The organism is Armatimonadota bacterium, from assembly GCA_017993055.1.
GTDB lineage: Bacteria > Armatimonadota > UBA5829 > DTJY01 > DTJY01 > JAGONM01.
On record JAGONM010000005.1, the window covers coordinates 1 to 115343 of the forward strand.

The 115343-nt window shown below is 62.6% G+C and carries 87 protein-coding genes, 1 other RNA gene and 1 pseudogene (1 of these 89 running past the window's edge); 34 read left to right on the forward strand and 55 right to left on the reverse strand.

Going from position 1 to position 115343, the window contains the following annotated elements:
• Window positions 1–59: 59 nt before the first annotated feature.
• Window positions 60–1298, forward strand: coding sequence for a 2,3-bisphosphoglycerate-independent phosphoglycerate mutase (locus tag KBC96_03220; protein ID MBP6963398.1), 1239 nt, complete (start codon window positions 60–62; stop codon window positions 1296–1298).
• 26 nt (window positions 1299–1324) lie between these two features.
• Window positions 1325–2437 (forward strand): ribose-phosphate pyrophosphokinase, encoded by a 1113-nt coding sequence (locus KBC96_03225; protein ID MBP6963399.1) that lies wholly within the window; start codon window positions 1325–1327, stop codon window positions 2435–2437.
• Window positions 2438–2563: 126 nt separating this feature from the next.
• Here the strand turns inward: KBC96_03225 and KBC96_03230 are convergent, their stop codons facing one another.
• Together KBC96_03230 and KBC96_03235 are read right to left on the reverse strand one after the other, a co-directional pair.
• The gene (locus KBC96_03230) at window positions 2564–3553 is read right to left on the reverse strand and encodes a PHP domain-containing protein (protein MBP6963400.1); all 990 of its coding nucleotides are present in this window, start codon (window positions 3551–3553) and stop codon (window positions 2564–2566) included.
• A 6-nt stretch (window positions 3554–3559) separates the two neighbouring features.
• The gene (locus tag KBC96_03235; protein ID MBP6963401.1) at window positions 3560–4549 is read right to left on the reverse strand and encodes a PHP domain-containing protein; all 990 of its coding nucleotides are present in this window, start codon (window positions 4547–4549) and stop codon (window positions 3560–3562) included.
• A 161-nt stretch (window positions 4550–4710) separates the two neighbouring features.
• Between KBC96_03235 and KBC96_03240 the strand changes: the two genes are divergently transcribed.
• Window positions 4711–5868, forward strand: a complete 1158-nt coding sequence (locus KBC96_03240) for a hypothetical protein (protein MBP6963402.1) — start codon at window positions 4711–4713, stop codon at window positions 5866–5868.
• A gap of 48 nt (window positions 5869–5916) precedes the next feature.
• Here KBC96_03240 and htpX read toward each other — a convergent pair whose 3' ends face one another.
• Window positions 5917–6765, reverse strand: a complete 849-nt coding sequence (htpX, locus tag KBC96_03245; GenBank protein ID MBP6963403.1) for a zinc metalloprotease HtpX — start codon at window positions 6763–6765, stop codon at window positions 5917–5919.
• A gap of 428 nt (window positions 6766–7193) precedes the next feature.
• Here htpX and greA point away from each other — a divergent pair, with 428 nt between their 5' ends.
• Together greA and lysS are read left to right on the forward strand one after the other, a co-directional pair.
• Window positions 7194–7673 (forward strand): transcription elongation factor GreA, encoded by a 480-nt coding sequence (greA, locus tag KBC96_03250; GenBank protein ID MBP6963404.1) that lies wholly within the window; start codon window positions 7194–7196, stop codon window positions 7671–7673.
• 132 nt (window positions 7674–7805) lie between these two features.
• A complete protein-coding gene (gene lysS / locus KBC96_03255) occupies window positions 7806–9290 on the forward strand; it encodes a lysine--tRNA ligase (GenBank protein MBP6963405.1) in 1485 nt (494 codons plus the stop codon).
• Window position 9291: 1 nt separating this feature from the next.
• Here the strand turns inward: lysS and KBC96_03260 are convergent, their stop codons facing one another.
• The 6 genes and pseudogenes from KBC96_03260 to KBC96_03285 all read right to left on the reverse strand — a co-directional run bounded on the left by KBC96_03260 (window position 9292) and on the right by KBC96_03285 (window position 13051).
• Complete coding sequence (locus tag KBC96_03260; protein ID MBP6963406.1) at window positions 9292–9684, reverse strand: secondary thiamine-phosphate synthase enzyme YjbQ; 393 nt, start codon at window positions 9682–9684, stop codon at window positions 9292–9294.
• A 78-nt stretch (window positions 9685–9762) separates the two neighbouring features.
• A pseudogene (locus KBC96_03265) lies at window positions 9763–10167 on the reverse strand (ribonuclease HI family protein).
• The gene (locus tag KBC96_03270) at window positions 10164–10874 is read right to left on the reverse strand and encodes a hypothetical protein (protein ID MBP6963407.1); all 711 of its coding nucleotides are present in this window, start codon (window positions 10872–10874) and stop codon (window positions 10164–10166) included. Before KBC96_03270 ends, KBC96_03265 begins: the two are co-directional and overlap by 4 nt.
• An 82-nt stretch (window positions 10875–10956) precedes the next feature.
• Window positions 10957–12000: a TonB family protein gene (locus KBC96_03275; GenBank protein MBP6963408.1), complete on the reverse strand. Its 1044-nt coding sequence runs from the start codon at window positions 11998–12000 to the stop codon at window positions 10957–10959.
• 3 nt (window positions 12001–12003) lie between these two features.
• Window positions 12004–12417 (reverse strand): biopolymer transporter ExbD, encoded by a 414-nt coding sequence (locus KBC96_03280; GenBank protein MBP6963409.1) that lies wholly within the window; start codon window positions 12415–12417, stop codon window positions 12004–12006.
• On the reverse strand, window positions 12392–13051 hold the full coding sequence (locus KBC96_03285; GenBank protein ID MBP6963410.1) for a MotA/TolQ/ExbB proton channel family protein: 660 nt from the start codon (window positions 13049–13051) through the stop codon (window positions 12392–12394). The genes KBC96_03280 and KBC96_03285 overlap by 26 nt, the downstream gene beginning before the upstream one ends.
• A gap of 221 nt (window positions 13052–13272) precedes the next feature.
• Between KBC96_03285 and KBC96_03290 the strand changes: the two genes are divergently transcribed.
• From KBC96_03290 to KBC96_03350, 13 genes are all read left to right on the forward strand, one after another.
• Window positions 13273–14094: a mechanosensitive ion channel family protein gene (locus KBC96_03290; protein MBP6963411.1), complete on the forward strand. Its 822-nt coding sequence runs from the start codon at window positions 13273–13275 to the stop codon at window positions 14092–14094.
• Between the two features lie 79 nt (window positions 14095–14173).
• The gene (locus tag KBC96_03295) at window positions 14174–15436 is read left to right on the forward strand and encodes a histidine--tRNA ligase (GenBank protein MBP6963412.1); all 1263 of its coding nucleotides are present in this window, start codon (window positions 14174–14176) and stop codon (window positions 15434–15436) included.
• Between the two features lie 55 nt (window positions 15437–15491).
• Entirely contained in the window at window positions 15492–17282 is a 1791-nt protein-coding gene (aspS, locus tag KBC96_03300; protein MBP6963413.1) for an aspartate--tRNA ligase, read from the forward strand.
• Window positions 17283–17297: 15 nt separating this feature from the next.
• Complete coding sequence (locus KBC96_03305; protein MBP6963414.1) at window positions 17298–18908, forward strand: hypothetical protein; 1611 nt, start codon at window positions 17298–17300, stop codon at window positions 18906–18908.
• Window positions 18909–18997: 89 nt separating this feature from the next.
• A non-coding RNA gene (gene ssrS, locus KBC96_03310) (6S RNA) lies at window positions 18998–19183 on the forward strand.
• A gap of 28 nt (window positions 19184–19211) precedes the next feature.
• Entirely contained in the window at window positions 19212–20588 is a 1377-nt protein-coding gene (locus tag KBC96_03315; protein MBP6963415.1) for a replication-associated recombination protein A, read from the forward strand.
• Between the two features lie 125 nt (window positions 20589–20713).
• Entirely contained in the window at window positions 20714–21775 is a 1062-nt protein-coding gene (gene mnmA / locus KBC96_03320) for a tRNA 2-thiouridine(34) synthase MnmA (GenBank protein ID MBP6963416.1), read from the forward strand.
• An 18-nt stretch (window positions 21776–21793) separates the two neighbouring features.
• On the forward strand, window positions 21794–22201 hold the full coding sequence (locus KBC96_03325) for a hypothetical protein (GenBank protein ID MBP6963417.1): 408 nt from the start codon (window positions 21794–21796) through the stop codon (window positions 22199–22201).
• Entirely contained in the window at window positions 22191–22526 is a 336-nt protein-coding gene (locus KBC96_03330; GenBank protein MBP6963418.1) for a YtxH domain-containing protein, read from the forward strand. The genes KBC96_03325 and KBC96_03330 overlap by 11 nt, the downstream gene beginning before the upstream one ends.
• 87 nt (window positions 22527–22613) lie before the next feature.
• Complete coding sequence (locus KBC96_03335; protein ID MBP6963419.1) at window positions 22614–22961, forward strand: STAS domain-containing protein; 348 nt, start codon at window positions 22614–22616, stop codon at window positions 22959–22961.
• A gap of 3 nt (window positions 22962–22964) precedes the next feature.
• Complete coding sequence (locus KBC96_03340; GenBank protein MBP6963420.1) at window positions 22965–23399, forward strand: ATP-binding protein; 435 nt, start codon at window positions 22965–22967, stop codon at window positions 23397–23399.
• On the forward strand, window positions 23400–24173 hold the full coding sequence (locus KBC96_03345) for a SigB/SigF/SigG family RNA polymerase sigma factor (protein MBP6963421.1): 774 nt from the start codon (window positions 23400–23402) through the stop codon (window positions 24171–24173). It abuts the gene before it with no gap.
• Between the two features lie 7 nt (window positions 24174–24180).
• Entirely contained in the window at window positions 24181–25284 is a 1104-nt protein-coding gene (locus KBC96_03350; protein ID MBP6963422.1) for an AI-2E family transporter, read from the forward strand.
• Window positions 25285–25290: 6 nt separating this feature from the next.
• Here the strand turns inward: KBC96_03350 and KBC96_03355 are convergent, their stop codons facing one another.
• The 10 genes from KBC96_03355 to KBC96_03400 all read right to left on the reverse strand — a co-directional run bounded on the left by KBC96_03355 (window position 25291) and on the right by KBC96_03400 (window position 38909).
• Entirely contained in the window at window positions 25291–25977 is a 687-nt protein-coding gene (locus tag KBC96_03355) for a hypothetical protein (GenBank protein ID MBP6963423.1), read from the reverse strand.
• A 120-nt stretch (window positions 25978–26097) separates the two neighbouring features.
• Window positions 26098–27198, reverse strand: coding sequence for an alanine racemase (gene alr / locus KBC96_03360; GenBank protein ID MBP6963424.1), 1101 nt, complete (start codon window positions 27196–27198; stop codon window positions 26098–26100).
• Between the two features lie 38 nt (window positions 27199–27236).
• On the reverse strand, window positions 27237–28199 hold the full coding sequence (locus KBC96_03365) for a hypothetical protein (GenBank protein ID MBP6963425.1): 963 nt from the start codon (window positions 28197–28199) through the stop codon (window positions 27237–27239).
• A 42-nt stretch (window positions 28200–28241) separates the two neighbouring features.
• On the reverse strand, window positions 28242–29345 hold the full coding sequence (locus tag KBC96_03370; protein MBP6963426.1) for a peptidoglycan bridge formation glycyltransferase FemA/FemB family protein: 1104 nt from the start codon (window positions 29343–29345) through the stop codon (window positions 28242–28244).
• A 131-nt stretch (window positions 29346–29476) separates the two neighbouring features.
• On the reverse strand, window positions 29477–30217 hold the full coding sequence (locus tag KBC96_03375) for an ABC transporter ATP-binding protein (protein ID MBP6963427.1): 741 nt from the start codon (window positions 30215–30217) through the stop codon (window positions 29477–29479).
• Window positions 30218–30287: 70 nt separating this feature from the next.
• Window positions 30288–30920, reverse strand: a complete 633-nt coding sequence (locus KBC96_03380; protein ID MBP6963428.1) for an FtsX-like permease family protein — start codon at window positions 30918–30920, stop codon at window positions 30288–30290.
• Complete coding sequence (locus KBC96_03385) at window positions 30917–31387, reverse strand: PqqD family protein (GenBank protein ID MBP6963429.1); 471 nt, start codon at window positions 31385–31387, stop codon at window positions 30917–30919. Before KBC96_03385 ends, KBC96_03380 begins: the two co-directional genes overlap by 4 nt.
• Before the next feature lies 1 nt (window position 31388).
• On the reverse strand, window positions 31389–32291 hold the full coding sequence (locus tag KBC96_03390) for a hypothetical protein (protein ID MBP6963430.1): 903 nt from the start codon (window positions 32289–32291) through the stop codon (window positions 31389–31391).
• Between the two features lie 36 nt (window positions 32292–32327).
• Entirely contained in the window at window positions 32328–34325 is a 1998-nt protein-coding gene (locus KBC96_03395; GenBank protein ID MBP6963431.1) for a peptide transporter, read from the reverse strand.
• Window positions 34326–34340: 15 nt separating this feature from the next.
• Complete coding sequence (locus KBC96_03400; GenBank protein MBP6963432.1) at window positions 34341–38909, reverse strand: M28 family peptidase; 4569 nt, start codon at window positions 38907–38909, stop codon at window positions 34341–34343.
• 291 nt (window positions 38910–39200) lie between these two features.
• On the opposite strand from KBC96_03400, the gene KBC96_03405 reads away from it, so the two are divergent.
• The gene (locus KBC96_03405; GenBank protein MBP6963433.1) at window positions 39201–41477 is read left to right on the forward strand and encodes a TonB-dependent receptor; all 2277 of its coding nucleotides are present in this window, start codon (window positions 39201–39203) and stop codon (window positions 41475–41477) included.
• A gap of 219 nt (window positions 41478–41696) precedes the next feature.
• Here KBC96_03405 and KBC96_03410 read toward each other — a convergent pair whose 3' ends face one another.
• From KBC96_03410 to KBC96_03470, 13 genes are all read right to left on the reverse strand, one after another.
• A complete protein-coding gene (locus KBC96_03410) occupies window positions 41697–42608 on the reverse strand; it encodes a diacylglycerol kinase family lipid kinase (protein MBP6963434.1) in 912 nt (303 codons plus the stop codon).
• 82 nt (window positions 42609–42690) lie between these two features.
• Complete coding sequence (gene glmS / locus KBC96_03415) at window positions 42691–44511, reverse strand: glutamine--fructose-6-phosphate transaminase (isomerizing) (protein MBP6963435.1); 1821 nt, start codon at window positions 44509–44511, stop codon at window positions 42691–42693.
• Window positions 44512–44753: 242 nt separating this feature from the next.
• On the reverse strand, window positions 44754–45389 hold the full coding sequence (locus tag KBC96_03420; GenBank protein MBP6963436.1) for a phosphoribosylglycinamide formyltransferase: 636 nt from the start codon (window positions 45387–45389) through the stop codon (window positions 44754–44756).
• An 87-nt stretch (window positions 45390–45476) separates the two neighbouring features.
• Entirely contained in the window at window positions 45477–46511 is a 1035-nt protein-coding gene (locus KBC96_03425; protein ID MBP6963437.1) for a phosphoribosylformylglycinamidine cyclo-ligase, read from the reverse strand.
• 99 nt (window positions 46512–46610) lie between these two features.
• The gene (locus KBC96_03430; GenBank protein ID MBP6963438.1) at window positions 46611–48095 is read right to left on the reverse strand and encodes an amidophosphoribosyltransferase; all 1485 of its coding nucleotides are present in this window, start codon (window positions 48093–48095) and stop codon (window positions 46611–46613) included.
• A 30-nt stretch (window positions 48096–48125) separates the two neighbouring features.
• Window positions 48126–49415 (reverse strand): adenylosuccinate lyase, encoded by a 1290-nt coding sequence (locus tag KBC96_03435; protein MBP6963439.1) that lies wholly within the window; start codon window positions 49413–49415, stop codon window positions 48126–48128.
• The gene (gene purE, locus KBC96_03440) at window positions 49412–49867 is read right to left on the reverse strand and encodes a 5-(carboxyamino)imidazole ribonucleotide mutase (GenBank protein MBP6963440.1); all 456 of its coding nucleotides are present in this window, start codon (window positions 49865–49867) and stop codon (window positions 49412–49414) included. The genes KBC96_03435 and purE overlap by 4 nt, the downstream gene beginning before the upstream one ends.
• 92 nt (window positions 49868–49959) lie before the next feature.
• Entirely contained in the window at window positions 49960–51243 is a 1284-nt protein-coding gene (gene purD, locus KBC96_03445) for a phosphoribosylamine--glycine ligase (GenBank protein ID MBP6963441.1), read from the reverse strand.
• Window positions 51240–52652 (reverse strand): replicative DNA helicase, encoded by a 1413-nt coding sequence (dnaB, locus tag KBC96_03450; protein MBP6963442.1) that lies wholly within the window; start codon window positions 52650–52652, stop codon window positions 51240–51242. Before dnaB ends, purD begins: the two co-directional genes overlap by 4 nt.
• 78 nt (window positions 52653–52730) lie before the next feature.
• Entirely contained in the window at window positions 52731–53177 is a 447-nt protein-coding gene (gene rplI / locus KBC96_03455; protein MBP6963443.1) for a 50S ribosomal protein L9, read from the reverse strand.
• Window positions 53178–53221: 44 nt separating this feature from the next.
• Window positions 53222–54541: an MCE family protein gene (locus tag KBC96_03460; protein MBP6963444.1), complete on the reverse strand. Its 1320-nt coding sequence runs from the start codon at window positions 54539–54541 to the stop codon at window positions 53222–53224.
• Between the two features lie 9 nt (window positions 54542–54550).
• Window positions 54551–55306: an ABC transporter ATP-binding protein gene (locus KBC96_03465; protein MBP6963445.1), complete on the reverse strand. Its 756-nt coding sequence runs from the start codon at window positions 55304–55306 to the stop codon at window positions 54551–54553.
• A 26-nt stretch (window positions 55307–55332) separates the two neighbouring features.
• Window positions 55333–56145, reverse strand: coding sequence for an ABC transporter permease (locus KBC96_03470; protein ID MBP6963446.1), 813 nt, complete (start codon window positions 56143–56145; stop codon window positions 55333–55335).
• Between the two features lie 387 nt (window positions 56146–56532).
• Here KBC96_03470 and KBC96_03475 point away from each other — a divergent pair, with 387 nt between their 5' ends.
• Window positions 56533–58806: a sodium-translocating pyrophosphatase gene (locus KBC96_03475; GenBank protein ID MBP6963447.1), complete on the forward strand. Its 2274-nt coding sequence runs from the start codon at window positions 56533–56535 to the stop codon at window positions 58804–58806.
• A gap of 84 nt (window positions 58807–58890) precedes the next feature.
• Here KBC96_03475 and KBC96_03480 read toward each other — a convergent pair whose 3' ends face one another.
• The 6 genes from KBC96_03480 to KBC96_03505 form a co-directional block, all read right to left on the reverse strand.
• A complete protein-coding gene (locus KBC96_03480; GenBank protein ID MBP6963448.1) occupies window positions 58891–59763 on the reverse strand; it encodes a complex I NDUFA9 subunit family protein in 873 nt (290 codons plus the stop codon).
• The gene (locus tag KBC96_03485) at window positions 59760–61220 is read right to left on the reverse strand and encodes an N-6 DNA methylase (GenBank protein ID MBP6963449.1); all 1461 of its coding nucleotides are present in this window, start codon (window positions 61218–61220) and stop codon (window positions 59760–59762) included. Before KBC96_03485 ends, KBC96_03480 begins: the two co-directional genes overlap by 4 nt.
• Window positions 61217–61771, reverse strand: coding sequence for a Fe-S-containing hydro-lyase (locus tag KBC96_03490; protein MBP6963450.1), 555 nt, complete (start codon window positions 61769–61771; stop codon window positions 61217–61219). The genes KBC96_03485 and KBC96_03490 overlap by 4 nt, the downstream gene beginning before the upstream one ends.
• A gap of 47 nt (window positions 61772–61818) precedes the next feature.
• The gene (locus KBC96_03495) at window positions 61819–62661 is read right to left on the reverse strand and encodes a fumarate hydratase (GenBank protein MBP6963451.1); all 843 of its coding nucleotides are present in this window, start codon (window positions 62659–62661) and stop codon (window positions 61819–61821) included.
• 65 nt (window positions 62662–62726) lie between these two features.
• Window positions 62727–63383: an MBL fold metallo-hydrolase gene (locus KBC96_03500; protein MBP6963452.1), complete on the reverse strand. Its 657-nt coding sequence runs from the start codon at window positions 63381–63383 to the stop codon at window positions 62727–62729.
• A 64-nt stretch (window positions 63384–63447) separates the two neighbouring features.
• Window positions 63448–64371 carry an L-lactate dehydrogenase gene (locus KBC96_03505; GenBank protein MBP6963453.1) on the reverse strand — a complete coding sequence of 308 codons (924 nt, stop codon included), beginning with the start codon at window positions 64369–64371 and terminating at the stop codon, window positions 63448–63450.
• Between the two features lie 149 nt (window positions 64372–64520).
• On the opposite strand from KBC96_03505, the gene KBC96_03510 reads away from it, so the two are divergent.
• The 3 genes from KBC96_03510 to alr (KBC96_03520) are packed head-to-tail and all read left to right on the forward strand — an operon-like array spanning window position 64521 to window position 67678.
• A complete protein-coding gene (locus tag KBC96_03510) occupies window positions 64521–65420 on the forward strand; it encodes a fumarylacetoacetate hydrolase family protein (protein MBP6963454.1) in 900 nt (299 codons plus the stop codon).
• Entirely contained in the window at window positions 65421–66536 is a 1116-nt protein-coding gene (locus tag KBC96_03515) for a M20 family metallopeptidase (protein ID MBP6963455.1), read from the forward strand.
• Window positions 66537–66562: 26 nt separating this feature from the next.
• Window positions 66563–67678, forward strand: a complete 1116-nt coding sequence (alr, locus tag KBC96_03520; protein MBP6963456.1) for an alanine racemase — start codon at window positions 66563–66565, stop codon at window positions 67676–67678.
• 3 nt (window positions 67679–67681) lie between these two features.
• Here alr (KBC96_03520) and KBC96_03525 read toward each other — a convergent pair whose 3' ends face one another.
• Window positions 67682–68773 (reverse strand): hypothetical protein, encoded by a 1092-nt coding sequence (locus KBC96_03525; protein MBP6963457.1) that lies wholly within the window; start codon window positions 68771–68773, stop codon window positions 67682–67684.
• Between the two features lie 134 nt (window positions 68774–68907).
• Between KBC96_03525 and KBC96_03530 the strand changes: the two genes are divergently transcribed.
• Entirely contained in the window at window positions 68908–69390 is a 483-nt protein-coding gene (locus KBC96_03530) for a hypothetical protein (GenBank protein MBP6963458.1), read from the forward strand.
• 83 nt (window positions 69391–69473) lie between these two features.
• Here KBC96_03530 and KBC96_03535 read toward each other — a convergent pair whose 3' ends face one another.
• A complete protein-coding gene (locus KBC96_03535; protein MBP6963459.1) occupies window positions 69474–73328 on the reverse strand; it encodes a carboxypeptidase regulatory-like domain-containing protein in 3855 nt (1284 codons plus the stop codon).
• A gap of 626 nt (window positions 73329–73954) precedes the next feature.
• Between KBC96_03535 and KBC96_03540 the strand changes: the two genes are divergently transcribed.
• The 4 genes from KBC96_03540 (at window position 73955) to KBC96_03555 (ending at window position 86694) form a co-directional block, all read left to right on the forward strand.
• The gene (locus tag KBC96_03540) at window positions 73955–76585 is read left to right on the forward strand and encodes a family 10 glycosylhydrolase (GenBank protein MBP6963460.1); all 2631 of its coding nucleotides are present in this window, start codon (window positions 73955–73957) and stop codon (window positions 76583–76585) included.
• A gap of 75 nt (window positions 76586–76660) precedes the next feature.
• Window positions 76661–79375, forward strand: coding sequence for a family 10 glycosylhydrolase (locus KBC96_03545; protein MBP6963461.1), 2715 nt, complete (start codon window positions 76661–76663; stop codon window positions 79373–79375).
• Window positions 79376–79610: 235 nt separating this feature from the next.
• Window positions 79611–82361 carry a family 10 glycosylhydrolase gene (locus KBC96_03550; protein MBP6963462.1) on the forward strand — a complete coding sequence of 917 codons (2751 nt, stop codon included), beginning with the start codon at window positions 79611–79613 and terminating at the stop codon, window positions 82359–82361.
• Window positions 82362–82527: 166 nt separating this feature from the next.
• Window positions 82528–86694, forward strand: coding sequence for a fibronectin type III domain-containing protein (locus KBC96_03555; GenBank protein ID MBP6963463.1), 4167 nt, complete (start codon window positions 82528–82530; stop codon window positions 86692–86694).
• Between the two features lie 520 nt (window positions 86695–87214).
• On the opposite strand, the gene KBC96_03560 is transcribed toward KBC96_03555, so the two are convergent.
• Window positions 87215–88114 (reverse strand): hypothetical protein, encoded by a 900-nt coding sequence (locus KBC96_03560; GenBank protein ID MBP6963464.1) that lies wholly within the window; start codon window positions 88112–88114, stop codon window positions 87215–87217.
• A 306-nt stretch (window positions 88115–88420) separates the two neighbouring features.
• Here KBC96_03560 and KBC96_03565 point away from each other — a divergent pair, with 306 nt between their 5' ends.
• Window positions 88421–92776, forward strand: a complete 4356-nt coding sequence (locus KBC96_03565) for a hypothetical protein (GenBank protein ID MBP6963465.1) — start codon at window positions 88421–88423, stop codon at window positions 92774–92776.
• A 62-nt stretch (window positions 92777–92838) separates the two neighbouring features.
• Here the strand turns inward: KBC96_03565 and KBC96_03570 are convergent, their stop codons facing one another.
• The 3 genes from KBC96_03570 to KBC96_03580 all read right to left on the reverse strand — a co-directional run bounded on the left by KBC96_03570 (window position 92839) and on the right by KBC96_03580 (window position 97359).
• Complete coding sequence (locus KBC96_03570; protein ID MBP6963466.1) at window positions 92839–95175, reverse strand: family 10 glycosylhydrolase; 2337 nt, start codon at window positions 95173–95175, stop codon at window positions 92839–92841.
• 147 nt (window positions 95176–95322) lie between these two features.
• A complete protein-coding gene (locus tag KBC96_03575; protein ID MBP6963467.1) occupies window positions 95323–96228 on the reverse strand; it encodes a dihydrodipicolinate synthase family protein in 906 nt (301 codons plus the stop codon).
• A gap of 36 nt (window positions 96229–96264) precedes the next feature.
• A complete protein-coding gene (locus tag KBC96_03580; GenBank protein MBP6963468.1) occupies window positions 96265–97359 on the reverse strand; it encodes a hypothetical protein in 1095 nt (364 codons plus the stop codon).
• Window positions 97360–97448: 89 nt separating this feature from the next.
• On the opposite strand from KBC96_03580, the gene KBC96_03585 reads away from it, so the two are divergent.
• The gene (locus KBC96_03585) at window positions 97449–98207 is read left to right on the forward strand and encodes a hypothetical protein (GenBank protein ID MBP6963469.1); all 759 of its coding nucleotides are present in this window, start codon (window positions 97449–97451) and stop codon (window positions 98205–98207) included.
• Here KBC96_03585 and corA read toward each other — a convergent pair.
• From corA to hrcA, 4 genes are all read right to left on the reverse strand, one after another.
• Window positions 98204–99172, reverse strand: coding sequence for a magnesium/cobalt transporter CorA (gene corA / locus KBC96_03590; GenBank protein MBP6963470.1), 969 nt, complete (start codon window positions 99170–99172; stop codon window positions 98204–98206). The two genes, KBC96_03585 and corA, sit on opposite strands and share 4 nt — an antisense overlap.
• 26 nt (window positions 99173–99198) lie before the next feature.
• A complete protein-coding gene (gene grpE / locus KBC96_03595) occupies window positions 99199–99765 on the reverse strand; it encodes a nucleotide exchange factor GrpE (GenBank protein ID MBP6963471.1) in 567 nt (188 codons plus the stop codon).
• A 9-nt stretch (window positions 99766–99774) separates the two neighbouring features.
• Window positions 99775–101334, reverse strand: a complete 1560-nt coding sequence (locus KBC96_03600) for a TCP-1/cpn60 chaperonin family protein (protein MBP6963472.1) — start codon at window positions 101332–101334, stop codon at window positions 99775–99777.
• A 133-nt stretch (window positions 101335–101467) separates the two neighbouring features.
• On the reverse strand, window positions 101468–102490 hold the full coding sequence (hrcA, locus tag KBC96_03605) for a heat-inducible transcription repressor HrcA (protein MBP6963473.1): 1023 nt from the start codon (window positions 102488–102490) through the stop codon (window positions 101468–101470).
• Between the two features lie 306 nt (window positions 102491–102796).
• On the opposite strand from hrcA, the gene KBC96_03610 reads away from it, so the two are divergent.
• Complete coding sequence (locus tag KBC96_03610; GenBank protein MBP6963474.1) at window positions 102797–103261, forward strand: flagellar assembly protein FliW; 465 nt, start codon at window positions 102797–102799, stop codon at window positions 103259–103261.
• A 14-nt stretch (window positions 103262–103275) separates the two neighbouring features.
• On the forward strand, window positions 103276–103515 hold the full coding sequence (gene csrA / locus KBC96_03615; GenBank protein MBP6963475.1) for a carbon storage regulator CsrA: 240 nt from the start codon (window positions 103276–103278) through the stop codon (window positions 103513–103515).
• Between the two features lie 71 nt (window positions 103516–103586).
• Here the strand turns inward: csrA and KBC96_03620 are convergent, their stop codons facing one another.
• From KBC96_03620 to KBC96_03640, 5 genes are all read right to left on the reverse strand, one after another.
• The gene (locus KBC96_03620; protein ID MBP6963476.1) at window positions 103587–105017 is read right to left on the reverse strand and encodes a HEAT repeat domain-containing protein; all 1431 of its coding nucleotides are present in this window, start codon (window positions 105015–105017) and stop codon (window positions 103587–103589) included.
• A 57-nt stretch (window positions 105018–105074) separates the two neighbouring features.
• Window positions 105075–106694: a serine/threonine protein kinase gene (locus tag KBC96_03625; protein ID MBP6963477.1), complete on the reverse strand. Its 1620-nt coding sequence runs from the start codon at window positions 106692–106694 to the stop codon at window positions 105075–105077.
• Window positions 106695–106702: 8 nt separating this feature from the next.
• Window positions 106703–108046 (reverse strand): Stp1/IreP family PP2C-type Ser/Thr phosphatase, encoded by a 1344-nt coding sequence (locus tag KBC96_03630; protein ID MBP6963478.1) that lies wholly within the window; start codon window positions 108044–108046, stop codon window positions 106703–106705.
• A 175-nt stretch (window positions 108047–108221) separates the two neighbouring features.
• A complete protein-coding gene (locus KBC96_03635; protein MBP6963479.1) occupies window positions 108222–109352 on the reverse strand; it encodes a DUF3662 domain-containing protein in 1131 nt (376 codons plus the stop codon).
• A 57-nt stretch (window positions 109353–109409) separates the two neighbouring features.
• Window positions 109410–112373: an FtsW/RodA/SpoVE family cell cycle protein gene (locus tag KBC96_03640; GenBank protein ID MBP6963480.1), complete on the reverse strand. Its 2964-nt coding sequence runs from the start codon at window positions 112371–112373 to the stop codon at window positions 109410–109412.
• Window positions 112374–112653: 280 nt separating this feature from the next.
• Between KBC96_03640 and KBC96_03645 the strand changes: the two genes are divergently transcribed.
• A complete protein-coding gene (locus KBC96_03645; protein MBP6963481.1) occupies window positions 112654–113544 on the forward strand; it encodes a hypothetical protein in 891 nt (296 codons plus the stop codon).
• Window positions 113545–113683: 139 nt separating this feature from the next.
• Here the strand turns inward: KBC96_03645 and KBC96_03650 are convergent, their stop codons facing one another.
• Window positions 113684–114244, reverse strand: coding sequence for a nitroreductase family protein (locus tag KBC96_03650; GenBank protein MBP6963482.1), 561 nt, complete (start codon window positions 114242–114244; stop codon window positions 113684–113686).
• A gap of 9 nt (window positions 114245–114253) precedes the next feature.
• The gene (locus KBC96_03655; protein ID MBP6963483.1) at window positions 114254–114709 is read right to left on the reverse strand and encodes a universal stress protein; all 456 of its coding nucleotides are present in this window, start codon (window positions 114707–114709) and stop codon (window positions 114254–114256) included.
• A 248-nt stretch (window positions 114710–114957) separates the two neighbouring features.
• On the opposite strand from KBC96_03655, the gene KBC96_03660 reads away from it, so the two are divergent.
• On the forward strand, window positions 114958–115343 hold the 5' portion of the coding sequence (locus KBC96_03660) for an HAD-IC family P-type ATPase (GenBank protein MBP6963484.1). 2356 nt of this gene lie beyond the right edge of the window; only the first 386 of its 2742 coding nucleotides appear in the window; the start codon lies at window positions 114958–114960; its stop codon lies off the right edge, out of view.

Sequence of the window (115343 nt, forward strand, 5' to 3'; positions counted from 1 at the left end):
ACGGCGGGAATACGGTAACATAGGCCGGGCGTGGGCACGGACTCACGCGGGAGGAAGCCATGGCAGGACCGAAAGCGATCCTACTGATATGCGACGGAATGCCGGACCGGCCGGTAGCCGAGTTCGGAGGGCGCACCCCGATCGAGGCCGCCGACAACGTGAACATGAACACCCTGGCGTTTGACGGCGAGTGCGGGATGATGGACCCGATCGCGCCGGGGATCAGGGCCGGCAGCGACACCTCGCACCTGGCGATACTCGGGTTCGATCCGTTCACTACATACACCGGGCGCGGCCCGTTCGAAGCCGCCGGGATCGGCATGGACGTGAAGCGGGGCGACGTGGCGTTCAGATGCAATTTTTCGACCGTTGACGACAAGCTCGTCATCCTGGACCGCAGGGCGGGCCGCATCGAGTCGGGCACGGACCAACTTGCCGCGGCTGTGAACGGCATGCAGATCGAGGACGTGACCGTCTTCTTCAAGGAGTCGGTAGCGCATCGAGGCGCGCTGGTGCTGAGAGGGCCCAGGCTCGGCGCGGACATCTCCGACGTGGACCCGCACGAGGTCGGCGAGAGAATCCACGAGGCCCATGCGGTTGACCCGGAGGACGCGGCGGGGGCCAAGACGGCGCGGATCGTCAACGCTTTCGTGTCGAAGTCCTACGAGCTTCTGAAGGACCACCCGGTGAATCAGGCCCGCGAGGCGGAGGGCAAGCCCCCCGCCAACATCATTCTCCCGCGAGGAGGAGGAGTCGCCCCGAACCTGCCGAGCTTCGAGAAGAAGTACGGCCTGAAGCCGGCGGCGGTGGTGGAGACCGGGCTTATCGCCGGAATCGCGTGTTACCTCGGCATGGACATCATCGAGACGCCGGGGGCGAACGGCGGGCTCGATTCCGACATCATGGCGATGGGGAGAGCGATACTGAAGGCGCTCGACGACCACGACTTCGTTCTCTGCAACATCAAGGGCGGAGACATCGCGGGCCACGACGGCGACGCGTTCGCGAAGGTGGGATTCGTGCAGAAGGTGGACAAGGTAGTCGGGCTGCTGCTCGAGAAGGCCGACCCCGAGACCTACATAATCCTCACCGCCGACCACGCGACGCCGATCTCGGTGAAGGATCACTCCGGCGACTCGGTCCCTATCGCCATGCGGGGGCCGGGAGTCAGGCCGGACTCGGTGAGGGAGTTCAACGAGCGGTCCGTCGTGGGCGGAGGACTTGCGCGCATACGCGGAATTGACGTGATGAACATTCTGACGAACCTGATGAACGTTCAGGAGAAGTTCGGGGCTTAGCGACCCGGGATCAGGAAGGTAGCACTATGGCGGTAACGGACGCGAGCAGAGAGAGCAAGAGCACGTTCTTCACGCCGGAACTGCTGGCCAGAGAGCAGGCGCAGAGCATGGTCGCGCCGCGAGGGCGGCTGCTCATCGCGGGATGCCGATCGGGATCCAGGCTATCGCAGCGCGTGGTCGAGCGATACCGGGAACTCCTGCAGGGAGCCGGCAGCCGGGAGGACGTTCTCCACCTCGAGAACATTGACCGCCGCTTCTCCGATGCGGAGACGGTCACACGGCTCGAGATGCACGTCAGCGGGTGCGACGTCTACCTGCTGCAGGCGTTGTTCGACCCGACCTCGGACCTCAGGATCGACCAGAACTACATGGCGTTTCTGGCGGCGGTGAGGGCGTTCCGGGAACACGGGGCGCAGCACGTGACGGGCGTGCTCCCCTATCTCGCTTACGCCCGCCAGGACAAGCCGACCGCGTTTACCCGGGAAGCGACCACCGCGCGCCTGATGGCCGACCTGAGCATCACCGCGGGGATCGACCGCCTGATCGTATGGGACCCGCACTGCGACCAGATACGCGGATTCTACGGCGGACTGCCGGTCGGCATGCTGGAGTCGCTCTCTCTGTTCATCGAGGAGTTCAGCCGGTTCGAGGGCCGGGACGACGTGATTGCGGTGGCACCGGACGCGGGACGGTCGAAGTTCGTGACGCACTTCGGCCGCGGCATTGACGTCAAGTGCGCGATCGCGGCAAAGTATCGGCCGGAACCGGAGGTCGTGACGATATCCGAGATCATCGGCGACTTCGAAGGGAAGACCATCGCCATCGTTCTCGACGACATGATCAGCAACGGCGGGACGATGCACGGCCTCGTCCGCAAGCTCGTCGAAGAGAAGGGCATCAAGGAAGTCTACCTGGGCGCGTCGCACAACCTCTGCGTCGGCAAGGCCAAAGAGAGGCTCTGCGACCTTCACGAGAACTACGGGCTGAAGCAGGTCGTGGTAACGAACAGCATTCCGCAGACCGAGGAGTTCGAGAGCCTGCCGTTCGTGACCGTGCGCTGCCTGTCGGACACGCTCGCCCGGACGATCAACCGCATCCACTACAACCGATCGGTGAGCGAGGCCTTCTACAAGCCGTAGGCAGTAACGGGGAACTCGAGGCCGAAGAGACGAGAGCTGAAAGCCGGGGCGGGAGCGCGACTCCCGCCCCTTTTCGCATTGCGCGGTGACGGCCGGCACGGAGGCGCGGCCGCTACGGTCCAGGCGTTACAGCCGCTCGGCCTGGGTCCACGCGGTCGTCAGGTCGCTGGAGATGACCTTGCAGCGGATGTAATCGTTCCGATCGGGAGCGCCGGTCACGCGATACGTTGCGGAGAGGCCCTCGACCTCCTTCAGAATCCGCCCGTGCTTCCCGACGAACCGGATCACGCAGGTCCGCCCTTCCTTCGGCGCTACGGACACCTTCATCGTCCTGCCGTCCCAACGGTAGTCCGCCAGTTCGACACCGGTCGAGGAATAGAACCTGCCCTTCGCCAGCGCATCGAGCACGGCACCGGGGGTCAACTCCGGCACGCGGCAGACTACCCACCCCAGACCGGGGTTGGAGCCGCCGGGCCTGAAGTCCTTGTAGTCGTGCGCGTCATCGGTCGCAGTCGCGTAGACGGTCCGGCCCTCCGAGAGCAGGATGTCCCAAGTCTGCTCGAGAGGCAGGTATGCGGCGCTTCCCTCGTTGTAGCTCGTGGGGCCGCCCATGTTGGCGATCTCGAGCAGGTACATTCCCTCGATCCGCAGGAGTTCGCGGTGCGTCAGGGCGAAATACCAGTTCGGATGGTTGACCATCGGGAGCGCGCCCGCGTCGCGGATGTAGTCCACGAGGTTGGCGACACTCCTGGCGGGAGTGATTAGTCGGGGCGGCACGCCTATCGTCTGCTTCAAGCCGAGGGCATTGGCGTGGATCGGCCTGCCCTCATCGGGGAGATCGAGTTCTTCACCGTGAATGCAGATGAACTGATCGTTCGGGTCCTTGTCGAGCGGGCCGACGTCGGTCACCGTCCTGTGGTCGGTCAGGAAGACGAACTCGAAGCCGTGATCCCTGTACCAGTCCATGACCTCCTGTGGCGAGACGTTGCCGTCGCTGTTGGTGGAGTGGCAGTGCAGTTGGCCCTTAGCCCACATATCGGCCGCGATGACCGCGCCGCCGCACGAGGCGAACAACAGGACGATAGCGAGCGCTGCGGACGCTGATCTGTTTCTCATGTCAAGCTACCTCCCCGGCCTGTATGCCTGCGTCCAGGCGACCGTCTCGTCGGATGCGATGACCTTGCACCGCACATAGTCGTTCTTCTCCCGTTTCCCGGCGGCAGTGTAGACTGCCGAAGCGCCCGTGCTCTCCTGGAGTATGCGGCCCCACTTGCCCACGAATCTGATCCAGTACTTCAGGCCGACCTTCGGCGCCACCTGCACTCTCATCGTATTCCCTTCGAACGAGCAGTCCGCCAGTTCGACGCCAGTGGATGCATAGAAGTCGCCGCGCCGGAGGGCGTCGAGGATGTTCTCCGCGGAGGGCGTGGGGACGCGCGCGCAGATCCATCCGCGGCCGGGGTTTGACTTGTTCGCCGCCATCTCCTTGAACGCGTGAGCATCGTCCGTGGCGGTGGCGTACACTTCGATGCCGTCCGACAACAACATGTCCCACACCTGCTCGACGGACATGACGGCCTCGCTGCCGTGGTTGTTCACCGAGGGATTGCCGTTGTACACCTCGAGGAGGTACGGCCCCTTCAGGCCTCTGAGTTCCCTGTATCCGAAGGACCAGCGGAAGTTCGGGTGGTTGACCTGCGGGACTCCGCCCGCCGCCCGGATCTGCTGAACCATCTTCGACAAGCTCTTCGCCGGAGAGCCCGCATACTGAGCGCCTCCCACAATCCGTGAGACGCCTATCGCGTTGCCGTGGATCGGCTTCGGCGCGCCCTTCACGCCGGTCTCCTCGCCGGGAATGAGAACGAAGTCGTCGCCCGGCTTGTCGAGCGGCGCCGGGTCGGTCACCTTCCAGTGGTCGCTGATCACCAGGAACTGGTACCCGTTCGACTTGTACCATTCGACCACGACGTCCGGCGCGCTGTCGCCGTCGCTGTTCGTCGTATGAGTGTGCAGATTACCCCTCGCCCAGACGAAGCCGGCGGATGACGCCGCGCCGGCGAGGAGAAGAGGCAAGGCAAGAACTGCGAGTAGCCGCACGAAGTGCTGGCGCATGACAACCTCCCATCACATCTTCGGGGATTCCTGAAGTCGGGGGCGATTTCGGGGACCCACAACGTAAGGTTAGGCCAGGGCCATCGCGAATCCTCCGTCGGACTTGTTCGGTGAAGCGATGGAGGCTATAATCAGACCAGCATGAAGGCTGGAGGTTCGGCATGCCCGAGGTGAGTTTTCGAGCGCACAACGACGAAGTGAAGCAAGTCTGGGACGCCTACCACGCGGGGAGGCCGATCCGGGTGCCATTGGTGCTGGGGCTGAACGTGCGGTACTATCTGTTCAGTTTCTGGCTGAACCCTCGAGGCATCAGCTTCGAGGCGTACAGCGAAGACCCGGAAGTGATGCTCCAAACTCAACTCGAGTTCCAGCACTACGTCAGGCACAACCTTCTCTTCGACCAGCAGATGGGGATGCCGGAGGAGGCATGGGGGGCCGTCGGCGTGGACCTTCAGAACTACTACGAAGCGGCCTGGTTCGGCTGCCCGGTTCACCATCGCGATGGGCAGGTGCCCGACACCTCGCCGATACTGGCGGACGGCAACAAGCGGATGCTATTCGACAGAGGCATTCCCGACCCGTTCACCGGCGGAATCATGGCGAAGAACCTGCGATTCTACGAGCATCTGACCGAGCGGATCAGGGGATACGAGTTCATGGGACTGCCGGTCGCCGGAGTCAGCCCGTCCGGTCTCGGCACCGACGGGCCCTTCACGGCCGCCGCGAATCTCAGAGGGGCGACGGAGATATGCCTCGACATCTACGAGGACCCGGACTTCGCAAGAGAACTGCTGGACTACATCACCGAGGCGACGATCGCGCGGATCAGGGCGTGGAGGGAGAAGCTCGGACATGACATGAAGCCGCAGAACTGGGGATTCGCGGACGACAGCATCCAACTGCTCTCGACCGAGACATACCGCGAGTTCGTTCTTCCGTGTCACAAGCGGCTGGTCTCGGAACTGGCGGGTTCGGGGCCTCACAGCATCCACCTGTGCGGGGATGCGACCCGGCATTTCAGGACGATCCGCGACGAGCTGAACGTGAACGCCTTCGACACGGGCTATCCCGTGGACTTCGCGCGGCTGCGCGAGGAACTGGGCCCGGACGTTCACATCAACGGCGGACCTACGGTGGCGCTCCTGCAGAGGGGGACGCCGGATGAGGTTCGATCCGAGGTGAAGCGCATACTCTCAACCGGAATCATGGACGGCGGGAAGTTCGTGCTTCGCGAGGCGAACAATATGTCGCCCGGGATACCCGAGGAGAACGTCGCGGCGATGTACCTGGCGGCGAAGGAGTTCGGGTGCTACCAGTAACGCGAAGGGGCGGAAGCATGACTCCCGCCCCGACTGACTGCATCTCGATCACTGCCCCATGCGGTCGGCCATCTCGCGGAGTCGCCTGACCCGCTCCGGGATGGCGGGATGCGTACTGAAAAGACTCCCGATCCCGCCGTGAAGAGGATTCACGATCATCATGTGCGCGGTCGCGGGACTCGCCTGCGCGGGGATGATCTTCGAGGCGCCCTCCAGTTTCAGAAGCGCATCCGCCAGGCCGAGCGGCTTGCCGCTTATGGAAGCGCCGGTTGCGTCGGCCTGATACTCCCTCGATCGGGAGATAGCCATCTGGATCAACAGCGCGGCCAGCGGCGCCACTACCGCGAGCGCCAGCATGCCGAGTGCGCCGCCACCCCGATCGCTGTCGCGGCCGGTGCCGAGAATGGCCGCCCAGCGCGCCATGTTGCCGATCAGCATGATCGCGCCCGCGAAGGTAGCCGCGATCGTACCGATCAGGATATCGCGGTTCTTGACGTGCGCCAACTCGTGAGCCAGAACGCCCTCCACCTCATCTCGGTCGAGGATTCGCAGCAACCCTTCCGTCACCGCGACGGCCGCGTGTTGAGGGTTGCGCCCGGTGGCGAAGGCGTTGGGCGATTCGCCGGGAACGACGTAGAGTTTGGGCATGGGGAGACCCGCCTCTTGGGTCAGCCGGGCCACTATGGCGTAGAGTTCGGGCGAATCGGCCTCGGTGATCGGCCTGGCTCGGTAAGTGGCAAGCACGATCCTGTCGCTGAACCAGTAGCTCCCCACGTTCATGACGATCGCAATGCCGAAGGCCCAGACCATGCCGCTCATCCCGCCGACCATGCGTCCGATCCAGAGGGCGAGGGCGGTGAGCGCCGTGAGAAGAATGCCCGTCTTGAGTGCGTTCATGCAAGTCCTCCTGCAAAAAAGACCCTCTCCGCGGACCGCTCGCGTTGCGAGGGCGGCGCGGCGAAGGTCTCGCGTGTACGATTTCCATCGAGTTCCGAACGAGGCCGGTCCGCGCCTTGCGGCCGAACGTGTTGACGACCCGTTCACCCCGGGACGATCCCGGGGCGCTACTCCCCTTCAGAGCCGTTTCTATTATAGCTCCATTTCGGCTGCGGGTCAACTGCCCGGCGGCGGCGCTTTCGCCTGCGGCGCTCGCCCGGGAGGGCCTAGCGGACACACGGCGGAGACCAAATATGTTTGACAAAACGCGCTCACTGTGGTACAATCCATGTGAATCTGGACATGACAAGCATTCTAAGCACTGGTTGCTCGTATGAATGGCGGGGCAACCAGTGCTTATGTTATTAGGAAGTCGAGGTGCAAGCCCTATGACCACTGAGAACGAGATCGTCCTTACTGCGGAAGGCTTCAAGAAGATCGAGCAGGAACTGGAGCGCCTTCGCACCGTGCAGAGGAAAGAAGTGGCCGAGAGGATCAGGGAATCTAAGGATTTCGGTGAGCTCTCGGAGAACTCTGAGTACGAAGACGCGAAGAACGAGCAGGCCTTCGTGGAGGGACGCATCATGGAACTGAAGCGGATCCTCCACAACGCGCTCGTAATCGAGAAACGCGACGTCAAGACCAACCGCGTCAGCATCGGGTCCAAGGTCACGGTGCGCGACATGGACACGAAGGACGAGTGGGTCTACACCATAGTCGGTTCGATTGAAGCGGATCCCGCGGAGGACCGGATTTCCAACGAATCGCCCGTCGGGGAAGCCCTGATGGAGCAGAAGGTCGGCGACCTGGTGACGGTGGAAGCCCCCGCCGGGGAGATGCACCTGAAGATCGTAAAGATCGCCAAGTAGCGCCGTCCCGGGATCGAAGATCCTTCAACGAACAGCGTATAGCCGGTCGTGCCGCATCGGGAACGAGCATTCGCCGCCCGACGGCAAGGACAAGCTGTACGCTGTTCAGCGTATGGGAAGAGGGGCACGCCAGTGTACGAAGACAATGACCTCGTGGAGCACAGACTCGAGAAGCTGTCGAGGCTTCGGGAACTCGGATCAGACCCGTTTGCCATAGAGCGCTACGAACGGACACACGCGGCGCAGGAAGTCCTCGACTCCGCCGACGACCTGGAAGGGCAGACGGTGTCGGTGGCGGGCCGGGTGGTTTCGCTTCGGCCGATGGGAAAGGCCTCGTTCGCGCACATACAGGACGGAAGCGGCCGAATCCAGGTCTACCTGAAGACCGACCAGATCGGCGAGGACAGTTACCGCCTCGCGCGCGAGTTGGACATCGGAGACTTCATCGGCGCGCGCGGGACGGTCGGCAGGACGCGCATGGGAGAGACGTCGGTCTTCGCCACCGAGTTCGAGTTCCTCGCGAAGTCGCTCCGGCCGATCCCTATCGGCAAGCAGAAGGGCGACGCTGAGTGGTACACACTGCACGACGTGGAGCAGCGGTACCGGCAGAGGTATCTCGACCTGATCGTGCACCCGGAAGTCATGGAGACCATGCTGAACCGCAGTCGAATCGTGCAGGCGGTGCGCGAGTTCCTGAACGCAGACGGGTTCATCGAGGTCGAGACCCCGGTCCTACAGGCGGTCGCGGGAGGCGCGGCGGCACGGCCGTTCACGACATATCACAACGCGCTGGACCACGATTTCCACCTTCGCATTTCGCTCGAGCTCTACCTCAAGCGGCTGATCGTCGGGGGGTTCGACAAAGTCTACGAGATGGGCCGGGTGTTCCGCAACGAAGGCATCTCGACGCGGCACAACCCGGAGTTCACGATGCTGGAACTATACCAGGCATACGCGAACCTCGAAGACATCATGGGTCTCGTGGAGCGGATGTTCGCGTTCGTGAGCGAGAAGATTCACGGAGGGCCGCGGTTCGAGTTCCAGGGACAGACGATAGATCTCACCCCGCCGTGGAAGCGTCTGCCGCTGCTGGAAGGAATCAAGCAGTACGCGGGCGTGGAGCCAGAGGAGTTCCGGAGTGTAGAGACGGCGAAGGCGGCGGGCGAGCGGCTCGGCCTGCCGATGGAGCAGGAGACGACGATCGGCGGGATCATAGACAAGATACACGAGCGGTTCATGCAGCCGAACCTGATTCAGCCGACGTTCATCACCGACTTTCCGCTGGACATTTCTCCGCTCGCGAAAAAGAGGCAGGACGACCCGACGCTCACGAGGCGCTTCGAGCCGTACATAATCGGTCAGGAGATGGGCAATGCATTCTCGGAGATCAACGACCCGATTGACCAGCGCGAGCGGTTCGTGGCTCAGGGAAGGATGCGAGCATCCGGGGACGAGGAAGCTCACCCGATGGACGAGGACTTCCTGAGGGCGCTGGAGTACGGGATGCCGCCGACCGGAGGACTCGGCGTCGGGATTGATCGCCTGGTGATGATGTTCACGGACTCGCCGTCAATCCGCGACGTGATACTGTTCCCACAGCTCAAGCCGGAGCAGTGACCTAAGCCACGCGGACTACAACCTGCCTGGGGCGGGGGCCGTCGAACTCGCACAGATAGATGACCTGGTACTCTCCGAGAAGCAACCGGCCGTCCTCCACTATGACGTCTATGGACGAGCCGATCAGGCTGGCTTTGGCATGGGCGTCGGCGTTGCCCTGGGCATGCTGGTAGGAGCCGAGCCTGGGGACGAGACCGTTCAGAATGTCTATGATGTCGCGCAGGACGTAGGGATCCACGCTCTCGTTGATCGTGACTCCCGATGTGGTGTGGGTGACGAAAACGGTGCAGTTCCCTTCTCTGACACCGCTGGCCTGAACGACCTCCTGTATCCTGTCGGTGATATCAATGAACTGAGTCCTCGCCGACGTATCTATGCTGATGCGCTTGATCATGGACTTACCCCCGGAACGTGCCTGTTTCCCCGGCCTGCGCGGCTTCTCATCGCTCCCGTCGAACAGCCCCGGCTGTTCGGACCGCTCGGCGGCGGCACTCGCGAGATTGTCGGCGGCTTTGTTCTTCTCCCTCGGAACATGATGGACCGAGGCGTCGTCGAAACCGCGGATGAGATCCACCGCGGACTGATACAGCGGCTGCAGGCCTGGAGACTTCACCTTGTAGCGGCCGGCGATCTGGCGCTGCATCAGTTCGCTGTCCGTGTATACCGCGACCTCCGAGAATCCCATCTCGCGGACTTCGGAGAGGCCTCGGATCAGGGCCGTGTACTCGGCGAAGTTATTCGTCGCACGGCCTATGTGCGAGCCGATCTCCTTCAGCACCTTGCCCGACTCGTCACTGATGACCACTCCTATGCCGGCGGGACCGGGGTTGCCCTTTGCCGCTCCGTCAACGGCGAGGATCGCGCGGCCCGGCTTCATTTGCTCTCCTTGAAGAGAATCCGGCCGCAGTTCTCGCAGGTCAGGATATCCTTGTCCGTATCAAGCTGACGCAACTGAAACGGCATGAGGCCGGTGTGACATCCGCCGCACTGATTTCCCTCGATCTTGCCGACCGCGAGGACGCCGACCCGCGCCTGAAGGGACTGGTAACGCTTCAAGAGGCCGGGATCAACGTGCGACAGGGCGGTGTCGCGCCGGTGAGTGAGTATCTCGATGTTCTTCTGCAGTATCCGCGTGTTCTCGGCCAGCTTGGCCGTGTGCGCCGCCAGTTTGTCCTCGCTCTGCCGGAGCCTTTCGGCTGCTTCGGCGTGAACGGCCTTCCTCTCCTCGATCAGGTCCATCAACTCCAGTATGCGCTCCTCGAGCTTGCCCCGCTGACGGTCGAGCATTGCGATCTCGTCCTGCATGCTCTGGAGTTCCTTGGGATTCGCGACCTTGCCGGAGTACATCTTCTCCTGGAACTGCTTCTTCTTGTCCTCGACGGCCTTGACGTTCAGTTCCTTGTCGCGCTGCTCTGTGGACGCTTCATGGAGAAGCTGCTCGGCCTCAGCAGAAAGAACTCGCAGGCGCTCGACCTGTTCCTTTCTGGAGGAGCCGTCGTCGAGCGCGGCGAGGGCCTTCCTGTACTTCTCGAGGTCAAGGTCCACGAGTTGCAGTTGGTAGAGCGCGTCGAGCTGTTCGCTCATGTCGAAATCCCTTCCTCTCGCGATGCAGGCGAGGCTGGGGAATTCTAACAGAAGCGCCGGGCGGTGTCAACGCGCGCCGGAGTCAATCAAGGGTGAAGTGGAACGTCTCACGCTTGCGGTAGTTCCTGGGGATGCCGTCCTGAACCGCAGGCTTGTATTTCCGGCTGTTCACACAGTCGGCGGCCGCCCTGTCGAGATCGGAGTTGCCGGACGAATTGCTGACCTTGACGGCGGTGACTCTGCCCTCGGTGTTGACGGTGTACTCGACGGTGACCGAGCCCTGGATGTCACGCTGCTTGGCGGACTCGGGGTACTTCGGACGCCTGGAGCCGCTCACGAGTTCGGGGACCGATCTGTCAGCCAGGGTCGAGACATGCTTCGGCTTGCAGACGGTGCACTTCGACTCCGGCTGCCTGCCCGGCCGATAGGACTTGACTACGGTATGCTCGCAGTCCGGCCCGGGGAGCATCCCTGAGGCTGCGCAGACGCGCACATCAACGTCCGGGGGAGGAGGCGGAGGCGGCGGTGGCGGGGGAGCAGGCTCCTTGCCCGGACCGGGAGCCGCGTCCTGGACGGGCTCCGGCTTGCCGGTCCCTTCGCCGCTGCCCGACCCGGAGCCTCTGCCGCCGGGCGAGCCCGGCACCCATCCTACGGGAGTCTTCCCGCTGCCGCCGAGATCCTGCCCGCGGCCGCTTCCCGTGCCGGTGTTCAGGTCGCCCCCCGGATCGCCCGCGGGCTTGCCGGATGCAGTATCCGGAGGACGCTTGAATACGTTGGCAAGCCCCGAGAGTAATCCGGGTCTGGGCGAAGGCTTCGGCTGCGGCGGAACGTTCGTCGGCGGGTTGACGTTTGTCGGCCTCGGGCGCGGGGGCGGGGCCGTCCGCATCTTCTCGGGCGGCGGTACCCGGACCTGGCCACTGTCAGCGGGAGAAGGCGTCGCGGCGGGCTTGACCTCCTCCGGCACGGATGTCGGTTCTTCCGGAAGGGTCACGACCTTGACCTGGACGAGCTTGAGACTGTCGGGGTCGAACTTGCGAGCGGCGTAGCTCGCACCGACGAGCGCCAGCACGACCAGGTGCAGGCCGACGGATACGGCTATGGTGCGTCTGAGAAGCTTGTCCCCCATCGGCTAACTCTTCTTTGCCTTAGGCTCGGTGGCGATGGTGAGAAGCTCTGCGCCGGCGCGCTTGGCCTCGTCCATGACCTCGATACCCTTGCCCCAGTTGTTCTCCTTGTCGCAGTTGATGACGACGACCATCTTCGGATTGTCCCGCAGGCGCGCCTGCAGCAGAGGATATATCTCCTCAAAGCTGACCCGGCGCTTGTCAACGTAGTACGACCCGCCGCCGGTGATGGTCACGACGGTCTTCACGACGGAGCGGTCGGTCGCCATCTCGGACTTGGGCAGGTTGACCGGCATGCCCTTCATCGTCGTCATAGCAAGCGACGCGATCATGAAGAAGACGAGGAGGAAGAAGACCGTGTCAATCATCGGGATGATCTCGATGCGAGCCTTTCTAGGCTCCGACCGCTTCAGCCTCATTGCGCTCCTCCGTGTCGGTCGAGAGAATGTTGACGAGCCGGGTGCCGTATACTTCCATGTCGCTGACGATCATCTTTGCACGCTCGGTCAGGTAGTTGTACCCGACGAGCGTGACGATGGCGATGGCAAGACCCGTAGCGGTGGCGATCAGGGCCTCCGCAACTCCGCCGGTGATCGCGGTCGGCGTACCGATACCGGCCTTGTTCGAGATCACGCTGAACGCACGGATCATGCCGGTGACGGTCCCCAGGAGCCCGAGCAGCGGCGCGATGGTGATGATGGTGTCGAGCATGTGCAGGCGCTTGAAGACCTCAGGGGTCAGCTTCAGCGCGTGCTCTTCCATGCAGTGCTCGACCGACCGCGCGTCGCTCCGGGCGCACTTGAGCCCGCTCGCGAGCATCGAGCCGAGCGGGGTGCCGTCGCGCTCGCAGGCCTGTTCGGCCTCACGGTACTTGCCGAGCGCGAGATGGTTCTCGACGCGCGCCATAAGGCCCGCCGAATCACCCGCGGACTCCTTGAGCCGCTTCCACCGTTCGATCATCACCGCGACCGAGATCACCGAGCATGCCACCAGCGGCACCATAACCGGGCCGCCCTTGCACAGGAAACCGAAGGCGTCACCTAACCAGGTCATCGAGCAGTCTCCTCCTCCAATATCAAGACTCCGACGCGGGATTCCCCGCCCGCGCGGCGGAAATGCCTGCACTTGGATTATCGGCAGACGCCTCGGCAAAGCACAGGGCGAGCGCATCCGGCAGGACTGCCGGACGGTAGCGGCGAACACCCCGGAGGGGGCCATGCCGGATCAGGCCTCTACCCTTCGAGCATGTCCCGGCAGGGAGGCGGTACTCGGATATGAACGTTGACCTCTTCTCGCAGGTCTTCTGGAGCGGCGCGGTGGCGCTGATTCTGTCGCGTATCTGGGATATCGCTAAGATACTGATATTCTTCCTGGTCGTGCGCTGCATCGCGTACCGACTTGTGGACCGCGTCACCCGCGCAATCGAGAGCAGGGAGACGAACCTGACGCCGCCGATCTCCGCGGGCCGCGTCCGGACTCTCGGCAGCCTCGTCAAGAGCACCGTTTTCTACGTGCTGACGTTCATCTCGGGCGTGATGCTTCTCAGGGTCTTCAACGTGGACATCGCCCCGGTGCTGACCGCCGCCGGCGTAGTCGGCCTGGCGGTCGGGTTCGGCGCGCAGAAACTGGTGAGGGACATTATCTCAGGCTTCTTCATCGTGCTGGAAAACCAGTACGCCGTGGGCGACTATGTCACGATCGGCGTGGTGACGGGGACGGTCGAGGAACTGGGAATGCGCATTACGCGTATCAGGGACGATGTCGGCAAGCTGATCATCATCGCAAACGGAGATATCGTACTGGTGACGAACCACTCGCGCGGACCGGTTCTCGCGAGCCTGGAGGTCAGCGTCGCGCGAGACACGGACCTGGACCGCGCGCGCTCGGTCATTGACGAGATCGGCAGGGAGATCGAGTCGAGCGTGAGCGGAGTGGTGACGGCCCCGAAGGCGGACGGCCTCACCGCGGCGGACGCGGCGAAGGTCACGATCCGGGTATCGGGCGAGGTGAAGCCGGGAAGATCGGATGCCGTCCAGTCCGCCCTGCGCGAGCGGATCATGAGCCGCTTCGAGCAGGAAGGGATCAAGCTAGTCTAGGGATTCGTCGGACCGGAGTCCCGCACGTTGACATTCCGCCTCCCGATGGCCTAGAATGAGGCTGGGAGGTAAGCAACCGATGAGATATGCCGCGCCGCGCGGGACGGCCGACGTTTTGCCGCGCGAGAGCCCCAAATGGCAGTACGTCGAGAGCAAGTTTCGCGATGTCTGCCTCCTATACGGTTACAATGAGCTCCGTACGCCCACATTCGAGGAAACGGAGCTTTTTGCGCGCAGCATCGGCCAGCATACCGACATCGTAAGCAAGGAGATGTACACGTTCCTCGATCGCGGCGAGCGGAGCATGACTCTCCGGCCCGAAGGCACCGCGCCAATCGTGCGCGCGTACCTCCAGCACAGTCTTTTCGGCGAGATGCCGGTCACGAAGGTGCACTACGTCGCAAGCATCTTCCGCTACGAGCGGCCCCAGGCCGGACGATTCCGCGAGCACCACCAGGTCGGGGTCGAGGCGCTCGGCTCACAGGACCCGGCGATAGACGCCGAGGTCATATCGCTCCTGATGCAGTACCTGACATCGCTCGGGCTCCAGGGTCTCGAACTCAAGATCAACTCGGTCGGCTGCCCGGAGTGCCGCCCGGGATACCGCGAGGCGCTCAGGAAGGCGGTCGAGCCCTACCTGGCCGAACTCTGCGGAAACTGCCAAACGAGATACGACGCGAACCCACTGAGGATGCTCGACTGCAAGGTTCCGGGCTGCCGGGAGCTGACCGTGAACGTCCCGGACATCGCGGACCACCTCTGCGAGGAATGCTCGGGGCACCTGGGATCGGTCTTGCGTTACCTGGAACTGCTCGGCATCGGATACGTTCTCGACCCCAGGCTTGTGCGCGGATTCGACTACTACACCAAGACGGCATTCGAGGTCGCGAGCAGTCATCTCGGCTCGCAGAACGCGGTCGGTGGAGGAGGCCGTTACGACGGCCTGGTCGAGGAGATGGGCGGGCAGCCGACGCCGGGAGTCGGATTCGGGTCGGGCATCGAGCGGACGCTCGCGATCATGGAGGCGCAGGGAATCGAGACCCCGGACACCGCGCGCCCGGATATCTTCGTGGCCACGCTCGGCGAAGGGTCCCGCGAGGCGGGAATCAGACTGGTGGCGGACCTGCGCCGGGCCGGGATCGCCGCTGAGACCGACTATTCGGGCAAGAGCCTCAAAGCTCAGATGAAGGCGGCCGGACGCGAGCAGGCTCGCTTCACAGCGATCATCGGGGACGACGAGATGAGCCGAGGCCTGGCAAAGCTGAGGAACATGGAGACGAGAGAAGAGACGGACGTTCCGCTCGATCAGGCGGTGGAGAAGATAAGACGCCTTTTGGCATAGGTCGCATGCGTCCCACGGGACCTATGGGGCGGATCGGACACACAGGAGTGAGACAATGGACTGGCAGAGGACGAGGAAATGCGGCGAACTGACGGCTGAGGACATCGGCGCGGAGGTCCGCCTCAACGGATGGGTTCAGAAGCGGCGCGACCACGGCGGGCTGATCTTCATTGACCTGCGCGACCGATGGGGAATCGTGCAGGTCGTGGTTGACCCGAGCACCGCGAAGGCTGCCCACAAGGAGGCCGAGACCGTCCGGAGCGAGTTCGTCCTCAGCGTGCAGGGCAAGGTAAGAAGGCGCCCGGAGGGAACCGAGAACCCACAACTCTCGACGGGCGAGATCGAGGTCGCAACTGAAGAGATACAGATTCTCAACACTTCCAAGACGCCGCCGTTCCACATCTCAGACGAGACCGGCGTAGATGAACTCGTGCGCCTCAAGTACCGCTACCTCGACCTTCGGCGCCCGGCAATGCAGGAGAAGCTGATCCTGCGGCACAAGCTCATCAAGCTGATGCGCGACTTCCTCGACGCACGCGAGTTCGTCGAGATCGAGACGCCGATCCTGATCAAGAGCACACCCGAGGGCGCAAGGGACTACCTCGTGCCGAGCCGGCTCTACCCGGGGAACTTCTACGCGCTGCCCCAGTCGCCCCAGCAGCTCAAGCAGCTTCTGATGGTTGCGGGCATCGAGCGCTACTTCCAGATCGCGAAGTGCTTCCGCGACGAGGACCCGAGAGCAGACCGCCAGCCGGAGTTCACTCAGCTCGACCTCGAAATGTCGTTCTGCAAGCAGGACGACGTGTTGGAGATCATCGAGGCGCTGATGATCGAGATCGTCGAAACGCTCTCCGACAAGAAGATCGTGAAGCCGTTCCCGCGCCTGACATACGCCGAGGCGATGGAGAGGTACGGGACCGACAAGCCGGACCTGCGATTCGGGCTCGAACTCGTGAGCTTCGCGGATATCGTGGCCGGCAGCGAGTACATGGTGTTCAAGAACGCGCTCGAGAAGGGCGGCGAGGTGAAGGGCGTGCTCGCGCCGGGATGCGCGAGTTACAGCCGAAAGGACATTGACGACATCACGGCGCTCGCCCGAACGTTCGGGGCCAAAGGCCTGCTGACGATACAGGTCACGCCCGAGGGCATCAGGTCGCCGAGCGCGAAGTACCTGACCGAGCAGGAGATGTCCGGCATCGTGGAGCGCTCGGGTGCGAAGGTCGGCGACATGATCATGATCGTCGCGGACGAGCCGGCGGTCGCCGCGAAGGCGCTCGCCGGGCTGCGGCTGGAGATGGGCAGACGGCTGAACCTGTGCGACCCGGAGATGCTCTACTTCGCGTGGGTCGTTGACTTCCCGATGTTCGAGTGGGATGAAAAGGCGAACCGATGGGACTCAGCGCACCACCCGTTCACCTCGCCGCATGAGGACGACATCCCGCTGCTCGACTCCGATCCGGGCAAGGCGCGCTCGAACGCATACGACCTCGTCTGCAGCGGAGCGGAGGTCGCCAGCGGGAGCATCAGGATCCACCAGCGCGAGGTACAGGAGAAGGTCTTCCGCCTGCTCAACATCCCTGAAGAGGAACAGAAGGCCAGATTCGGCCACATGCTCGAGGCCTTCGAGTACGGCGCCCCACCCCACGGCGGGATCGCTCCGGGCATTGACCGCCTTGTGATGCTGATGCTCGGAGAGGAGAACATCCGCGAGGTGATCGCGTTCCCCAAGACCGCGACGGCGTACGATCCGATGACGGAAGCCCCATCGGCGGTGACCGAGGACCAGCTCAAGGAACTGCATATCAAGCTGCGCGAGGGGGCGGCGTCGGAGATACGCACCGTGTAGTGACGGGGGCTGAGGATGAGATACGGAAAGCCGGCATGCCTACAGATCATGCTCCTGCTTCTCGCTTCCGGCGCCGTTCGGGCGGTTGATGACTACGATCCGCGCCTGGAGCAGAGGGTGAGCATCCGCTCGACAGGACAACCCCTGGGGAGCTTCCTGGGAGCGCTCGCGATCGAGACGGGCGTCACCGCAAAGGCCGATCCGAGCGTCGCGCACCACAAGCTCACGGTGCTGACCAAGGACCTTCCTCTGTCTCAACTCCTCTCCGGGGTCGCCGAAGCCCTGCACCTTCAGCTGAAATCAACCAAGAGCGAAGACGGCACGTTCACACACCAGTTATACGAGGACCGCGACTCCAAGACCAAGGCCGACCAGCTCTACTACCTGGACAAATCGGCTCTGAGAAGGCAAGCGGACCGCGCGGCCGAAGTGCTGAGGCTCGGGCTCTCGGAGGAAGAACTGCAGAAGAGGATTGAAGGAGACGCCGTCTTGAAGCCGTACATCGGCGAGAAGAGCTTCCGCACCGCGATCGAGGTCTACAGCACGCTGTCGGCAGGGGATCGAGCGAGGCTCTGGGAGATCGGCCTGCTGCAGGTTGCCCTGACTGCGATTCCCTCCGACACGCGGAAGAAGGTCACCGCGCTGTTCGATGAGAACCGGAGACAGCGCGAGACGGCGGACAACGTCAAGCTCGACGAGAGCGCCAGTTCGACGATGTTCGAGACCCACGACGACCCCCTGGCGGGCCGGTCGCTCGCCTTCCACATCGTCGGGACGGGGACCCACGGCATCACCTATATGTTCATGCCTTCGCCCGAGGCCGGTCGCGACCTGCTGGGCAACGACGAGTTCTTCACGCTCAAGGAAGACGCCAAGACCGGCGAGTATTCGACCGAGGCGAGGAACCTGCCGGAGAGGTTGGCAGGCGACGCCAACACGGAACTGCCCGAGGTCACGATGACGGAGGCACTCCAGCGCATTCACGAGGCGTCCGGAATCAGCATCATCGCCGATCATTACACCCCCCGCTATTCGTCGAAGGGATACGTGGACCGATGGTCAATCACGCGCGGGGAGACGATCGCGCACGAGATCGAGAAGGTAGCGGAGGTATACCAACTCAAGTGGAAGTTTGCAGGCGACGCGTGCATCGCCTGGAGCAAGACATGGTACGAGGACCGACGGGTCGAGATTCCGACGGCCACGATCCAGCACTGGCAGTCCGTATACCAGAAGAACCAGGGTCTGGACCTACCGACTCTGCAGGAGATGGCGCTGCTCAACGACAGGCAGCAGAAGACCTTCAGGTACTACGGGATTTCCGTACCGGAGTCGTTCTACCCGTGCATGCGGGCGCTCAGGTTCTACTCGACACTCGCGCCCTCGGAGGCGGAGCAGGCGGCGACAGGGAGCGGGATTGAGGCCGACAAGCTCGCGGACGACCAGAGGCAGGCCCTCATCCACTGGCTGACGTCGCCGGTCGGATCGGAGCGGACGCCTTCGCGGTTCTCCGATGCCGATGCGAAGGGAGCGGTCATCCGGGTGACGCCGACCGACTCCGGCATGGCGTTTCGGGCGATGACATCCGACGGCCGCATCCGCGAAGATGTTTTGACGCTCAGGTGACGGGATGTTGCCGGTATGTTTACCGGGTTGCGGAAACAGGCCACTTGTGCTATCATGGGTGCGTACAGAGAGTACGAAGCATTCTGAAAAGTACCCTGCTGTGTTCGTGATAGCTGAGGGGGTTTTGAGCCGACACTCAAACCTGATGGAGCCGGATTCGTCCGCGGAGTGGCAGCTTCGAGCAATCGAGGAATCGCGTAAGCGTACGTGAAGGCATCCGCCCGTTTTTCTACGGGTTCAAAAACCTGATAGGCACACGGCACGGCGGGGTTCTTTTTCGCCTCGCCGGACTGAGGTTAAGCGATGCGGCGATCCGACGACGATCAGCCAACAGACCTCTTCGACCACGCGGCCACGAAGGCCGCGGAGAGCGAAGCCCCCCTTGCAGCCCGCATGCGGCCGCGCACCCTCGACGAGTTCATCGGACAAGAACACATCGTGGGCCCCGGGAAGCTGCTTCGCAGGGCAATCGAGACCGACGAGCTTCGGTCGGTGATATTCTGGGGGCCCCCCGGCTGCGGCAAAAGCAGCCTGGCATCCATCATAGCCCGAACCACGAAGAGCCACTTCGATAACTTCAGCGCCGTGACTTCCGGGGTCGCCGACATCCGCAAGATCATCGAGAAGGCCCGAGAGCGGAGGAAGTTCTACGGCCACAAGACGATCCTCTTCGTGGACGAGATCCACCGCTTCAACAAGGCACAGCAGGACGCCTTTCTGCCGCACGTCGAGGACGGTACCATCGTCCTCATCGGGGCCACCACCGAGAACCCATACTTCGAGGTCAACTCGCCGTTGATCTCGCGATCGCGGATATTCCGGTTCGAGCAACTCGGCGACGAACAGATGGAACAGATCATCCGGCAGGCGATCGAGGACGAAGAGCGCGGACTGGGAAAGTTCCGCGTCGAGGTAGCGGAGGAGGCGATGCGTTTCATGGTTGGCATCGCGAACGGCGACGCGAGGGGCGTGCTCAACGCGCTGGAACTCGCGGCGCTCACGATACCGCCGGACGAGGAGGGCAGGCGCCTGGTCACCGTGGAGTTGGCAGAGGAAGCAATCCAGCAGAGGGCGATCAGCTACGACAAGGACGGCGACAACCACTACGACATCATATCGGCATTCATCAAGTCCATGCGCGGCTCGGACCCGGACGCGGCCCTCTACTGGCTGGCGCGGATGATCTACGCGGGAGAAGACGCGAGGTTCATAGCGCGCAGGATCGTCATCCAGGCGGCGGAGGACGTCGGGAACGCCGACCCGATGGCGCTCGTGCTGGCGACGGCCGCGGCTCACGCGGTGGAGTACGTCGGGATGCCAGAGGCGCAGATCCCCCTCGCGCAGGCGGCGGTCTATCTCGCGTGCGCGCCGAAAAGCAATGCCTCGTATCTTGGGATCAGCAGGGCGCTGAAGGACGTCGCGGAGAGGCGCACGGAGCCGGTCCCACTTCACCTCAGGGACACAAACTACCGGGGCGCTCGCCAGATGGGCCACGGCAGAGGATACAAGTACCCGCATGACTTCCCCGGCGGGTATGTCGAGCAGAGGTACGTACCGGAGGGTGCGCAGTCGCAACCCTACTACGAGCCCACCGAGCGAGGGCGGGAAGCGAAGTTCAAGGCGCGGCTGGACAGAATCAGGGGCAAGTCGGAGGGGTCGGACGAGCCGGAAGGCGAGTAGGAGTGGGAGCCGGGTGCGAGTACGATCAGGAGTACGAGTAGGAGTAGGAGTGGGAGCCGGGTGCGAGTACGATCAGGAGTGCGAGTACGAGTAGGAGTGGGAGTGGAGGAAAGGTAATCGTCGCGATGAGCGGGGGAGTGGACAGCTCCGTCGCGGCGGCGATGCTGGTGCGCGAGGGCTACGACGTCTTCGGCGTGACCATGAACCTGCGGCCGATTGAGTCCGAGCCGGACGAGACCGGCCGCGCGTGCTGTTCGCCGGCGGCGGCCGCAGACGCTCGCCGGGTCGCGGACCTGCTCGGCATCCCGCACTACGTGCTGGACTTCTCGGACGTATTCAGGGAAGCCGTGATCGGCGACTTCATCGAGGAGTACCGTCGGGGGCGGACCCCTAATCCCTGCGTGAGATGCAATCGGTTCGTGAAGTTCGAGGCGCTGATGGAGAAGGCCCGCGCACTCGGGGCGGACAGGATCGCAACAGGACACTACGCCAGGATCGTGTTTGACGCGCTTCGCGGGCGATGGCTGCTCAAGCGGGGGACGGACTCCTCCAAGGACCAATCGTACGCCCTATACGCGATGACCCAGGAACAGCTTGCGCGCACCCTCATGCCGCTCGGAGGGCTGACTAAGACCGAGACGCGAGCTATCGCCCGCGAACTCGGGCTGGAGGTGGCTTCCAAGGCGGAGAGCCAGGACATATGCTTCGCGGACGGCCGCGACTACGCCGGATTCCTGAGCCGGGCGGCGCCGGAACTCGTGTCGCCCGGGCCGATCCTCGACACATCGGGCAGAGAGATCGGCCGGCACAGGGGCATCGCGTTCTACACGGTCGGCCAGCGCCGGCGCATCGGAATCGCGGCCCGCGAGCCTCTCTACGTCGTCGAGATAGACACCCGACGCAACGCGGTGGTCGTCGGAACGAACTCGGAGCTGTATTCGGGCGGGCTCGTCGCCTCGGAGATGAACTTCGTCTCGATCGAGCGCCCGGGGGGTACAATTGCGGGCACGGCGAAGATCAGGTATAATATGCAGGATTCGGAGGCGCTGCTGAGCGTGCAGGCGGATGACACGGCGCTGATCAGATTCGAGCGGCCTCAGAGAGCCGTCGCGCCGGGGCAGGCCGTGGTCTTCTACGCCGGCGAGGACGTCGTCGGAGGCGGAACGATCGAATCCGCCCTGAGGTAACACATCGGAGGTGCAACCGTGCAGGCACTACAGGCGATTCTGATGGTGACGGCGATTGTCGCCGTCGCGGCGATCGCGTGGGCGGTCGTAACGCTGGTCAGGGGAGTCCTGAGCGAACTGAACAGGCTTACCAAGATGATTGATGAAGAGATAGTCCCGGTGATCCGGGATGCGCGCACCACGGTGAACGACACCGACCGGTTGATCGCAAGCGCGGCTGAGACCGTGCGGCGTGTTGACCGCCTGACCGGCGGCGCCGAGGGACTGATTGACGGATCGGTGGCCGGCCTGGCCGCGAACAAGACCGTGCAATCGGCATCCGTTCAAGTGCTGAGTGTTTACGAGGGAATCAGGCGGGGAATAAGGTTCCTGCGTGGTTCATCCGACGAAGTCCAAGACAAGGGGGGTACTACTGATGAGCAATGACGATGAGAGAAACGTGTTGTTGAGCGTGCTGGCAGGCATCGGGCTGGGCGCAGTGATCGGCGCGACGGCGGGGCTGCTTCTGGCGCCGAGAGCCGGTTCGGAGACACGCCAGGACCTCAGGAAGACAGCGGAGGACCTCAAGGCCAGGGCAGAGGAACTAGCCGGCCAGTTGAGTGAGTCGGTTGACAGCCTCGTCGGCAAGAGCAGGGAGATGGTTGACTCTGCCAAGACAAAGGTTCAGCAAGCAGTGGACGCCGGCAAACAGGCTGTGGCGGAGAAGCGCCAGGAACTCGAGCAGCAGATAGAAGGCACGACCGAGGCCTAGCCTCGCGTCGGATCATCCGACCGGGTGCGATGCGCGCACGAATCAACGCCGCGCCCGGTTTCGGGTGTCGTCGAAAGGTGGATTCGGATGAACCTCAAGGTCAACGCGAGCTCGCTCGGCGAGAAAGCCTCGGCGATCAGCCTCGAAGGCGAGGTGGACGTTTTCACAGCGCCCCTGCTGAAGCAGCAGATCATCAGCCTGCTCGACGACGGCGTCACCGACATCACTGTAGACCTCGGAGCCGTAGAGTACCTCGACAGCACGGCGCTTGGAGTACTCATCGGAGGCCTCAAGCGCCTGAGAGAACGCGACGGAACGTTGAGCCTCGTCATCCCCAACCCCAGAATCAGGCGAATCTTCGAGATCACAGGCCTGGACAAGATCTTCGACATATACCAGACGCAGGATGAAGCACTTGGTAGCAAGGGAGGTTAGCAAGTGAACAATCACGATCAAGCTGCGGTGGTTGAACTCAGGATGCCCTGCAGGCCCGAGTTCGTCGGAGTCGCCAGGCTGATGATCCTCGGCGTTGCCGGGCGGAGTTCGTTCTCTTACGACGAGATCGAGGACATCAGGCTCGCCGTCGGTGAGGCATGCACCGCCGCTGTGGAGCGGGCAGTCAAGGCCGAGCAGACCGACACCGTCCTCTGCATCACGTGCCGGATCAACGACAGTCAACTCACAATAGACGTCACGGACGAGGTTGAGCGGGAGCCGGCGACGGCACCCGAGGATGATCAGCCCGTGGACGGGCTGGACGAAGAGAGCATCAGCGCGCTCCTGATGGAGCTGCTGGTAGACGAAATCCGGGTCGAGCCGACGGGTCCCCGCGGCACCCGGATTCATATGTCCAAGCATGTAGGACAGGCATAGATGGCAACCCGAAGGAAAGGGGGCTTGGCGGACTGGACCGATGAGAACGCCGAGTTCCTTTTCGCGCAGTACCTGGAGTGCAAGGATTCGGCGATCCGCGACCGACTCGTGCTGATGCACCAGAATCTCGTCAGGTTTCTCGCCGGCAAGTTCATGAACCGCGGCGAACCGATCGAGGACCTGGTGCAGGTCGGCACGATCGGGCTGATCAACGCCATAGATCGGTTCGACCCATCAAGGGGCACGAAGTTCTCCACATACGCGACACCCACGATCGTCGGGGAGATACGCCGGCATTTCCGGGACAAGGCGTGGAGCCTCAAGGTGCCCCGCCGCCTGCAGGAGTTGAACCTCGCCGCAAACAAGGCGGCTGAGAACCTCTCCCAGAAGCTCGGCCGATCCCCCTCCATACAAGAGATCGCGCAGGAGGTCGGCGCAAGCGAGGAGGAGACCCTCGAGGCCATAGAACTCGGCAACGCGTACGACACGGTATCGCTGGACAGCAGACTCGCCTACGAGAGCGAGTCGGCGCTGCTGCCCCTCACGGACTTCGTCGGAAACACGGACGGCTCGCTAGAGAGCCTGGAGAAGTACGGCGACCTCAACCAGGCGCTTGACTGCCTCGATCCGCGCGAGCGTTCGATAATATACCTGAGGTTCTACCGCGACATGTCGCAGACCGACGTCGCGAGAAAGCTCAAGATTTCCCAGATGCACGTCTCGAGACTCCAACAGAAGGCGCTCGCGCGCCTGAAGGAACTCCTGTCCGGCTAGAGACACCATGACCAACGGCAACCGACATCAGACGGCTATCACAGTTACGGTCCTCACAGTCGTCATCGCCTTCCTGTACGCCGTCAGGAGCACGCTGCCGCCGTTTCTGATAGCCTTCGCGATCGCCTGGCTGCTCGATCCGGTGGTGGACCGCCTGCAGAAGCGCGGGCTGGCCCGGATATGGTCGGTTCTGGCCATCTATGCGATCTTCCTGGCCGCCTTCATCGTCGGCCTGCTGTTCCTCGTGCCCGCCGTGATAGATCAGGCGAAGCAGTTCGGGGCTGACTTCCCAAGGTACTCCGCTCGATTCCAGGATTACGTTTCGGGGGTAATGGTGCAGCATCACGACACGCTTGCGCGGCTCAAGCTGCCGACGACGCTTCGCGACGTCTTCGTGAGATACGGCGATCAGATGAGCGGCCAGTTCGGATCGGCGGTCAGCCTGGTGACGGCGTGGATCACGGCGAACCTGTCGAGGGCGCTGTGGTTCGTCCTCGTTCCGATCATCGCGTTCTACCTTCTGATGGACATTGACCGCATGAGGGCGAAGTCTGCCCTGCTCATTCCGTCGAATATGAGACCGCGCGCGGTCGAGCTGCTCTCGCGGGTCGGCGCCGTTTTCAGCGGCTACGTGCGCGGGCTGATCACCGTCTGCCTGATGTACGGGATCGCGACGACGATCGTGCTCGAAGTGCTACACATGAGATACGGCATCATCCTGGGGCTACTGGCCGGGATACTCTACGCCGTGCCATATCTGGGCGCGATAACCATCTCGCTTCTCGCATTCCTCGTCGGGCTTGCGACATACGACAACGCACTCCCCCAGGCTCTGCTGGCGGTGGGGGCGATGGTCGCGCTGAACCAGGTGTTCGACATGGCGGTGACGCCGAGAATCCTGGGAAAGTCGGTGGGACTGCACCCGGCATTGAGCCTTTTCGCGCTGCTGTCGGGGGCGAAGCTCTTCGGGCTGGTGGGGATGATACTGGCCGTGCCGGTGGCGGCGAGCATTCAGGAAGTGATCTTCGAGTTCTGCCCCGAACTCAAAGCCGAGCCGAAACCGCCTCGGAAGTCGAGACTGAGACGCAGGAAGAAGCCCGCGGCGGAGTAGGCGGCCCTACCTGTAGATCGTGCCGGAGAGGTTGATGTGATCCCACTCGCCCTCCTGAATCGGCTTGCCTTGGTAGAGGAATCGAACCCCGTCCACCCATTCACCCCGATAGCCCCTCTGCAAAAAGGTGTCCATCAGCTTCGTCTGCGTGATGCCCCCACCAGTCGAGCCCTGGAAGTACCCACCATACCAAGAGCGATAGTCGCTCCCTCGTTGTGACTCGCGGAGGTCAATGACCGCCACCTTCTTGCCCTTGACGGTCTCAATCCGGACGACGTTGATGGGCAAATCAGAGAACTCCAGTCGGGAGAGCCTGTCCGCGAGCAGACGCAGCTTCTCGATTACCGTAAAGTGCCTCGGCGAGGCGACGTAGTACTCGACGACGGGAGTGTCGGGTTCGTCGAGCGTGGCGCCGCAGACGGCGAGGAACTCCGGCGGGACGTTGCCGACGGGCGGATACCTGCGCAGACCAGCCAGTTTCTTCTCCAGCAACGCGATCCTGGCTTCGAGCGAAAGTGAGTCGTTCGAGCGCCTATTGTCGCCCGCGGTCAGCCGCTGTGCAGCGATATGCAGTTCGTTCCGCAGACGCGCGACCTTACTGTGCTGCCAAGAGTAGACGACTCCGCCGGCGATCAGGGCGGTCAGGACGGCGGTGATGACGATCGTTCGAACTCGCGCACTTCTCTCGCTCATAGTACACCTCGCGTGATACGGACCTGGAGCTTCAAAGGATGGTTACGCCGGCGCGCGGGGATTTGTTATGTGATACCCATTGTTGAGTACGAGTAGGAGTACGAGTACGAGTAGGAGCGCTTAGAGGCAGACTCGGGGGATGCGGCTGGAGGTGGTGGTTCTGCGCGCAGGGACGATGACCTCGTCGCCGACCTGTACGCCGGGGATGTCGGTGACGTCCACCGAGGTCATCTGCATCGAGACGCGGCCGATGACCGGGGCCTTCGCTCCCCTGACGGTCACACACTCGCCCCGGCGGCGAAGAAGCCTGCGGGCAAGCTGCTGGATCGGCGACGAGGCGCGCCGGGCGAGGCTCTCCGGGATCAGGGTGAAGCCGTCGCAGTAGCCGATCGGGATCACGGCAGCCTTCGTGACCCGTGCTGTCGTGTGTTCACTCCCATAACCGACCTTCGAGCCCGCGGGAAGCTCCCTCAGCGCGACGATGCGCGTCTTCAGCCGCCAAGTGTCTTCGAGTTCTATCTTTCGCTCGGTGTGGGCGGTCGGGAACTGCCCGTAAAGGATGGTGCCGGGGCGAACCATGCCGTAGTGTGAATCGGGCAGATTCAGGATCGCCGAGCTGTTCGCCGCGTGACGCAGGCCGGTCGGCAGTCCGAGTTCATCGAGTTGCGACAGGAGTCGTCCGAACCGCTCGTTCTGCCTGCGCGCGCTCGACAAATCCTTTGCGCCGGCGTTGGCGAAGTGAGTGTAGATGCCGGCGACCTCGACGCCGGGAGAGCCTGCCGCCTGCGAGATGAAACCCGCGCACTCGGAGGGCATCAGCCCGAGGCGGCCCATGCCGGTGTCCACCTTGACGTGGACACGCGCGGCCTTGCCGGCCCTCTTCGCAGCCTGAGAGATACCGCGAAGGGATTCGGGCGAGAACGAGGTAAGATCGAGGTCGGCATCGAGCGCCGCGGACATCTGATCGGGCAGGAGCGGACTGAACACCAGAGTCGGTGTGCCGATCCCAGCCTCACGAAGCTCCATCGCCTCTTCGAGCGTAGTGACAGCAAGGTAGTCGGCAGACGGTTCCAGCGCCTTGGAGACCTCGACCGCACCGTGGCCGTAGGCATCAGCCTTGACGACGGCCATGATCCTGACCGTCGGGCCGACGAGGCCCCGGATCTGCTCCAGGTTGCGGACGATGCTCTTCAGGCTTACTTCGACCCAGTGCGTGTTCACAGCTTGCAGCCTCTGTCGGACCGACACCCGCGACCGCCCTACCTCGGCCGGCGCTTTCCCCGCGAGGCGAGCATGCGCTGGTTCTCCAGCTTCCAGTCCGCGATACGCTGGGCCAGCTGGCTCTCGCGGCCCGCGAGGTACTTGGCAATCGTCATCGCGCCGACGATGTGCAGGTGCATCCTGTATTCGATGTAGCCCGACCTCGCTCCTGCCTGTCGGGTCTCGAACAGGAATGTCTTGGTGTTCGCGCAGGTGGGGAAATGCCGATGGGCGAGCTCGGTCCCGCGCAGGTTGTCAATGTGATAGCTGGTTACCTCGATGCCGTGAGTCTGAAGCATGCCCACCATGAGGCTCTGGATACGAACCGACTCCTCAACGACCTCGGCGCTCGCGCCCGACGACGGCCCGGCGCACTGGAGATAGTCACTGCCGCGATTCGTCGGGCTGAGCTCGTGCGCGTCAACGATCACCTCGGGCGCGACGAGGTCTATCGCGGCCCTGACGGCACGGGTCTCCGGCTGGGCGAGAGCGACCCAGTCGCGGTTGAGATCCACGCCCTCAGCGTTCCGGCGCTGCTTCCGTTCGGCCCCGTCCGGGTTGACCATCGGCACGATGAAGAACGACACCCTGTCAAGCAGGTCGGCGTCTTCATCGCTCGGACTGGTCACCAGGTCGGTGATGAGCTTGAGCATCGCCTCGGTGGTCGCGGGCTCGTCGCCGTGCTGACGGCACATGACGAACATCCGCCTGGTGTCCGCCAGAGCGACCCCCGGACTTGCCAGGACGACCATAGGTATCTCGCGGCCCTGAACCGAGCGGCCCACGGAAACCAGGGTCATGCGGCCCTGCCCCACGGACCCGTCGGCCAGCTCGAGCGACGCGAGCCGCGTCATCATCTCCTTGTGTGAAGTGAGCGCGGGCGCCGAGAGCGACGCACCCGCGATGAGAACGGCGAGCGCCAATGAGAGCGCGGCGCATGCCGGTAACGACTTGCTCTGCACTACTTGCTCCTTACTTGCCGTGTCCGAGAACCAGATCCCGAATCACAAATCCGTTCCGCCCGGGGCATGCCGTCCACCACCCCGCCGGTTGAGCGACTTCATCAGCACCGAGACGCGCGGCTTGGCGGTCACCCAGAGCCAATACCAGGGCGTCGAGTACGGCAGATCGAACTCCCCGACGTACTCGACGAACTGCGCGCCGAAACCCGCCTTGAAACGGTTCAGGCCCTGCAGGTGATCGTCCTCGGCGTCGGAATCCTGCTTCTGGGAGACCCCTCGGAAGTCGTAGACGGCGCAGCCGGATTGCTTCGCCCACTCGATCATGCGCCACTGCATGAGATGGTTCGGCATGACGTTGCGATGCTCGTTGCTCGAAGCGCCGTAGGTGTACCAGCACTTGTCACCGAAGACGAACGACAGCGCCCCGGCGATGACCCGGCCCTCGTACTCCGTGAGGAATAGCTTCGCGTATCCCGGCTCGACGAGGTGCGTCCACATCTGATCGTAGTACTCGAAGCCGCGGACGAGGAAGCGGTCGCGCACGGCTGTCTCCCGAAGCACTTTGTAGAAAGCCTTCAGGTCGTCTCGCGTGCACGAGGAGCGCACGGTGACATCCTTCTTCTCTGCGAGGCGGATGTTGTAGCGCCACTTCGGCTTGAACCCGGCGAGAATCTCATCGAGCGTTGGCCGGAGATCGAGCTGCATCACGCACCTGGGCTGGACGCCGCCGAACCCGTCCTCGTCGGCGATCCTCTTGAAGCCCAACTGCTCGAACGGAGGCGCTTCGTCTTCGATCCGTATCGGCGGGTCAATCTTGAGGAGAATCGCCCCCTCTCGGGATGCGCGCTCTCGGACACCATCCAGGAGTGCTGAGAGCACGTCGGTCGAGCCGGAGAAGTCGCACACGGGGCCGCGCGGGGCATAGAAGATACACTTGTTCACCAGGCGGTGAAGCCGGCGCTCGAGGACGGAGACCGCGCCGACGATCCGCCCGTCGTCCTCGGCCGCGAGGCGGATGGGCCGCCAGCCGCCGGATGCCTTGAGATCGCCCCATTCGAAGGACTGGAGGAGGTCGCCGGTCTTCTGCGCGGCGACGAAGTCGTTCCAGCGCGTCCTTTCGCTCTCGGGGATCTCTCGCACCTGCATGAAACCTGCCTCTGGGGGTGAAACCATCCGAGGGGATTCTAACACAGACGGCAATCCGTGTCAAAAGCAGAACGGGCGATGGAGAGGGTATCCATCGCCCGAGAGGTCGTCCATTGCGGCGGCCGGGGAGCCTACTGCTCCTCGCCTTCGATCGCGCCGACCTTGAGGTCGAGGTCGGCGCGCTCTTCGATGCGCTCGATCTTGCCGTCACGGATCCACACGACCCGATCCGATATGTCGAGCATCTTGAGGTCGTGGGTGGCGGAGATGATCGTGACGCCCCTCTTCTTGTTCAGTTCCTTGAGAAGGAGGATGATCTCCTTGCCGGTCTTGAGGTCGAGGTTGCCGGTCGGCTCGTCGGCTAGGATGATCGCGGGGTCGTTGGCGAATGAGCGGGCGATCGCGACGCGCTGCTGCTGGCCGCCGGAGAGCTCGGTCGGCTTGTGGAAGAGCCGGTCGCCGAGGCCGACCATGTTGAGCAGGCCGATGCCCTTTTCGTTGGCCTCATCGGTCGGAGTGCCGGCGAAGATCATCGGCAGGGTGCAGTTCTCCAGCGCGGTCATAACCGGGATGAGGTTGAAGGACTGGAATATGTAGCCGATGGTGCGGCATCGGAGGTACGCGAGTTCGTGCGCGTCGAGCTGGGCCATGTCTACGTCGTTGATGAACACCGAGCCTTCGGTCGGCTTATCGAGACCGCCGATCATGTTGAACAACGTGGACTTCCCCGAACCGGACGGGCCCATAATGGAGATGTACTCTCCGCGGCGGATGTCCAGATGCACGCCGTCGAGCGCGCGCAGGGACTGGTCGCCCATGAAGAACTCCTTGGCGACATCCTTGGTCCTGACTACGTATTCGTTTGCGGACATGTGCTTCACCTTTTGTTAGGCCCGTGGGACTCATGGGACGCATGAGACCGATGAGACGCCGCAGACCGGGCTAGATTTCTACTCGCAAGGCCATGGCGGGAGGCATCTTGGCCGCGCGGATGGCGGGCGCGATCGTCGCGACGAGCGTCAGGCCGACGCCCACCGCCATCGCTATCCCGAGCGTGCCCAGAATCGGCAGGAAGCCGATCTTGCCGAACACCGCCGCGCCGTGGCTACCGAGGGCCAGCAGCAATATGATGCCCGAGCCGACGAACCATCCGATGAACGACGCGATGACCCCGAGCAGGCCCGATTCAAGGATGAACAGCTCGACAACGAACGAGTCGAGCGCGCCGAGGCACTTCATGGTGCCGATCTCCTTGTAGCGCTCCGTGACGGACATCAGCATCGAGTTCGTGATGCCGACGGTGCAGACGAGGAGCGACATGATGACCAGCCACGTCTGGCGGTTCTGCGCGGCCTGGAGCGCCCTCGCATCCATGTTGGCGTCAGGCATGTGCGCCTGGATCAACGCCGTAGTGAGTACCGAGGCGAGGAACGCGATCCCGAGCATGATGCCGCCGGCGGTGATCATCGAGCGCCAGAACCGAATCCTGATGCTCCGCAGGCTAATCTCGAACGCCTTCCGGAGCGGCAGTTGAACCTGCCGTCCTACTTGTGCACTGTCAGTGGTCTTGTTCATTGCTTCTTTCGTGTCTTTGGACGCTTGTCCGCCGGTTCCCCCCGCTTGCCCTCTTCGAGACTTCGCCGCGAAACGCGCAGCCCCACGAGATTGCGGTCGCCCAGGGTCTTCAGATATGCACCGATGGAGGTTTCGCACTCCCTCCGCGTAATCTTGTACTTCTTCGAGACGGCGGTGACTATCGCTTCGACGCTGTTCACTCCGTCGCACAGATCCCAGACATCCGAGCCGACCTCGTCGAGCACGATCTCCTTCTCGGGCGGCGCCCGGAGCACAAACATCAGCGCGCGGGAGAGGCGATCCTTCCGGCGCGGCAGATACAGGTTGATCTCCCCGTCATCGTTCCGCTCGAAGCGCACCTGAGGATGCCTGACCGGGCACGCCTTCAGCGCCTTCTCACGGTCGAGGACCGGCTTCCTGCGCACGAACGGAAGGTACTGCGAGACTATGCTGTAGAAGGCGCCCATGTCAATGGCACTCGACCCGATCTATGACGTCGTCCATGATGCGCTCCCGACGGGTGTGCATACTCTGGACTGAGTATATCTTGTTCGATTCCTCGCAGACCCATGCGTAAGCATCGAGCCTGAGCGCCGGCACGCGGAACTTGCTGAGATCCCCGATCGTCCGGTAGACCCCCAGAATCCCCGACCGCCGCCCGAGCGCCTGGATCGCGGTCTCCGGCTCCTCGGGCAATTCCTCGATGCGGTACGAGAATCCCGTCAGGTCGTTCCTCATGCGCCGGCCGAACCATTCGGCGAGAGTCGTGTTCTTCAGCGCGACGTTCGCGAGTCCCCAGCGCTCGACTATTAGTTGATTCGCGCCCCTGCGAAACTGGAGCTGAAGATACCCGGCCATCAGCTTGTGCTTGTCGAGACGATAACCGCCGGGCACGTCGGTACGCAGATCGTACATCGCCCATCTGCGCCAACCGCCCTCGATGTGGTCCGTCACCGAAGGCAGCACGAATGAAGCGACTGCCGATACGGGATCGCCGGGGACCCCGCTCACCTGGACGATCACGGCGCGGTTGCACTCGGCACATCGAAAGAGCCGCCCCTCGGCCTTTCGGTCGGCGCGCCAGGTGAAGAACAGGTCGCCACTCTTCTCGCGCGTCTTGCTCTGAAAGTCCAGTTTCCGCTTGCGCGACTTGCGATCGAGATCGCGCAGGAAGGAGTCGAGCTTCGCCGCGAGATCTACCTTTTCCGAAGCCTCAGACCAACGCACCTCGATGGCGGTCGTGCCTGGACTGGACACCCGGTAGTAGCCGGACTTCTCGTCGCCACTGACGGAAGAGAGACTCCACTCGGCCGGCGACTCGATTGCTATACCGTGCCAGGCTACGATCGTTCGGCGGTCAGTATCGTTCATATATGTTATAGGCTCCGAGCGCCCGATGTCAAAGAGCTAGTAAGGCAGGTACGACACCGACTTAGAGATCAGGGCGAGGGCGATGGCGCTCATGCCCATCAGTCCCATGCCGCAGGAGAACCCCGCCAGGAGCACGGGGGTGTATTTTCGCCAGTTCTCGAGCCCGAAGCGTCTCGCGAAGTAGTAGCGTCCGAGGAGCGCGCCGCCGAATCTCGGGATTATCGCGTGCGGCAGCATACCCACTCCGCTTGCCAGACCGTAGAAATACAGCACGGGCAGTTTCAGGGCGGCCGTCGCACCGTATAGAGCAAAAGTCGCTATGCCGCCGTAGACGGCCACATCGGGCTTGAGCGCCTTCATGAACCAGTTGGCCCCGCCGGGCTTGTTGGCCGTCAGCCAGATGCTCTGCATCGTAGCGTGAAGCGGCCAGAACTTCTGAGCGAACGGGAACTGCGGCGACGGGACGGGGCTGGTGTGCCAGAAGAACGCCCAGAACATGAAGCTCGAGATCAGCATGATCGGGAGCATAAACAACTCTGCTTTCAGGATACTGGTAAACTTCGTGCCGGTGAGTTCGACCTCGCGGAATCTCTGCGCGGCCCAGCCCATATCGTACATCGGGATCGGCGCGAACCAGATATCCGCCTTCTGGTAGCCGCTCTTGATGATGACGGCCTCCTTCACAAACGGGAAGCCGACACCGTGGCCGGTGAGACCGATCAGCCTGGCGGAGACATAGGACATCAGCGGCGAGTAGAAGAGACCGAAACCGACGAGGAACAGCAGAGGGAACGCCGGGACGAGCCTGTGCGCGATCGTGATGTACCCGAGAGATGCGAAGAGCCACGCGCCGACCGCGAGAGCGATCGGGAAGTCGCCGCGGCCTTCCGGGATCGAGTAATCGGCAGTGCGCTTCTCCTTCATCGCCCTGCTGGCCTTTCGGGCAGAGGCGATGACGCTGAATATGCCGATCACCGCAACTGCGACGCCGACACCGATCCCGACGCTCATCCAGAAGTCAATGCTGGTGGATATCTGCGTGTCTATGGTGCCCATGCCGTGGCGCCATGTCGGAAGCATCCCGTGGCGGTACAGAATCGGGTTCGTGAAGATCTGGCAGGCAATAGAGGTGACAATCTGGCCCGCCATTATCTCGAACGGAAGCACGAAACCGATCAATACGTTGCCCAGGTCGCCGCTGAGGCCGGTAAGCGCGCCCGGGAGTATGTTCTCTGTGTTGCGGGTGAAATCTATGAACGGAATAGGTATCAGCATCAGAGGCTTGCTGAGCAGTACGCCGGTGAATATCGGCACCGCGAGATAGAAGAACCCGAAGACGAGGCCAACCATGGTGCCGATGGAGAAGACCTGCCAGCGCCAGGACTCCTCTTTCGAGCCTGCCTCGGCGAGAGCGGTCGCCCCGGACGCCGCGACGGGAGCCATGGGGAACGGGAGCCGCTCGGTGTCGGATGTCACACGGAAGAGTATGTACCCGAGGCCGAGCCAGTTCAGTCGGCCGAGGATCTCGCCGACGACGAGCAACATGATGGGAACGGCCCACGCCGGGTCGAAGAAGGTCCGCTCGATGAGAGCGCGCGATCCGGGCGCGGGAACGACCCATCTCGGGATCTCGTGTGCGATCTGCTGGGCCTGAGGCGACTGGACGAAGTACTGCTGCCATATGAGCCCACCGAACGACCCGCCTGAGATGCCCCTGTCGCCCAGGCTCATGTGAGCCAGCGCGCCGGCGACGTAGAAGAGGATGTATATCTCCTGGCGCTTCAGCGGCACGAACGAGCGGCGAGCGACTTCGGCGAAAAGCACGATCGTCACCCACTGAGCCGCCGGGCCGAGGTCCTGCCCCGCGACGAGTCCGAGGTACAGCGCTCCGGGCAGCATGAACAGCACCACGAAGATCGCGCCGATGACCGTCTTAATGGTGAACCCGTCCTCGAACTTCGTCGGTTCACCCGTGTCAGTCGACTCCTCTATGCGTTCCCTGACGTCTTCCATGCCGCTAGCTTCAGGTGCCAAGGTTGCGTCTTCCCCCTATCCCGCCGGGCCGGGCTCGACGGCCGGACGACCGGCGCCGACCGCCGCCGTGTCGGCCTGTGAGCCCGACAAGTACTTGTCGCGCTCTTCGGCTCGCAGAGTCCGCCAGATCAGGAACTGCTTCCTGAGCGTGTTGAGGAACCTGCGGTTGACCCGTTTCCAGTTCGATATGTCACCACTCTCGCGGTTGATTGTCAGATGAACCTCGTAGACGTCCTCCATCGAGGTGGGGACCGTCTCCAGAGTGACGTACTGGCTCACGCCGAGATCGAACGGAGCCAGCCACGCTCGGCAGTGGACGCAGTGGGCCGCGCCGTGCTCGCACTCGCGCAGTGAGGTCTTCACATCCTGCGTGACGAAATCGCCTACGGAGTACTCCTCATAGGCCGCGAACCACTCCGAGATGAAGCTCGTGACCCCCTTCGCCTGCTCGCCGGTGACCGCGAACGGAAGCATTATCTGCCAGACGTCGCCGACCGGGTCCGGAACCTTCCAACTCCGCTCGATGGCCGGCGTGGCGACCTCGGAAGCCTTCCTTGCGGGGTAGATCGTCGAGAGCAACACGACTGCAACCACGATCAGGGTCGAGAGAACCGCCGACAGCGAGCTGAAGTTGAGATAGAGGCCCTCCAAGAGGTTGAAGGTGTATATCAGCTTAGAAGCGATCTGGCCGATCAGGTAGCCGGCTACGGCGCCGAGGATCGCGTAGACCATCGCTTCGGCGATAAACAGCATGGCGATGTGGTTCGGCGCGAGACCAAGCGAACTGAAGATGTGGATCTCCTTCACGCGCTCGTAGACCGATCCGAGCATCGTGTTGAGGACGATCAGCGCGGCAATCAGAATCGGCACGAATACCGTGCCGAACCCCTTGCCCGACTTCGTGGCGATCGAACTGTAACGGTAGGTCCTGTCGCCGAGCCCCGCGTAGAGGTTCAGGCCGAGCCTCGGCATCAGTTTGTCGAGAACGGTCTTGACCTCGTCAGGCGTCACGAAGTCTATGCCGATCGAGCGGATCTCACCACCGAGGTTGATCAGAGTCTGATACGGAACGAAGAACGTGGTATCCGGCTCGAGGTGCGTGTACTCGCGGAAGCCGGCCTCGCCCATTGACTTGCCCTGAGACGTGAGCTTGTTCATCAGGATGAAGTCCACCGGGGTCAGCGTCTCGTTATCCAGGTCGGTAATCGCCTTGACCTTCGCGTTGTCGAGAATCCCGATGACCGTGTACTCGACCCCGCTGAACGTGAGCTTGGCCTTGCCGACATCCTCGTCGGTTATCTCCAGCGCCTTTGCGATGGCGCCGGGAACGACCATCGAGTAGGTGTCCTGGCTGTTGAACCACCGACCGGCGACCAGCGCTTTGGTAATACCCGTGACCTTGTCCTCTTCCGGAGAAGCGCCGACCGCGCCCTTCGCGTCGTAGGTCTTGTCGTTTCGCTTCAGGGTGAGGAAGGTCTGCTCTCCCAGGAACGCCCCGAAGAACCATGCTCTCGGAGCGACCGCCCGGGTCTCGCCGAACTCGTCCTTCAACAGACGGACGGCCGGTTCCTGGAGCGGCTCCCACATTGCGGTGCGGAGCATCAACCCGTTGTATGCCGGCTTGCCGGGAGCGGGGACCTTGTTGAAGCGCATCGTCTGGACGATGGAGGTGAACGAGAGCACGGTGAACGTCAGGAGGACCAGGGTGATGCAGGTCAGCACGGTCCTCGCCTTGCGGCGCCTCATGTTCGAAATGCCTAGGGAGAACGCCGCGGCGGCGATGCTCATACGGCCTATGTCAACCTTGTGCACGCCGCTCATGCTGCGGTTGAGCGCCTTCAACTGCTCCTCGAACTTGTTAGCTACCAGCACCGTGACCATCACGCTGAGGGCCAGCATGATGAAGGCGATGAACACGATCGCCGGGTTCATCGTGATGTCGAACGCGGGGTGGAAGTACCGGAACAGCATGAAGATGATCAGGAAGATGCCGAACACGCCGATGATCTGCCGCTTGAGGTCCGGGAACGCGAAGAACAGCCTCTCGCAGAAGTAGGCGAACGGAAGGAGCAGCGCGAGGTAGAACAGCACCCCGTTGACCACGTCCTTCGCGGTCTTCTGGACATCGGGGTACGCCCTAGCCTCATAGCCCCACGCGGCCCTGGAGTGAGCGTCGAACGTCGAGTACTGGTTCGCGGCGAGGGCCGACTCCGCGAGCTTGATCTCCCCGCCCGCGAGGCCGTGAAGCTCGTTGATTCCCTCGTTGATGATGCGGTACTTCTCAAGACGCCGGATGCGGAACTCGTCGAGGTTCCACATGTCCTGCGCGACCTTCAAGGATGTGTTGATGATCGCCTTTCCGTTGCCGACGAGGTAGCCGTTGCCCTCCGGCTCCTCCTTGGTGGAGTTGACGAGGACGAGCCTGACCGCCGCAGGGCCGGCCGCCATGACGATCTTGAGGCGCGTCTCCGGCATGGTGAAGATGACGGCCACGTCCTCCACGTGTGACACCTGCCACTCCGGCACGGCCAGAGAGTAGCCGTACATCCGCGGGCGGCCGTTCGTGGCGCCGTCGTAGATGTCTATCATCGGCAAGGTGCGAAGGGCCTGCGGGTCAATGAGGTCGAAGACCGAGGTCGCCTTGCACTTGAAGAGGACGATCGGTATATCCTTGATGCCCGAGGCGACCGTCACGGCAGTCGGGTAATAGTCGGCACCGAACACTCCCATATCCGGGGAGAACGTGATCTCACCGTCGCTCGGATCGAGCTTGTAGGCGGCGACGTTCGTCATGCGCGCCGGGCCCTGATAGGCGGTAAGCGGCGCCGCGCCGGGGAAAGAGAACTTCGCCTTGTCGTCCACCATGCCGATCATATTGCCGCGGACGCCCATCAGCGTCTTGTTCAGGCCGACGTGCCGGATGACGACGAGCGAGCCGGTGACGGGGGAGTTCGGGATGAAGCCTTCCTTCAGGTTCAGGATGAGCGTCTGACCCTCGAGCCGCGCGAAACCTCCCTGAAGCGTCATTCGCGAGAAGATCGAGGGCTCGGTGATCGGGAACTTCGGCGCGTCCACGACCTCGGGCGCGTTCGTGTCGTTCAGAATGTGGCTGAAGAGGCACGCGAGCAGCCGGGTCTGCTGGGCGAGGTTGGCGAAGTTCACCTTGTCCGCGGTGTCGAACGGGGTATCCACGAGCGCGCGTGAGTCGTCGGTACTGACAAACGATATGCCTCGCGCGCCCGCGAGAGTCCACGCCTCCGCATCGAGGCCGATCTTGCCGGGGATGAAGTTGCGCCAGTTCTTGCCGGCGATCGGGTTCACGCCGTCCGCGAACGCCTTCGCCGGGTCGAAGCCGAGCACGGCGCCGATCGCCTCGGAATTCTCGCGGCAGACGCGCGCTATGTCCGAAAACTTGTTCTGGATGTCCTCGCGGAAGTCGTAGAAGTAGCCCTTGTAGAATATGCCGACGCCCTTGGTCTGACTGGTGAGATCGAGGCCCGCCATGAGGTAGATGTGCGGCGGCTTGCGGACGGTCCGACGCTTCATGCCGGGGATCCATCGGCTGAACCACGCGCCGAGCCTCGCGCCCGCGCCGGGCTTCTGGAGTTCGGGCAGGTGAAGCTCCAGGTACTCGCGCATGCCCTGCAGGCTCTGGAAGTGCCCGCTCGTGGCAATGAACCAGACTGTGCGGGCGGGCGGATGCTTTTTGTAGATGCGGGCAAGCTCCAGCATCGAGGCGATGCCGCACGCGCTCTCCGCGCCGGGGGCGAGGCTCGGGACGACGGAGGTCGAGTCGTAGTGGGCCTGGATAACGATTATCTGATCGCGCAGTTTCGGGTCGCTGCCGGGGATGACCCCGGTGATGTTGCTGGTCGGAAGCCGCTTCCACTTCGAGTCGCAGGTGAGCTTGACCCTGGGCATGCCCTTCGCGCAGAGCGCCTGGAGGGACGCCGCATCGGCCTTCGAGATCCAGAAGCGCGGGATCGAGATCGGGATCGAGATGAACTTCGCCTCCGCCTCGCCGCGCATCGTCGTGTCCGGCTCGATGAAGACGACTGCCGTCGCGCCGAGCCTGGGGGCGTTGAGCCACTCCGAGCCGGAGTTGAACTCCATCAGGACGACGCTGCCCTCGACCGGGTAGCCGTCGAACTCAGAGAGCTTGCCGGAGCCGGCGTACATCATCGGGCCGCCGATGCCCTCGCGGGGAAGCTGGGTGGTGCGGACGAGGTTCGGCCACATCGAGTGGAGGCGGTATGACTTGCCGCTGACGGTAAGCGATGCGCCCTCGTCCACGGGCACGGTAGCGTAGAAGGGCTCGCGCTTGACGTCCGTGAGGCCGATCTGCTTGAACTGCTGCTCGATGTAGTCGCCGGCGGACTCGCATCCGGGGTAGCCGGCGATCCGCGAGCCTTTGGCCGCGAAGAGCTCGACGGTGCGGGCGAGATTGGACGCCTGCACCTCGGCGGCGAGGGTCTCGTAGACCTTCGCAAGCTTCGGGTTAACCTTGGGCTTGGGAGCCGCGCACGCGGTCGCAGTCAGCAGACATGCCAGGAAGACGAGTGTGGTAACCCTACGGTTGGTCATTGCGATCAACTCTCTAGCTACTGGAATGCGTCAGGGCCGGAGCACGGCACAGATTATAGCATAGGGAAAATCGAAAAGCAACAAGCGGCATCCTGGGGGACTGAGATGATATGGGAAGACAACCGATCCCAGCAGGAATACCTAAGGAAACCCAGTAGGAATACCGAAAATCGAAGTGCGGAACAGTGTATGACGCGCATCTACGACCCGGGAGGGCGGATTGCAGTACGGAAGGTCGTGGGCCGAAGCACCGCCGACGGCCCTGTATCGAGCAACAGGAGGGGGAGGAGCTTGAAAAAGAGCAGATTTCTTCGCATCGTCGTGTCCGCGGCGTTCGCGCTGCAGATGGTGATCGGTTTCAGCATGCCCGTTTACGCGGGCACCACCGGCATCATCGCGGGCACGATCACGGACGGCGCGACCGGCGAGAAACTCGCCGGCGTCAACGTTATCGTGGAGGGCACGAGACTGACGACAGTGACCAACTCGCAGGGTTACTTCGTCATCACGAACGTGCCGCCGGGCGACTACACCGTGTCAGCGAGCCTGGTCGGTTACTCCGACAGCATATCGGAGCAGGTTTCCGTGCTGATGGACGTGACCGCGACGACGGACTTCGCGATGGAGACGGCGGTCGCGGAGGAGGAGACGGTTATCGTCTCGGAGAGCAGGCCGATGGTCCGCCCGGACGTGGTGCCGACGATGTACGTCGTCAGCTCCCAGCAGGAGAAGGAGATCCTGGGCCAGCCCTCTAGCCGCTACCAGGCGCCTTCGATCGTCCTCACCCAGCCGGGCGTAGTGGCCGATGCCGACGGGTACCCGCACATCCGCGGCGGGCGCGTCAACCAGATCGGCTACATGCTGGACGGCATACCGATCACGGAGCCGGTCACCAACGGGTTCGGAACGAACCTAATGACCCTGGGGATGGACAAGATGGAGGTCTACACCGGCGGATACAGGCCGGAGTACGGCAACGCGATCAGCGGAGTCTTCAACCAGGTAGTGAAGACCGGCCGCACGGCCCCGGGGGTCGCGCTCGAGATGACCGGGGGCAGCAACTCATACTCCTGCGTGTTCCCTGAGATCGGCGGAGGCACGACCGGCGGACTCGAGTATTACGTCGGCGCATATATGCAGAAGAGCGACCTGGAGAGCATGTCCTACATCAACCAGGACAACATGGACCTGATCGGAAAGTTCGCCCACCCGATCGGCGGCAGGGGAGCCCTGACGTTCCTGACCGCGAGCGGCCAGGGCAAGTACGAGATGGACACCGCCCACACATGGACTTACGGGACCGGCGGGCTGGTGGAGATCCCGGAAGAGCAGGACTTCGTGAACCAGAGCTACGTGCTGCACGCCCTGACCTACAACCACACCATCAACTCGTCCTCGTTCTTCACACTGCGGCCGTACTACTTCCGCAACGCCTGGAAGCTGGACGCAATCTCGGACGACGTCGGGACGTGGTGGGACGCCGAGTCCGCAACTACGGGCCTGCTGTTCGACTACACGAACCAACTGGACGACAGACACCTGCTCAAGGTGGGCGGACAGTGGATGAAGAGCGAGAACAGCTACTGGGTGATCGTGCCGCCGTACGGCGACTACGAGTACACGGCCAACACTGACACTCTGCAGACAGCATGGTTCATCCAGGACCAGATGAAGCTGAGTTCCATGATGGGGCTCGAGGCCGGCCTGCGCTATGACCGGATGAAGTACGACAAGGTCATCAACGACGACACATCGGAGTCTCAGGTCAGCCCGAGGCTCGGCCTGACCTACGCGATGAACGGCAGGACCAACCTGCGGGCATCGTGGGGCAAGATGATCCAGTTCGTGTACACACAGGCCGTCGAGCGCAACTACGTCAACCCGGACTGGATTGACTGGATGGGTCTCGACAACGCCGACCTCCAGCCGGAGCGGGCGACTCAGTGGGACATCGGCTGGGAGAGCCAGGTGGCCGACAACCTGGCCGTCAGCGTGACCCCGTTCTACCGGGAGTTCGACAATATGCTGCAGGTGATCTCGCTCGATCCGACGGACCCGGAAGGGTATCCGAGGGCATTCGAGAACCTGGGCAAGGGAGTCAGCAAGGGGATCGAGTTCCAGGCCCGTAAGCGCATGAGCGACAACTGGTCGGGATGGCTCTCCTACACGTACCAGAGCGCCAAAGCCCAGGCGAACAACGACCGGGAGACGATCACCTCGGACGACATGAACTATGTGGACTGGGACCAGCGGCACACGCTCGTCGGAGTGGCGAACTTCAAGGGCGGCGACTGGATGTACAGCCTGATGGGCGAGTACGGCAGCGGCCTGCGGTACAACCTCGCCACCGATACAGCGCCGAACTGCCGACGCGTCGGCTCGCATCTCACCTTCAACCTGAACGTCGGGCGGAAGGTGTCGGGAGGCTGGCTGCCTCAGGGCACGATGAACTTCAGCATCGCGAACATATTCAACAGCCGCGCGGCCCTGGACCGGGACTACGACGGCGCTCCCAGCGTCAAGATACCCCCGAGATTCGTGGCCGCATCGTTCACCAGGCAGTTCTAGCGCCAGCGATCACCTCCTCCGCCCGAAGCCCCGGGGACTCTTCCCCGGGGCTTCTTTGTTATCCGAGCCCGAGTCATCGGAGAGCGGAGACGCGGCGGGCGGGCGGTGGTTGGACCGGATCGAGTGCGAGTACGAGTACGAGCAGGAGTACGAGTAGGAGTGGGAGTACGAGTAGGAGTGGGAGTACGAGGAGTACGAGTAGGAGTACGAGTAGTAGTCCTAGGGGACGATGAGGGGAAGGGCCTGCGGGAGGATTAAGACCTCGGCCGGGGTCACGCCGCACGCGTCGCCGTCGAGCTGCACCATGACGTCGGGATGCGACCGCACAGTCACCGTAGGAGTCTTGAAGTACTTTACCGCCGGGTTGTGAACGTGCGTTCTGATCAGGACATCCACTATCTGATGTGCGAAACCGATCTGCTTGGAGGAGGACTGCTCCTCAAAGACGATCACATCAAACAGCCCATCCTCCGTCGAGGCGTACGGGGCAAGGCGGAGCTTGTAGGCGTAGGTCGGCGAGTTGGCGACGACGACGAGGTAGGCGCGGCAGGAGTACGTCTCGTTCGGCATTTCGAGCGTCAGATCCGTGGCTTCGTACCTGGAGAGCATCTCGAGACCCTTGAGTACGTACGCCGACGCGCCGATCACGTCCTTGAGCGGTCTGAGCACCCCGGCGACCACCTCCGCATCGAACCCGAAACCGGCCATCAGGGTGAAATAGCGGTCGTTCGAGCGCCCGATGTCAATGCGGCGCACCTTGCCAGACGCCAGTGTCTCTACGGCCGGCCGAACCTTCATGGGAATGCCGAACTGCCGCGCGAGGACATTGACAGTACCGATGGGGATGATGCCGAGGGAGACGTCTGCGCCGACCATGCCGGCCACGACTTCATTGACCGTGCCGTCGCCGCCCGCCGCGACGACAAGGGCGTGTCCGGATGAGACCGCCTCCCGCGCGAGTTGCGTGCCGTGGCCCGGCCTCTCCGTCAGCGCGATCTCGCACTTCAGACCGCACTCCCGGCAGGCGCTCTCGACTTGCGCGCGGGGATCGGCCAGAAGTTTCTGGCCGGCGGCGGGATTCATGATGAGGAATGCGTTCCCTGAATCGGCGATCGGAATCGCCTCCTTCACAACGCACCGGACTCGATGCCCTGACGACGGAAGTCGTCAGGGCACGCGCATCCGTTGGGCCGCGATCGGCCGCTATCATTCCCTACTCTACGGTCACGCTCTTGGCAAGGTTCCTCGGCTGGTCAATCTCGCGACCGAGAATCTGCGACGTCCAGTACGAGAGTAACTGCAGAGGGATCATCGTCGGGACAGGCATGAAGAGGTCGGCCATCTTCGGCACCCACACCACATAGTCCACTACCTCGCTCAGGTCGGGGTCGCCTTCCTTGAGCAGGGCAAGGATCGTCGCGCCACGAGCCTGCATCTCCTTGACGTTGGAGATGGTCTTCTCGCGGACGTGCTCCTGGGTGATCGGAACGATGACCCATGTGTCGTCGGTGATGAGGGCGAGCGGGCCGTGCTTCATCTCGCCGGCGGCGTATGCCTCGGCATGGATGTAGGATATCTCCTTGAGCTTCAGCGCGCCCTCGAGGCCGACGGCGTAGTCGAGCCCGCGGCCGAGGAAGTACGCATGCTCCTTCGGGGAGAGCGCCCTGGCGATCTCCTTGATCTGCTCCTCGGTCTTCATCGCTTCGGCGGCCAGTTCGGGGAACTTGCGAAGCTCCCGAACGTATTCCTTCTCCTGCTCGGCAGAGATGGTCCCTCTGGCGCGAGCCAGGAAGACACCCATCACGTAGAGGCCGATGATCTGGGTGATGTACGCCTTGGTCGAGGCGACGCATATCTCCGGGCCGGCCTTCGTGTAGAGGATACTGTCGCACTCTCGATAGAGCGAGCTTCCCACCACGTTGACGACGGCGGCCGTGGTCGAGCCGTGCTGCTTGGCGAGTCGGATCGCGGCCAGCGTGTCGGCGGTTTCGCCGGACTGGCTGATGGCAATGACCAGGCTCTTGTCGTCCAGGATCGGTCCCCTGTATCGGAACTCGGATGCGAGGTCCACCTCTACCGGCACGCCGAGGACCTTCTCGAAGAAGTACTTGCCGACGCACCCGGCGTAGTATGCCGTGCCACATGCCACGATGTAGATGCGGTTGAACTTCTGGAGCTGCTCAGGAGTGAGCTTCATCTCCTCAAGGTTGATCGTATCATCGGCGGTCAGCCTGCCTCGGAGGGCGTCCTTGATGACGGCAGGCTGTTCGTGGATCTCCTTGATCATGAAGTGCTCGTAGCCGCCCTTCTCAGCCGCTCCGGCGTCCCACGTGATCTCGAGCGTTTCGCGCTCGACGGGCGCGCCGCTGACCGAGTTCAGGGTGATGCCGTCCTTGGTCAGAACGGCCATGTCGCCGTCTTCGAGCACCTTGAAGAAGCGGGTATGTCCCAGCAGGGCCGGGATGTCGGAGGCGATGTAGTTCTCGCCTTCGCCGACGCCAAGGATCAGCGGGCTGTCCTTGCGCGCGGCGACGAGCATGCCCGGATTGCCGCTGCAGACGACGCCGATCGCGTACGAGCCCTCGACTTCCTTCACGGCGCCGCGGACGGCCTCGAGCAGATCGCCCTTGTAGTGCTTCTCGACGAGGTGCGCGATGACTTCGGTATCAGTCTCGGACTTGAAGACGTGGCCCTGCTCCATCAACTCGGCCCGAAGATCGAGATAGTTCTCGACGATGCCGTTGTGCACGACCGCGATGCTCTCGTCGCAGCTCGTGTGAGGATGCGAGTTCGGGGTCGAAGGCGCGCCGTGGGTCGCCCATCGGGTGTGGCAGATGCCCAGCGTGCCCTTGAGGTCCTGAGTGATGGCCTGCAACTTCTTGATCTTGCCTACGGTCTTAACCACCTCAAGCCCACCGTCATTGACGACGGCAACTCCGGCCGAGTCGTAGCCGCGGTACTCCAGCTTTGAGAGCTGATCAAGCAGGGACTCGACGCAGTTCCTGCTTCCAACGAATCCTACGATTCCACACATTCTGAATCTCCCTCGATTCTTTCTAAGAACACGGAAGCACGGAAGGGGATGGAAAAACAGGAATCATTCTAAGCAAATGCCCTGTTCCCTCTGTATCTCTGCGTTCTTTGGTTTAGTAAACTTCTGCCGCCTGACACAATAAGGCGACGCGGCACGACATGCCCGCGTCGTCGCGACAACTAAGTCAGTCGTTGGATATGATACCACAGGAGAACGGGTTCGTAAAGGGGTTGCGAAAACGATTACACAGACGGAAGCACGCGAACAATACGTCCCTCGACCTTGAGACGGCCCTGGGCGAAGAGCTGTACGGCTTCGACGTAGGACTGGTGCTCCAAGGGCAGGATTCGGGCGGCGAGCGTTTCGGGAGTGTCGCCCTCCTCGACGGGGACGCACTTCTGGATGATGATCGGGCCCGTGTCGTACTGCTCGTCAACGAAATGTATCGTGCAACCGGAAACCTTCGCGCCGTACTCGATCACGGCATTGTGGACGTGCTCGCCGTACATACCCTTGCCGCAGAACGAGGGGATCAGCGCGGCATGGGTGTTCATGATGCGCGCGCGGTAGGCCTTGACGATCTCCAGGGGCAGGATGCGCATGTACCCGGCGAGGCAGATAAGGTCTACCTGATGCTCCGAAAGGAAGTCCATGATTCGGCGGCCGTAGCCCTCGTCGGTGTCGAACTCTTTGGGGCGCACCTCGACCGCCGGGATGCCGTTGTCGCGGGCGCGCTGCATGGCGGGCGCATCGTCCTTGACGCCGATGACGACGGCGACGCGTCCGTCAATGCGACCGTCCTTGCAGGCGTCTATGATCGCCTGGAGGTTGCTCCCACGGCCGTGGCCGGAGATCATTACGGCGATGTTGATGCTCATGCGACGCCCTCCTACTCGTGAATCGTACTCGTAATCGTAATCGAAAACTTCGATTACGATTACGATTTGGAGCACGACTACGAACGTCTAGACGATCTGGACTTCGCGGCTGCCCTTGCGGACCTCGCCGATGTACAACGCAGTCTCGCCCATCTCAGCCAGGCGGGTTAGAACCGCGCTCTCATCTTCCTTGGGTACGATCAGCACGAAGCCGATGCCCATGTTGAACGCGCGGTACATCTCTCGATCCGAGACGTTGCCAAGTTCCTGGATCAGCTGGAAGATGGTCGGCGGGGTGAAGGTCCGGCGCTCGACCACGGCCTGGCAGTCCGCCGGAAGCGCCCTCGGGATGTTGTCGTAGAAGCCTCCGCCGGTGATGTGGGCCATCCCGTGGACATCGAACTCGCCGAGGATCGCCTGCACCGATCGGCAGTAGCTCCTGTGCGGACGCAGCAGTTCCTCGCCCAGAGTCATGTCCAGGCCCGGCACGAACTGGTCCACTCGAAGCTTCGCCTTCTCGAGGAAGATGTTCCTCACCAGCGAGAAGCCGTTAGTATGCAGGCCGTTTGACGCGAGCCCGATGAGCACGTCGCCGGGAAGGGCCTTCGAGCCGTCCACGATCTTCTCCCGGTCAACGACGCCGACTATGCACCCCGCGAGGTCGTATTCGCCGGCGAGATACATTCCCGGCATCTCGGCGGTCTCCCCGCCGAGCAGAACGCAGTCGTGAGCCTTGCACGCCTCCGAGAGCCCCTTCACGACATCCACGACCACGGACGGCAGCAGTTGCCCGGTGCCGAAGTAATCGAGGAAGAAGAGAGGCCTGGCGCCCTGGACCAGGATGTCGTTGACGCAATGGTTGACGAGATCAATGCCGATGGTGTCGTGCTTGTTCATGGAGAAGGCGATCTTCAGCTTCGTGCCGACGCCGTCTATGCTCGAGACCAATATGGGCTCGCTGATACCCGCCAGATCGAGCCTGAACATCCCGCCGAACGCGCCGACATCGGCGAGCACGTTCGACGTGAACGTCCCGCGGATGTATTCTTTCATGCGTAGAACGGCCTCGTTGCCGGCATCTATGTTTACTCCCGCATCCTTGTAGGTCGAGATGTCGTCCATGGTGGATTCCTCCAATCACCGTGATTCGGAGCGAGGCGGAGAACCTCCCGCGGTCGAAACAGGATTCCTCGCTTCGCTCAGAACGACGGGGGTCGTGAGCTAACTCGCCCGCGACTTCGGCTTCCTGTGGCTAAGAACGGCGGTCTTGCCGTGGTCGGCAGGCTGATCTCCGCCGTCTTCCAGCGCAAACTTGCACACCTTGAGGTCTTCGGGAATCTCGATGGGGTATTTTCCATCGAAGCAGGCCAGGCAGAACTTGTCGCGCCTGCAACCAAGGGCCTTCACCAGGCCCGGAATACTCAGGTACCCGAGGCTGTCTGCACCGATGTGGTCCTTGATATCGTCGTTCGTTCGGCCCGAGGCGATCAGTTCCTTCTGCTTGGCCATATCTATGCCGTAGAAACACGGGTACTTGATCGGCGGCGAGCTGATCCTGACGTGGACCTCCCGGGCGCCCGCATCCTTCAGCATTTTGATCGTCGGACCGGTCGTCGTGCCGCGCACTATGCTGTCCTCGACCATCACTATCTTCTTTCCCGCGAGCGTCTCCTTGAGCGGGGCGAACTTCATCTGCACGCCGAGTTCGCGCATCCGCTGATCAGGCTCGATGAACGTGCGGTGGACGTAGCGGTTCTTGATGACGCCCTCGCTGTAGGGTATCCGCGAGGCCTGCGCGTAGCCGATAGCTGCGGGCGTGCCGGTGTCCGGGATCGGGATGACGACGTTGGCGCCGGGAGCGGGGCACTCCTCGGCCAACTCGTGGCCCATCCGCTGCCTGGCGAGATGGAGCGTCTTGCCGTACATGTGGGAGTCGGGCCGCGCGAAGTAGATGAACTCGAAGACGCAGAGCGCGTGGCGCTTGGTCGGGACAACCTGAGTCTCGGTGATGCCGTTCGTGTCAATGACGACCATCTCACCCGGCTCGACCTCGCGCAGGTACTTGCTGCCGACGAGGTGGAGCGAGCACGTCTCGGACGACAGGACGTAGGAGCCGTTTAGCCGTCCGAGACTGAGCGGCCTGATGCCGTATGGGTCCCTGACCCCGATCAACTTGTCCTGCGCGAGGATAACCAGCGAATACGAGCCCTTGGCCTTGTGCATCATATCCTCGATGGCCCGCTCGATGGTGGTCTCGCCGCTGCGGGCAATCAGCCGCGCCATGACCTCGGTGTCGCTGGTTGACTCGAACGTCTCGCCCTGAGCGACGAGATCGGCGCGAAGCTCCGAGGTGTTGATGAGGTTGCCGTTGTGGCCGAGGGCGATCGTGCCCCAGGGCGACTCGCAGACCACCGGCTGGGCGTTGCAGAGGACGCTCGATCCCGTGGTGGAGTAGCGGTTGTGCCCGATGGCGATGTGGCCCTTGAGATCGAGCAGGATGTGCTCGTCGAAGACCTGAGTCACGAGGCCCATGTCCTTGAAAACGCGCACCGTCCGGCCGTCGGACACGGCCATGCCGGCACTCTCCTGCCCTCGGTGCTGGAGGCCGAACAGGCCGAAATACGTCAGCCTGGCGACATCCTCGCCTTCAGCGTAGACACCGAATACTCCGCATTGTTCACGTGGCCGGTCGAGTGAATCTGACAATGTAGTACGTCCCCCTGTTGATCACAGGACTCAGAGCCCCAACCTCTCGAAGACCACGTCAACGTTGCGGACATGGTGCTTGTAGTCGAACAGTTCGTCAAGGTCGTGCTTGCTGAGAAGGCCGAGAACACGCTGGTCGGACTCCAGGGCGTGCCGGAAACTCTCGCCGGCCCAGGCCTTCGCGGCGTTCTCCTGCGCGATGACGTAGGCTTCCTCGCGGGACAGGCCCTTCTCGACCATCTTAAGCATGATCCGCTCCGAAAAGACGAGCCCGCCCATCTGCTGCATGTTGCGAGTCATGTTCTCCGGGTAGACGACCATCCGCTCGACGACCCGCGCGAACGTGTGCAGCAGGTAGTCAACGAGGATGCAGTTGTCCGGGATGACGATTCGCTCGACGGACGAGTTGGTCAGGTCGCGCTCGTGCCAGGAGACGATGTTCTCGAGCGCCGGGAACGAGTTCGCGCGCACGACCCGCGACAGACCGGCAACCTGCTCCGACAGGCGCGGGTTGCGCTTGTGCGGCATCGCCGACGAGCCCTTCTGACCCTTGAGGAAGTATTCCTGGACTTCGAGTATCTCGGTGCGCTGAAGGTTTCGCAGTTCGGTAGCAAAGCTCTCGAGCGAACCGGCGATGATCGCCAGCGCAGTGAGGTACTCGGCGTGGCGGTCGCGGGCGATGATCTGGGTGGAGTGCTCCGCTACCTTCAGGCCGAGCGTGTCACAAACATACTGCTCGATGCGGGGGTCTATGTTCGCGTATATTCCGACCGCACCCGAGACCTTGCCAAAGCTGATGGCCTCTCGCGCGGAGTGCATCCTCTCGAGGTCGCGGAGGACCTGCGCGTACCATCCAGCGAGCTTGAACCCGAAGGTGATCGGCTCGGCGTGGATTCCATGGGTCCGCCCGATCATGAGGGTGTACTTGTGCTCCCGCGCCTTCTCCGCCACGACCTCCGCGAGGTGACCGAGGTCTTCGATGATGAGGTCGGCGGACTGCTTCATCAGCAGGCACAGCGCGGTATCCACGATATCATAGGAGGTAACACCGTAGTGGACGTACTTTCCCTCCTCGCCGAGGTTCTCCGTGACGGCCTTCACGAAAGCCATCACATCGTGCTGGGTGGTCTCTTCGATCTGGAGGATGCGCTCGACCGTGAACTTCGCGCCGGCCTTGATCTTCGCGGGGGCATCCGCGGGGATGTAACCGTACCGCGCCAGCCCCTCAGCGACGGCGATCTCGACGTCGAGCCACGCCTGGAAGCGGTTGTGCTGGTCCCAGATGGCCCTCATCTTCGGGAGCGAGTAGCGTAGGATCATACCGGTTTCTTGCCCTTCTCCTCTATGCTCTTTTCGAGTCCGCTCTTGTAATCCTTGATCTTCTGACGCAACCCGGGATGCTTGAGCGACAGAATCTGAGCCGCCAGCACACCGGCGTTCTTCGCGCCGTTGATACCGACGGTAGCTACGGGAACGCCCGACGGCATCTGCACGATGGAAAGCAGAGAGTCGAGTCCGTCCAGTACCGTCTTGATCGGTACGCCGATGACCGGCAGAGGCGTGAGCGAGGCAATGACTCCCGCGAGGTGGGCCGAACCGCCCGCCCCGGCGATGATCGCGTCGAACCCGGCATCCTCGGCACCCTCGGCGAACCGCGCCGCGAGATGAGGACTTCTGTGCGCAGAGACTATTCTGACCTCGCACTCCACGCCGAGGTCGTTCAAGATATCCGCTGCTTCCTGCATGACCGGGAGGTCCGAATCACTCCCCATGACTATCGCGACTTTGCCGGCCAACGGTTCTTTGCCCTCCGGGGAAGAGTACTGGTCTGACGGGACTCACGGGTCGTATGGAATCTACAGGATCACTCTATCACGCGCGCGCCGATATCGGTGCGAAAGTGCATGTTCTCGAACTTGATCCTGCTGGCGCCGACGTATGCCCTGTCCCGAGCCTCGCGGAACGATCTGCCGACCGCGGTAACTCCGAGCACGCGCCCTCCGGCAGTCAACGTCCGGCCGTCAACCATCCTGGTGCCGGCGTGAAAGACGGTTACGCCCTCAACCGCAGCGGCTTCATCGAGGCCGGTAATCGGCTTGCCCGTCTCGTACTTGCCGGGGTATCCGCCGGACGCCAGCACAACGCAGACTGCACTGCCATTATAGCATTTCACGTCGAGCGAGTCGAGCCGGCCATCCAGGGAAGCCTCGATCAACTCGATCAGATCGGTCTCCAGCAGAGGGAGCATCACCTGTGTCTCGGGGTCGCCGAACCGGGCGTTGTACTCGATGACCTGAGGGCCCTCTGCCGTGAGCATAATTCCGCAGTAGAGGGTGCCGGTGTAGGTGCGACCCTCGGCCTTCATCGCGGCGACGGCAGGCTTGATGAGGGTCTCGATGCACTGATCGTACATCGCCGGCGGGACGACCGGCACGGGTGAGTAGCAACCCATCCCGCCGGTGTTAGGGCCCTTGTCACCATCGTAGACGCGCTTGTAGTCCTGCGCGGGAGTCAGGGGCGCAACGTGCGTGCCATCTGTGATGACGATCAGCGAGGCCTCCTGGCCGGAGATGCGCTCCTCGACCAATATGCGTTCGCCCGCTTCGCCGAAGACCTTCTTCACCATCATGTCGTCTACGGCATCGAGCGCCTGGGACTTCGTGTCGCAGATGATGACTCCCTTCCCGAGCGCCAGCCCGTCGGCCTTGACGACGATCGGCAGATCCTGGGACCCGCCGGACAGATCCTCGATGTATGCGTTCGCCCTGGCAGGATCGTCGAAGACGCGGAAATCGGCGGTCGGGATGCCGTACTTCTTCATCAACTCCTTGGAGAAGACCTTGCTGCCCTCGATAGCGGCGGCGGCCTTGCCGGGGCCGAAGGTTCGAACCTCGGCGGCACGGAGAGCGTCGGCCATGCCGTCGAAGAGCGGGTTGTCGGGGCCGATGATGACGAGGTCAATCGCCTGCTCCTTCGAGAACGCCACGATGCCCGGGGTGTCCGTGACCTTGATATCAACGCACTCGGCGAGTTGGGCCGTCCCCGCGTTGCCGGGGGCGCAGTATATCTTTTCGACTCTCGGGCTTTGCGCTGCCTTCCAGGCCAATGCGTGCTCGCGGCCCCCTGAGCCGACGATGAGGACTCTCATTCGCGTGCCTCCCTGGGTGATGCCAGATTGCCGAACGATGCGTACTGCTGAAGGAACTTCAGCTTGATCATGCCGGTGGGGCCGTTCCGCTGCTTGCCGATGATGATCTCAGTCACACCCTTCTCCTGCTCGGAGTCATCGGCGGCGGCGGGAGGCTCCTCGGCGGGCACTCCGTCCTCGTCCACCGCAATCTCCTTGCGCTTGTAGTAGTCGGCGCGGTAGAGGAACATCACGAGATCCGCTTCGGCCTCTATGGAGCCGCTCTCGCGCAGGTCGGAGAGCATCGGGCGCTTGTCCTGCCTCTGCTCGACCGCACGGCTGAGCTGCGAGCATGCGATCACCGGGACCTGCATCTCGCGCGCGAGGCTCTTCAGCGCGCGGGCCATCTCCGCTATCTCCTGGGTGCGGTTCTCCACCCGCCGGTGAGACTGCATGAGCTGAAGGTAGTCTACGACAACCAGGCTGAGCCCGTGCTCGGCCTTGAGCCGCCGGCACTTGGACCGCATCTGCAGCGCGGTGACGTCGGTGGTGTCATCTATGAAGATGGGGGCGGTATACAACCTCCCGACTCCCTCCGCGAGCTTCGGCCAGTCGCGATTCTCCATGTAGCCGGTCCTAAGTCGGTGAGCGTCAACGTGCGATTCGGAGCAGATCAGGCGAAGTGTGAGTTGTTCCTTCGACATCTCGAGGCTGAACACCGCCACCGGTTTCTGCTCTTTGACCGCGGCATGCCGGGCGATGTCGAGCACGAACGCGGTCTTACCCATCGAGGGCCGCGCGGCGACGATCACGAGGTCGGAGTTCTGCAGGCCGGAGGTGATGTTGTCGAGATCGCGAAAACCGGTCGGCAGACCGGAGACCTTGGCCTTCTCGTTGTACTGCTTCTCGATCCGCTCGAAGGCCTCCTGAGAGAGGGAGCTGATCGGCGAGAAATACTGTCCGACGCGTCTCTGGGAGACTTGAAAGACCATCCGCTCAGCGCGGTCCATCACATCGTCTATTGACTCGACTTCGCCGTGACTGATTCCGATGATCTGCATCGAGGCGTCAATGAGCCGCCTGAGGATGGACTTCTCCTCGACTATGTGAGCGTAGTACTCGACGTTCGACGCGGTGGGAACACTGTCAATCAGCGACATGATGTACTCGATGCCGCCGACGGCTTCCAGTTTGCCGCTCCCTCGAAGCTCCTCCTGAATGGTGATGATGTCAACCGCCTCGCTGCGCTCCGCCAGCGACAGGAGGGCGTTGAAGATCACCTGATGGGCCTCCCGATAGAAGTCCTCGGGTCTGAGGATGTCCATCGCCTTCTCGAGACCGGCGCGGTCAATCATCATGGAGCCGAGCGTTGACTGTTCGGCCTCCAGATTCTGAGGCGGGACTCTGTCCAGTAACTGAGTTAGCTGCATTGCGGTTCCTGATTGGCGCGGGCACCGGCAACCGCCAGGGTGACGGCGCCGGTACGACCACGAGCGTGAGCGGGGGCGCTACTCGCCCACTACCTCTACCGTCATGCCGACCGTGACGTCACGGTGCAAGTGGATGCGGATATCGTGCGTGCCGACGGACTTGATCGGCTCGTGAGAATCTATCTTCCTCTTGTCAACCTTGGCCCCAAGATCGTTCTGAATCGCCTCGGCGATGTCGGCCGGAGTAACGGCCCCATAGAGCTTCGTCCCCTGCCCGACTTTGCCCTTGATCGTGACCTGCTTGCCCTCGATCTTCTCAGCGAGCGACTTTGCATCCTCGGCGAGCTTCTCGCCCTTCTGCTCCTCAGTCCGACGGCGCCGGTTCAACTCGGTCATGTGCCCGCCCTCGGCGGGAACGGCCAGATGCCGCGGAAACAGGAAGTTCCGGGCGTACCCCTCCGAGACGTTGACTATGTCATCGGGCTTCCCCAGACTCTTCACCTCACGGACCAGTATGACTCTCATGGTTCCTCCTTGTTTTTCTACTTGTCTCGATCGAAAACCGCAGACTATCTTGTCAGGCGCACGCCCAGCCCGGCCCTGTTCGCGCCCAGCAGTTCGTCCACGCCCAGCAGCACGGACCAGTCGTCGTTCAGACGATAGCCGGCCTTAGCATCGAGCCTGATGTGCTCCGCACCGTACAAATCCAGGCTGCCGAACGTCATCCCGGAGAAGCGGCGGTCGAGCCCCAGGCCCAGCTTGGACGAGTAGAAGCCGTATCGCAGATCCGTCCGGCTGTTGAGGGGCTTCGCGCCCTGCAGAATCAGCCTGTTGCCGGCCCCGACGTCGTACAGCCCAAGCCTGATGTAGTCATCACCCCGCAGAGGCACCTTCGTCGTCAGTTCGGCGCGCAGACGGTCATCGCCCGGCAGATACAGCACATCGAGGTCTACCCCCTCGGCGGGTGACTTGAAGCTCGGCCTCTTGGCGGAGAAGACCCTGTTGACCCGGTCTATGGTCTCCCGGGCTTCGCCGACGGCGGCCCTTGTCTCGGCGACTGTCTGGCGGATGTCCTCGTGGAACTTGGGATCGGTCATCAGGCTCTCGACTCCCAAGGCGCTCCTCTCGAGGCTCGAGACGACCCGTTCGAGCGTTTCGGCCGAACGGCGCGCAGACGCCGTCGTATCCCGCAGGTCTCCCTGTATGACACCCTCGGCAACAAACGACTCCAGTTCCGCGGTCATTCCTCGCACACTCTGTCCGGCGGAGCGCAAGCTGGACATGATAGCATCAATGTCGTCCTGGGAGCGTACCACAGTCTGACCGGCGGACGCCATTATCGCGTTCAGTTCCCCGGTAGCGCGGGCGATATTGGCCACCGATTGAGCGATGCCGGCGTTCAGCCTCTCATCGCCCATCATTTCCTTGAGACTCGCCGTCGCATCCGCAAGGTTCTCGAGAACTTCCTGCGCCTTAGGCATCATATCCTCCAGCCTGGCGGGAATGACGCCTTCCACAGTCGCGCCGTCCGACATGAAGCGCGATGATTCGCGGTTCGGGATCACCTCGATAAGCTGCTGAGAGATGAGAATGCCGCTCTGCAGCGCGAACTGAGAACCCTCCGGAATGCGGTACTTGCGGTTGATGTCGAGCACGACCTTCGCGCGTTGATCGTCGTTGAGCGTCACGCTCGAAACCTGCCCGATCGTGACACCCGCCATGCGCACCTCAGCACCCGGCATGATCCCGAGTGCGTTGTCGAATGTCACGCGGACGCTGTACTTGTTGCGGCTGAACGTATAACCCTTGAGGAACAGGAAGACGCCCGCAAGGACCGCGACAGCCAACAGGACCAATATGCCTACTCTGGCCGCAGGACTAAGTGTCATACCCTACCCTCACTCCCTCACCGACGGCTTGATGGGGCCTTCGGCCCGGCCCTGGATGAACTGCTGAACACGTTCATCACTGGAGGAGCGAATCTCGTCAGGACTCCCCAAGGCGATAATCGTGCCGTCATGAAGCATGGCGACCCTGTCGGAGATCGAGAAGACGCTCTTGATATCGTGCGAGACCACCACCGAGGTCACGCCAAGCTTGTCTCTCATATCCACTATCAGGTCGCCGATAACCTGCGTCATCACCGGGTCGAGTCCGCTGGTGGGCTCATCGTAGAACAGGAGTTCCGGGTTCATGGCGATGGCCCGAGCCAACCCTACCCGCTTTCTCATACCACCGCTCAGCTGAGCCGGGAGCATTTCCTCAGTGCCCGGGAGACCGACAAGATCGAGCTTCTCCGCGACTATGTCGCCTATTTCCTTCCTGCCGAGCCTGGTGTGCCTCGCCAGAGAGAAAGCGACGTTCTCAAAGACGGTCATCGAATCGAATAGGGCGCCGTACTGGAAGACCACGCCAGCTCGATGGCGAACGCGGTTCAACTCCTCCTCGGGCAGGCGGGTGATGTCCGTCTGGTCGAGTATCACTTGCCCGGACGCCGGCCGAATGAGTCCCGACATGATCTTCAAAAGGGTAGTCTTCCCCGATCCCGACATACCCATAACGGTCACCGTCTCGCCCGCCCGGATGTGCAGGTTGAGATCACGCAGGATATCCCTGTCATCAACCCGGTAGTGTAGTCCCCTTACGGTAATCAACTCAGCCCCTATGCGGCCGCGAGGCCTCAGAAGCCCGGCGTGTTGCGCCCGAACATGACATACGCCAGGAAGAAGTTGGAGATATAGATCAGGATCATCGAGATGACGACGGCGTTCATCGTCCGTCGACCCACTCCCGCCGCGCCGCCTGAAGTGGCAAGTCCCTGCTGAGTTCCCGCGATCGCGATAAACGCGCCGAAGAAAACCGTCTTGAGCAGACCCATCGCCACATCGTAGAAATCGAGCCAGATCCTGGTAGAGTTGAGACAGCTCGACCCGGACACTCCGTTCATCGTGGCGACCAGGTAGCCCCCGAAGCTGCCGACTATCATGCCCATCATGGTAAGCACGGGCAGCATTATCACCAGGGCGAGCAACCGAGGGGCCGCCAGGTACTGGATGGGGCTCGTGCCCATGGAACGTAGGGCGTCAATCTGCTCCGTAACCTTCATCGTGCCGATCTCGGCCGCGATGGCCGACCCCGCTCTGGCCGCCACGACGATCGCCGTGAGCACCGGTGCAAGTTCGCGCGTGACCGAGAGCGAGACTCCACCGCCGACCAGGTTCCCGGCGCCGTACTGCACCAGCAACTGAGTGGTGTAGAGGGCGAGAACCGCTCCCGAGAAAGCCGTCGTAACGACTACGATCGGTATCGAATTGACCCCGACGGCCGCCATCTGGCAGATCGTGTCGCGCAGACTGACGTCGGCCTGGAGGATGCGCCTGATCGCCCCGCCGCCGACCAGGGTGGCCTCTCCGATGAACTCAAGGAATCCGCCGACGCTCTTCCCCATCGCCCGTTCTGAGGCATCGCTCGCCAGTTCGCACCCGTTAGTCACACCGCCACCTCGATCAACCGACGCTGGACGACTTCTTTGCGCGGTCATTATACCGAACCGCAGGGGGTTTGTCCACCAGGTTGACATCGCCGGGAAGTGCCACTATAATCTGTAGGGTTTTGACCTTGTTCGGTATCCCGGCGCCGATGTACACGGTTACATCGGCGCAAGACCGTTCAGAGCAGGCATGAAATGGCAGGCCTGCCCAATCTGAGAGAGGGGGAAGTATCTACTATGCTTCACGCATCCGGGCGAGTCTCGGAGATCGGTCGTCGGCTCTTGTGCCGGCCGGTTACGCTTGCGGCCGCAGTCATCGGCATGATTGCCTCAGGAGGCATCGCACACGCATCCGAGGCTATCGAACTGCCAGTATTCAGTGAACTCGGCATGATGATGCCCGCGATCTGGATCGTATTCGTCAGCGCTATCATAGGCCTGCTTTTCGGGGCCAAGTGGTTCGTTTCGATCTCGAAGGAGGACCCCGGTTCGAGGGGAATGATCGAGGTCTCCCGCGCGGTACAGGAAGGGGCCTGGGCCTACCTGATGAAGCAGATCAAGACCATGATCTGGTTTGTCATCGCCATCGCAATCGGCCTGATATTCCTGTACAGGAACAACCCCGCGTACAACGTCGAGGGAACGGCGATGCCGCTCTACATCGGCGTCGCGGTCGCTTTCGTGATGGGAGTCGCCGCGTCGTACCTTGCCGGCCTGATCGGCATGGCGATGGCGGTTCGAGCGAACTGCCGCGTCGCCAACGCCGCGCTCACCAGCTACAAGAAGGCTCTCTACATCGCATTCCGCTCGGGCGCCGTCTCCGGCATGGCGACCGTCGGCCTGGGGCTGCTCGGCGCGTGCATCGTGTTCTTCCTATTCGGCAACCAATCCATGAAGGTGCTGGTCGGCTTCGGCTTCGGCGGGTGTCTCGCCGCCCTTTTCATGAGGATCGGCGGAGGAATCTACACGAAGGCCGCTGACGTCGGCGCCGACCTGGTAGGCAAGGTGGAACAGGGTATTCCCGAGGACGATCCCCGGAACGCCGCCACCATCGCAGACAACGTCGGCGACAACGTCGGCGACTGCGCCGGCATGGCCGCGGACGTCTTCGAGTCGTACGAGGTCACTCTCGTCGCCGCGATCATCCTCGGGGCGGCCGCGCACGCGGTCGTCGGCGGAGGAGCCGCGGTGCTGGCGCTGGTCGTCTACCCGCTTCTCATCAGAGCGGTCGGCGTCTTCGCCTCGATCATCGGCATCTACTCGGTCGTCGGCAAAGACGACATGAACATGAACCCGATGCGCCCGATCAACATAGGCTACTGGGTTTCGGCGGCATTCGCCATACTCGGCTTCTTCGTCGTTTCCTGGTATGTCTTTGGAGTAGTTCATCCCGTGCAGGCGCACGGGGTTGACATCGCCTGGTGGAAGTTCGCCGCGGCGAACCTCATGGGCGTGATTCTTGCTCTCGTCATAGAGCGCACCACCGAGTACTTCACGGCGACGGAGAAGAAGCCCGTCACCGAGGCGGCAAAGGCCGCCAAGAGCGGACCTGCCACGATCATCCTCAGCGGGTTCGCATCGGGGCTCGAGTCCGCTGTGTGGGGCGTGGTAGCGATCTGCGTCAGCATCCTGGCCTCGGCACTGCTCTTCAAGGATCCGATGATGGCCGCATACGGCGTGGCGCTATCCGGGCTCGGACTGCTGGCGACAACCGGCTTCATGCTCGCGATGGACACCTACGGCCCGATCTCGGACAACGCGAACGGCGTCTTCGAGATGTCCGGCGCGCTGAAGGAAGAAGGCGTCAGCCCGAACGCCCACAAGATCGTCCACAAGCTCGACGCGGTCGGCAACACCACCAAGGCTCTGACCAAGGGCTTGGCGATCGCGACCGCGGTCATCGCGGCGACCGCGCTTTTCAAGTCGTTCATGGCCGATGCCGGCCTGACGGCGATCCAGGTCAACCTGACCGAGGTGTTCATCGGCCTGTTGATCGGCGGAGCGGTGCCGTTCCTGTTCTGCTCGTTCGCGATCAACGCGGTAAGCCGCGCGGCATTCCAACTGGTTGAGGAAGTCCGCCGCCAGTTCCGCGAGATAGTGGGCATCATGGACTACGATCCGCGCTCGGGCTCCGACGTGGGCAAGCCGGACTACCAGCGGTGTGTCGAGATTTCCACGGCCGCGGCGCAGAAGGAACTCATGAGTCCGGCCGTCCTCGCCGTCTCGGCTCCGATCCTGGTGGCATTCGCCCTGGGATTCGAGGCGCTCGGCGGATTCCTGGCAGGCGCGATCCTCTCCGGTCAGCTGATGGCCGTCATGCTATCGAACACCGGCGGGCTGTGGGACAACGCCAAGAAGAAGATCGAGGACGGCATGTTCGGCGGCAAGGGCACCGACGAGCACAAGGCTGCGGTGGTAGGCGACACCGTCGGCGACCCGTTCAAGGACACCGCCGGCCCGGCGCTGAACCCGCTGATCAAGGTCATGAACCTGGTCGCGCTGCTTGTGGCGCCGATCTCGCTCGCGGACATGTCCATTACGGCTAGAGCGGTCGTGTCCATCGTGGCAATCCTGGCTCTGGTGGGTGCAACCCTCTGGAGCAAGCGAGGGGGTCTGGACGTGGACACAAGCGCTCCGGCCAAGATCGAAGAAGAGACTGCCTAGCCTCGTCGTCATTCAGAGCAACGATCGAAGGCCGGGGGTCGAGCGACCCCCGGCCTTTTCCTCGTCTGATGGGACGCTCAGGTCTCACGTCTTGAGGGAGAGCTCCAGCGCCTCACGGAACGGTGTCGGCTCGATCTCGAACGACTCGGCGAACGCGTTGCGCTCCGTCACGCTGTCGCCGGCCATCATCGCGAGCTGGTCGCTCGTGATCGGGAAGCGGGCGGTCAGGCGCTCCATAGACGCTATCAGCGGCTTCATGAGCCAGAGCGGCAGATGGACCATCGGCTTGCGCACGCCGAGGACTTCTGCTGTGACGCGCAGCATCTCATTGAACGTCAACTGCTCCGGCCCGCCGAACTCGTAGACGCTCCCCCACAACGAGCCGTCGGCCTGCACCCTGACAAACGCGCGGGCAAGATCGCGGACGTAGAGCGGCTGGAGCCTGTACGTCCCCGTGCCGATGACAGGGATTACGGGAGGCCTGGTGACGAGATCGCGGAGTATGCCGGTGAACTCGCCCCGCTCGCCGATGATCACAGACGGCCGGACGACGACCCACTCCATGCCGGACGCGCGCACGAGTTCCTCCGCCTGCCATTTGGTCGTCTCGTAGCGGGATACGCCGTCGGGTCGGGCGCCGAGCGCGCTCATGTGGATGATCCGCCTGACGCCGCGAGCTCCGGCGGCCTCGATGACGTTTCGCGTACCCTCGACGTGGACTCGCTCGAAGGTGGCGCGGCCCCGCTCCCGGATGATCCCGACGAGGTGGACAATAGTCTCGACACCCGAGACGGCATCCGCGAGCGAACCCGGATCGGTGACGTCGCCGACTACCACCGACGCGCCCTCGATGGACGCAGGGGTCCGGGCCAGACACCGCACTTCGAGACGGGCCTCGGTCAACGCCCTGACAACGTGGCTTCCGACAAACCCCGTTCCCCCAGTGATAAGTATCATCGGCAGGCCCCCTCCGATGAGATGCCTCCTTCGAGAAGCGCGACGGCTCTCCCGACTTTGCCTCGAGCGTACCGCCGGACAACCTCTCGGCGGATACCTGCGGGCAGGACCGGCATCAGAATGCCCCTGATCCGGTCGAAGTTGATACCGCACGCACCGACGCCGCATTTCTCACGCTGAATCTGCAGGCGGCCGAACCGCGTCTGCAGGTAGGCGGCGACGTACTCTGGCTCGATCCCTGCCAGCCGCATGAGGTTGATGTGTTGGCTGATGTTGCACGGCTCGTCCGAACAGAAGACGGCCGCCCGCCCGATGCACCCTACCCCGCTGTTTGCGAGGAGCAGGTCGCCTCTGCGCAGGCGGCTCCTCGGCGGATCGCTGTGCGATCCCTCCGCCACGAAACGCTCAGGACTGTGAACACCCACGCCGACGGTGTACCCCTCATCGTCCAGAAGCAGGTTCGCAGGCGTAATATAGCGCACTCCGGATTGGGAGTATTTGCGCGAGCCGACCGCACCATAGGTAGTGAACCCGATCAGATCGCCGAGCGGGACCACAGCGGGGAGGCCCGAGAGGAATCGCGCGTTCTCGGTGAAATCGGGGTGATAGTAGGCCGGGTCGAGCCGATCGCCCGCGCGGAACGGGGGAACGGGGGAGTGCTGGAGTCGGTGCAGAACACCCGCATACTCCCATAGTTCCACGCCCCCGTATTCCCGTTCGTCCGTTTCGATTCTGTGCCTCTTGCGAAGAACTAGCACGGACGCCTTGGCGGCGGTTCCTTGGCGGTGAAATGTACGCTGCGGCAGACTGACGACGGCCATGATCTCGGCATGCTCACAGAGCCACTCGCGGACGTATGACAGCCTCGCGTTGGAGAGGATGCCATCGGGGACTATGACGGCGATATGCCCTCCCGGCTTCGCCAGTTGGACGAACCGCTCCAGGAACAGGATCTCGATCGGGTAGCGGGAGGAACCTCTCACCCCATTTGCTCGCCAGACGCTGAAGTGGGCCTTCACCGGCTCGACGTCGCTCTCCCCACGACTGCCGAAAGGCGGGTTGCCGACGACCCAGTCGAACGCCATCTCGGATCTCGGACTGGGGATTTCGGATTTGGCAGGGCGCCAGTTGCTCGACCGGCTGAGGCCGTCGCCGATGAAGATCCTGACACCGCTCAGATGGATGGTCTCAGCGACTGAGGGGTCCTTCTCGACGCCGAAGAGACGGTCGGGAGTGGTAAGCCCGCGATCGAGTGCGTGGGAGAGGAACGCACCCGACCCGCACGAGGGATCGATGATGCTCGGGTTGGTCGTGTCGGGATCCAAGTCGCGGAGCATTCGGTAGCACAGCGCGACGACGGGCTCCGGGGTGAAGTACTGGCCGAGGATACGCTGGTGGCGTGATTCGTGATTCGTGATTCGTGAAGGGTCCGATGTTCGATGTTCGACTTCAATCATCGAGCGTACGCCTTCACGCCCTCCGCATAGAGATCCCCGCCGTAAGCATCATTGACCACGACGAGCGGGAAGTCCACGACCTCCAGCCGGTGGATCGCTTCCGGGCCGAGGTCATCGTATGCGACGACTTCGGCCTTCTCGATGCGCCGAGAGATCAACGCCGCAGCGCCTCCGGTCGCGCCGAAGTAGACCGCCTTGTGCTCCTGCATGGCGTCGCGGACCGCCTGCGTGCGGAGTCCCTTGCCGATCATGCCCTTGAGGCCGTACGCGATCAGCGCCGGGGCGTAGGCGTCCATCCGGCCGCTCGTCGTCGGTCCGGCCGAACCGATGACGCGACCGGGTTTCGCGGGCGTCGGGCCGACGTAGTAGATCACCTGCCCGCGCAGATCGACAGGGAGAGGCTTGTCCTCCTTGAGCAGCTCGAACAGCCGCTTGTGGGCGGCGTCACGACCGGTGTAGATCACGCCGCTGAGGAGGACGCGGTCTCCGGCGCGGAGGGTGGTGACATCCTCGTCGGTCAGTGGAGTGCGGAGCATGATTGCGTCTGACATGGGACTCATGAGACCTATGTGACCTATGGGCGGAACAAGGCACGCCCCTACAGCACGATCTCCTTGTGCCGGGCGGCGTGGCACTGGATGTTGACCGCGACCGGCAGGCCGGCGATGTGGCAAGGGTGCGTCTCGATGTTGACCGCGAGCGCGGTGATCCGCCCTCCGAGGCCGGCGGGCCCGATGCCCGTGTCGTTTACGAGCCCCAGGAGTTCGTCCTCGAGCGCCGCGTCCGTGGGATTCGCGTTGTGCTCCCCTACCCTTCTCAGTAGCGACTTCTTCGCCAGGATCGCCGCCTTCTCCATCGTGCCGCCGATGCCGACTCCGACGATGATCGGCGGGCACGGGTTCGATCCGGCGGCCTTGACCGTCTCGACGACGAACCGCTTCACGCCCTCGACGCCGTCGGACGGCTTGAGCATCCGGACGCCGCTCATGTTCTCGCTGCCGCCGCCCTTAGGCGCGACCGTGATCTTGAGCTTGTCACCCGGCACGATCTCCGTGTGGATGACGGCGGGCGTGTTGTCGCCGGTGTTCTTCCGGTCGAGCGGGTGGCCGACGATTGACTTGCGCAGGTAGCCCTCGGTGTAGCCCTTCGCGACCCCGGCGTTGATCGCGTCGGTCAGCAGGCCGCCGGTGATGTGGACCTCCTGCCCGAGTTCGACGAAAACGACCGCGAAGCCTGTGTCCTGGCACATCGGGACCTGCTTCTCGCGGGCGATATCGGCATTCTCGACGAGCTGTGCCAGTACCTCCCGGCCGACGGGCGACTCCTCGTTCGCGGCGCCGTCCTTCAGGGCCTGGAACACGTCGTCGCCGAGCGCATAGTTGGCAGTCATGCACAACTCGGCGACGGCGTCGGTGATCGTGGAAGCGTGTATGTCTCTCATGGCAGGCTGGCGGTCGGACGCGTCGGTCGCGTCGGACAGATCGGACCCCGGACCTTGCCGGACTTTCACAGAGCAGGCTTCAGGACGACTATCTCCGTCTCGGCGGGGAGCGTGTCCTTGGTCACCTCGATCTCGGAGACGCCCGGTACCCTGACATTCGGCTTTCCTCTCAGGAAATCATCCACGGGGCCGATGGTGAGGTTGACCTTCTCGTTCTTGAAGTGCATCGGGATGGCGACCCTCGGCTTCAGCATCTCGATAACCCGTGACGCCTGCTCCGGGCCGATGGTATAGTATCCGCCGACAGGGATCAGCAGCACGTCAACCTGCCCAATCTGCTCAACCTCCTGGGCCCTCAACTCATGTCCGAGGTCGCCGAGATGAGCGACCCTCACACCATCAACAGCGACCGTAAACATCATGTTCGGGCCGCGGATCGCACCCTTGTCCGGATCGTGAAAGGCGCTCACGCCGCTGATCGCGATACCCGCGATGGTCCTGTCGCCCGGAGTATTCACCACCTCGAATCTGCCCGGAACTCCCTCGACGTAGCCATGATCGGAATGGTCGTGGGAGACCGTCACGATGTCCGGTTCGACATCGATGGAACGATGCATGATTCCTCCGCCGTACGCGCCGGACTGATACGGATCGGTGATGACCTTCGTCCCATCAGCCGCCTGCAGAAGAAAACTCGCGTGGCCAAGCCACTTGATCAGCACTGTGCACCTACTCGATGAGACCTATGGGACGCATAGGAAGTATGCGCGGCCCTGCCGCAACCGATCACTGCACTTGAGCAATCGTCTGCTTCAGGACGCCGGCGGAGTTGATGAGCGCCGCCTTCTCGTCGTCCGAGAGGGCGATCTCGATCAGCTTCTCGACTCCGCGGCGCCCGACCACCGTCGGCACGCTGAAGCACACATCTGTTATACCCATGTAGCCCTGTATCAAAGAAGAGACCGGAAGAACCGCCTTCTTGTCGAGGATGATGGCGTCGACAACCACCTTGATCGCCAGGCCGACTGCATATCCCGCGCCGCCCTTGAGGCGGATGACCTCGGCGCCACTCTTCCTGGTGAAATCGAAGATGCCCTTGACGGTCGCCTCGTCGTAGTTCGGGAAACTGCGGAGCGGCACACCGTTGATCGCGGCACAGCTCCAGATCGGGACCATGCTGTCGCCGTGCTCGCCGAGGATCAGGGCGTCCACATCGGTGGGATCGACAGCGAAGTGCTCTCCGAGGAGCGATCGGAAGCGCGTTGTGTCGAGGACCGTGCCGAGGCCGATGACCTGCTTGGCCGGGACGACGCCTGACTGGACGGCGAGGTGCGTCAGGATGTCTACCGGGTTGGAGACCACCAGCATAATCGCTCCATCAGCCAGCCTGACCTTCCTCACCTCGTCGAGGAGCGTCCTAAAGAGCGCGACGTTGCGGTTGATCAGGTCGAGGCGGCTCTCATCGGGCTTGCGTCGAAGGCCGGCTGTGATCACAACGACATCCGAGCCCTCGCAGGCCTCGTAGCCGCCGGAGTAGATCTTCTGGGACGCTGCGACCGACGCGCCGTGCCTGAGATCGAGCGCCTCGCCTTCCGCCATGTCGCGGGCGACATCCACGATCGCCAGTTCCCTCGCCAGCCCCCCGATCTGCAGGGCATACGCCGCGTTCGATCCGACTCGCCCGCCGCCACCGATGATGCTGACCTTCATATCTCAAACCTCCCCGTGAACCGCCGTCCGCCGTAACGTACGCTATCCTTTTGATTCGGTTTCGAGCAGGCAAACTCCTCCGCGACCGATTGACACAAGACGGGGGCGGGACTATGATTGGGAGGATATCATGCGACAAGGAGAGACACATGAAAGTCGTCCGCTACATCACCCCGGATTCACCGCAGGAGAGCATCGGCATCCTGCTCAACGAAAAGGTATTCGATTTCACTTCCGCCTACCAGGCCCTCGGAATGCTCGAGCGAGGAGTATGCGAGTGCCCGATGCACTCCACCATGGAACTGCTCGAGAAGGGTCTCTTCACGGTCGAGACCTTCGTAAGCGCGCTCGATTTCGCCCGCAAGCACGGCTTGGAGGACAGGTACACCGTCGCCAACTACAAGCTTCTCGCCCCGGTGAGGCGACCTTCGAAGATAATGGCGCTCGGGCGCAACTACATGGCGCATGCGCTGGAGAGCGGCTATCACATTCCGACCGAGCCGGTGTTTTTCAGCAAGGCGAACTCTTCCGTAATCGGCCCGGATGAACCGGTAGTCTACAAGAAGCTCCTCACACGCGTGGACCCCGAGGGCGAGTTGGCGGTCGTCATCGGCAGGGAAGGTGCGAACATCGCCGAGGAGGAAGCGCCGTCGTACGTCGCCGGCTACACAATAATGAATGACGTGACCGCGCGGGACATGCAGCGGGACGACCTGAAGCTATCGAGCCCGTGGGTGCGCTCGAAGGGCATCGACACGTTCGGGCCGATGGGCCCGTGGATCGTGCTGCCGGACGAGATCCGGGAGCCGATCGAACTCGACATCGAGACGCGCGTGAACGGCGAGGTCCGTCAGAAGGACAACACCAGAAGCCTGATGTTCAAGGTCCCAAAGCTGATATCATACATCTCGAGCTTCCACACGCTCTTTCCCGGCGACGTGATCTCGACCGGGACACCGGAGGGCATGAACCCGGTACAGGTCGGCGACATCATGGAGGTCGAGATCGAGGGGATCGGGGTGCTCAGAAACCCGGTGGTCGCGGAATAGATGCACGTTCCAATCGACAACTGCTATCTAACCAACCTGCTGACAAGGCTGGTGGACATACCGAGCGTGTACCCGCACGAGAAGGAAATCCTGCTCTTTCTGGAGGAGGAGTTGGCGCGGCTCGGTTTCGCGACGAAACGATATCCTGTGACGGAGGGCCGATGGAACATCCTCGCGAGCATCGGCGACGGCAGCCCGATCCTCTGCCTGAACGCGCACTGCGACACCGTTCAGCCGACCGGTGACTCGATCCCGAAGGCGCGGATCGAGGGCGACACGCTGTACGGGCTCGGATCGATGGACGACAAGGCGTCGGTCACGGCGATGATCGGAGCGATGAAGGCGATCGCCGACTCGGGCACCAAGCTCGGCGGCACGCTCGACCTGCTGATCTCCGTTGACGAGGAGGGCGATGCGACGGGCGTCCGGACCGCGATCCCCCAGGGCTATCGGTGCGACATGGCGATAGTCGGCGAGGGAACGGACCTGCGGATCGTCCCGACGCACTGCGGACTGGTGTTCCTCGAGGTCGTCACACACGGAAAGGCGACGCACGGTGCGCTTCCAATGGAGGGAATCAACGCCATCGAGCAGATGTTCCGGCTCGTGACCGAACTCCGAGAGGCCGTGACCGACCATCAACCCCACCCCAAGGTGGGGCCGCCGACGCTCAACCTCGGCATACTCCGAGGCGGCGACCGGCCGAACCGCGTGCCGGACCGGTGCGAAGCGTCGTTGGACATCCGGCTCGTTCCGCCGATGACGGTCGAGTGGGTGCTGGGCCGTGTGCGGGAGGTTTTCGACCGGTGGGGCGACAAGGCTGAGTACAAGATCATCAAGCGGGGCGGAGCGCTCGATACACCACTCGATTCGCCCCTCATACAGTCTATCCGCTCGGTGCTGGACCGCGTCGTCGGCAGGTCCGATGAAGAGACCGTCGGTTGGCGGGGATGGACCGAGGCCGAGGCGTTCCAGTCGGGCCTTGGGATCGACGCGGTGGTCTTCGGGCCGGGGGAACTGATACGCGCGCACTCGGCGAATGAATACGTCTCGCTGGAGAAGGTTCATCTGGCGGCGAGATTGTATGCGGAAATTGCGCTGGAGTTGTTTCGATAGGAAATCGAGTACGAGTAGGAGTAGGAGTGGTCAGGCCGACACACGCTGAGATCAACCTTAGTGCGATAGAGTTCAACCTCGCTCAGGTACGAGAGATCGTCGAGCCGGGCGTACGGATATGCCCGGCGGTGAAAGCCGACGCCTACGGGCACGGCGCGGTCCAAGTAAGCCGCCTCCTGGTCGAGGCCGGCGTCGAGATGCTCGGAGTCGCGTTCGTGGAAGAGGCGGTCGAACTCCGGGACGCGGGCATCGGCGTCCCGATCCTGCTCCTCCAGCCGGCATTCGCCGAGCAGATCCCGGAGATCGTGCGGCACGACCTGGCCCCTACGGTATGCGACATAGAGTTCGCCCGAGAACTCTCGCGACGGGCCTCCGGGAAGCCGGTCAAGGTTCACCTCAAGGTAGACACCGGCATGGGACGGGTAGGTATTCAGCCGGAAGACACACCAGCGTTCGCCGCCGAACTCGCAGGACTTCCCGGGGTCGAACTGGAGGGCATCTTCACGCATTTCCCGACCGCCGACGAGGAGGACCTCAGCTTCACGCATCAGCAGATATGGGAGTTCGCCAGGATCATCGAGGCGGTCCAGGCTGAAGGCGTCCACATACCGCTCAGACACGCTGCGAACAGCGCGGGGCTGCTGAACTGCCCGAACTCCTGCTTCAACATGGTCCGGCCGGGGATCATGCTCTACGGCCTCTACGACTCACCGTTCGTGTCGCGGGAGGTCGAGCTCCGGCAGGCCCTGACCCTCAAGTCGAGGATCGCGTTCCTGAAGGAACTTCCGCCGGGCCGAACCGTCGGCTACGGGCGCACATATACCACCACCAGACGGACGATCGTGGCGACGATCCCGATCGGATACGCTGACGGGTACAACCGGCGACTCTCGAACCGGGGCCATGCACTGGTAAGAGGTGCACGAGTGCCGATCATCGGGCGAGTGTGCATGGACCAGATCATGCTCGACGTTACCGACGTGCCGGGCGCATCGGTCGGCGATGAGGTCGTGCTCTACGGCAGGCAGGGCGACCAGGAGATCAGCATGGAGGAGACCGAGGAGATCGTCGGGACTATCTCCTACGAGATCGTCTGCGCGATCAGCAGGCGGGTGCCGAGGGTATATGTCAGGACCGGATAGCCGTTACACCTCGCCCGGTCGAAGGCGCGCGATCTCAGTCCCATCCGGCCGTAGTTTGAGCACCCCAAACCGGATTGCCTTCGCCAGATGCACCGACCTGAGCGGCGTCAGGATCGAAGCGACACGCGTGCGGAAGTCGAGTTTCCGGATCACCCCGACAGCCAGCGTCTGCAGCCTGTCGTCAATCAGGCCGACCGCCAGGTTGACGTACCTGATCGCCGGTATGACGACAATCGCCGAAGTCGCGAAGTGCTGTTTCAGGTCCTCTAGTCCCCGCGCGTCGTAGCCGGAAGAGGCAACGAGGTAGACGCCGATCGGCCTCTCCGATGTGCCGCCTATGAACTCGCCGTGGGGTACCTCGGCTCGCAGGACGGTTGACGCGAACTTGAGGAACTTCGGCTCCATGGGGATGCCGGTCCGTAGGTACGTGCCGCTCGTAGCCACCGCATCGAGCGAAAACTCGACCGTGCGCGCCTCTCTGAAGTACTCCGCGAGCCTGACAGCGCGCCTCTGAGCCCTCAGCATCTGAGACTTAGGGTGCGCGTCCGAAGAGACATCGAGGCGGTGGACTTCGCAACCCGCCATCACGTCGAACAGGCGCAGGAAATGCTCGCACTCACTTGACCTCTGCAGGGCGACGACGTGCCTCGGGTGTAGGATCTCCAGCTTGTGCGTCTTGAGCTGACGAGCGACTAGACCCTTCACCAGGCCGGTAGTGTCCACGATGACCTGGTCCGCCCCCAGTTCTCTCGCTCGGTCGGCCAGCATTCGAACTCCGGCGACAGCGGCGGTGACGTGCCCAACGGGCGAGGTTGAACCGACGAAGTAGAGGCCTCGGGGACGCAGATCGCCCGGGCTGTGGACCGGGGACTCGAGCACGCTCACACCTATCGTGGTCGGCGGGCCGATCTCGGACTGACCCGTATCGGCATCCACTATAGCGGTCGAAATCCCGGCTTCGAATGAGGCGTTGGCGAGCACGGTGCAGAACGACGTCTTCCCGACGTCCACCGCCCCGACGATGACGATCGTACCGGGCGACGCGAGCATCTCCTCGATATGCGGCGTCCATGCAACCGCCGGCTGCAGGGGCATGAGCGGAGCACCTCCACGAGCGTCCAGCAGGTATTTACCCACACGCGACTCGTATTCCTGCCGGTGCACGAACTGGAACCCGGCTAGGATCGTCCAAAGAGTGGGTCGAGCTATGGCAGTTGGAGGTGCACCGGATGAAACGATCCTGGTGGTTGATTCTAAGCGTAGTCGCGGCGCTGGCAGGGACGTTCCTATACGTCAACTCATCCGATCAGCCGCAGTCCGACGAAGAACAGATCAGAGCGCTGCTGGCGGTGGGCGAGTCCTCGATCGAACGGCGAAGCGTGAGGGATGCAATGGCGTGTGTGTCAGAGGACTACTCCGACGAGTCGGGGTTCAACCGGGATGCCCTGCGCCTGCAGTTGATCCAGGCGCTCCGCACGGCGGAGAGATACGATGTCTCGCTGCAGACGGAATCGTTGGCGGTATCGGGGGATTCGGCGGAGGTAGAGACGGTGGTCGCGTTGCACGCGTATCAGGAAGGCAGGATGAGCATGGTATTCCACGGGCCTGTCCGAATCATGCTGAAGAAGGAGCCTGCCAGAAGATACCTGGTTCTCGCCTCGTCGGCGTGGAAGGTGGTTCGCATAACAGGGCTGCCGATGGGCCCCGAGTAGTGACGGGCAGGAACAGAAGTTGGGGCGGGAGACGCACTCCCGCCCCAACCGGACCTCAAACTCTCAGCGTTCAACTTCACGTTTCAGTTCGCAGGCACGATCAGCGCCAAGTCGTCCACGTTGGACTGCACCCAGTAGCCGTGCCACGGGGCCAGTGCGGTCTGAGCCACCCAGTCTTCGGGCAGGCCGAAATCGTAGAGTCCCTGCGACCCGCTGTCCCACCAGTAACCGAGCGAGTTCATCCAGCCTTCAAGGTGCGAGGCATCGGACATTCCGAGCACATAGATACCGTTCGCGACCTTGACGTTCTCCCATTCACGGCTCTGAGTGAACGGATGCCCGATAAGCGTCCATCCAGCGGTCGGGAGGGTGATCCACTGATCATCGGTCTGATAGCGGCCCTGGTAGGAAATGGTCTTCGCGGACGGTGACTGCATCCAGTAACCGTCACCGAGCAGTATCCCTCCGAAGATGTCGGGGGTCCACGTGTCATAGGTATACAGCCCACCGACGGAGGCTTCCCAGCGATACAGGGCGCCGTCAATCGGGATGCCGGACAGCACCACATCCGGCGACGGGTCGGACGGAATCGCAGGTACCGCGATCAGGTTCCATCCGGCCGTCACCGTCCCGCCAGGACTGGAAACGGCGCTAAGCGCAGGATTACGAACGATGTCGTTCACATCCCTCGGCATGATCGTCGGGATATTCCGACCGGGCACATTCCACGTGTCCGTCGTCGAGACGCCCGTCACCTCCAGACGCTCCCCGACATTCACGACAGTGTTGCTCGTGATACGCACACCGTAGTGGCCGGAGCCGTCATCCAGGGGGGCGTCCGACCGGTTCGATCCGTCATGGATATAGAAATACCCGGTGTTGGTGTAGTTGACCTTCCCGGTCGTCTTCACGAGTAGTCCGACGTTCAGCGGCCCGCGGCCGTCGGTCACGCCGGGGTTCTCCGGACTCGGAGAGTTCCCTCCGAGGTCGCGGTTTCTCACGCCCAGAGGCACCGGAGGAGTAACCGTCTCGTGCACGACGGGAGGCATCGTCGGGGCGATCGAGCGCTCACCGTCGGTGACACCCAGGATGCCCTGGACCTGCGCCACGTCACCTCGCTTGACATAGTACCCGGCATCCATATTGACCCTGATGCCGCCGCTTCGGTCGGAGGACTGGATATAGAAGCACGTCGCCCAGACGCCAGAGACTATGCCCTCCACATTCACGTAGCTGCCGTCCGGCATCTCGCGCACCGACGATATCGCCGCGCCGCGAGGCCCGGCGGCCTCCGAGAGCATGATGTCGGAGGCGGTCCGAACCCTGATACACCCGTTGCCGTAACGCGCGCGACGGCCGATCGGCCCCCGGAACATGTAGACCGCCCCGGGCTCGGGCCAAGCCGTCACGCCGGTCGTCAGAGGAGTCTCGATAACCAGCTCGGCCATGTTGCCGGACATGTCGGCAATGACGGAATAGGGCACCGGATCGCCGTAAGACGTCCCGGAGGGCTCTCCGTTTGGAACGTTCTTCAGCACGACCGCGCCCATCAATATCGCATACTTGCCCCAGGAGGGATGCTGCGAGATACTCGCATGCGCGAACTCGGGAATAGTGATACCCGCCGGCATCGCGGGGAGGCCGCCGATGTTGCCGTAGTTGCAGTACACGTCGGATGCGTAGGTTAGAGCGGTGTCAAGCCGAATCCGGCGCTCGTGACCGCTGGGAGTTGCGAGCATTCCCGTCACCCTGACCGTATCTCCCACCTTCGGCCTCGGCCCAACGTAAGTTGTGGGGTCTCCGGGATCATCCATCTGATAGCTGAACGGGTCCTCGGGGATTGGGAACACCATGAGTATGCCGTTGTTCGGGTTGTTCGCGTCGCAGACGTACCATTGATAGCAGTAGCTCGTCAAGTCCTTGCGCTCGGCAAGCCCCTTCACCGCCGGAGGATTCGGCGATGTATAAGGGCCGGACGTCGCAGCAAAGACCACACCCTTGACGTTACACTGCGTCGAATCCGCCAGCGCGCGCGCCTCGGCCACGGTGCAGGCACGAAGATAGAGCGTGGAGGACGACGGGCTGCCTCCCACGACAACCTCAACTGCGGGCAGGCTTCCGTAGCCAGATTTCACTGCCTGCACCTGGTAGGTGCCCTGGCTGAGCTCGAGCACGGCCACCCCGCTCGAGTTCGTCAGCGCGGATGTGTATTCGAACGGATAGCCCGGCAGTCCCGGAGTTCCGCCGGTGGCTCGTACGACGGCGTTTGCGATCGGCCGGTTGGTCTCGTTGTGCTTGACGGTGAAGGTCACGTTCGTGCCCGTCACGCGCAGCTGCACGCTGTCACTAACCGAGCCGGAACTGTCGGTGATGACAACGGGCAGGTTGTGAACGGCAACCCTAGCGCCGACGGCCGCCTTGAGGCCGGGGACGGTGAAGATCGCCGTCCTTCCGGTGGGATCAGACGGAGCGCTCACTCGAGTGGTACTGATGACGTCCTCGGTGATGCCCACGGCATCGAGGTCTACTCGAATCTGCTGCGCGTCGGCCCAACCCGCGCCGTCGTACACCCATCCGGTCATGGTGGCCGTGGTGCTGTTGTCGCCGGGGACCGACGCAGGCTCCATGGTGTAGAACGTCATCACCGGCAGGTGATCCCCGGTGGTGTTGAAGGTGTTGGTCCTGGTGTTGTAGGACGAAGTTCCCGGTTCCGTGAACATCGCCCAGTAGTACTGGCCCCACGTAGGCGTAGACTTACCGTAGGTGAACGCGACGTTGCCCACCGCATCGGTCTTGACCATGTGCCCCCAAGTGACCGTGCCGTATGTGACCGTGGTCACCGCACCGGTCGTCGGGTTGACCTGGTATATCGGGTAGCTTGCAGTAGGGCTATATGCCCTGTTCGCGGAGACCCAGAGTTTCGACCCGTCGTGAGCCATGTCAACATCGAAACACGAAGGAATCGAGACCGGCCAGGGCGAACCGGCGGCAACCCAGACGTTGCCGGACTTCACCAACTTGTGGAGTTTGCCGTCGTAGCACACATACATCGTATTGCCGGCCGAATTGACCCACAGACCACCGATCTTGAAGTTGTCGTCACTGAGACCACCGAGAGAGGCGATGATCACCGGCGTTCCCCACGTCTGGTGGTTCGCCTGGAGCGTCACCTGGTAGACGTCGCCGTATCCGCCCGTGACGTACACATAGGTCACGCCGCTCACGTCCGTCCTGGCGAACAGAGCCCTGGAGTAGGTCACCGGCGGCGACACCGACTCGATCCCGCTTCCGTCGGGCTTGCAGCAGTATACGAGCCGGCTGCTGCGGTCGCCGACGTAGAAGTAGTCATCACCCGCGACACAGACATCCCACGGTGCACTCGCGCCCCAATAGACGCCAGTGTCGTTCATCGTGCGGAAGAACGAGCCGTCGCCGCGGTAGACATAGATATCCTGATAGCTCTTGTGCGGGGAGTAGACGTAGCCGAAGTACGGGCTCGCGGCCCTCGTGTTGACGCCGATCCCATACCATCCCTCGATATCCGGGACGGTGGGGTTCGGCGGGCTGTACTCGACGGTCGGCTGGTCAATCTTGTAGATGCCGGCCTGAGGACGCCAAGCCGCTTCGTTGACACCCCCCGCCTCAATGACAGCTACATAGCGGTTGGTCGTAAGTCCGTAGTAGAAATGCTCTCGATAGCCCCGGGGCTCGTTGTAATAGGTTTCGGACTGGACGGGAGGGCCGGTAGGGTTGCCGTTGGCGTCGGAAGGATATATGGTAACGATTACATAAGCGGTATTCGTGTTGAGGCGATACGACACTTTGGCGAGGCTGCTCTGCGCCCACCCGGTTGGCTCATATACTGCAATCTTTGCTTCGGCGGATGCGGCAATCACCAGCATCAACGCCGACACGATGCATAACCGCAGGAGCTTCATCCGATCCTCCTCATCAATCCTGGCTGTTCGTAGTCGACCTGCCCGGCAACTGATCGGATACGCTCAGACTCCTACTCCCGGAAGACCCAGGGAAGGGAAAGGCGTCCTTTGGGAGCGCGGGGCGAACGACAACCCGCGCCGGAACGCATCTGTCCGGCAGATTGTTCCAGCGTATATCGCTATTATACTACAACTCGGCTCAAATGCGTCCGTGCGGGCCGAAAAACCAGTATTATTACCTGCAGGCGCTGTTTCGGAGTCGCGAAGGCCCCCGTATCGGCCGGTACTAGTACGGGGTTTTTGGCATTTCTGTTGACAAGGAGCGGGTTTGAGGATATACTTATTGTGCGCGGTTTTACTGGAGGCTGGTCGCCATCCGGTGGTATCCATACGTTGCGTGTGCCGCCTGAGACGTGGGAATCGTGATCTCGCCGATGGGCCTGTTGTCCTCCGATCGCTAGGAACAGCAAGTGTGCGTGGTCTGTCCCCCCATGTCTGCCAACGGCCTGCGCGTGCGTCTGGTATCTCCAGGTCGGTTTGCGACCATCCCGGCCAAGTGAAGACCTGCCTGTCAGATGAGACGGCGATTCCATCATCGGCAGGCGCGGCAGTACAGGTCGAGAAATATGGGAACGAGAGAGTCTCTCAGAGCCGCGCTCATACGGCTGATCCCGCTGGCGCTAGTGCTGGCATCCGCGGTGCCGTGCGTCTCGCAGACCGCGGAGGACCGCACGCTGTGGGTCTCCGCCTGGGGACCCGGGATCAAGAACGGGGCTGAGGTCACCGCCCTCGTCAACAGGGCGAAGAGCGGGAACTTCAACGCCATCGCCGCGCAGGTGCGCAAGACAGGCGACGCGTACTACTTCCCCACCCGCCCCAACCGCGACGTCCGGGCAGGCGACATCGCCGCCGATTACGATCCGCTCCTCGACCTCTGCACTCAGGCTCACGCACAGGGAATCCGGGTCTACGCCTGGGTGGTGGCTCAGCGCATTGCCTCGGTCGCGCCGCCCGATCCGGACCACCTCATGAACAGGCATCCCGACTGGCTCACGCAGACCATCACGGGCGGAACGCTATTCAGCGGCGAGGGCTACTACGCAGACCCGGGGAATCCCGGCGCCGCCGAGTGGAACTATAACACGGCCATGGACCTGATCCTACACTACCCGATAGACGGCCTGCTGTTCGACTACATTCGATATCCCAACCAGAACTCCGGCTACAACGCCGCCGCTCTCGACAGGTTCCGCGTGCGGTACGGGCTGGGCAGCGCGTACGTCCCGAACTACACCGATTCGCTCTGGTCGGCATGGCGGCGCGAGCAGGTTACACACTTCATGCGGAGGGTCTACGCAAACGCGCTCGAGACGCGGCCGGAAATCGTCATCGGCGCGTCCACATACGGCGATCGAAACGACGCATACACGTATCGTTTCCAGGACTGGCGGTCCTGGATGATGAGCGGGATCATGGACTGCAACTACCCGATGATCTACACGACCAGCAACACGACCTTCAACACGCGCATCGGCGACTGCGTGGCGAACGGTGGAGCGCGTTGGACCTGCGTGCTGCAGGGATCATACCTGAATACAATCGCCAACACGATGTCACAGATCGGGCTGGCCAGATCGGCCGGAGCGAAGGGCGCAGGCATATATCGGTACTGCTACACGCACAGCGGAGACACCAACTCATCAGCGGATGACGAGCCGACGTTCTACTCTACCCTGACCTCTCAGGCATTCACGCAGCCGGTGAGCCCACCGGCTATGCCGTGGAAGACCTCGCCGACCGTCGGTCACGTCAAAGGGACGATCGTAGATTCAGTGCAGGGAAAGGGCGTTGACGCCGCCTGGGTAATGATAGAGCCCATAGGAGGAGGCGGATACGGCACCTATTCCGACGGCAACGGTTTCTACGCATACATGAACCTGGCTCCCGGCGACTACAACATCAGCGTCAGCAAGGACGGCTTCTACGCTACCAAACCGGTGACCATCAGCGCAGGGAGCGTCAGCACTGTGGACTTCGTCGCGTCGGGCGTGGAGGCCGCAGGCGCGGGATTTGCCAAGCTGCTTCCAGACGGCTCCGGTGTCGCCCTGCCGCCGATGACAGTGACAGCCGGAAACACTCAGCTCCGAAACAGATTCTACATCGAAGACGCCAATCACGCCTCGGGGATCGCCGTCGAACTCCCCTCGCAGACGGACGTGCTCGTCTGCCCGGGCGACCTGGTGAGGGTCTTTGGAACGGTCATGACGACGGCCGACGGCGAGCGGGTGATCGCCAATCCGCTCGTGCATACCGTGGAGGCCGACCACGGTGCCGCGACGCCCGTCGGCGTCAGGGGGAAGGATCTGGCCGGCACCTCGGCGGCATCGGCGCAGGCGGGCGCGGATGCGGGGAAGGCAGGAATCTTCGTCGAGGCCGTCGGCAAGGTCACGGCGGTGGACGCCGCGTCGAAGATTTTCTACATTGAAGACGGCAGCCTCATCAGCGACGGCTCGGGGGCGACAGGACTGAGAGTGCGGTATTCCGGCCTAGCTGACGGCAACCCGTTCTCGCCGCCGCCGCTCAATGCCCGAGTTCGAGTGACGGGCATCGTCGGCATCGAGAGCATTATCGGCGCGCCTCACTGCACGCTGATCCCCAGGGAGCAGAACGACGTCTCGATCGAGCCGGGCACCGCCGTGCAGTCGCCGGTCGGAGCGGTGTCCGACGGGTGGAACCTCGTCTCGATCCCCGGTACGCCCTGGGAGCCGTCACCATCGAGCGTTTTCGGAGGCATGACGATTGACGCGGCGCTCTATCAGTGGGACAACCGCACACAGAGCCTGATAGGCTATGACGATTGGACGCCCGAGTCGTTCGGGCGGGTCTTCAGAGGAGACGGATACTGGCTCGTTGCGGACTCGGCGCATCAGCTCGATGTGACGGTGTACGGCAATGCATCGAGCAACTTCCTGATAGCTCTCCCAAAGGCCGGATGGACCCTGTTCGGCAACCCATTCGACTCCGAGAGGCCGTGGGGCAGTTTCCTTGTGACCGACGGGCTGGAGGCGAAGACCTTGGCATCGGCCGCCCAGGCCGGCGCCTGGCTCAACTCTATCGGATATTGGTGGGATTCGAGCGTGCAGAGCCTGTACGACATAGGGCTGCCAGAGGATTTCCCGAGCACTGAGATCATGCGACCGTGGCATGGGTACTGGCTGCAGACGCATGTGGATGACTTGTCGCTGATTGCGAGATAGCTTAGTTTATGCCGAGCACCCTGGCGGCCCGCGCAGCCGAGATGGGCGAACTCGAGACCGAGAGAAAGGCGTTTGATGGCTAGATACCTAATCGCGGCACTGATGATGGCCGTCATGGCGGCTCAGGGATATGCAGCGCCGATCGAGATAATCCTCGACAACCCGAGCGCGACGCTGGTCGGCACCTGGGCAACCGGAACGACCGCATCCGGGAGATACGGGAGCGACTACTACTGGTGCGCTCAGTCCACGTCGGGCGGCAGGACAGCCACGTACACGCCAAGCATCCCCGTGACCGCAAGCGACTGGGAGGTCTACTCCTGGTATCCCGCCGGCACGAACCGCCCTACGCAGGCCGAGTACCTGATACACTCGGCAGGCGGAGACTACTACGTCTACGTGAACCAACAGATCAACGGCGGCCAGTGGGTGCAGGTCGGAACATACTCGTTCCTAGCCGGTACAAGCGGATACGCCCGGATCACGAACCGGGGTGACGAGGGCAAGAACGTGATGGCGGACGCATTCAGATTCTACTGCCCGTCAGGCGGCGTAGACACCATTCCCCCGACGATATTCAGCGTGGCGGCCGAGCCCGACTACAAGTCGGCGACGATCCGCTGGAGCACGAACGAGGCCGCTACATCGCAAGTGGAGTACGGCCTTACAGCCGCCTACGGAAGCCAGACCGCGAAGAAGCCGGGGCCGGCGATGCAGCACATCGCATACGTGACGGGCCTCTCACCGGCGACGACCTACCACTATCGGGTCAAGTCCGAGGACAGCGCGGGCAACCTCGGCGTATCGGGCGACTTTACTTTCGCTACGACAAGCGCGCCGAAGCCGGAGTACAGGGCAATGTGGGTGGACACATGGGGCGAAGGCATACTGAACCCGTCTCAGGTCACGACGCTGGTGAACACCGCCAAGACCCACAACTACAACGTGATCATCCCTGAGATCAGGAAGGCAGGCGACGCTTACTATGACTCGGCCTACGAGCCGAGGGCCACCAACATCACCCAGCCGCTGCCCTGGGACCCGCTTCAGGACCTGATCACCAAGGCGCACGCCGAGGGAATCGAAGTGCATGCGTGGATAGTGACCTACAGGATATGGCGGGTGGCATGGGGGGCGGCGCCTCCCTATCACATGTGGACGCTGCACCCTGAGTGGGTGATGCTGAGCAAGACGGGAGAAGACAACGACGGCTCCAGCTATTTCTTCGACCCCGGAGTGCCGCAGGTCCAGCGCTACGTGTGCGAGGTCGTCAAGGATATCGTAGGCAAGTACGAGATTGACGGGTTCAACTTCGACTACATACGCTACATGGGCGCGGAGTGGGGCTACAATCCCATCGCAAGACAGCGCTTCTACAATGAATACGGTTACTACCCACCCACCAGTGACAACGGCGCGCAGTGGGACAACTGGTGCGACTACAGGCGCACTCAGGTAACGGACCTGGTCAGAAAGTGCTATCTCGAGGCCACGAAGATCAGGCCTCAGATCAAGATGTCCGCCTGTCTCACCGGCGGAGGCGGACTGTATCCCACGTATGATTTCACCAACACATCAACATACTACGACGTCTTCCAGAACTGGCCGGCCTGGGCCGAGGAAGGAATCCTGGACCTCCTGACCCCGATGGGCTACAAGGACGAGGACATTCCCACATCGGCACGCGACTATCGCGACTGGACGGACTTCTTCGTGGACCACCGCTACGGCAGGCACATGGCCAAGGGCCAGGGCGCATACATGAACTCGATCGAGAACAGCATCATCCAGATGCAGTATGCGCGGGATGCGGGAGCGGACGGGATGGTGACCTACAGCTACCGATCCACGAACGACGAAGGCAGGCCGAACTCGGAGTTCTACAACGCAGTGAGTTCGACCGTATTCGCTTCCCCGGCGGCGATTCCCGAAATGCCTTGGAAGACGAACCCGACCGGAGGTATCATCTTCGGCACGGTGACGAAAGCGTCAGGCGCTCCGGACCCGATATACTGGCAGTGGCTGTACAAGGCCACCGTGAGCATAAGCGGCCCGGTCACGCTGAACACAGTCACGGACGCGACCGGCACGTACGGGTTCATTGACCTTCCGCCGGGGACTTACACTGTCACATACTCCAAGACAGGCTACCCCAACCGGGTGATAAGCGGCCTGGAACTGTCCGCCGGACAGGTGATCCGCAGGGACGTGGCGCTCGGAACGGTAACGGTGACGTCGCCCGCGGGCGTGGTCGTGAACGGGTGGAGCCTGTTCAGCCTTCCGGTGGACCCGGTGAATCCCGATCCGGCCTCGGTGATGAACGGCATAGACATAGACGGCCGGCTCTACGGGTGGAACAATGCGACGCAGAGCCTGACGGCCTACGACGTATGGTCGCCGGAAGCGTTCGGGAACATGAACGTGGAGAACGGTTACTGGCTGGATTCGAACTCCGCCGGAGCCATATCCTACGAGGGCTACCCGAGCAATGCCACGGCGCGCGACATACCGCTGTCCAAGTCCGGCTGGGCGATCATCGGATGCCCCTTCACCAGCAACAAGCAGTGGCCTGACACCGCTGCCACGCACGGAGGACAGACCGTGCCGCTTTCCACGGCGGTATACACCAACAACTGGCTGACCTCGATCGGATACTGGTGGGATGCGACGGTTCAGAGCCTGAGCGACATCGGACTCCCCGAGGACTTCCCGTCCTCCGAGACGCTTCAGCCGTGGCACGGCTACTGGATTCAGACCAACGTGGACGACCTGACTCTCAGGTTGAGATGAGAATGGGAACCGCAGGGCGCGCCGAACGTCTGTAGAATGGCGGTCTTGAACCTGAGAAATCTGCGGTATAGCGGGGAAAACGGGCGGATTGGCATTGATCTTGCAGTAGATGAGCTTGGCGGCGTTCAAGCGCACGCCTTGGACATACAAACTCTCAGGTAGGGAGGCGGGCAGTGGGGCCTCTCATGAGCATAGCACGGCAATCACCAACGCTGGAAATCGGAGGTAAAGCATCATGAACAGAATATCGTGGATGGTCGCGGCAGTCCTGTTGACCTGCCTCGCCATCCCTGCAATGTGCGCACAGGAAGTCATCATTGACAATCCCGGCGCGACGTTTGTCGGCACGTGGAGTACAGGCACGAGTGCGACTGACAAGTACGGGTCGGACTACCGGTACTGCAACCAGAGCACTGCGGGCACGAACACGGCAACCTACACGCCGAACATACCAACGACGGCGAGCGACTGGCAGGTCTACACGTGGTTTCCCACTGTCACCACGTCCTCCACGGGCACGCAGTTCATCATCCACCACGCAGGGGGCGACGCGACAGTCACCATAAGCCAGAGCACGAACCGCGGCATGTGGGTACTGCTCGGCACATACACGATGAACGCGGGCACCGGGAACTACGCGCGGATTACGAACTACTCGCCCAGCAGCACGAGAAGGGCGATCGCTGACGCGATGCGCTTCTACTCGGCCACGGCCGCAGACACCACCCCGCCGGTGATATCCGGTGTGTCGGCATCATTCGGCGCGACTTACGCCACCATCACCTGGCAGACAGACGAGGCTTCCACCTCGCAGGTCGAGTACGGGTTGACCCAGAGCTACGGCAGCCAAACGACGGAGGACACCGCTCTCGTCAAGAGCCACAGCGTCTCCATCACCGGCCTGACGCCCGGGACGACCTACAACTACCGCGTCAAGTCGAAGGACGCAGACAACAACCTGGCGACTTCGGGGAACTTCACCTTCACAACCAACGAACTCACCCCCGAGTTCAGAGCGATATGGATCAATACCTGGAACAACGGCTTCCTGAGCGCGGCGCAGAACACGGCGCTCGTCAATACTACCAAGGGAGCCAACTACAACGTGCTGATCCCTGAGGTTCGAAAGGCGGGAGACGCTTACTACAACGCCTCGCCTCTCTACTGCCATTTCTGCGGCGGCTACCACAGTGAGCCGAGGGCATCGAACATCCTCGATCCCGCGCCCTTCGATCCGCTTCAGGACCTGATAGACAAGGCACACGCCGAGAACATGGAAGTACACGCATGGGCGGTAGCCTACCGGATATGGAGAACCAACTGGAGTCCTCCGCCCGCAGACCACATCTGGTCGGTCCATCCGGAATGGGCCATGATGACCAACACCGGCAGCAACGTTGACGGCACCAGCTACAATCTGGATCCCGGCGTGCCGGCGGTGCAGGACTATCTGGCCAAGCTGGCCATGGATATCGTGACCAACTACGACGTGGACGGCATGAACTGGGACTACATACGGTATCCCGGGACCACCTGGGGCTATAACGACATCACGAAGCAGCGCTTCTACGACGAGTACGGCTACTATCCGCCGACCTCGTCCAGCGACCCGAACTGGGGAGTGTGGGGCGACTATCGTAGGCAGCAGGTCACCGACCTGGTGAAGAGGGTGTATCTCGAGATCATGTCCGTGAAACCGCACGTCAACCACAACGTTGACACGGTCGGCTGGTCCGGCGGCGACCCGAACGTAGACTTCACAACTACCCGCCAGTACACCGATGTCTTCCAGAACGCCAAGAGCTGGATGGAACAGCACATCATCGACACCAACATCCTGATGAACTACAAGCGTGAGTACGATGCGGCTCAGGCTCCGGACTACCGCTTGTGGACGAACTGGCTGGCGACCATGCAGGCGAACACCGGCCGATGGAGCGTTGACGGCCAGGCCGCATACCTCAACTCGATCCCGGACAGTATCACGCAGATGCAGGTTGCCAGGAACGCCGGCATCGGCCTGAACACCTATGACTTCAACACCACGAACAAGGACAGTCTGCCCGCGGCCGACTTCTTCGCCGCGGTCAAGGCCAGCGTATATCGCGATCCGGCGCCGGTGCCGGTCATGACCTGGAAGACGAACCCGACCGGAGGTATCATCTTCGGCACGGTGACGAAAGCGTCAGGCGCTCCGGACCCGATATACTGGCAGTGGCTGTACAAGGCCACCGTGAGCATAAGCGGCCCGGTCACGCTGAACACAGTCACGGACGCGACCGGCACGTACGGGTTCATTGACCTTCCGCCGGGGACTTACACTGTCACATACTCCAAGACAGGCTACCCCAACCGGGTGATAAGCGGCCTGGAACTGTCCGCCGGACAGGTGATCCGCAGGGACGTGGCGCTCGGAACGGTAACGGTGACGTCGCCCGCGGGCGTGGTCGTGAACGGGTGGAGCCTGTTCAGCCTTCCGGTGGACCCGGTGAATCCCGATCCGGCCTCGGTGATGAACGGCATAGACATAGACGGCCGGCTCTACGGGTGGAACAATGCGACGCAGAGCCTGACGGCCTACGACGTATGGTCGCCGGAAGCGTTCGGGAACATGAACGTGGAGAACGGTTACTGGCTGGATTCGAACTCCGCCGGAGCCATATCCTACGAGGGCTACCCGAGCAATGCCACGGCGCGCGACATACCGCTGTCCAAGTCCGGCTGGGCGATCATCGGATGCCCCTTCACCAGCAACAAGCAGTGGCCTGACACCGCTGCCACGCACGGAGGACAGACCGTGCCGCTTTCCACGGCGGTATACACCAACAACTGGCTGACCTCGATCGGATACTGGTGGGATGCGACGGTTCAGAGCCTGAGCGACATCGGACTCCCCGAGGACTTCCCGTCCTCCGAGACGCTTCAGCCGTGGCACGGCTACTGGATTCAGACCAACGTGGACGACCTGACTCTGACCATTCAGTAGGACATAGACGGGCGCAAGGCTGACTTCTTGCGAGTGGCCCGCGGCCACCCCCGGCCAGGGCGGGCCACTCGCCAACGGCCTCACTGAGGCTGTTCACATGACTGTACTGCAACAGCGGGCGGATGCTGTCAAGGTCGCTCCCGCGGTTTCACGAGGAGGCATGCGTATGAGAACTCCAATCCTGCGGTACCTGACGACGGCACTGGCAACGGTGCTGATCTCAGCGTGCGCCACCGCAACCGAGATCAAGATTGACGACAGCATCAACTCGCAGTGGATCAGCACCTCGGGCTCCTGGACGACAGGCACATCTTCTGCCCAGAAATACGGAAGCAGTTACTACTACGCAAACCAGGAGCCGGACGGCGCCAAGGCGGTGACCTTCACGCCGGTCATCCCGTTCGACGACGGGAGCTGGGAGGTCTACGTATGGTACTCCTCCGGCATGGACAGGGCTACTCAGGCTGAGTGCGTTATACACCACGCATCCGAAGAGTCGAGGGTACTGATAAACCAGCAGCAGAACGGCGGGATGTGGGTCTACCTCGGAACCTACCAGATGGACGGCGGGTCTTCGGACTTCATCCGCATCACCAATAACGGTCTGGAAACCGGCAAGGTGGTCGTCGCCGATGCGGTACGCCTCTACTCGAGCCTGGGAGACAAGGTGCCGCCGATCATCTCGAACGTGGGAAGCACCCCGGGATCGAACTCCGCGGTCATCAAGTGGCAGACCGACGAACCTGCAACATCTCAGGTTCACTACGGTCTGACCTCGAGCTACGGCAGTTCGAGCCAGTTCGACTCCGCGCTGGTCAAGGATCATGAGATGAGCATCACTGGGCTCAGCCCGGAGACGACCTATCACTTTCGAGTGAAGTCGGAGGACGGCGCGGGCAATATCGGGCTCTCCGGCGACTACACGTTCACCACCGGTCCGCCGGACAACTTCCCGCCGATAATATCTGGAATCACGGTCGTGCCGGGGGCCAACTCGGCGGTGGTTTTGTGGACGACCGACGAGCCGGCGACCTCTCAGGTCGAGTACGGCGAGACCGGGGACTACGGACACAGCACTGTTCTGAAGACAGCCCTCGTAACGGAACATCGCGTCATCGTGCTGAACCTGACCCCGGATACGGTCTATCATCTCAGAGTGAAGTCGTCAGACGGGGCGGGCAACGCGGCTGTTTCGGACGACGTGACATTCACGAGTACGTCCCCGGACACCGAAGGTCCGGTGATCAGCGACATGACGGCTTCTGCCGATGTTACCTCGGCGGTCGTCACATGGGTCACGAACGAGTACTCGACCTCGCGGGTTGAGTACGGCCTGACGCCGCTGTACGGAGTCGTGACGGCGCTGGACGCTGATCTGGTGGTCGAACACAGCGTCAGTCTAGCGAACCTCCAGCCGCAGACAACTTACTATTACCGCGTGATATCCGTGGACGGCTCGGGCAACCAGACGATCTCGCCGGGGTCGTCGTTCGAAACGAAGCCACCGGACACCATCCCGCCGGAGTTCAGCAACGTCCAGGCCGTGCCGGCGTCGAGGACGTGCCTGATCACATGGACGACCAACGAGGCCTCGACGTCGCAGGTGACGTACGGCCTCGCCGACCCGCCGGATGTCAGCAGCGCCAAGCAGACAGAACGGGTGACGAGCCACTCCGTGACTCTGTCCGAGCTCGAACCGGAAACAAAGTACTACTTCACCGTCCTGTCGTGCGACGCGCTCGACAACTGCGGGGCGTCCCAGGTCTTCTGGTTCACGACCAAGGCGTCGGACGTAACCCCGCCGGTGATAAGCGAGATACTGGCGGAGCCGGGCTCCGTGTCCGTCGTCATCACCTGGGCGACCAACGAGCCCGCCACATCGCAGGTGGAGTACGGGGAGACCGATGCGTACGGAAACCTGACAGCGATTGACCCGAACTGGGTAACCGACCACCGCGTGGTGATAACGACTCTGGCATCAGGGACCGAGTACCACTTCCGGGTGCGTTCGATGGACTCGGACGGAAACGAAGCGGTCTCCGAGGACCACTCGTTCACGACCCAGGGACCGGACGAGACGGCGCCGGTGATATCCGAGGTGTCGGTTTCGCAGAACATGAACTCGGCGATCATCAGGTGGAGGACGGACGAGCCGGCGACGTCGCGCGTTGACTACGGAACGACGACCGCTTACGGCGAGTACCGGGAGAGCGGGGATCTCGTCAAGATTCACAGCGTGACGCTGACCGACCTGCTGGCCGACACGCTGTACCATTTCCGGATCACGTGCAGTGACGACGCAGGGAATACAGCGATATCGGGAGACTACACGTTCCGCACCTCACTCATGGAGCCGGAGTACCGGATGATCTGGGCGGACACATGGCACAACGGCTTCCTGAGCGAGGCCGAGACGGCGCAGTTCATAGATGCCGTCTCAGACGCGAACTACAACGCGGTGGTTGTCGAGGTGCGCAAGGCCGGCGACGCATACTACTTGTCCGGCTACGAGCCGTGGGCCACCAACATCAGCCCGCCGGGCGGGATCTACGATCCGCTCCAGGACTTGATCAACAAGGCGCACGCCAAGGGCATCGAAGTGCATGCCTGGATCGTGACCTTCAGGGCCTGGTACAACGGCTGGCCCACCCCCCCGGACGGTCATATCTGGAGAGAACACGGAGCCGGGACCGCGGAAGACTGGGCGATGCGCAACTCCTCCGGGGGCTACCTCGAAGGCAACAGCTTGAACGTTGACCCGGGTGTGCCGGCGGTACAGGACTACATGGCGAACATCGTGAAAGACATCGTCAGCAAGTATCCGCAGGTTGACGGGATCAACTTCGACTACATCCGCTACCCGGGGGCCTTGTGGGGATACAACCAGTACACGAAGGACCGCTTCTTCGCGGAGTACGGCTACTATCCGCCGACTTCGTCCGCGGACCCGAACTGGGGGGCCTGGTGCGACTACCGGCGACGGCAGGTCACGGACCTCGTCAGGAGATGCTACGTAGAGGCGATGCACATCAACCCGCGAATCAAGATGTCCGTGGACACCGTCGGTTGGGAGGGCCCGGACCCAAGCACGAACTACGAGGGAACATCACAGTACGCAGGCGTCTTTCAGGACGCGCGTGCGTGGATGCAGCAGCACATCGTGGACATCAACGTCCTGATGAACTACAAGCGGGAGTTCAATACCGTTCAGAAGGCGAGTTACCGCGTGTGGGCGGACTGGCTCCCCAGGGTAGCGAACTCGACCGGGAGACTGGCGGTTGACGGCCAGGGAGTCTATCTGAACTCAATCGCCGGAAGCGTCACCCAGATGAACTACTCGCGCGAGGCAGGAAGTGACGGGTTGTGCAGTTACAGTTACGCGGTAACGAACAAGGACGGTCAACCCGCGGGCGATTTCTTCACCGCCGTCAAGAGCAACCTGTTTGGCGCGCCGGCGCCGATTCCGGACATGCCGTGGAAGGATCAGCCTACGACGGGCATCCTCTTCGGCACGGCGACCGACTCGGCCAACCCGAACGACCCGATATACCGCAACTGGCTGTACAAGGCGGAGGTGAACCTGACGGGTCCGGTCAACAGAAGCACGCTCACAGACGCGACCGGCACCTATGCGTTCCTGGATCTCCCTGCAGGCACATACGCGGTCGAGTTCGCGAAGCCCGGGTACAAGGTCAAGTCATACGGCGGGCTGACGGTCGCGGCGGGCGACGTGCTGAGGCGCGACGCCTCGCTCGAGTCCGGGATGTTTACGTCTCCGCCGGGAGCCGTCGCGACGGGGTGGAACCTCATCAGCCTGCCGCTAGTGCCAGCCAACCCGGATCCCGGGGCGGTCTTCAGCGGCCTAGACATAGAGGGCAGACTGTACCGATGGGACAAGGTGAACAAGAGCATCATCGCATTCACCGAATGGTCTCCGGAGGAGTTCGGAGAAATCAGCACTGACGAAGGCTACTGGCTGCAGTCCACCCGAAACGCCGCGATCAGCTACGAACCGGCCGAGGTCCAGCCCGAAGGCCCGAGGACCATCGTTCTCCCGAAGGCAGGCTGGAACATCATCGGCTGCCCGTTTACGACCCCGCGCGACTGGAACGACATGATCGTATCCTACGGATCCATCGAGCGACCTGCAAGCACCGCCCGGGACTACGGCTGGATTGACACGATCTGCTATTGGTGGGACAACAGCGTGCCGGGCGGAGCGATGCTGCAGCTCGGCCTGGACGACGACTGGGTGGACACGACATTCCTCCAGCCCTGGAGGGGTTACTGGTTCTTCACGAAGCGGGACGACATACGCATCAGGATCTACTAGACCCGGTTAGACACGGGAAGGGGAAAGAGAGAGGGCCGGCACTTCCACGAGGAAGACCGGCCCTCTTTGTTGAACATGCCAGGACGGAGGAAAACGATGAGGATCGGGGTCATCAGCGACACTCACGGCGACGTTCAGGCGTGGCGGAGGGCGACGGAGCGCTTCGACGGCTCGGACCTGATACTTCACGCGGGCGACGTGCTCTATCATCCGCCGAGGATACCCCCGGGAACGGGATACGATACCATGGGCCTCGCCGATCTGATCAACTCGAGCGAGATTCCCATCGTGATCGCAAGAGGCAATGTGGATCCCGAGGTATATGAGGAACTCCTGCGGATACCGGCGATGTCGCCCTACGCCTTCGTCGAGTTCAGCGGCCTGAGAATAGTCGTGACTCACGGACACACGTTGACGGCCGATTCGCTGGGCGCTCTGGCCAAAAGGTACTGCGCGGACGTGCTCGTCACCGGACATACTCACATACCTGTAGTGGAGCGCATCGGCCGCGCGATCCACGTCAATCCCGGGAGTCCGGCTCATCCGAAGTTCGAGCACGGCGGGAAGGCCACCGCGAGCGTGGGACTGATCTCCGACGGCGCGGTTCGAGTGGTAGAGCTGGAGAGCGGCGAGGAGATTGCATCTCTTCGTCTGTAGGAACGTATTCGAACCCGCGATCGGCCGCCCGCTCGAACTCGAGGGCCTTCCGCCGCTTCTGCCTAAGGCGTGACAGGAACGCGAGGACCGCGAAGGTCACCATGAACGCGGACACAACGGCGGTCCCGAGCTTGAACCAGCGCTGTGTGCCGTACTTGTGCCACAGGGACTCCCGCCACTCGCGCTCGACCTCGTCCATCTCCCTGCCAAGGCTGTAGAGAACGGCAATATCAAAGCGCCTGCCGCGCCTGACCTCACCGATGAGGTCCTGAAGGCTCTCGGGGCTGAACTGGCGGGCGATGTACTCCACTATCGAGTAGCTCTGTGCGTATGCAATCGCCCGGCCCCGCTGATCCGCGGGGAAGCGCGATTCGATCTCCTTCAGGGGAAACAGCGCGCCGTCGGGGACTGCGTCCTGGAGCAACGACAGGCTGTTCTGGTCCCAGTCGCCGCTGAAGAACTGCGCCATGCCCTCATGCATCCACAGGGGTATCCTGGGGGTGTTGCCGTATAGACGGCGCGCAATGAATACGTGCACCATCTCGTGCGCGAGCACCCTCTCGACATCGGCGAACGCGCCGCTCGCATCAACGCGGATCACCCGTGCTTGTGCCAGACCGACGATCGAGTCATCCCTGCGGACTCCCGCCGCCCGGGCGAAAGAAACGCGATCCGGATAGAGATAGACCGGAATGACCCCGCGAGGCTCGAACCCGAGCCTCGCGGTAAGGAGGCCATACCACTTCTCGGCCGCCTCGCCCATGGATCGCCCGGTCTCCTCCGAACGCGCGGCATGATAAACGAGGAAATGGCTGGTCCTCACCACCTGCCAGCTCACTTCTCCGGGAAGCGATGACGCAGGCCAAGAGAGGACAGCGAGCAGAACGAGAATGCCGATCAAGACTCGAGACATCTCGCGGGCAGTCTAACACGGCCGGAAGGAGGTGTCAAACGGCGGCGGTACGATAGCTGAACTTGACAGCGGACCTCCCGGGATGCTAGAAATAGCCTGGTGAGCCGACGTCTCAACGGAGGCTCACACCGTCTTTCCGACCGAAAGGAACCGCACATGTTCAACCGGCGCTTCGCTCTTCTCCTGACGCTCGCCTGCGCGGTACTGGCCGCGAGCACATCCGTCTGCGCGCAATCGCTTCCGATAGAACCGGAGGACCTGCGGCAGATCATGCTCGTCAAGGACGTGAAGCCGGGCATGAGGGGCTACGGCAAGACCGTGTTCCGCGGCACCAAGATAGAGACCTTCGAGGTCGAAGTCCTCGGCGTCATGGAGAAGATGAACTTCGGAAAGAGCCTGATTCTCGTAAGAATGAAGGGTGGGCCGATCACCGAACGGGGCGCCAACCTGATCCAGGGCATGAGCGGAAGCCCCGTCTACGTGGGCGGCAAGCTGCTGGGGGCGTTCGCTTACGGCGAGGTCTTCATCAAGGAGCCGATCGGGATGGTGACTCCGATCGAGAATATGCTCGACGCGTGGGACCCGTCGCTCCCGACCGAGCCTTCCACTTTCTATCCGCTGGCCACCGACCTCAGCAAGCCGATTCCGCTCGGAGGAAAGCTCTTCGGTCGAGTAGCCATTGACGACGGCAGCGGGCGCGACTACGGCAGCGACACCCTGGTTTTCCGGCCACTCGCGATGCCGCTCATGGTCCGGGGCATGTCTCCCAGGATCATGTCTCAACTCGAGGAGAAGCTCAGGCCGATGAACGTCGTTCCGGTGGCGGGTCCGGCAACCCCTGCGGACAAGACCGGCTTGAACGTCACCCTCGAACCCGGAGCCGCGGTCGGCGTCTCACTTGCGACCGGCGACCTGGACATCACGGGGATCGGCACAGTCACCTATCGGCGGGGAAACCGGATTCTGGCGTTCGGCCACCCGATGATCTCCGGCGGCTACATGAACGGGTTGGGGCCGATAGAAGCCGCCATGACGACGGCCTGGGTGCACGAGGTATTCCCCAGTCTCCTGGTGTCCAGCAAGGTAGCATCACCGATCAAGACAGTCGGCACGGTGTTTCAGGACCGACCATGGAGCATTGGGGGCGAGATCGGCAAGATGCCCAAGATGATCCCCATCACGATCCACGTAGACGACAAGTCGCTGGGCCGCAAACGCGACTACAATGTTCAGGTATTGAACCATCCCATGTTCGCCAGCAGCCTGATCGTCGGCTCAACCGCCGAGGCGGTTTTCGAGATGCGCGGGACCCCGGACGATGCGAGCGCGAAGGTGAGGACGGAGGTCGTCGCCGAGGAAGTCGGGAGCATCGTCAGGGAGAACGTCTACTTTGACCCGGTCGCGATAGACATGGCAGCCACCGGAGACCTTCAGAGCATCCTGACGCTGCTCGAGTACAACAGGTTCTACCCCGTGCGCGTGAGATCGGTGGATGTGCGGATAGAGATCGAGCGCGAGCACCCCACTGCTCAGATCGAGCGCCTCTTCCTGAAGGAGAGCAAGTTCAGGCCGGGCGACACGGTGGAAGTGGGCGTGGTGGTGAAGCCGTTCAAATCCGAGCCAGTGACCCGAACCGTGAGCATCGAACTGCCGAAGAACCTGCCGAACGGGCGACTGCCGCTGACCGTCAGGGGCGCGGCGGGAGGATCGCCGTCCATGATGGAAGGACCTTCCATGCAGGACGAGGGGGGCGCGCCGCCGGGAGCGCCGGGGGCAACCGTCGAGAACATCCAGCAGCTGATCAAGAAGTTCCTCGAGCGCGAGAAGAACAATGAGATGACGGCGAGGGTGATGCTGCCGAGATCGGCGGTCACCATCGCCGGTGAGAAACTGACGGGCCTTCCGCCGACGATTGCCGAAGCCATGAGATCGCCCAAGGCGACCGTGCTCGGATCTCAGCGCGAGGAGGTCAAGGTAGTAGTCTCGACGGAGTGGGTGATCACTGGCCAGCAACAGCTCATGATAACGGTGGAGAGCAGGAACTCGGCCGACAAGCCGCCCGCAGGGACTCCCAGCGAGACCGCGCCGCAGGAGGAGCCGTCCGGCGGTGAGCAGACGAGCGAAGAGTCAGGCGGGTCTGAGGAGATGATCGCCTACCCGTCGCAGACGTCTCCTCTGATCTCTTACGCGGCTGCAGAACTGCTGTCGCCCCTCGGAGTCCCAATGAATGGGGCTGCAGCCTCTGTGCAGGAGACCACCGTATCCGCCTCGGCAGAAGAGACTCCGGACGAGAGTCAGCCGACCGAGGACGGCAAGACCGAGGCCAAGCCGAAGCCCGATGAGAAGGCAGTGATAAGGGCGCCGGGAGTGTGGAAGCAGACCTCGCGAGCGGATTTCCTGCTGGGCACTATGACGAATACGGCCGCGACGACGAAGGATTCCCTGGTTCTGGGCGGAACGCTCGAACCGATGTACGAGTCCACGGAGACGTATTTCTGGTGCATGATCCCAGACGGCTCCGGGGGTATCTATGCCGGGACAGGCAACCGGGGCATCGTTTACAGGATCGCGGCCGACGGCAAGGCATCGGTCTTCTGCGATATTGCAGAGTTACAGGTGCACAGCCTGGCCAGGGATTCACTGGGCAACGTATACGCGGGCACCTCACCGAACGGCATCGTCTACCGAATCAATCCGGGCGGCGTCCCCAGGATACTCCTCGACGCGGATGAGAAGTATGTGGTGGCACTCTGCATGGACACGAAGGGCAACCTGTACTCCGCTGTTGGCGACCGGTGCAAGGTCTACAAAACCGCGCCCGATGGGGGAACCGAAGTCGTACTTGACTCCTCAGAGGCGCATGCGCTCTCGCTCGCGGCGGACAAGAATGACAACATCTATGTGGGTACCGGCCTGAACGGCATCATATACCGGATCTCAACGGATGGCAGCACGTCGGTCGTGTACGACGCGGCTGAGCCCTCGGTATCGGCACTCACCGTGGGCGCGGACGGTTATCTGTACGCCGGCACCTCTCCCAAGGGTGTCTTGTACAGGCTCTCGAGCGATTCTGCTCCCAAGGCGGTGTTCGACAAGGCAGGTCAAGGGGTCATTAGCATGACGGCATCGGGGGACGGAAGCATCTACGCGGCAAACGCCAAGACGGTGTACAGGCTGATCGGCGAGGACACGGTTGCGGCGGTGTCGAACGACCGCGACCTGCAGTTCATGTCCCTTGCGTCCGACGAGAGCAGGCTTTACGCCGGGACAGGCAATGTCGGCTCGGTCTATACGACCTCAGTGAACGCGCTTGAGGGAGCCTATGAGTCGCCCGTTCACGATTGCCGAGCGATATCCAGGTGGGGTCGGATCGGCTGGACGGCCGACCTCCCGAGCGGCGCATCGCTCTCTGTCAGGACCCGCACCGGCGACGTGGCGGAACCGGACTCGTCCTGGAGCCGGTGGTCATCCAACTACACCTCCCCGGACATGATGATCGAGAGTCCGCGCGGACGGTACATCCAGTATCAGGTCGCGATGAAGGCGCAGAGTTCCGATGCGATACCTGTGCTGAAGGACGTGAGCATAGCCTTCGTAACGATGAATCAGCAGCCAAAGGTCACTCTGGCGAGCCCAAAGGGCGGAGAGAAGTGGGCGCGCACGAAGACCATCAAGTGGATCGGCTCCGATCCTGACAAGGACGTACTAACGTACGAGGTCTTCTGCTCGAACGACGGGGGAAGTACCTGGTTGCCGTTGAGCGAATCCGTCAAACCTGCGGAAGAGGAGACACCGGAGGAGACCGGCGGGGGAGAGGATGGGACTCCAGCCGAGGAGGAAGTCCCGGCGCAAGACGAGGCGGTCAAAGTTGACCTGACGAATCCGGAGGAGGTCATGGCTCAGATGGCGGCCGAGTTGGAGAAACATCCCGAGATACCCAAGGACGTGAAGGAGAAGATCATGGCCGAGGCGCCGGAGATGATCGAGAAAGCCAAGCAGGAGAAGGACGAGGCTGAGAAGGCCAAGACACCAGCGGCCGATGCCAAGCCCGCCGAGAAGTCGGCCGGCGGACCTACACGATCAACAAGCTACAACTGGGACACCGCAAAACATCCCGACGGAGTCTACAGGGTGAAGGTCGTCGCCTCCGACCGTACGAGCAGCCCGACGGACGCAATGACGGCGGAGGCGATATCCGAGCCGATCATCGTGTGCAACAAGCTCCCACGCGTAACCGCGTTCAAGAAGACGATGACGGTGCTCTCCGACAGCAGTGCGAGGATCGAGGGCGCGGCGTATCACGATCTCGTCGGAATCGCGGGCGTGCAGTACAAGGTGGATACCGGCGATTGGGCCGCGGCCGCCCCGGACGACGGTATCTTCGACTCGACGTTCGAGTCGTTCGCCGTTACGACGCAGGTACTCGTCAAGGGCGCGCACACCGTCGAGATAAAGGCGGTGGACCAGGCCGGAAATGCGACAACGACGAAGGTTACCGTGAACGTGCAATGATCGCGTCGGATTGAGCGGAACGAATGAAGTGGAACGGGCGTCCGCCTGGACGCCCGTCTCTCTCACTGCTCTTTCGACGGCGCAGGAGCCGGGTTCTCCATGTCTCGGTACTGTATCCGCACGATCGCCGAGAAGGGTTTGATCTCGGGGAGTACTATCCGGCAGTTGCCGGAAGGTTTCACCTCCAGGGCGAGGTCCTCGACCTTCCCGCCCATCATGATCTGCGCGGACACGGGATACTGCCCATTCCCGCGAACTACGACGCTAGCGCCCTTCTCTCCGTCGAGCGTAAAGACATGCATGTATCGCGCCATGCCGTCAGCGGACTTGAAGAGGTTCACGCTCGACGTCTTGCTGAAGTCGCGAGCCTGCAAGTCCGAGCCTTTCGTCGCGGTAATGACGACCATGTTGGCAAGGGTGTACATCATCTCGCCGGAGAACGCGAGACAATCCGAAGAGTTGATGTAGCCGATATACGCCGGCCGTATCTGGCCCGGCACCCGAATCTGCTTCGTCAGAAGCGCCGGACGCCGGCCCTTCTCGGTGACCTCGTCGGCCAGTACCTCCCAACCGTCTCCGCGCCTGGTCTCATAACTGAGCGCGGCGTTCTTGTCACTGGATATTCGGTACGTTCCGAGCATTCCGGAAGGGGTGAACCCCGCGAAGACCGGATGCTTCGACATCGGCCGTACGAAACCCGAAGGTGTCGGATCGCCGACGGTGGTGATGCCGAGGATCTCGTAGGCATCGTCACTGACGGACTCGCCGAGGAACTTGCCGTGACGACCGATGGCGCCGAGGATGAGCAGGTGGCCGCCGGTGTTCACATAGTCCCTCAGCGTCTCCATATCCTCCCTGGAAACGTAGTCCAGGCCTGGAGCGATGATCACATCGTACTTGCGCAGGGCATCAACCGTCAGCTTGTAGCCGGTGTCCGCGAAACCGGGGATGCGAGGCTCGCTGGTTGACAGCAGGTCCACCTGCGTCTTACGCCAGTACTGCAGAAGCGCATAGAGGCCGCCGACCGTCCGGAACTGCTCCCAGTAGTCCCTGTTCCAGAAGGACGCATCGCGGTCGTACAGAATGGCGGCGTTGGACGCAGGCTGCATATCGGCGAGCCACTTGGCCTGCTCTCCGGAGGTTATGCCTTTGAGATACTGAATCAGCTTCGGATCGTCCCATGCGGTGCCGGCGGTCTCGCCTCTCTCAATCGCAGTACCAAGGTAGCCGAAGAAGCAGTAGCCCTTCGCACCTCCCGCCAGCGCGGCCTCGATCTGCGCGATCTCGAGGTCAACCGGCCCCGTGTAGCCGCTCTCCTTGCTGGTGAACCACTCGCGGGCGAACGGGACGACAGGCTTGCCGTCGGATTCGCCGCGCATGGTCTTGACCAGGAACTCGAGGTAGCCGAATCTGGTCATGTAGTACGCGATCTCTTCCCTGGCGAGCGCCATCTCGTCGGCAGCCGGCTGGCCGGCCTGCCTGAGGGCCTTGTTGCGGCTGACGGCGTACATCCGGGGGGTATTTACCGGCTCCGGGGTCACGTATGTCACGTACTTCGCGGCGTGCCGGGTCATCAGGCCGTCGGCGAACGAGTTGTACCCGCCGCTGACGTTGAGGATCGAGGCGGCGCCCGGCTTCGCCGCCTGAACGGCCTTGCCGTACTTCTCCCAGAAGCCGTTCAGCCACTCAACGCGCTTGATCGCGTGCTCCTTGACGACAGGATCGCGCCAGTTCGCGAGCGAGACCGATTTGAGGGGGAGTGCCTTGCCGGTTTCCTTCTCGAATCTGGCCCTGCATGCGGGACAGAAACAGGCGTCGTCGTTCGGATACGCGACCTGGCACGTGTCCAGGTAGAAACCGTCAACATCGTAGTTCGAGCCGATATCCTTCATCATGGGGAAGAAGCACCGGTCCCAGTAAGGAGCATTGACACAGAAGTTCTTGAGCGTGCCTCCCCACAGGACTTCCTTCCCCTTGCTGTCCACCATGCGCCAGTCGGGATTCTGATCCCACAAAGCGTGATTGCTGCCGTGGAACTTGACCATGACGTTCATGCCTCGGCTTCGGGCCTCTGAGATTACGAAACTCAGGAAGTCATCATCCGACCACTGCCCGGTCCTGAACTTCTCGGCAGTGGGCAACGCGCTGAAAGTAGTCTTCTTGTAGTTGACAGTGCCATCGGCGTACATCTCGACCTGCACCCAGACGCCGTTGATCCCTCGAGCACTCAGGTTGTCGAGGTAGCCGGTGATCTTCGACTTGTCGGCGATTCCTCCGAGGGTCGTGTCGGCCGTCCAGAGAAACGGTGGGGCCGGCGCCACGGCATGAGCGACCGCAGACAGCATGAGCGCAAACGCTATGACAGCGGTGGTGAGCACACACGAACGTCCTATCTTCACCAAGGGCCTCCTGTATCGGGTATGTCGTCCGGGCTTGAGCCGGAGTTGTCTCCACTAGGCATATTCGGGAGAACGAGAGCGTGACAGTAGACTCCGTGCCTCCGCAACCGCGGGCAACCCGCATCGGCAGGCACTGATACACGGCCGCTAGACGATCACTCGGCAGTGCCGTAGAATCTCTCGGATCTTGTCACGCGAACCTTCGGATATCACCGGCATCGGCAGCATCATCGCCGGCCCGCAGAGGCCGAGCATCGAGGCTGCCGTCTTGAGACTCGAGAGGGTCCCCTCCCCCGCCCAGAACACCTGAGCGACTGCCGTCACCCGGCGCTGGAGTTCGCGCGCCTGCTCGACGTCCCCGCGCGCCGCGGCGTCATATAGTTGTACGCACAAACCGGGGATTATGTTCGAGATTCCCAGCACTCCCCCGTGCGCCCCGATGAGCATGCTTGCTGCCATCTGGAACTCGCTGCCCTGGAGGATGCGGAACTCCGGCATGCCCGACATGCGGATCACCAGCTTCTGGAAATGATTGAAATCGGTCGAGCTGTCCTTGATAGCGCTGATAGTGCCCTCTTCCGCGAGCTGGGCGATCGCATCCACGCCGATCATCGTCTTCGCCGTCTGCGGAATGTTGTACATGACGAGCGGCCGGCTCACGGCACCGGCGACGTGCCGATAGTGCGTAAAGACGTCCTCGTCGCGCCCGAGCCGGAAGTAATAGGGCATGGTAAGCACAACGGCATCGGCCCCGGCGGAAACGGCGTCCTGCGCGTTCCGGACGGCCAGTTCGGTGCCGGCGTCGCTGATTCCCGCGAAGACGGGCACCCGGTCACCAATCGCGTCCGCGACGATCTCGATCGCCCGACGCCGGTCATCCCGGTCGAAGCACGGGAATTCGCCGCTCGAACCCATGACGAAAACGCCGTGGACGCCGCCTTCGAGCACGTGGCGAACGAGCCGGCGGAGGGCGGGTTCGTCAATCCTGCGATCATCGGTCAGCGGCGTCAGCAGAGGGGGTATGACGCCGGATACTTTGCTGAGACTCGCCATAGGGTACTCCTGATGGGACATAGGGGAAGTATGGGACTAATGGGAATACTTGCCGGCTTCCTTGGCATAGGCCACGGCTCTCACGAGCGTGTCGGGGTTGACGCCGACGTAGGTCTCGCCGCCGACCGCCAGCGTGAAGCCGCCGCCGGGGGCTCCGATGCGGAGCGCGCGGTCAATGACCGGCTTCGCGGTCTCCAGGTCGTAGTAGAGGTCCCGGCAGTTCAAGCCGCCGGAGAACCTCGTCTTGCCGTGAAGCGCAGGCTTGGCGTTGGCTATATCGCTGAAGCCGCCGATATCCATGCTCGTCAGCTTCATATCGTTCGCGTACATCTCGAAATGGTGGTCGTTCGGACCGTCGGCATGGAGCGATCGCCCGTTCCGGCCGTATCGCTCATAGATCGCCATGTTGTACGGCATGACCATCTCCCGGTACATCGCATTGGAGACGAACGCCGAATGGTCGTCCGCGAGGCCGATGGATTCCGTCTTGCGCCCGGAGATGCCGTCGCGCCAGTCCACCAACCGACAGAAGGCGTCGAGCAGCTTGGCGAAGAAGCGGTGGATCAGATCGGGCTCCTCGGCCATGAGTGTGTAGATGAGTTCCGGCTCAGCGAGGGCGCACGCACAGCTCAGCGGCGGGTGGATTCCGACTCCGCCCCCGACGGGCAGGTTGAGCCCGCGCCGTTTCGCCAACTCGCTGAACCCCTCGATACGGCAAGATGCGATCTCCAGTCCCCGGCTCCGGGCGGGATCGGGAACCTCGAAGGCTTCGATATCCTCGGCGGTCTCCAGCATTCTCAGCGACCACGGCGAGGTGTCGTCGGGGTACTCGAGCGGGAGGTCGAAGTACAGTCCCTCTCCTATCGGCCCGAAGTCAACGTGTATGCCGAAGCCGGTACGGTCATCCTGAAGCTCCTCATAAGCCCACTCCAGCCCCTTCAGTTGGACCTCCATGCAGGTCTCGGGGTCGGTGTAGTAGTCGCGAATGTTGTAGCCGAAGAGCTTGGAGTAGAAGCTCCCGCCGGTGCTGATGGTGATCGGCACGCGGTCGGCTTCCCGGAAGGACGCGGCGATCTGGTGGCGCTTCCTGTTCTCCTCGATGCGGTCGCGGTACTTCTCGGGATCGAACATGATCGGCTTCCTCGCAACTGACGGCCCGGACAGGGCCATTATAGTCGCCGGCGTGTTCCCGGTCAACGCGAATCTGTTATAATGAGGGCATGCTCTACATGGTCGCGGTAGACATTATCATCCTGCTCGCGGTCGGCATTCCGATCGCCGTCCTGCATCGGAAATGGCGCGCGTGGGTTGACCGGCAGTCGGCTAACCTGCGGCCGTTCCGCGAGAAGAGACGTTTCGGGCTTCGCTCGTGGGCCGCGCGGAGCTTCGTGCTCGAAAAGCCGGTCGAGCACGTCAAAGAGATGATAGACGATCTGCCCGAGATGTCCTATGCGGAGGCCGCCGCCATGGTTCAAGTGCGCGGGCGACCAAGCAACTTCATGGCGCTCGCGCCCCTGACCGGGAAACAGGTTTTCGAAACAGGGATCGAGATCGAGTGGCTCTCTCACGACACGGTGGAGATCCGCTCTCACTCGTACGCGGACTGGCCGCTGAACGCGACCGACGAAGGCATGCTCCCCGCAAAACAGCACCAGATGGTCTTCGAGCACGCCTTCCTGCTCGTCGAGCCGCGCGATGAGGGGCGGACACAAGTCAGCTACGAACTGGAGACTCCTGCGTGGGTCTACCTGCTCTACGGCGCGATCGTACTGCTTGTCGGCTGGGTGACATGGCTGGTCGGGCGCGCGCTGGACCCGGTCGAGCAACTGCAGAGGACCAACCTGGCGCTGATGGCCTTGCTGACGACTTGCGGGCTTGCGCGGATGGCTTCGGTCCTACGGCTGCAGAGCATCGCGCTGATGGACGCCGTGATCGGCACATTCGGGTCGCCCGTGCCGCCTGACGAATCAGAGTCCTAGATCCACTTGATCCTGCGGAAGTAGTAGAGAAGCCCGAGCGAGGTGACACCCATCAGGCCTAGCGCAAACGGGTATCCGTACAGCCACCTCAGTTCCGGCATGAAGCGGAAGTTCATCCCGTATATCCCCGCGATAACCGTGTCGGTCGCCAGCACGATGGCACCGACGGTGACGGTCTTCATGATGGAGTTGAGCTGGTTCGAGACCACCGAGAGATAGGCATCGAGCACGCCCGTCAGGATGTCACGGGATGTGTCAATGGTGTCCACGATGCGGAGCGTGTGATCGTAGACATCGCGCAGGTAGGTGATGTTGTTCTCAGAGAGAAGCGGCTGGTTTCGTCTCGAGAGGGTGTTGAGCACATCCCTAAGCGGGGTCGCGCTTCGGCGAATCACCAGCAGAGCGCGCTTCAGCCTGAAGATGTGTTCGACCGATGACTTCCGAGGACTGTCGAGCACCTCGTCCTCCAGCGCATCCAGCTGATCGTCTATATCGTCGAGCATGGGGAAATATCCGTCCACGAGTCCGTCGAGGATCTCATACAGCAGCATGCCGATGCCGCCGTCCGGACCGGCCGGTCCTTCCTTGAAAGACTCCGCCACACGAGAGAGCACATCCATCGGCTCCCGGTGCAGCGTCACGACGTAGTTTCGGCCGATGAAGAGGTCGAGTTCGCACGCGGCCACGTCATGCGTGTCACGCGTGTATTGCATGGCGTGGGTGACGATGAAGTAGTAGCCGGGGTATTCGTCCACCTTGGGGCGCTCGTGCGCCGTGTGGTAGTCCTCTATCGCCAAGGGATGGAATCCGAACTCATCGGCGAGAAAGTCGAGATCGGAGTCGGTCGGATCGAGCCCGTCGAGCCAGATGATGTTCTCGGACCGGGAAACCAGATCGCTGATCGTGCTCAGATCCTCGATGGTGCGCGTACCAGTGTCCGGCTCGTATGCGATGAGTTTGAGCATGGGTTCAGACGGCGTGCTGCGGTCTCCTACGGGTTTCGCGCGACCTTGACCATGCTCGGCCTTATGACCTTGTCGCCCATGACATAGCCTTTCTGGAACTCCTCGATGACGGTGTTGTCCGGGTGGTCATCGGTGTCTTCGCGCATGACCGCTTCGTGGATGCTAGGGTCGAACTCCTGACCAACGGCCTCGATCGGCTCGACGCCCTCCTTCTGCACCAGGTCCTGGAGTTGGCGCAGGATGAGGATCACCCCGCCGTGAAGGGCATCGAAGTCACCGGCTTCCTCAGCGGCTTTGATCGCGCGGTCGAAGTTATCCATTATCGGCAGGAGTCGGATGACAAAGTCCTCCGTGCCGAACTTGCGCGCCTGATGAAGCTCCTCCTTGGACCGGCGGCGGAAGTTGGCGTATTCGGCAAGCGTGCGCAGCAGCCTCTCGTGCTCCTCTTCGGCCCGCTTTTCGGCGTCGTCGCACCGCTGCCTCAGCGCCTGGACGTCTTCCTCGTCGGCAAGATCGTCTGAGGGAATGTCCTCGATCAGTTCGTCGCGCGGTTCTTCGTCATCGTGTATGTGGATCTTTCGCTTGTCTGCCATCCGGAAACCTCACTGCTCACTCGTCTGCGTTTCATCATTGCGGCACTTGATGATCGTGCTGATTCGAAGTATCGCCTCGGCGACCTCGACGGCGGCCCTGAGCGCATAGAGCTTGACTCTCGCCGGGTCCACGATGCCGTACTCGACCATGTCGGCAGTCTCGCCGGTATCGCAATCAGTCGCCAGACTGACCTTGCCCTCAGCCGCCTGAGCCGCGATCACGTCCTCAACCTTCTCGAGCGGGTTGAAACCGGCGTTGGCCACGATCTGGCCCAACGGACGCTTGAGAGCTTCCGCGACACAGTCCACGCCGTACGCCGCCATACCTCTCACGGCGTCACGCATCGCCGAGACCTCGCGCGAAGCCGCGATCTCGATCGCCCCACCTCCGGGCACCACGCCGCCGACGATCACCGCCTGCGCGGCCGACGCGGCGTCCTCGGCGATGCGCTCTCGTTCGTCCTTGACTTCTCTCGTGGCGGCGCCGACAAGCATCGTGGCGGCAGGCCTGCCTGATCCGCCGACTACGCGTATGTGCTCCAGCCGCTCATCTTCGTATACCCGATCGCACTTGCCCAGAAACTTCTCCAGTTCATCGGCAGACTTCTTGAGGCCGGCGCGCTTGATCGTCCTTGCGCCGGTATGCTCGACGATCCGAGCGATGTCCTTCGAGGAGACGCGCCGAATGACCAGCACCCCGGCATCAGTGAGGATATCCTCGGCCGCATCCGCAACCGCCTTGTGAGCGACGACCAGCCGTATGCCCATCTCGACCAGCCTGGCTACATCCTCGCGGAACTCGTTCTGAAGCTGAACGTATCGCGCGAAGCCCGACTCCGTGCCTAGCGCATCGTCCTCTATCTGCTCGGGCTCGAGCGCATCATCCACGACCAGCACGCGGGCATTCTCGACCGAGCGAGGCATCTGGCGGTTCATTCGCTCCTTCTCGACAATCAGCCCGGCGAACACCTCGTTCCGCGCACCCTCGCGCGCCACGACGCAGTCCGCGAGCCGAAACGCCGGATCCCTGAGCTTCTCCTCGCCGACCAGACGGGCAGCTTCCACGACCAGATCGGCTATATCGCCGCTCTGCCGTCCCGAAACATAGGCCGCCTGACGGAGCAGCGGATCGTCTAGTCCGGAGACCGGCTCTGCGGCCGATTCGATCACCTCGATCGCCTTCCCAGTGCCGACGCGGACGCCCTCAATGACCTTGGTGACGGGAACTCCCCGCGCGACCCTGCCGACGCCTTCGGCAAGGAGCGCTCCGGCGAGCACGGCGGCCGTCGTCGTGCCGTCGCCGACCTCGGCGTCCTGCGCCTTGGCGGTCCGGATCAGCATTCGGGCGGCGGGATGGGTCGTCTCGATCTTATCCAGGATCGTACTGCCGTCGTTAGTAACAGTGACGTCCCCGAACTTGTCTACGAGCATGCAGTCGAGACCCTTCGGCCCGAGCGTGCCCTCAACGGAGGATGCCACCGCGCGGACGGCGCCCGCGTTCGAGAGAAGCGCCGCCATCCGCTCGTCAACGTCGGAGGGCTTCCCGACCTGCTTGGCATTTGAACTCATTGTCGCGCACTCCATAACAACCGCAAAGGCCGAGGGTTCTCACTCTCGACCTGAAAGACGGATGGAAGGGTATAGCGGCCATACGCGCACTCCTGATCCTACCCGCCGCATCGTCCCTTCTGATTACCGGCTGCTAACCCACGCTCAGATGCATCAACATCTCGCCGAGATTCGCGGCCATGAATCTCACGGCGGCGACCGCACGCCGGTAGTCCATGCGCGTCGGGCCGATCACCCCGATGCTCCCGACCACCCTGTCTCCGACCGAGTACCGGGCGGTTACGAAACTGCACTCCCGCATCTCGGCGACCTGGTTCTCGCTGCCGATGATCACCGTCACATCCGGCCCGAGAAGCGCCTTGCTGAGCACCTGGTAGAGCGCCTTCCGCTGTTCGAGGGCAGTGAGCAGAGCGGATATCCGCTCGCCTTGATGGAACTCCGGCTGCCGCAGGATGTTTCCCGTGCCATCCATATACACCTCGTCCTCGCTGCCGGAAGCGACGGCCTGCTGGACGGTCTGTGCTACCTTGGCATAAACATCTTTCAGCCCCGCAATCTCCCTCGGAAGCGGTGCGGTCCGACCAGGACCTGACGCGCGCAGCCGTTCATTGGCGATGTTCGTGATCGCCAGTACGTCGGTCGGTGAGAGAGCGCCGTCGTATTCCACGAAGCGGTGATCCACGTGGCCGGTATTGAGGACGGTTACCACGAGAAGCCGTCCCGGACCGAGTATCGAAACCATGACGTGCTGAGCGCAGACCTCATCTGTCTTCGGCGGTGTCGCAAGGGACGTGCACATCGTGAGCGAGGAGAGTATTCGGCAGGTTTGCTGGATAAGCTCCTCGACCTCGGTATCGCACTGCTCGAAGCCGCCTCGGGCGCGGAGCGTTTCCCTCGATCCGAGCCTCAGCATCGGCATCAGGCGGTCAACGTAGTATCTGTAGCCGAGATCCGAGGGCACACGGCCCGCCGATGTGTGAGGCTGGCGAAGGTATCCGAGTTCGGACATCGCAGCCATTTCGTTGCGGATGGTGGCGGGCCTGACGCCCAGATTGTACTTCTGCGCGAGAGACTCCGAGCCGACCGGTTCTGCCGTGGCGACGTAGTCGTGAACCACGGCTCCGAGGATCTTGCGTTTCCGTTCGCCCAGTTCCATAGGTCGCGCCTCGCGGCCGAACGATCCGGGGTTTCGAGCAGGCAGGCCCAAGGATGGATCCGTTCGGCACCGCATCTGAAGTATAACACCGGGCAGGTGCACTGTCAACGTGTCGGGCGGTGTGTCAGGCGTGGAGGGCAGGCCAGGGTGGAATCGGATTTGTGCATACGGTTTTGCAGAATAATGCCGATAATACGAGATAGCGGGATGCCGCAAATGTACCAGGAATGACGGGACGACCCCCAGGCGCGGAGGGATATGCGCGGGCGCTCGTCGGCATCGCGTTTCACAAGGAGTGTGCGCGCAATGAGGATTGACACCACCCGATTCGGGGCCATGGATGTCGCCGAGGAGTCAATCGTGCAGATGCCCGAAGGCATGCCGGGCTTCGCGGAGGCGAAGCGATTCGTTCTGCTGCAGGACGGACAGACCGCAGCGTTCAGTTGGCTGCAAGCGGTGGACGACCCAGACCTGGCGTTCATCGTCATCAATACGAGGCAGTTCTTCCCGGACTACAGGTTCGTATTCCCTGAGGAACAGACCGCCTCGCTCGGCCTGAACAGCCCAAGCGAGGCGGCAATTCTGACAACCGTGACCATCGGAAAGGATGGCGCGATCACTACTGACATGCTGGGGCCGATAGTGATGAACCCCCGCACTCTGCTGGCAAGGCAGATCGTGCTGGAGGACAGCCGCTACAGCTCGAAGCATTCGATTCGCGAGCTGCCTGGCACGGATGCAGCACGGCCTGAATGGGCCAGGGCAGCCTGATTGGGGGAAGCGCAATGCTGATTCTATCGCGCAAGATAGGTCAACGCATCGTGATCGGAGACGATGTGGAGATCACGGTCGTTGACGTGCGTGGAGAACAGGTTCGCCTGGGCATAACCGCGCCGCGAAGCATCGCCGTTCACAGGAAGGAACTGCTGGAGCAGGTAGCCGCCGAGAATGTCGAGGCAGCCGCGTCCACGCCTGAGAGCAGCGATGCTCTGGAACAGGTTTCACCCGGCCGAGCAGCCAAATAGCAGACCGATCCACACCGCAGGAGCGTCTGACCCGACACGGAAGTTGGCGATCCATCGCCCCGTCCGACCACTCAGAGCCTCTGAAGGGCCCTTTCGGCCGTCCATTTCATCTCGACATCTCCCCTGGATGCCAGTTGCCGGATGAGATCGCGCGCCGAGCTGTCTCGCGCCTGCCCGAGAGCATAGACCGCCCACACGGACCCCTCGCCCCGCGAACCGGCCAACGCCATGAGGCTGGAAGACGCCGTGGGCCCGATCTTCGCGAGCGCATTCGCCGCCCTGTATTTCGCGGTGTCGGACTGCCCGGAACTCCGAAGCACTGCGACAAGCGGAGAAACTGCAACGGACTGCAGATTCGCGAGCGACTGGACCGCAGAGTCCGCCACGCGTCCGTCGGAATCGGCCAGAAGGCCCATGAGCGCGCCGATCTGGGGGTTCGAGCGCTGTTGGCCGAGCCCTCGCGCCCCTGAGAGCCTGACAACCGGATCGGGAGAGGCAGCTAGCCGGAGGAGCGCCGAGGCGGCCGACGCCGACTCGATCTTCTCCATTACCGCGGCGCCGGCGTGCCGCACATCCGCTGAACCGCCCCCTATCGCCGTCATTACCGGCCCGACCGCGGGATCGCCGATCCTCTGGAGACCCGTGATGACCGACGTGCGAACCTTCAGGTCGAGGTCACCGAGCGCACCGACGAGCGCGGACATTGCCTTTCCGCCGCCTATGACGCTGAGAGCGCGCGCCGCACGAGCGCGCACCTCGCCGTCATCGTCGGTGCGACCGAGAACATCCACTAGAAGATCTGTTGACCTCGGATCCGTGATGGTGCAGAGAGAACTGATCGCGATCCTGCGCACTGCCGCGACATCGCGAGCGGCCTCGAGGAGTGCGGGCGTCGCCTTCTTGCTGCCGATTTTACCGAGCGCGTCGGCGGCAGCCATGCGGAGATCCTGGTCGCTCTCGGAAAGGAGCTCGACCACGGCCGGCACGCTCGGCTCGCCGATCCTAACGAGCACCCCTATGGCTTGTCCACGGAGAGTGCTGTCCTTCGCGGCAGCCTGCACGTCCGGGATCACACTCGGGCCGATGCCAACAAGCGCATTCGCCGCGCCGGTGTTGACGTTTGTATCAGAATCCTTAAGGGCCGGAACGAGAAGATCAATGTGCGGGCCCCCGATCTCGATGAGGTGCGCGGTGACGCTCTCCTTCACCTTGGCATCGGCATCCTTCAACAGGACGAGAAGCTGTTTGACGGCCATCTCGCCGCCTATCGCCTTCACTGCTCCGGCAGCCGCAATCCGCTCCTCAGGCTTCATCTGCTGCACCTTGTCATACAGCCTGTCGCGTTTCATCAGCTTGCCCGCCGCCGCGATCCGCTGCTCCGGCGAACCCACGCGCAACTGCTGTGCAAGACGACCGACCTGAACCTGTCGGGCGATGCCCATGCCGATCGCGTAGAGAATTGCAAGACCGATGATTCCCCGAACGAGATACTTGCTCTTCAAGTGTTCTACACTCCTGATCTGAGTATTGGTCCCGAACTGCGATTAGAGACCCCTGACCTAACGTGCAACCGCCCAGGACGCGGCGACTGACGCGAACGCCAGTATCACCGCCCAGCAGCGCCACTTCGATATCGTCATGAACTGCAGGCCGATCAGCAGGCACAGCGGCACCACCAGCAACGACATCAGCATCGCCTGCTCCGTGTCCACCGATCCGCCCGGGCTCAGGGCGGCGTCAAGCCATCCCTTCACGGCGCCAAACATCGCGCCGAATCCGACTGCCGCCATCAGGCCCGGGAGCAGTTTCTCCGGGACGCCCAAATCCGCCACGATGCTGATGATGAACAGCATGACCGCCAGCAGACCCGTCGCCACCAAGGCCGGAGCGCTGACCGGCTTGCCAGCGAGCGCCTCGGCGACCACGGGCATCGCACTGCCCGCGAGTAGCGGCAGATACCACCACCCAACCTCATGGAACTGACGCCTGGGCGGGAGCACCTCGACCGCGGCCGGAACGCTGAACCGCCGGCCCTCGACCTCGAGAACCAGTTCCTCCTCGTAGATGGCCGGGCGGTAGACGCCGTCGGTCTGCGCAGTAACCGTTACCGTCTGCTTCCGTCGGCTGAACGACTGCGGCGAAACCGTCAGCCATCCGGGCTGTGAGGCCACGCGCCCCCTTGTCTTCCCCCGCCCGGGTATTCTGAGCGTCAAACTGCGGTCGCGCCACTCCCCTTGCCGCATCCTGCCGAAATCGAGATACTCAGGCGAGAACGAGACATCCGGACCTTTCTCGTCCGGAGTTCCCTCGGAGAGCACACGAGGATCCGAATCGGAAGTGGCAGCCGGAGTGCTGACAGGCGCCGCAACTCCGACGCGAGCCGCGACTGCCCTGAGATCGTCCGCCATCTCACCCGCCGACTGGTAACGGTCATGCTTGTCTTTCGCCAAAGACCTCAAGATAACCTGCTCGATACCGGCGGGAAGCGCCGGGGCAATGTCGGCCAGCGGCGCGGGCGTGTCTTCGTCCACCGCCCGCTTCCAGGAGAACGGATCCTTCGACTTAGACGCCTGAAACGGCCGCCTGCCGGTGAGCATCTCGTACAGCGTCACACCTGCGGACCAGATGTCCGACCGGTGATCCGAGCGCTCCTCCTCCTCGAAGTCCTCCGGCGCCATGTAGGCGTATGTACCCGCGCCGCCTGCATACGAGCCGCTACCCAGGATCTCCGCGAGGCCGAAATCCACGATCTTGGCCTGACCCTCTTTCGAGATGAGGATGTTTCCCGGCTTCACATCACGGTGGACGATGTGGTTCCGGTGGGCGAAGTGGAGGGCGTCGCAGAGCTGGATGCCGATGTTCAGCGCCTGGTCGAGAGGCAATCTACCCCGTCCGCGCATAAACTCCTGCAGGTTCGGCCCCTTGACGTACTCCATGTCAATGACAACATGCCCGTCTATACGGTCAACGCCGTTGACCCGCACGATGTTGGGATGGCGCAGGCGGTCGAGGACGCGCGCTTCCTCAAGGAATCGCCCCTCGTCGCCCGCCATCAGGTTGATCTCCTTGAGCGCAACCTGCCTGCGGAGCATGGTGTCCCATGCAAGATACACGATCCCCGAGGCGCCGTGCCCCAATACGTCGAGCTTCTCGTATTTTCCGATAGTGCCTAGAGCCATTGTGGGGCCTATGAGACCGGCTTGGGATGAATGACCTTCAGCCGACCGCCGTCAATCAGATATATGCCGCCGTCGTCACCCACGACCAAGGCTTCGGGTCCGATGAGCTGGCCTTCTCCGATGGCAGTCAGGAACATACCGTCTGACGAATACTTCATGATGCGCTTTTTCGCCGGATCGGAGACGTAGAGGTTGCCCTGGCGATCAAGCGCTCGCGGCGCGGAGAGCAGCTTCACCCTTGTCTCGAACTCGACATCCGCACTGAAGCCACCGACGACGCGGCCGGTGGTGTCCAGTTTCAGCAAACGGCTCTTCACGTCCATGACGTAGAGATAACCGCCCTGCAAGGCGAGTACGCTACCCTGGACGGGGGTATAGGCCAACGAAGAGGGTATGCCATACTCCACAGAGCGCAGGTCCGGACCGGCCGCCACTACGGGGGCGGGCTTCTCCCTCGGAGAGATGAGCTTCAGGAGCGGGATGCTCTCGGCATGGAGGCCGAGCAGGAGTCCGATAGCGATTCCGAGGACCGCCGTCACAATCAGCACCCCGGGCCGACGTCCCGATGCCCGGGCCGGCGCCCGGCGCCTACGCGCATCTTCCGGCTGATATGCGGCGACGGCGACAGTCACATTATCAGATCCACCGCTTCTGAGTGCGGCTCTGACGAGCCTGTCACAGGCTTCCTCGGGATCGACCGAGGAACCGACTATATCGGCGATCTCGGACTCGCGCAGGGGGCCGGTCAGGCCGTCCGAGCAGAGCATGACGACGTCGCCAACCTTCAGTTCGATGCTGTTGACCTCCGGGGCAATGCTCTGTTCGAGGCCGACCGCCCTGGTGATCACGTTCCGGAAGCGACTCCCACGCGCCTGCTCCTCGGTCATCTCGCCGGACCGGACCTTCTCTGCGACGATCGAATGATCCTCAGTGAGGCGGAGCGGCCTGCCGTTCCTCAAGAGGTAGGCCCGGCTGTCTCCGACGTGCGCGACATCGAGTCGGTCGTCTCTGATGGCGGCGGCCACACAGGTGGCGCCCATACCCTGCAGTTCCGGACGAGCCGTCGCGGCCTGAATGACGGCGGCGTTTGCGGCCTGGATGCCCTTCGAAAGCAGGCCGCCCAAGTCGTCGGCTGTTTCGACCCTGGCGGCGGACGCAAATGCGCGCGCCACCGCCTCCACCGCGATCCCGCTGGCGGTCGCTCCGGATGCCCTACCGCCCATGCCGTCGGCGACGACGAGAAGGGCATCCGCCCCACCGTTCAAGTCATCGTGAGTCATGACGACGCATGAATCCTCGTTCGCAGGACGGGGGCCCTTGTCGGTCTTCCAGGCTGTCGAGATACTGGTCAATAGTCCACCTTCGCACACCCACTCGCACTCCGAACTTCGGCGACAAGAGTGATAACGAGTATGAGTATGCGTTCAGTCGGCGCTCCTCTTCAGGAGACCGATCAGATAGAGCATAAACAGCGCCAGGGCGGCCAGAAACACGTACTTCAGCCCCACCAGCAGCCATCCGAGTATGTCAGTCGCGTTCAAAGCGCAGCACCGCCTCGCCGAGTTTGACCTGGTCGCCGGGGTTCAGCCTGACCGCCGAGCCGCCCATGACCTCGACTTCGTTCACCAGGGTGCCAGTCCGGCTGCCCAGATCCTCGATATAGTATTCCTTCCCATCGCCGGAGAAGACCTTTGCGTGAGCGGCGGATAACGAGGGGTCACTCAGCCTGATGTCGCTCGTCAGTCCGCAGCCGATGACCATCTCGGACGCGAGCAGATACTCGTCTCCCGCTGGTGTCATCAGCCGCGGTCGAGTGTTTGCCACCGCAGAAGAGACACGACGCTTGATAGCCGACCGAGCCGACTCGCGGAAGACCAACTCCGTCGCCCCCAGCTTGATGAGATCTCCGTCGCGGAGCAGTCCGCCCGCGACCTGTTCGCCGTTCACCCATACGCCGTTGGTGCTGTCCGTGTCCTCGATCGTGAAGCCTTCCGCGCCCAGGGTTATCCGCGCGTGACGCTTCGACACCATGCCATCCTTCTCGATGACCAGATCGTTTCCCGCTCGTTTCGAGCGACCGATAGTGAAGTTCGGCCTTGCTAGGGCGACCTGCTCGGACGAGCCGTCCACATGGTTGATCTCGAGGACCGGCGGCGCCACGGTACCCGGCTCGTACATATCGGTCGCGGCGACAGTGAACTCCTCATCGTCTGCCAGCGGCACGACATGACGCGGCTGCTCCTCCCACCGGATCGGCACGGGTTCGGCCTCGACGACCGGCCGACTGGTGTCCCACCGGCACTTGACGCGAAGCTTGTCCGCACCTTCTTCCCGCACGATCTCCTCGACGGTGAAATCGAGCTGGCCGCGGAGGTAGTACTTGTTCTGCGACATATACTTGCGGAGGGCCGTCTCAAGTTCTTCCTTGTCGAGGAAAGCGAGCAGATACTCCCGCTCCTCGTCGGAATCGAAGGCGATCTCGAGCACGTACTTGTTCGGCACGTAGACCTTGTTATCGAGGCCCTCCTTGCGATTGTCCTCCATCGCGCCGATGATCCGGCGGAGGATGTCCTTAGGCCGCAGGTCGCTCGCGGCATCGCCGAAGAGATTCTCGTACCACCCGGCGAAGGTCTTATTCAGTTTCTCGAAGATATCCATTGCACTACTCCTCGGGGTCAGGCATGCCGGACACGTCGGGCCGGTCAGAGGCAGAGATCAGAGGGCCGCCTTGACGATCTCTCTACACACCGGGCCGGCTGCATCCCTGCCCCAGCCGCCGTTCTCCACGACGACCGCAAAGGCGATGCGCGGATCATCAACGGGCGCGAAGCCGACGAACCAAGAGTGCGGCATCCTGTCGGCATGATCGTTCTCCGCGCTGCCGGTCTTGCCCCCAACCGACACACTCAATCCGGTGAACATCCCCCTTCCCGTCCCGGAGGAAGTCACGTCCGCCATCATGCGGCGAAGCGCTCGGGCCGTCTCCGGGGTGATCGGGCGACCCATCTCGACCGGCTCGGACTGCTCTACGATCTCGCCGTCAAGCCGAATGTCACTGACGAACCTCGGCCGCATCATGACGCCGTCGTTCGCAATCGCCGCAGCCACACGCGCCATCTCTATCGGCGTCACAAGGATCTCTCCCTGCCCGTACGCGCTGTCGGGCAGATCCTGACCGAGCCGCTTCGGCGAGGGAATGCTCGAAAGCCTGAACTTCTCGGCCGCCATCTCGTGAAGACGGTTCTCGCCCAGCCCGATCCCCAGATGCGCGAAATATACATTGCAGGAGACCCTGACCGCCTTTGACAGGTCAGTAGGACCGTGTGGACGCATCTCCTCGAGATCGGTGATCCACCGCCTCGAGTACGACTGCCCACCTGACTGCCACCGGACGTTCTGCTCTCGATGACGGCAGTTATACGTCGGCTCAACCCCATTTTCGAGGGCTGCCGCCGCAGTCACCAGCTTGAAAGTCGAGCCGGGAGGATAAAGGCCGTTCAGCGCGCGGTTGATCAGGACGTGCTCGCCACCTCCATCTTCATTATACGACTTCCAGCGTCTCGGTGTCAGGCCGTTCGGGTCGAATCCGGGAATGGATACGGCTGCCAGCACCTCGCCCGTATAGACATCGAGAACCACAGCCGCGCCCTTCGTCTTCGGCCGACCGGTCCGGCGGTCTCGGACCGCGTGCGCGTACTTCCTGAGCGCCTTCTCGACAGCCTCCTGCAACTCCGCGTCAATGGTCAGCCGAACGTCCTTGCCCCTCAGATGCGGCTGAAAAGGCGTTCGCCGCAGGCGGTAGACCGGCAGAAGCGCGGAGTAATCGTCGAAACCTCTCAGGTCGGCGTTTCGCCATTTCTCCATGCCCACCGGGCCGCCGCACATCGGATCAAGATAGCCGACAAGGTGCACCGCGCCGCTGCCGGACGGATAGCGACGCTTCCGGTCGCGAGTGACGGCCAGCGGCTTGCCGTTTCTGTCGTAGATCGTTCCCCTGGGGATCGCCGCCTCGATAGAGCGAAGGCGCGGATTGACGTGCGCGCGTCGGATGCCGTCGGCATCCGGGGTGACGATGCGTCTACCGGCTGTCCGATCGGCGGCGATGCCCTGCACCCACACCAACCGCCCGATGCCCGCGACCCCGATCAGCAGGACAAGGAATCCGAGCGCAAGGCCCTTGAAGGCGCGGGCCGTCTCGACCCTGACATCCGCCACCCGCCCGGCCTCCGACGACGCCGAGAGAAGCATCCCAAGAATCAGGAAGGATGCAACGAGCGACGACTTGCCGTAGCTGGCGAAGGGCAGCGTTACACCGGTGAGCGGAGTCAGGCCGAGGACTCCGAAGACGATCACAACGGTCTGTATGCTGAACAAGGATATCAGGCCCGCGCCCAGGAACCGTTCGAAATCCGTCCGCGCGCGGAGGGCCGCCCTCAGGCCGCGGACGATGATCAGCGAGTAGAGCGCGAGCACGACCGTCAGCCCGACGAGCCCGATTTCCTCGCCAAGGGAGGCGAAGATCAGGTCGGAGCCTCCGCGCGGTATGAAGCGGGCGCTCCCGAGTCCGAGGCCACTTCCCCAGATGCCGCCCGTCGCCAGACCCCAGAGCCCCTGACCGAGGTGCATGCCGTTCTGATGGGCGTTCGCCCATGGGTTAAGCCACATGTCCACCCGGATATCGAAGACGCCGAGCTTGAGGAGATGCGCGACCCAACCGGTAGCCCCTACAATGAGGAGTCCGACCGCCACGAAGGACGGCTTGCCCGTTGCCACGTACAGCATCGAGACGAAGATGCCGAACAGAATCAGCATCGGGCCGAGGTCACGGACGAGCACGAAGGTAAGCAGTGAGACCAGATACATCACGAGCAGGGGGCCGATGTCGCGAAAGAGCGGCACGTCAAGACGGCGGCGCGGGCCGGTTCTGTCAAGCAGAACATGCCAGCGGTCGGACAGATAGCTCGCCACGAAGAATACCAACGCGATCTTGATGATCTCCATCGGCTGGAAGCCGAGGAAACCGATCCTGGCACCCGCCGGGCCGTAACCGAAGAGCAGCATCAGCACGGTCAGGGCAATCGCCGCGAGTGCGAAGATGTATGTGTAACGCCACGGGCGCCAGACGCGGTACTTCACGGTGAGAGGCAGGATAAAGGCAAGCGCTCCGAGGAGAACGCCCCTCACCTGCCGGGCAAATACGTCGGTATCGCGGAGGGGATCCTTGATCGAGAAGAGCACGATCGCGGAGAGCCCGCAGATGACCATGACAGACGGAAGCATAAAGGGATCGGCGGCGGGCGCGCGCTTTCGAAGGAGGAAGTGCAGGAAGAAGAAGGCGGCGATCAAGAGCGCGGCGTGAATCCAGTAGGTCCTCGTCACCTGACCGGGATCCCGAACCCGGACGGCCGAATCGGCAAACGAGACATCGAGCCGCCCGAGCGACGCCGTATTCGGAAAGCGCCCGTGCCGGTCGCGATAGGCCACAATGCGGTCGGCAGTCTCGCGGTCTATAGCGGGGGCCGCCACCAGCTTCTCGGCCGGCGCCGAGTTGATGTTCACCGTGCCTGCGGCGTTCAGTTCCGGCATCCGCCCTATGAAAGCGAGGGCGAATCCAAGCAGAAGCACGGCGGCGGCAAACAGCAGCAAGACGCCTTCAGTGGTTCGACGGTTGCGATTCATCTGGATACTCATACGCACACCGGCTCAAGATGGTTGCAGGCAGGCACACCACAGACTTCGATGGGAGTGTCATCAGTCCTGCTCTGGGAAAACCGCGACCGCGTTTTGTTGCCTAGTCTAATGGCGCCAGCATAGTCAGCGCAGGCTATGTGGGCGCAAGTATGTTCACATATACACTAAGCTAGTATATTTGTTGTTTAGAATTGTCGAAGAGCGGAAATAAACCTTGTGGTTTGTCCCTTGATGGGCAGACGACACTACCCGAGGGAGTGAGAGGAGAATGAAACACAAGCTCTTTGCAGTGCCCGCGCTCGTGGTCGCACTCTCGCTGTTGGCGGGAGCATCATGGGCCGTTCCGCCCCCGATCACGATCAGCGTCCTGGGCAATCACTGGAACCCGAAGCCCGGCAGCACGACTCTATGCGCGCAGGTGAGTCCACCCATACCCGGTATCGCGCTGGAGTTCACGGGTGAGAGTCAGTTCGGCATCATCCTGGGTGCAAGATTCACTCGGACGAATGCACGAGGGATGGCGAGCATCAACACGGTCTGGCCGCAGGGGATCTACGGCGTGAGGGCGCGGATCGCGAAGCCGGGATTCTCGGTTAACAGCGAGACCGCGGTCAACGGCGTCATCGAGTCACCGATGGTCGCGATCGCAGTCTTCAATCCGAAGGACTTCTGCGGCGCGCAGGGCGGCGGAGCGCTGCATCTGCGCTCCTATGGAGTTCCCCCGAATGTGAGGCAGACCCTGGCTCAGCGCGAGGCGACCTACGCGTTCATCTACAAGAGCAACGAACCGTGGAACTTCGGCGTCGGCTACCTGGACAACGACAATCCCTGCGGCAGGATTACGTTCAAGGGGACCCAGTGGTTCGACGCCAAGTGCGACGAGGTGACGAGCCCTGAGGAGTTCTCTTCAATCGAGGTCATGGGCATGGGTTGGGCCGAAATGGGCGCATGGCAGGGACCCGTTCGATACAAGTTCAGCGCGGATGACTATCCTGGGGACAACTCGTTCCGACTCCAGTTGTGGAGCATAAGCGGCGCACTGCTCTACCAGTCGGCGCCGGACGAACAATCACCCGAGCAGAAAGTCTACGAGGGCAAGAACGTGCTCGCGCCCTGCGACGATGACGGCTGGCCCGGCACGGACGACGGCTGCAGATAGGAAGCGATCCGCCGCATAAGCGGCATGCGATCGACGGACACCAAAGGCAGGGGCGGAGTGCACACTCCGCCCCTGCCTATTTCGCAACCACCGCCGATTGTCGCCGGCGGAGACCAAACCCGGCCGCCCTGTACGGCGACTACTTCCAGAACAACACACGCGCGGCTTCGCGCTCGCGGTCAGGAGGCGGACCGTCGGGAATACCGACTATGATCGGTGCAATCGCAGAGTATTCGGCTGGAACGCCCAGCGAAACCTTGACCTCCTGAGAGTCGAGCAGCTCAGTCGCGAACCCGATCCAGCACGTGCCAAGCCCCGCGTCCGCGGCGGCGAGCATGAGATTCTCCGCCGCGAGCGTGCAGTCCGTCCGCGCGATGGGGCTCTCCGTCAAGCCGTAGACCACTACCAGCGCGGGCGCATTGTAGAACACGCTGTAGTCCGGGTTGGCAAACAGATCCCGATACCTTTCGAGCCAAGGCCACTCCTTCATCTTGCCAAGAAGCAGTTTCTTGACGCTGTCCGAGTAGCTCTTGAGCAGCGTCCGATCCGTGACGACGCCGAACGCCCACGGCTGCTGGTTCATGCCGCTGGGAGCCAGGACCGCCGCCTCGAGCAACCGCTCGATCGTCTCGCGGGAGACCGGATCGGTCTTGTACGCACGGAACGACCTCCGGGCGCGGATTGCATCCATCAGTTCCATCTGATCACATCACCTCTCTACCTGCTTCTCCCTGACCAGAAGGACCGGGATGCGCACTCTATGGACAACCTGCTCTGCGACACTGCCGAGCAGGAGGGCGCCTAGTTTCCCCCGACCGATCCCGATGCTGCCCATGATCACAATCCCGCAGCACGATTCGTCAATCTGCTGCACGACGGCATCGGAGGGGGAGCCGTGCACGAGTTTGGTCTCCGTCTTCACTCCGGCTTCGGCGAGAGGCTTCTCGGCATCGGCGAGGACGGCCCCGGCTTCCTCGGCAAGCACCCGCAGGGCCTCCTCCCTCACGTCCTTCGGGAAGGCATAGCCAGGCATCGGCGGCTGCTCGATGGCATGCAGAAGCACCACATCCCAGCCCTGCTTCGGGGCCAACTCAGCGGCCAGCCGGACCGCCTCCATCGAGACTTCCGACCCATCCACGGGGACCAGAGCTTTGTCTATCGGCATCGGCATGATCTCCTTGACACGGCGTTTCCATTCACCAGTATACCACCTGCTTACACACTGGTAAACCATCACGGCAGGGTCCTGGACTCTGCACGCTCCGGATGAATCTTGACACACGAAGGAGCCTCTGCTATCATCAGGCCCAGGCACGCAGGCGCGCACTCTCTCATGCGCGTTCCATCGAACATTTCCATCTCAAATCACTCCTTCTGACCGGCACGCGGCGCGACGTCTAACAGGAGGCACCAATGGCTTCAATGGGCATGGACAGGCTCATCACCCTTGGCGGCAATGCGGAACAAATCTTCAAACACGCCGGCGTCACGGCTTCAGGACTCTCATCGGAGGAAGCACGCGAGCGGCTGGAACGCATGGGCGGCAACGTCATTCCCGAGGACGAGAAGATCTCGGTCTGGGAACTGGTGCTCGACCAGTTGAAGAGTCCCTTGATCTATGTGCTGCTGATCGCCGCGCTGGTCACCCTGGCGCTGCGGGACTACAAGGACACGGCGGTGATTCTCGCCGTCGTCATCCTCAACGGCGTGATAGGTTTCATCCAGGAGTACAAGGCGAACGTGGCGATTCAGGCTCTCCAGCAGTTGACGAGTTCCACCAGCCGCGTCCGGCGCGACGG

Coding starts and splice junctions, on each gene's coding strand:
- KBC96_03485 (MBP6963449.1), bottom strand. CDS start 61,220: ATGATTGAAGTCGAACATCGAACATCGGACCCTTCACGAATCACGAAT.
- purE (MBP6963440.1), bottom strand. CDS start 49,867: ATGGGGAGTGATTCGGACCTCCCGGTCATGCAGGAAGCAGCGGATATC.
- KBC96_03295 (MBP6963412.1), top strand. CDS start 14,174: ATGAGATATGCCGCGCCGCGCGGGACGGCCGACGTTTTGCCGCGCGAG.
- KBC96_03390 (MBP6963430.1), bottom strand. CDS start 32,291: ATGAACGATACTGACCGCCGAACGATCGTAGCCTGGCACGGTATAGCA.
- grpE (MBP6963471.1), bottom strand. CDS start 99,765: ATGGCAGACAAGCGAAAGATCCACATACACGATGACGAAGAACCGCGC.
- KBC96_03550 (MBP6963462.1), top strand. CDS start 79,611: ATGAACAGAATATCGTGGATGGTCGCGGCAGTCCTGTTGACCTGCCTC.
- KBC96_03625 (MBP6963477.1), bottom strand. CDS start 106,694: ATGGCTCTAGGCACTATCGGAAAATACGAGAAGCTCGACGTATTGGGG.
- glmS (MBP6963435.1), bottom strand. CDS start 44,511: ATGTGTGGAATCGTAGGATTCGTTGGAAGCAGGAACTGCGTCGAGTCC.
- KBC96_03305 (MBP6963414.1), top strand. CDS start 17,298: ATGAGATACGGAAAGCCGGCATGCCTACAGATCATGCTCCTGCTTCTC.
- KBC96_03335 (MBP6963419.1), top strand. CDS start 22,614: ATGAACCTCAAGGTCAACGCGAGCTCGCTCGGCGAGAAAGCCTCGGCG.
- KBC96_03510 (MBP6963454.1), top strand. CDS start 64,521: ATGAAAGTCGTCCGCTACATCACCCCGGATTCACCGCAGGAGAGCATC.
- KBC96_03575 (MBP6963467.1), bottom strand. CDS start 96,228: ATGGCGAGTCTCAGCAAAGTATCCGGCGTCATACCCCCTCTGCTGACG.
- htpX (MBP6963403.1), bottom strand. CDS start 6,765: ATGAACGCACTCAAGACGGGCATTCTTCTCACGGCGCTCACCGCCCTC.
- rplI (MBP6963443.1), bottom strand. CDS start 53,177: ATGAGAGTCATACTGGTCCGTGAGGTGAAGAGTCTGGGGAAGCCCGAT.
- KBC96_03375 (MBP6963427.1), bottom strand. CDS start 30,217: ATGTCCGCAAACGAATACGTAGTCAGGACCAAGGATGTCGCCAAGGAG.
- KBC96_03230 (MBP6963400.1), bottom strand. CDS start 3,553: ATGAGAAACAGATCAGCGTCCGCAGCGCTCGCTATCGTCCTGTTGTTC.
- KBC96_03435 (MBP6963439.1), bottom strand. CDS start 49,415: ATGATCCTACGCTACTCGCTCCCGAAGATGAGGGCCATCTGGGACCAG.
- KBC96_03640 (MBP6963480.1), bottom strand. CDS start 112,373: ATGAATCGCAACCGTCGAACCACTGAAGGCGTCTTGCTGCTGTTTGCC.
- KBC96_03545 (MBP6963461.1), top strand. CDS start 76,661: ATGGCTAGATACCTAATCGCGGCACTGATGATGGCCGTCATGGCGGCT.
- KBC96_03355 (MBP6963423.1), bottom strand. CDS start 25,977: ATGAGCGAGAGAAGTGCGCGAGTTCGAACGATCGTCATCACCGCCGTC.
- KBC96_03370 (MBP6963426.1), bottom strand. CDS start 29,345: ATGCAGGTGCGAGAGATCCCCGAGAGCGAAAGGACGCGCTGGAACGAC.
- KBC96_03475 (MBP6963447.1), top strand. CDS start 56,533: ATGATGATGCCCGCGATCTGGATCGTATTCGTCAGCGCTATCATAGGC.
- KBC96_03330 (MBP6963418.1), top strand. CDS start 22,191: ATGAGCAATGACGATGAGAGAAACGTGTTGTTGAGCGTGCTGGCAGGC.
- purD (MBP6963441.1), bottom strand. CDS start 51,243: ATGAGAGTCCTCATCGTCGGCTCAGGGGGCCGCGAGCACGCATTGGCC.
- hrcA (MBP6963473.1), bottom strand. CDS start 102,490: ATGGAACTGGGCGAACGGAAACGCAAGATCCTCGGAGCCGTGGTTCAC.
- mnmA (MBP6963416.1), top strand. CDS start 20,714: ATGAGCGGGGGAGTGGACAGCTCCGTCGCGGCGGCGATGCTGGTGCGC.
- KBC96_03650 (MBP6963482.1), bottom strand. CDS start 114,244: ATGGAACTGATGGATGCAATCCGCGCCCGGAGGTCGTTCCGTGCGTAC.
- KBC96_03610 (MBP6963474.1), top strand. CDS start 102,797: ATGAGGATTGACACCACCCGATTCGGGGCCATGGATGTCGCCGAGGAG.
- KBC96_03525 (MBP6963457.1), bottom strand. CDS start 68,773: ATGCCCCTGCAGCCGGCGGTTGCATGGACGCCGCATATCGAGGAGATG.
- KBC96_03585 (MBP6963469.1), top strand. CDS start 97,449: ATGCTCTACATGGTCGCGGTAGACATTATCATCCTGCTCGCGGTCGGC.
- KBC96_03565 (MBP6963465.1), top strand. CDS start 88,421: ATGTTCAACCGGCGCTTCGCTCTTCTCCTGACGCTCGCCTGCGCGGTA.
- corA (MBP6963470.1), bottom strand. CDS start 99,172: ATGCTCAAACTCATCGCATACGAGCCGGACACTGGTACGCGCACCATC.
- KBC96_03270 (MBP6963407.1), bottom strand. CDS start 10,874: ATGAGCGAACAGCTCGACGCGCTCTACCAACTGCAACTCGTGGACCTT.
- KBC96_03240 (MBP6963402.1), top strand. CDS start 4,711: ATGCCCGAGGTGAGTTTTCGAGCGCACAACGACGAAGTGAAGCAAGTC.
- KBC96_03260 (MBP6963406.1), bottom strand. CDS start 9,684: ATGATCAAGCGCATCAGCATAGATACGTCGGCGAGGACTCAGTTCATT.
- KBC96_03285 (MBP6963410.1), bottom strand. CDS start 13,051: ATGACCTGGTTAGGTGACGCCTTCGGTTTCCTGTGCAAGGGCGGCCCG.
- KBC96_03380 (MBP6963428.1), bottom strand. CDS start 30,920: ATGAACAAGACCACTGACAGTGCACAAGTAGGACGGCAGGTTCAACTG.
- KBC96_03530 (MBP6963458.1), top strand. CDS start 68,908: ATGAAACGATCCTGGTGGTTGATTCTAAGCGTAGTCGCGGCGCTGGCA.
- greA (MBP6963404.1), top strand. CDS start 7,194: ATGACCACTGAGAACGAGATCGTCCTTACTGCGGAAGGCTTCAAGAAG.
- dnaB (MBP6963442.1), bottom strand. CDS start 52,652: ATGCAGCTAACTCAGTTACTGGACAGAGTCCCGCCTCAGAATCTGGAG.
- KBC96_03555 (MBP6963463.1), top strand. CDS start 82,528: ATGAGAACTCCAATCCTGCGGTACCTGACGACGGCACTGGCAACGGTG.
- KBC96_03600 (MBP6963472.1), bottom strand. CDS start 101,334: ATGAGTTCAAATGCCAAGCAGGTCGGGAAGCCCTCCGACGTTGACGAG.
- KBC96_03655 (MBP6963483.1), bottom strand. CDS start 114,709: ATGCCGATAGACAAAGCTCTGGTCCCCGTGGATGGGTCGGAAGTCTCG.
- KBC96_03425 (MBP6963437.1), bottom strand. CDS start 46,511: ATGGACGACATCTCGACCTACAAGGATGCGGGAGTAAACATAGATGCC.
- KBC96_03580 (MBP6963468.1), bottom strand. CDS start 97,359: ATGTTCGATCCCGAGAAGTACCGCGACCGCATCGAGGAGAACAGGAAG.
- KBC96_03515 (MBP6963455.1), top strand. CDS start 65,421: ATGCACGTTCCAATCGACAACTGCTATCTAACCAACCTGCTGACAAGG.
- KBC96_03280 (MBP6963409.1), bottom strand. CDS start 12,417: ATGAGGCTGAAGCGGTCGGAGCCTAGAAAGGCTCGCATCGAGATCATC.
- KBC96_03315 (MBP6963415.1), top strand. CDS start 19,212: ATGCGGCGATCCGACGACGATCAGCCAACAGACCTCTTCGACCACGCG.
- KBC96_03290 (MBP6963411.1), top strand. CDS start 13,273: ATGAACGTTGACCTCTTCTCGCAGGTCTTCTGGAGCGGCGCGGTGGCG.
- KBC96_03460 (MBP6963444.1), bottom strand. CDS start 54,541: ATGACACTTAGTCCTGCGGCCAGAGTAGGCATATTGGTCCTGTTGGCT.
- KBC96_03225 (MBP6963399.1), top strand. CDS start 1,325: ATGGCGGTAACGGACGCGAGCAGAGAGAGCAAGAGCACGTTCTTCACG.
- KBC96_03540 (MBP6963460.1), top strand. CDS start 73,955: ATGGGAACGAGAGAGTCTCTCAGAGCCGCGCTCATACGGCTGATCCCG.
- KBC96_03420 (MBP6963436.1), bottom strand. CDS start 45,389: ATGAGCATCAACATCGCCGTAATGATCTCCGGCCACGGCCGTGGGAGC.
- KBC96_03635 (MBP6963479.1), bottom strand. CDS start 109,352: ATGGATATCTTCGAGAAACTGAATAAGACCTTCGCCGGGTGGTACGAG.
- KBC96_03345 (MBP6963421.1), top strand. CDS start 23,400: ATGGCAACCCGAAGGAAAGGGGGCTTGGCGGACTGGACCGATGAGAAC.
- csrA (MBP6963475.1), top strand. CDS start 103,276: ATGCTGATTCTATCGCGCAAGATAGGTCAACGCATCGTGATCGGAGAC.
- KBC96_03490 (MBP6963450.1), bottom strand. CDS start 61,771: ATGTCAGACGCAATCATGCTCCGCACTCCACTGACCGACGAGGATGTC.
- KBC96_03535 (MBP6963459.1), bottom strand. CDS start 73,328: ATGAAGCTCCTGCGGTTATGCATCGTGTCGGCGTTGATGCTGGTGATT.
- KBC96_03495 (MBP6963451.1), bottom strand. CDS start 62,661: ATGAGAGACATACACGCTTCCACGATCACCGACGCCGTCGCCGAGTTG.
- KBC96_03385 (MBP6963429.1), bottom strand. CDS start 31,387: ATGGGCGCCTTCTACAGCATAGTCTCGCAGTACCTTCCGTTCGTGCGC.
- KBC96_03480 (MBP6963448.1), bottom strand. CDS start 59,763: ATGATACTTATCACTGGGGGAACGGGGTTTGTCGGAAGCCACGTTGTC.
- KBC96_03275 (MBP6963408.1), bottom strand. CDS start 12,000: ATGGGGGACAAGCTTCTCAGACGCACCATAGCCGTATCCGTCGGCCTG.
- KBC96_03400 (MBP6963432.1), bottom strand. CDS start 38,909: ATGACCAACCGTAGGGTTACCACACTCGTCTTCCTGGCATGTCTGCTG.
- KBC96_03560 (MBP6963464.1), bottom strand. CDS start 88,114: ATGGGCGAGGCGGCCGAGAAGTGGTATGGCCTCCTTACCGCGAGGCTC.
- KBC96_03235 (MBP6963401.1), bottom strand. CDS start 4,549: ATGCGCCAGCACTTCGTGCGGCTACTCGCAGTTCTTGCCTTGCCTCTT.
- KBC96_03645 (MBP6963481.1), top strand. CDS start 112,654: ATGAAACACAAGCTCTTTGCAGTGCCCGCGCTCGTGGTCGCACTCTCG.
- KBC96_03505 (MBP6963453.1), bottom strand. CDS start 64,371: ATGAAGGTCAGCATCATCGGTGGCGGCGGGCGAGTCGGATCGAACGCG.
- KBC96_03350 (MBP6963422.1), top strand. CDS start 24,181: ATGACCAACGGCAACCGACATCAGACGGCTATCACAGTTACGGTCCTC.
- KBC96_03220 (MBP6963398.1), top strand. CDS start 60: ATGGCAGGACCGAAAGCGATCCTACTGATATGCGACGGAATGCCGGAC.
- aspS (MBP6963413.1), top strand. CDS start 15,492: ATGGACTGGCAGAGGACGAGGAAATGCGGCGAACTGACGGCTGAGGAC.